We start from the raw sequence: 110268 nt of genomic DNA, 5'->3' as shown, positions 1-110268 counted from the left end.
CTGCGCCGCCGGACGACGCTGACCATCCGCGGCCTGGCCTCGGACGAGATCCGGGCCAGGGTCCAGGGACTGCTCGACCGGAAGTAGGCCCCGGCGCACCGGGAGGCGACCGCGCGGCGACCGCGCCGCCGCCTCCCGGTGCGCGCATCGCCGCACGGTGACGCCGGTAGTCTCCGTGAGACATCGGATGTCTGGGCGGCATCCTCGAGAGACCGGGAGGCCGGCCGTGGCAGTCACCGACGAGGCGATCGAGAAGATCAAGGGCATGATCGTCTCCGGCGCGCTGCGGCCCGGCGACCGGCTGCCCAGGGAGAGCGAGCTCGCGGCCGGCCTCGGCCTGTCCCGCAACTCCCTGAGGGAGGCGGTACGCGCCCTGTCGCTGATCCGCATCCTGGACGTACGGCAGGGCGACGGCACGTACGTCACCAGCCTCGACCCGCAACTCCTGCTGGAGGCGCTCGGTTTCGTCGTCGACTTCCACCGCGACGACACGGTGCTGGAGTTCCTCGCCGTGCGCCGCATCCTGGAGCCGGCCGCGACCGCGATGGCGGCCTCGCGGATCGACGAGCGCGAACTGGACGCGCTCGCCGACCGGTTGGAGGGCCTCGGTGACGCGCCGTCGGTGGAGGAGCTGGTCGCCGCCGATCTGGAGTTCCACCGGGCCGTCGTGCGGGCGTCGGGCAACTCGGTGCTCAGCTCCCTGCTCGAGGGCCTGTCGGGGCCGACCGCCCGGGCCCGTGTCCTGCGCGGCCGGACCGAGGACGGCGCGATCGCCCGCACCCTGGACGAGCACCGCGCGATCCTGGCCGCGCTGCGCGAGCGCGACGCGGAGGCGGCGCGGTCGTGGGCGACGGTGCACATCGCGTCCGTGGAGCGGTGGCTGCGTTCCACCCTCTGATCCGGCCCCGGCGGCAGGGTGTCCGGCAGCCGGGATCGGGGCAGTGATCCGTTCACTCCCCCGTGCAAGGGGGCTGCGGGCGGTCCCTCGGCACGCCGTAAGGTTGGGGGGTACGCGAGGGCACGTCGGAAGGAGGCGCTGGGTGATCGAGCTCGAGGGGGTTCCCGAGCTGATCGACCCGGTCATGGTGGCCGCGTTCGAGGGCTGGAACGATGCCGGTGACGCCGCCTCCGCCGCGGTCGCGCACCTGGACAAGGAGTGGAAGGGCGAGGTGTTCGCGGCGCTGGACGCCGAGGACTACTACGACTTCCAGGTGAACCGCCCCACGGTCTTCATGGACGGCGGTGTCCGCAAGATCACATGGCCGACGACCCGGCTCTCGGTGGTCCGCGTCGGCGGCGACAAGCCGCGCGATCTCGTCCTCGTCCGCGGCATCGAGCCGTCCATGCGCTGGCGTTCGTTCTGCAACGAACTGCTCGGCTTCGCCCACGAGCTGGGCGTGGAGCTGGTCGTCGTCCTGGGCGCCCTGCTGGGCGACACCCCGCACACCCGTCCGGTGCCGATCAGCGGGACCACGTCGGACACCGACCTGGCCCGCCGCATGGACCTGGAGGAGACCAAGTACGAGGGCCCCACGGGCATCGTCGGCATCCTCCAGGAGGCGTGCACGCACGCGGGCGTGCCGGCGGTGTCGCTGTGGGCGGCGGTGCCGCACTACGTGTCGCAGCCGCCGAACCCGAAGGCCACGCTGGCGCTGCTGAACCGGCTGGAGGACCTGATCGACGTGCGCATCCCGCTGGGCGAGCTGCCCGAGGACGCGCGCGCCTGGCAGGTGGGCGTGGACCAGCTGGCCGCGGAGGACAGCGAGGTCGCCGAGTACGTCCAGTCGCTGGAGGAGGCCCGGGACACCGCGGAGCTGCCGGAGGCCTCGGGCGAGGCGATCGCCCGCGAGTTCGAGCGGTACCTGCGGCGCCGGGACGGCGGCTCGGGGCCCGGCGGGCACGCCACCGCGGACGGTGGCGACGGCACGCCCGGGACGCCGTATCTGCGGGACAATCCGAGCGGCCGCACGCGCCCGCCGAAGCCGCCGAAGGCGGGCGGGGACGACGACGAGTCGTCGGAGGACTGAGCGAAGCGGCGAAGGAAGCGGCGAAGAAGGAACGGACAGGGGGCGCTTCCCGCGGGAAGCGCCCCCTGTCCTTCGCGCGGGTGGTTACAGCGCCACGCCGAGCAGGGCGTCGACGGCGCGGGAGACGACGCCGGGCGCGCCGGTGTCCGTGCCGCCGGTCTCCTCCTGGAGCGCGGCCCAGCGGTCGACGGCGTCGAGCGCGGCCGGGGAGTCCAGGTCGTTCGCGAGGGCCTCGCGGATCTCCTCGACGAGCGCCTCGGCGGGCGGGCCGTCGGGCCGGGACACGGCGGCGCGCCACCGCTCCAGGCGGGCGACGGCGTCGCGCAGCACCTGGTCGGTCCACTCCCAGTCGGAGCGGTAGTGGTGGGCGAGCAGGGTGAGCCGGATGGCGGCCGGGTCGACGCCGTCGCGGCGCAGCCGGGAGACGAAGACCAGGTTGCCCTTGGACTTCGACATCTTCTCGCCGTCGAGGGCGACCATGCCGGCGTGCACGTACGCCTTGGCCATGGGGAACTCGCCGGTGAGCACCTGGGCGTGGGAGGCGCCCATCTCGTGGTGCGGGAAGGCCAGGTCGGAGCCGCCGCCCTGGACGTCGAAGCCCATGCCGAGGTGGTCGAGGGCGATGGCCACGCACTCGATGTGCCAGCCGGGGCGCCCGCGGCCGAGGGAGGCCCCGTCCCAGCTGGGCTCGCCCTCGCGGGCCGCCATCCACAGCATCGGGTCGAGCGGGTTCTTCTTGCCCGGCCGGTCCGGGTCGCCGCCGCGCTCGGCGGACAGCAGCCGCATGGCGGCCGCGTCGAGGTGGGAGACGCCGCCGAAGTGGGGGTCGGACTCGACGGAGAAGTAGATGTCCCCCTCGAGCTCGTAGGCGGCGCCGGCGTCGCGCAGCCGCTCGACGAGCGGGACGATTCCGGGTATGGCTTCCACCGCGCCTATGTAGTGCTGCGGCGGGAGCATGCGCAGCGCGGTCATGTCCTCGCGGAAGAGGGCGGTCTCCTTCTCGGCGAGGGCGGTCCAGTCGACACCGTCCCGCTCGGCCCGCTCCAGGAGGGGGTCGTCGACGTCGGTGACGTTCTGGACGTAGTGAACCTGCCGCTTGGTGTCGAGCCACACGCGCTGCACGAGGTCGAACGCGTTGTAGGTCGCCGCGTGTCCCATGTGGGTGGCGTCGTACGGGGTGATGCCGCAGACGTAGATACGGGCGACGGGACCGGGGTCGAGGGTGACGAGGCCGCCGGTCGCGGTGTCGTGGATCCTCAGGTCGCGGCCCTGACCAGGCAGGGCGGGGACCTCGGAAGCGGGCCAGGCATGCATGCCATGAGCCTAACCGGACGGGTCTTCCGTCCACGAACCGGACCGGGCCGGATGGCCGGGAAGGCGCTCTTGCGGGATACCGGCCGTTGTGCGGGTCGGTGTCTACACCGGCGGCCAGGGGATGGCCGGCCACTCCCCGCTCGGTTCCGGGTGCTTGCCGGACTCCAGAAGGGCCCCGACACGTGCGCGCGTGGCGTCCAGTTCGGCGGGGGTGATCAGCTCGCCGAGCCGGGCCGCCAGCGGTGCGCCGTCCTTCAGGGCGTTCTGGAGGGCGTCGAGCGCCGCCAGGGCCTCCGTGGTCAGCGGGTCGCCCGCCCAGCCCCACAGGAGCGTGCGCAGCTTGTTCTCGGCGTGGAAGGTCACCCCGTGGTCGATGCCGTAGAGCCGCTCCCCGGCCGCGGGCAGCAGGTGGCCGCCCTTGCGGTCGGCGTTGTTGACGACGGCGTCCAGGACGGCGAGCCGGCGCAGCCGCTCGTCGTCGGCGTGCACGAGCAGGGCGGTACGCCCCTCGTCGACCTCGGCGAACGCCACGGCCTTCCAGCCGGGGCCGGGCTCCTCGGCGTCCACCAGGGCCAGCAGTTCCGACTCGGGCACGGCGTCGATCCAGAGCTGGACCATGCCCTCGCCGTACGGGCCGTCGCGCAGCACGGTGGGCGGTACCAGGCCCCAGCCGGTCGCCTCGGAGACCTCGTACGCGGCGACCTCGCGCTGGGCGAGCGTGCCGTCCGGGAAGTCCCACAGGGGGCGCTCCCCCGCCACGGGCTTGTAGATGCAGGCCGCCTCGCGCCCCTCGTGGGACACCGTGCAGTACAGCGCCGCGTTGGACGCCTCACGGATGCGTCCGCGCACGGTGAGCTCGCCCCGGGCGAGCAGCTCGGCGGCCGCCGCGTCGGTGCTCACGCTCCGCGGCGGTATCCGTTCTGGCGCGGACATACGTGTCCTTCCGGGTCGAGCGGGAGGCTGCACAGCGGGCACGGCGGCCGCCCGGCGTTGACGACGTCGAGGGCGCGCTTGGCGAAGGCCCTGGCCTGCGCGCCGGTGAGGCGGACGCGGAGCATCGGGGGGCCGTTCTCCTCGTCCTGGAGGAGTCGCTCCTCGGCCTCCGCCAGGTCCTCCTCGGACTCGGCCTCGAGTTCGACGAGGGCCTGCGCCTCGACGATCATGCACTGGTCCTCGCCGTCCCAGGCGAGGGCCATGGTGCCGACCCGGAACTCCTCCTCGATGGGGGTGTCCAGCGGCGCCGTGTCGGCGTTCTCGGTGGGGGCCACGGCGGGGACGACGGTGCTGCCGCCGCTGCGCCGCACGACCTCGTCGAGGAGCTCGTCCATGCGTTCGGCGAGCGCGGCGACCTGCGTCTTCTCCAGGGCCACGCTGGTCACCCGGGCGCCGGCGATGGCCTGGAGGAAGAACGTACGGCGTCCGGGCAGCCCGACCGTGCCGGCCACGAAACGATCCGGTTGGTCGTAGAGGAACACCTGACGGGACACGTCCTGTCTCCATGGGAAGTCGGGGGAAGCGGGAACTGGGGGGCGGTCACTGCTGCGACCGCTTCACCCTACTGCGGCCGACGATCACGGTGCGCCCGCACCACCACCGACCGGGGCGTCGCCCTCGGCGGACTCCTCGCGCGGCGCGAGGGAGGCGAAGTCGCCGGTGTCGCCGAGGCGGACGAGGAACGGCCGCAGCCGGGTGTAGCGGATCGCGGTGACGGAGCAGGGCTCGACGGAGATGCGCTGGAAGAGGTCGAGGTGGAGGCCGAGCGCCTCCGCCACGAGGGACTTGATGATGTCGCCGTGGGAACACATGAGATAGACGGCGTCGGCGCCGTGGTCGCGCTCCACGCGCGCGTTCCACTCGCGCACCGCCTCGGCGGCGCGGGTCTGCATGGCGCGCATCGACTCGCCGCCGGGGAAGGCCGCCGCGGAGGGGTGCGCCTGCACGACCTCCATCAGTGGCTCGTCCTTGAGTTCGGCGAGCTTGCGGCCGGACCAGTCGCCGTAGTGGCACTCCCCGATGCGTTCGTCGGTGTGGGCCCGCAGTCCGGGGCGGGCGTCGAGCAGGGGCCGGACCGTCTCCTGACAGCGCTGCAGCGGGCTGGCGACGACCTCGGCGAGCGGCAGGCCGGCGAGCCGCCCGGGCAGCGCGGCGGCCTGCGCGGCCCCGCGTTCGTCGAGGGCGACGCCGGGCGTCCAGCCGGCGAGCAGCCCCTCGGTGTTGGCGGTGGAACGTCCGTGCCTGACCAGGATCAGCGTGGGCATGCGGACAGGGTAGGCATACGATCCGGCGCGCGGGCGCCGGGGCGGAGGGAGAAGACGTTCCGTTGATCGTCGACTGCGCCATCTACCGGGACGGGCACCGCACGGACGGGCCCCAGGATTTCTCCGACGCGCTCGGCGAGGCGCGGTCCGCGGGCGGCTTCGTCTGGATCGGGCTGCACGAGCCGACGGAGGAGGAGTTCGACCTGGTCGCGCAGGAGTTCGGGCTCCACCCCCTGGCCGTGGAGGACGCCCTGAAGGCGCACCAGCGGCCCAAGCTGGAGGTGTACGAGGACTCGCTCTTCGCCGTCCTGAAGCCGGTGGTGTACGAGCCGGAGAGCGACACCGTGTCCACCGGGGAGCTGATGCTCTTCCTGGGAGACGCCTTCGCGGTCGTCGTCCGGCACGGCGAGGGGTCCCCGCTGAAGGCCGTGCGGCAGCGCCTGGAACACGAGCCGGAGATGCTCGGCAAGGGCCCCACCTCGGTGCTGTACGCGATAGCCGACGCCACGGTCGACCACTACCTGGACGTGGCCACCGAACTGCAGACCGACCTGGAGGAGCTGGAGGCGGAGGTCTTCTCACCGGAGGGCGGCGGATCGCGGCACACGGCGTCGCGCATCTACAACTTCAAGCGTCAGATCCTGGAGTTCCGCCGCGCGACCGGGCCGCTGGCGCCGCCGCTGTCCCGGCTGGCCGGGGCGGCGTTCGGCACCGGGGTCCCGTTCGTCGACGACAAGGCACGGCCGTTCTTCCGGGACGTCAACGACCACCTCACGCGGGTGAACGAGTCGGTGGAGGGCCTGGACCGGCTGGTCTCGGACATCCTGTCCGCGCACCTGGCGCAGATGAGCGTCCGCCAGAACGACGACATGCGGAAGATCTCCGCCTGGGCGGCCATGGCCGCGGTCCCCACGATGCTCGCGGGGATCTACGGCATGAACTTCGACCACATGCCGGAGCTGCACTGGGTGTGGGCCTATCCGGCGGTGATCGCGCTGATGGCCGCCCTGGAGGTGCTGCTGTTCCGGCTGTTCAAGCGCCGGGGCTGGCTGTAGCGGCGGCTGCGTCAGGCGAGCTCGGGGGCGGCCGTCGCGGGTCCGCCGAGGGCGTCGCGCCGCTCGGGTGCCCGCAGGGTCACCATCCGGCGCCAGCCGGCCAGCCGCTCGTAGGCGTACACCGCGCGGATTCCCGCCGCGAGCAGCGCCGACCTCGCCCTGGACCAGCCGAGCAGACGGCCCATGCGGGCCATCACCGCGAGGCTGACGTCCCGGTGGACGCGGATCTCGGCGTGCGCGCACTCGCGCAGTGTCCGCTGGATGTAGCGGCCGTGTCCGGCGGCGGCGTAGCGCAGCAGTTCCTCGTGGGAGTAGGCGAGGTGGTTGTCCTCGTCGGCCGAGATCATGCGCACGGCGCGCCCCAGGTCGGGGTGGTCGGCGAAGTGCTTGAGGAGCAGCGCCATCTGCTCGGCCGCGCGCTGCTCGGTGACCCTGCTGTGCGCGAGGTAGGTGATGACGTCCCGTACGGTCAGGGCCTGGTCGGCCTTGAGCTTCTCGTGGGCGAGGCCGATGCCGTGCCGCTCCAGGAGCATGGTGTAGTCGGTGTCGGGGGGCACGTCGACGGGCTCCAGGCCGCGCTTCTTCAGCAGGGCGTTGAAGATCCGCCCGTGCTTGTCCTCGTCCGCGCCGTGCCGGGTGATCTTCGGGGCGAGGGCGCGCTCGCTCTCCGGGACCAGCGCCGCGATGCGCGCGTTCTCCCAGCCGCCCTGCGACTCGCCGCTGGCGGCGATGGAGCAGAAAAGACGGAAGGACTCGTCGTTGTCGAGGATCTCCTGGAACAGACTCTTCGCCGAAAGCATCGCTGGCACCTCTCTGCCTCCGCAGGGCTCCGCAGGGCTCCGCAGGTTCCGCGCGGTCTCCGCGGTCCCCGCGGGTCCCCACGAAGAACGAGTCAAGTGCGGGACGCGGGACACGGCAACAGGTGCGAGGGGGAAGTCCGCCGAACGGAGGAGGTTGCGCGCGCGAGGGGGCGTAACCACACGCGTGCGGAGGCGTTGTTCCGCATGACGGCCGTGGCGGGGAAGACCCCCGAGCCCCCACCACGGCCGCAGAACTTCGCCGACGGGCCCGTGTCAGGCGAGCCCGGCGCGCTCCAGGGCCTCGGTGCCGGCGCGGAGCGAGGCGATCCGCTCGTCCAGGGTGAAGCCTGCGGGAGCGAGGGTGAGCGTGGTGACACCGGCGGCGGCGTAGGCCTTCATCCGGTCCGCGATCCGCTCGACACTGCCGAGCAGCGTCGTCCGGTCGATCAGGTCGTGCGGCACCGCCGCCGCGGCGCCCTGCTTGTCGCCGGACAGGTACTTGTCCTGGATCTCGGCGGCCTCCCGCTCGTAGCCCATGCGCTGGGCGAGCTGGTTGTAGAAGTTCTGCTTGCGGCTGCCCATGCCGCCCACGTAGAGGGCGGTGTAGGGGCGGAAGGTGTCGGCGAGCGTGGTGACGTCCTTGTCGTCGCCGAGGGCGAGCGGCAGCGTGGGGACGATGTCGAACCCCTCCAGACTCTTCCCGGCCTTCTCGCGTCCGGCGCGCAGGTGCCGGACCGCGGTCTCCTCCAGGTGATCGGCGGACGGGAAGATCAGCAGGGCGCCGTCGGCGATCTCGCCGGTCTGCTCCAGGTTCTTCGGGCCGATCGCGGCGATGTACAGCGGAATGTGCTCGCGCTGCGGGTGCACCGTCAGCTTGATCGGCTTGCCGGGGCCGCCGGGCAGCGGCAGCGTCCAGTGCTGCCCCTCGTACGACAGCCGCTCCCGGGTCATCGCCCTGCGCACGATCTCGACGTACTCGCGGGTGCGGGCGAGGGGCTTGTCGAACTTCACGCCGTACCAGCCCTCGGAGACCTGCGGGCCGGAGACGCCGAGGCCGAGGCGGAACCGGCCGCCGGAGAGGGAGTCGAGGGTGGCGGCCGTCATGGCGGTCATGGCCGGCTGACGGGCGGGGATCTGGAAGATGGCCGAGCCGACGTCGATGCGCTCGGTCTGGGCGGCGACCCAGGTGAGCACCGTCGCGGCGTCCGAGCCGTAGGCCTCGGCGGCCCAGCACACGGCGTAGCCGAGCCGGTCGGCCTCCTTGGCGACGGCCAGGTTGTCCGCGTCCATTCCGGCACCCCAGTAGCCGAGGTTGATCCCGAGCTGCATGGCCGATTCCCCTTACCGATCAGTAACGTCTGTGGTGCCCCGACCCTAGCGTGCGGATTCCGGTTGTCCACAGGCCCCCACAGCGCAAGCCGTGGCCAGTAATGTCGGCGTTCATGGAGCAGAGGCATCTCGGCCGCACCGGCCTGCGCGTGTCCCGCATCGGGCTGGGCACCCTCACCTGGGGCAGGGACACCGACGAGCACGACGCGGCGGATCTCCTGAAGACCTTCTGGGAAGCGGGCGGGACCCTCGTCGACACCGCGGACGTGTACGGCGACGGAGAGGCCGAGTACCTGCTCGGCCGGCTCATGGAGGGTCTGGTGCCGCGCCGGGATCTGGTGATCTCGACCAAGGCGGGCAGCGTGCCGGACCCCGACCGCCGCTTCGACGGCTCGCGCGGCCACCTGCTCTCCGCGCTGGACGCCTCCCTGGCCCGGCTGGGCACGGACCACGTCGACGTGTGGCACCTGCACTCCTTCGACCCGCACACACCGCTGGAGGAGACGCTGCACGCCCTCGACGTGGCCGTCAGCAGCGGCCGCGCCCGCTACGCCGGGGTCGCCGACTTCTGCGGCTGGCAGCTGGCCAAGGCGGCGACCTGGCAGCTGGCGGCGCCGGGCGCGCGCAACCGGCTGGCCAGCACGCAGATGGAGTACTCGCTGCTGCAGCGCGGCGTCGAGCGGGAGGTGCTCCCGGCCGCGCTGGACCTGGGCATCGGTCTGCTGCCCTCCTCGCCGCTGGGCCGGGGCGTCCTCACGGGCAAGTACCGCAAGGACGCGACGCCGCCGGACTCGCGGCGCGCGTCGGAGCACCTGGCCCCCTTCGTCGAGCCCTACCTCGACGACACGGCCGGTCACATCGTGGACGCGGTGGCGACGGCGGCGGACGGCCTGGCGGTGACCCCGCTGCAGGTCGCCCTGGCGTGGGTCCGGGACCGGCCCGGGGTGGTCGCCCCGGTCATCGGCCCGCGCAACGCGCAGCAGCTCACGGCGGCGCTGTCAGTGGAGAGCCTTAGTCTTCCTGACGAGATCTGCCGGGCCCTCGACGACGTGTCGGCGCCCGTGCACCGCTATCCCGATCACGACTGGAGCACGCTGTGAGCACGCAGCCCGAACCCGCCGAGGACACCGCGGACGCCGTGGACACCGAGCCGGGAGCGCCGGGCACCGCGCGGGAGTCCGGGCGGAGCGACGCCGACGCGGACACCGCCGGGGAACCGCAGGCCTCGGCGCCCGCCGACGCCGACGCCGACGCGGAGGAGACTGCCGGGGAGGCCGGCGGAGACGCCGGTGCGGCGGGTGAGGGCACGGCGGCTCAGCCGTCGGAGGCCGAGGCCGAGCTGGCCGCCCAGCGGCTGGAGCGGGAGCGGATCGAGCGGCGCAAGGCCGAGAGGCAGCAGCCGATCGACAGCGGGGCCAAGCTCAGCGGCACGGCGGCCGAGCTGCTCGCCGCCGTGCGCGCCGTGGAGAGCGGTGAGAAGCCGCCCGCCACGGTCTTCGGCGAGACCCGGCCCGCGCCCCGCCGCCCCGCCCCCGAGCCGGTACGGCGTCCGCAGCCGGCGCCCGCCGAGCCCGCCGCCGTGCCCGCGGGACCCGCGCCCGGGACCGTCCAGGCCGTGCGGCGCGTCCTGGCCGAGGGCGGCGCCCCCGAGACACTCGCGCCGCAGGCCGCCGCGCTGCTCGGGGAGACGGCGGAGGAGTCGCTGCGCGCCGACCCCTGGCAGCTGCTGCGGGTCGCCGGGGTCCGGCCCGAGCAGGCCGACGGATTCGCCCGGGCGCTGCTCGGCGCGGAGTGCGGCCCGGACGACGAGCGGCGGGGACGTGCGATCACCGTCTGGCTGCTGGAGCAGGCGGCCCTGACCGGGCACACGGCCCTGGAGCTGCCCCTTCTCACGGCCGCGCTGGCCCAGCGGGGCGTGCCGGACCCCGACGCCGCCGCGCAGAGCGCGCTCGCCGAGGGTGAGGCGCTGGCCTTCCAGGACGCCCTGGAGGAGACCGGCGCCCGCCCGGGCGGGCCGGACGCGGGGCCGGGGGACACGGACGAGGCCGAGGAACGCCCGGTCCGGGTGCTGGTCGGCCTGGAGCGGTACGCGCTCGCGGAGGAGAGCCTCGCCGACGGCCTGGCCCGGCTGGTCGACTCGGTGCCGAAGCAGGACGGTGCGGCGGAGGACTGGGAGCGGGCCGCCGCGTCCGCGCAGGGTTCCGCCGCCGACCTGATCCGCGCGGTCGCGGGACACGGGCTGGTGCTGCACACCGGCGGGGAGGCGTCCCTGGCCGAACCGGCGGCCCTGCTGCGTGCCGCACAGGGTCTCGGGCTGCGCGTCTGGGCCGCCGCGCACGGCCCGCTCGGCCGCGACCGCTTCGCCGCCGTGCTGGGCGAGGGACCGGCGGTGCCGCACGCGGACTCCCCCGCGGCGGACGGCCCGGCCGCGGCCGGCGCTCCCGTCGTCACCCTGGCCGGGCTGCTGGCGGGGGCCGAGGGGCCCGGGCGCGATGCGGACGGTGCGCTGGACCTCGATCTGCTCGTCGTGCTCGACGCGCCGCAGGTGGACGTCGAGACGGGCGCCCTGCTGGCGGAGTCGCTGCCCGACGGGGCACGGCTGGTGCTGGCCGGCGACCCCGGTGTGCTGTGGTCCGTGGGTCCGGGGCGGGTGTTCGCGGATCTGCTGGCGGCGCGGATCTGCCCCCAGATCGCCTCGCGGTGTCCGGATCCGGGCCCGCTGGGCGAGCTGGTCTCCGGCATCGGCATCGGTGAACTGAGCCAGGTGGAGGCGCCCGGCAAGGAGGTCGTGATCGTGCCCGTGCGGGACGCCGGCGAGGCCGTGCACCGCACCGTGCAGCTCGTCGCGGACTCGGTGCCGCGTGCCATCGGTGTCCCCGCCGAGGAGACCCAGGTGATCACGCCGGGCCACGGCGGCGCGGCGGGCACCCGGGCGCTCAACGCGGCGCTCAAGGAGCGGCTGAATCCGGGTCCCGGCCGCTTCGGCGGCTTCGACCCCGGCGACCGTGTCGCCTACTCCCCCGTGCCGGGCCGTACGGTGCCGGGCCGCGTGGTGGGGGCCGACGCCGACGGACTGCGCCTGTCCTGCGCGGGCGAGGACGTGGTGGTCCCGAAGGAGCGGCTGGAGCGGACCGTGCGGCACGGCTGGGCGCTGACCGCGCACCAGGCGGTCGGCGGCCGGTGGCCCGCGGTGGTCGTGGTGCTGCCCGGCGACGCCGTGCCGGCGCTGAGCCGCCCGTGGGTCTACACGGCCTTCGGCCGGGCCGTGCGGCATCTGTCCGTGGTGCACGGGGTGGACCAGGCGCTGCCGCGTGCCGTGGCCGAGGTGCAGGCCAAGCCGCGCACGACCCGGCTGCCGGCGCTGCTCGCTCCGCAGGTCCCGGCGAGCGGCTGAGCCCCGCCGGGCGCGGTGGGCCCCGCCCGGATGCGACGGCGGCGGTCACGGGGACGTGCCCCGTGACCGCCGCCGTACGTGCTCGTGCCGCTCAGCGATCCGCGCGCAGCGGCTCCGGTTCGCCGTCCTCCTCCTCGAGGTCCTCGAGGTCCTCGCCGTCCTCCTCCAGCTCCGGCACGTCGTCGTCATCGTCGTCGTCATCGTCGTCGTCGAACTCGTCGTCGAAGACCGCGCTGACGTCGAAGCGGCAGACCACTCGTTGCGGATCGACCTGGTCGAACGGTGCGTCCAGCCACTCGCCCGGTTCGGCGGTGTCGTCCGCGGCCGTCACCCAGAGCGTGGAGTCGCCCTCCTCCAGGCCGAACTCCTTGTGCCGGGAGGCGATCTCGTCCGCCTCGAACTCGCCGAACAGGATGCCGAGCGCACCGTGGACCGTGCCGGCCACGTCCGCGCCCACGGCCGCCTCGTCGTCGGCCGCCTCGATCCGCCGCGCCTGTGCCATGAGCCGCTGCGGCTCCGCCACGGCGTAGTCGCGGCGGATGAGCACGCTCAGCGCGTTCGGTTCCTCGGGGCCCGTGTACGGCGGCGTCTCCTCCGCGCCGGGGATCTCGAAGGGGGTCACCTCGTCGTAGCGGTCGTAGAGCAGTTCGTCGTACGCCTCCGCGGCCGCGGCCAGCTCGTTGAACGCCTGGTAGACGGCCGGGTCGTCCTCCCCCGACCGGCGTTCGACCGCGGCCAGGTGGCGGTCGAGCGCGGTCTTGACCGCCTCGGCGGCGGCGCGTACCTCGGCAGCGGTGGGCTGCGCAGCATCAGACATAGTGCAGACGCTATCCGTACCGGGCCCCAGCCCGCACAATAGATGCGATGCCGGAATACGAATTTGTCGACGTGTACGTGCCACGCGGGGTGTCCCGCAAGGAGACGACGCGTCTGCTGACCGACCACGCCGAGTACGGACACTGGGAGCTCTACCGCCTGAGCCTGTTGCGCGACGGCAGTCGCCGGGTGCGGCTGCGACGGCGGATCATCCGCCAGGTGCGCGCCACCTGGTGATCGCCGGGGCCCGGGGAGACCCGGCGGCGGAAGCGGAGCGGGCCCCGCCGGTGCGGGGCCCGCTCCGTGTGCCGGTCCGCCGCGTCAGGCCGAGGCGCGCGCCTTGCGGTAGAGCACCGTCCCCGCGAGCAGCGCGCCCGCGCCCACCGGGAGGGCGAGCCCCAGCGGCAGCTCGCTGCCGGTCTCGGCGAGCTGCGCGTCGTCCCGCGGCTGGGTGACGGTGTGGGTACCCGGCTGGTTGACGTGCGAGGAGCCGCCCGGCGTCTCGTCGCCGGGGTTACCGGGGGTGCTGGGGTTGCCGGGGGTACCGGGGTTACCCGGCCGGCCCGGCTCACCGGGGTTACCCGGCTGACCCGGGTTGCCGGGCTCACCAGGATTGCCGGGGTTGCCGGGGTTACCAGGGTTGCCGGGCTCACCAGGCTCACCCGGGTTGCCCGGCTCACCCGGGTTGCCCGGCTCACCCGGGTTGCCGGGCTCACCGGGCGGGGTCGAGTGGTGTCCGCCGCCCCCGTTGACGCAGTCGTTGCCCGCGGCCGGGTTCAGGGCGCCCACCACGTTGACGCTGTTGCCGCAGACGTTGACCGGTACGTGCACCGGCACCTGCACCGTGTTGCCGGAGCCGACCCCGGGCGAGCCGGTGGCGCGGCCGTCGGCGTGCGCACCGCCGTGGCCGCCGGACGAGGCGCCGCCCCGGTTGGCGCACGCGTTGCCCACCGCCGGGTTGAGGACGCCGATGACGTCGACCGTGTTGCCGCAGACGTTGACCGGCACGTGCACCGGCACCTGCACCGTGTTGCCGGACAGCACGCCGGGCGAATTCGACGCGGATCCGTGTGCCCCGGAGTCGGCGTGAGCGGCACCGCCCACCGCGGCGAACACACCGGTGGCGGCCGCCACCGTCATCAGGCCCTTGCGGGTGACCTGTCGCATTTCCGAAATCCCTGCCTTGCCCTAGTCCCGAAGCGCCGGGAATCCGTCGTGTCCGGCGCTGATGAAATGCTGATGTTCTTTGCCTGGAAGACCGTCGGCCCCGGAGCGCGTGGCGCGCGCTCCGGGGCCGACGGACTCGGACCCTCAGGGGGCGAGACGCAACGTCACTTGTTGATGCAGACGTTGCCGAAGGCGGGGTTCAGCAGGCCGATCACGGAGATCGTGTTGCCGCAGACGTTCACCGGGACGTGCACGGGAACCTGGATGACATTGCCGGAAACGACGCCCGGGGAGTGGGCGGCGACGCCCTGGGCGCCGGAGTCGGCGGCGGCCACACCCGCACCCGCGAGAACGAGACCACCGGTGGCAACCGCAGCGGCGACGACCTTCTTGAGCATTATTCCTCCTAGTTGACAAAGGCGATCCGAGATTGCCGATCGCATCACCTGTAACGAGGACGGAGTAATGAGGCTACGAGCCTATGAGCGCATTCACCCTTCCCGGTAACGTCCCGTACGTGCGGCCGAATACCGGTGAAGGGTGACGTCCCGTTTTCCGCGGGACGGATCAGGACGCGTCGATGAACCGGTCGAGCACCCGCACGCCGAACTGCAGGCCGTCCACCGGCACGCGCTCGTCGACGCCGTGGAACATGCCCGCGAAGTCCAGCTCCGGCGGCAGCTTGAGGGGCGCGAAGCCGAAGCCCCGGATGCCGAGGTCGTCGAAGGACTTGGCGTCCGTCCCGCCGGAGAGCATGTACGGGATCGCCTTCGCGGCCGGGTCCTCGGCCACCAGCGCGGACTGCATCGCGTCCACGAGGGCTCCGTCGAACGTGGTCTCGACGGCCTTGTCGGAGTGGACGTCCTCGCGCCGCACCTTCGGACCGAGGATCCGGTCGAGGTCGGCCAGGAACTCCTCCTCGTGTCCCGGCAGGAACCGCCCGTCGACGTGCGCGGTCGCCTCGCCGGGGATGACGTTGACCTTGTAGCCGGCGCCGAGCTGGGTGGGGTTGGCGGTGTTGCTCAGCGTCGCGCCGATGAGCTTGGCGATGCCGCCGAGCTTGGCGAGGGTCCCCTCCATGTTCTCCGGGTCGAGCTCGGTGCCGAGGGCGTCGCCCAGTTCGTCGAGGAAGGCCCGGGTCGTCTTCGTGACGCGGACGGGGAAGGTGTGCCGGCCGAGGCGCGCGACGGCCTCCGACAGCTCGGTGATGGCGTTGTCGCGGTGGATCATCGACCCGTGCCCGGCGGTGCCGGCCACGGTCAGCTTCATCCAGTGCATGCCCTTCTCGGCCGTCTGGATCAGGTACAGCCGGCGCTGCTCGCTCACGGTGAAGGAGAAGCCGCCCACCTCGCTGATCGCCTCGGTGACGCCCTCGAAGAGGTGCGGGTGGTTGTCGACCAGGTGGCGCGCGCCGTACGTGCCGCCGGCCTCCTCGTCGGCGAGGAACGCGAGGACGATGTCCCGGGGCGGCTTGCGCCCGCTGCGCATCCGGTCGCGAACGACCGCGAGGGTCATCGCGTCCATGTCCTTCATGTCGACCGCGCCGCGTCCCCACACGCACCCGTCGGCGACCTCGCCGGAGAACGGGTGGTGCGTCCAGTCGTCCGCGTTGGCCGGGACGACGTCGGTGTGGCCGTGGATGAGCAGCGCGGGCCGTGACGGGTCCTCGCCCTCGATCCTGGCCACCGTGGAGGCGCGCCCCGGGTGGGACTCGAAGATCTGCGGCTCCAGTCCCACCTCGGCGAGCTTCTCGGCGACGTACTCCGCCGCCTTGCGCTCGCCGGGGCCCGAGTGGTCGCCGTAGTTGCTGGTGTCGATCCGGATCAGCTCGCGGCAGAGGTCGACGACCTCGTCCTCGCCGGTGACGCTCCTGGCCGTGTCCGACTCGCTCACGTGCTTCCTCCCGCTGTCACTGCTGGTGGGTCCCCCTCATCCTCCCCCTCCGGCCGCCCGGGCCCAAGACCGGACCCGGCCCGTCGCACGCCGTTCACGCCGGGGCGTGGGGTGATCGGGCACCCCCGAAAGCCTGGTAATGTTTACGTCGTCGCCACGGGGAACACCCCGCGCGGCAGACACCTTGTCCGGGTGGCGGAATGGCAGACGCGCTAGCTTGAGGTGCTAGTGCCCTTTATCGGGCGTGGGGGTTCAAGTCCCCCCTCGGACACCAGATCAGACCCCTGCTGAGCAGGGGTCTTCTGCTTTTCCGGGACAGTTCCGGAGCAGGCACAATGGCCGTCATGACCACGCGTTCCTGCCCGTGCGGGCTGCCCGAGGCGTACGAGAAGTGCTGCGGCCGTTTCCACGCGGGGACGGCGTCCGCGCCGAGTGCCGAGGCGTTGATGCGTTCGCGGTACAGCGCCTTCGTGAAGGGCGACGCCGGGTACCTGCTGCGGACGTGGCATCCGCGGACGCGGCCGGCGCGCCTGGACCTGGACCCGGGGACGCGCTGGACCGGGCTGGAGATCCTGGACACGGCAGACGGGTCCGCGTTCCACTCCACCGGCACGGTCACCTTCCGCGCTTCCTACCGCGGCGGCTCGCTGCACGAGCGGAGCCGGTTCGAGCGGGTCGACGGGGCATGGGTGTACGTCGACGGGGAGTTCCTCGCCTGACCCGCCCGGTCCCGCTACGGCGCCAGGACGTCCAGTTCCTGCAGCGCGCCCACGGTGATCTCGCGGGTCAGCCGCTCGGCGCGCTCGGCGTCCCGCGCGCGGACGGCCTCGGCGACCTGGACGTGCAGGGTGACGGCGGCGGGGTCGGGGTCCTCGAACATCACGTCGTGGTGCGTGCGTCCGGTCAGGACCTCGGCGACGACTCCGCCGAGGCGGGCGAACATCTCGTTGCCGGACGCCGTCAGGATGACGCGGTGGAAGGCCACGTCGTGGAAGAGGTACCCCTCCAGCTTGTGGCCGCGGGAGTTGGCGACCATGCCCAGCGCGCACTCGGTGAGCTCCGCGCACTGCTCCGAGGTGGCGTGTCTGGCGGCCAGCCCCGCCGCGACCGGTTCGACCGCCGACCGCAGCACGGTCAGCGAGCGCAGCTGGCGCGGGCGGTCGGCGCCGGCCAGGCGCCAGCGGATGACCTGCGGGTCATAGACGTTCCACTCGCACTCGGGCAGGACGGTCACGCCCACGCGGCGGCGCGACTCGACCAGGTGCATGGACTCCAGCACGCGGACGGCCTCGCGCATCACGGACCGCGACACCTCGAAACGCTGCGCAAGCTCGTCCGTGCGCAGAACGCTGCCCGCGGGGTGGACGCCCGCCGTGATGTCGGGGCCGAGGGTGTCCAGTACGCGGCCGTGCAGCCCCCGGCCCGGTGTGCTCATGCACTCAGCGTACGGGGCGGATCACGGCAACAAAAAGTCAGACTTATATGTCACACGCTCTTGAATTTGTCGTACCTAATGGGTTTCAGTGGCGTCGACATCACGTGTCGACGAAGACAGCAGACAGCGAGAGTGCGATGCAGCAACTGCACACCCCCCATGTCGTCGTGGTCATGGGCGTAGCGGGCACCGGGAAGACCACCATCGGTCCCCTGCTCGCGGCCCGGCTCGGCGTTCCCTACGCCGAGGGCGACGACTTCCACCCGCCGGCCAACATCGCCAAGATGACGGCCGGAACCCCGCTCACCGACGAGGACCGCTGGCCCTGGCTGGACGCCATCGGCGGCTGGGCGCACGGGCGGGCCGGGCTCGGCGGGGTGGTGAGCAGTTCCGCGCTGAAGCGGTCGTACCGCGACCGGCTGCGGGCCGCCGCTCCCGGGGTCGTCTTCGTCCACCTCACGGGCAGCCGCGAGCTGATCGAGGACCGGATGTCGCACCGTGAGGGGCACTTCATGCCGACGGCCCTGCTCGACTCCCAGTTCGCCACGCTCCAGCCGCTGGAGCAGGACGAGGCCGGGGTCGCGGTGGACGTCGCGGGCAGCCCCGAGGAGATCACCGAGCGGGCGGCGAACGCCCTGAAGGCCCTCCCCGAGCCGGCCCTGTAGCCCCGCGGCCCGGCAGCGGGCCGCCCCGCACGACCTCCCCCGGGGCCGTGCCGCCCGGTGCGCACGGCTCCGCCCCTCCCCCCTCCGTATCCCCCGAATCCCCATCACCGCAAGGGAATCACCGTGACCAGACTCAGCGTCGAGATGCTGGCAGCGGACACCGCCGAGCCGATCACCTCCGCCGGCCATGCCCAGCTGGGCATCGCCGTGCTGTTGGGCATCGCCGTCATCGTCCTGCTCATCACCAAGTTCAAGCTGCACGCCTTCCTGTCCCTGACCATCGGGACGCTGGCGCTCGGCGCGTTCGCCGGGGCTCCGCTGGACAAGGTCATCGCCAGCTTCACCACCGGGCTCGGCTCGACGGTCGCGGGCGTGGGCGTCCTGATCGCCCTCGGCGCGATCCTCGGCAAGATGCTCGCCGACTCCGGCGGCGCCGACCAGATCGTGGACACCATCCTGGCCAAGGCGAGCAACCGGTCGATGCCGTGGGCGATGGTGCTGATCGCCTCCGTCGTCGGGCTGCCGCTGTTCTTCGAGGTCGGCATAGTCCTGCTGATCCCCGTCGTCCTGATGGTCGCCAAGCGCGGCAACTACTCCCTGATGCGCATCGGCATCCCGGCGCTGGCCGGTTTGTCCGTGATGCACGGCCTGGTCCCGCCGCACCCCGGCCCGCTGGTCGCGATCGACGCGATCGGCGCCAACCTCGGCGTGACCCTGGCGCTCGGCGTCCTGGTCGCGATCCCGACGGTGATCATCGCCGGTCCGGTGTTCTCGAAGTACGCGGCCCGCTGGGTGGACGTGCCCGCCCCCGACCGCATGATCCCGCAGCGCGCCTCGGAGACGCTGGAGAAGCGTCCCGGCTTCGGCGCCACCCTCGCCACGATCCTGCTGCCGGTCGTGCTGATGCTCGCCAAGGCGCTCGTCGACATCATCGTCGACGACCCCGACCACCTGGTGCAGCGCGTCTTCGACGTCGTCGGTTCGCCGCTGATCGCCCTGCTCGCCGCGGTGATCGTGGGCATCTTCACGCTGCTGCGGCCCGCCGGATTCGCCAAGGACCGGGTCTCGGGCCTGGTGGAGAAGGGCCTCGCGCCCATCGCGGGCATCCTCCTGATCGTCGGCGCGGGCGGCGGCTTCAAGCAGACGCTGATCGACTGCGGCGTGGGCCAGATGATCCTGGAGATCTCCGAGGACTGGTCGATCCCGGCGCTGCTGCTGGCCTGGCTGATCGCGGTGGCGATCCGGCTGGCGACCGGTTCGGCGACGGTGGCGACCGTGTCGGCGGCCGGCCTGGTGGCGCCGCTGGCGGCCGACATGTCGACGGCCCACGCGGCCCTGCTGGTCCTGGCCATCGGCGCCGGCTCGCTCTTCTTCAGCCACGTCAACGACGCCGGCTTCTGGCTGGTGAAGGAGTACTTCGGCCTGAACGTCGGCCAGACCATCAAGACCTGGTCCCTCATGGAGACCATCATCTCGGTGGTCGCGGGCGCTCTGGTGCTGCTGCTCTCCTTGGTGATCTAGCGGTACGACGACGGCGCCCGTTCCCGGTCCACGGGGCGGGCGCCGTCGTCGTGCCGTACCGCGCGCACGCGGCTCAGGGCGTCTTCCCGGCAGCCGCCTTGTCCAGCTGGAAGGCCTCGTTGCCCAGGCCGATGCGGGCGTGCCGCTCGGGGGCGCGGGCCCGCAGGACCAGGCCCTGCACCAGGCCGCCGGCCGCGGCGAGGCCGATGATGCCGGGCAGGGCCCAGCTCAGGGCCGAACCGGGGCCGGCGCCGACGAGGACGTCGAAGTCCTTCACCGTGTACCCGGCGATCACCAGCAGGGCGACCCCCGCGACGGCGGAGGTCACCAGGCGGACGCCCTGGGCGCCGGCGGCGCCGCGGCGGACGAAGAAGGCGACCACGGAGAACGATGCCGCGGCCATCAGCACGATCACCCCGAGGGCGCCGACGTTGCCGCCCCAGGTGAACAGGTGCAGCACCGGCCCGGTCGGGTCGCCGGCCGGCTTGTCGTCGGCGATCGCGAAGCCGGTGACCACGACGGCGGACACGGCGGTCTGGAGCAGCGAGCCGGTGCCGGGCGCGCCGCTGGTGCCGCTGGTGCGTCCGAAGGCGGCGGGCAGCAGGCCCTCCCGGCCCATGGCGAAGGCGTACCGGGCGACGACGTTGTGGAAGCTGAGCAGCGCGGCGAACATGCCGGTGACGAAGAGCACGTGCAGGACGTCGGTGAAGGTGCCGCCGAGCCGGGACTCGGTGAGGAAGAAGAGCAGTCCCGCGCTCTGCTCCTGCGCGGTGCCGACGATCCGGTCGGGGCCGGTGGCGACGGTCAGGGCCCAGCTGCTGAGCGCGAAGAAGACGGCGACACCCCCGACGGCGAGGAACATCACGCGCGGCACCAGGACGTGGGGCCGGCTGGTCTCCTCGGCGTAGACGGGGGCCTGCTCGAAGCCGAGGAAGGCGGCGATGCAGAAGCACAGCGCGGTCCCGACCCCCGCCCCGGTCAGTGTGCCGGGATCGAAGGCGTGCAGCGACAGGCCCTGGGCGCCCGGGTCGGCGACGGCGGCGATGTCGAACACCACGACGAGGACGACCTCGATGAGCAGGAGCACACCCAGCACGCGCGCGTTGACGTCGATCTTCAGCCACCCCAGGGTGCCGACCGCGAGCACGGCCAGCAGCGCGGGGATCCACCAGGCGATGTCGAGGTCGGCGTAGGTGGACAGCAGGCCGGAGACCTCGAAGCCGAAGATGCCGTAGATGCCGACCTGGAGCGCGTTGTAGGCGACCAGGGCGACGAGGGCGGCCCCCGCGCCGGCGGTGCCGCCGAGGCCGCGGGAGATGTACGCGTAGAAGGCGCCCGCGTTGTGGACGTGGCGGCTCATCTCGGCGTACCCGACGCTGAACAGGATCAGCACCACGCCCAGGATCACGAAGAGCAGCGGCTGGCCGACGATGCCCATGACCGCGAACGTCGTGGGCATGACACCTGCGACCACCATGAGGGGCGCGGTGGCGGCGAGGACGGACAGGAGCAGTCCCCCGGTGCCCAGCCGGTCCGCGCGCAGCGCCCGCTCCTCCCCCTTGAAGGTGCTGATGCCTGCGGCGCTCGTGGCTCCGCTCGTGCGTGAACTGCCCGTGGCCATGGGGGGACCGTCCTCACTGTGGGTGTCGGGGTGTCAGGTCGTGCCCAGCGCGCCGGCGCGGGCGGCGCGGAAGGCGGGGTACGGGTCGCGGTCCGGGTACGACCACGGAGCGGGCGTGGGGTGCTCGCCGATGCGGTGGAACAGGGCGGCGGCCTCGGCGCCGCGGCCCTCGCTGGACTTGGCGTGCGCGAGGAAGTTGAGGTCGACCAGGCGGCGCGGGTGGTCGTCCTGCTCCCACTCCAGCCACCAGTCGAAGGCCGCCTTCATCACGAGCCTGGCCCGGCGGCCGACCCAGTGGCCGGACGCCTTCGGGTCCGCGGACCGGTGCCCGGCGGCGGCGAGCACCCGGTAGCGCTCGGCGTGCGCGACCACCGGGAGGACGGCCAGCGGGGAGTCGGCGGGTGCCTGTTCGGCGGCCCAGTTGGCGAAGTCGTAGACCTCGTGGAGCGGGTCCGGACCGTCGTCGCCGCGGCGTTCGGCGAGCCGGGCCACCATCAGGTGGTGGGCGTGGTGGTGGTCGGCGTACCGGCCGCGCACCTGCTCGAAGGCGCGGACGACCTCCTCGTCCGGGCCGAGCGTGCGCTCCAGCAGGAGCAGCCCGAGCCAGGGCGTGGGATCGGCGGGCACCAGTGCGGCGGCGTCCCGGCAGGCCTCCCGTGCCCCGGCGGGCCTCTCCTTCCCGTGCAGGGCGCGGTGGACGAGGGCCAGGGCGAGCAGGACGCGGGCGTCGGCGGAGTCGGGCTCGGCGAGCAGCCACTCGCGGGCCCAGGCGGCGCAGTAGGGCTCCTTGGCGAGGACGGTGACCCGGTGGCCGCGGCGGTCCCAGTCGTCACCCGTGTGGACGAGCAGGGAACGGGCGGACTGCCAGCGCCCCTGGGCCAACGCGGTCCGTGCGGTGACGAGTTCGGCGTCGTCGAGGGCCTCGTCGAAGGCCTGGGCCGCGCGTCTGCGGCCGCGGCCGAGGGGAGGCGGGGGTGGGGGCACCGCGGGAACTTCCTCACGCGACCCGGGGGGTCGTCGTAGCCGGTTTGCCATGAGCTGATCACGCACAGCAAACCGGCAGCCAAGGCTTGGCGTCAAGGCCCGTCGGACCGTTACACGCGTCAACTGGCGTTTCTCGTGGGCCACTTGTGATGCGCACCGCCGTCTCCCGGCAGCGTCGGCCACCCGGATGCGGGCACTTGTCCGGCACGCCGGACCCGCCCGCACTAGAGTCGGTCTCTCACGCACCCCGTGGCCCGGCCTGACGATCGAGGTACGCAGCGTGTCGGTTCTGGTTCTGGTTCTCGCCGTGAGTGCCGCGTGCTGCCTGGGCTTCGGTTTCGTCCTCCAGCAGAACGCCGCCCAGCGCGCCCCGCTGGGTGACTTCCTCTCCCCGCGGCTGCTGCTCGACCTGGTGCGGGTGCCGCGCTGGCTGGGCGGCACGGGGCTCATGGTGGCCGGAATGGTGATGGGCGCGATCGCGCTGGCCGGCGGCGAGATCACCCTGGTCGAGCCGCTCCTCGCGACGAACCTGCTCTTCGCCCTGGCGCTCTCCCGCGCACAGACCCGGCAGCCGCTGGGCCGTCAGGGCTGGGCGGGGCTCGCGCTGCTGGCCGGCGGGGTCAGCGCGTTCATCGTGGCGGGCGAGCCGCGCGGCGGCAGCGCGGTGACCGATCCGGTGCGCCACTGGGTGATCTTCGGGGTGGTGCTGGGCCTCGCCCTGCTGCTGACGGCGTGTGCCGGGCGGGCGCGGCTGACCTGGGGTCCGGCGCTGCTGGCACTGGCCGCGGGGCTGGTGTACGGGGTGCAGGACGCGCTGACGCGGGTCAGCGGGGAGCGCTTCTCGACGGGTGGAGCGGCGGCACTGCTGACCGGCTGGCAGCCGTACGCGGTGGTGGTGCTCGGCGTCACCGGTCTGGTCCTGGTGCAGAGCGCGTTCGAGACGGCGCCGCTGCGGCGGTCGTTGCCCGCCCTGACGGCGGCTCAGCCGCTCGCGGGCATCGCCTGCGGGGTCGGCTTCCTCGGCGACCGGCTGCGGACCGACGCCGGGGCACTGGCGTGGGAGGCGGGCGGTCTCGCGGCGGTGGTGACGGGCATCGTGCTGCTCGGCATGCATCCGGCGATGCCGCAGGGCACGGGCGAGCGGGGGCCGGCGCGGGACCTCCAACGGCGCTGACGCCGGCCCGCCGGCCGCTGCTTGGATGGGGGCATGAGCGCTGCTGACGAGATCCTCGACATCGTCGACGAGAACGACCGGGTGACCGGGCAGGCCCGGCGGGCCGACGCGTACGCGCGGGGGCTGCGGCACCGCTGCGTGTTCGTGCGGGCCCGGGACGCGCGGGGCCGCGTCTTCGTCCACCGCCGCACGCCGACGAAGCTGGTCTTCCCTTCGCTGTACGACATGTTCGTGGGCGGGGTGGTGGGTGCGGGCGAGTCCTACGACGACGCGGCGGTGCGGGAGGCGGAGGAGGAGCTGGGGGTGCGGGGGCTGGCGCGACCGGAGTTCCTGTTCAAGTTCCTGTACGACGACGGGGACGGGCGGACGTGGTGGTCGGCGGTGTACGACGTGCGCTGCGAGGCGCCGGTGGCTCCGCAGGTGGAGGAAGTGGCGTGGTGGGGGTTCCTGGAGGAGGCGGAGGTGGAACGGCGGCTCGGGGAGTGGGAGTGGGTGCCGGACGGGCTGGCGGCGTATGCGCGGCTGCGGGCCTGGCGGGGCGAGGGGGCGTGACGTGACCGCTCCCTGTGGCGGGCGGGTGGACCACGTGGCCTCCACGGGGTGCCCGGCGCGGGTGCGGGCCGGGGGCGGGTGACGCGGCCCGGCGCTGCCGGGGTGCCAGGCGTTGAGGTAGGCCCGGGGGTGGGTGACGCGGTCCGGTGCTGCCGGGGTGCCCGGCACGGATGCGGGCCGGGGGCGGGCGACGTGGCCCGGCGCTGCCGGGGTGCCCGGCGCGGATGCGGGCCGGGGGCGGGCGACGCGGCCCGGCGCTGCCGGGGTGCCGCTGCGCCCACCCGTGCCGCCCCAGCGGCACGACTGCCCGCAGCTACGACCGGCGTCGTCCAGCGGTGGCTGCCCACAGCTACGACCGGCGTCGTCCAGCGGTGGCTGCCCACAGCTACGACCGGCGTCGTCCAGCGGTGGCTGCCCACAGCTACGCCCGGCGTCGTCCAGCGGTGGCTGCCCGCAGCTACGACCGGCGTCGTCCGGCGGTGGCTGTCCGCAGCTGGGGCGGCACGACGGCTCCGGCCCGTGCCGCGCGCTACGCGCACCACCGCCGGAGGCACCCGCAGGCACCCTCCCGATAGGGTCCCCGCGTGATCGAATTCGTGCGGAACTTGCGGCTCTGGTTCGTGCCCGAGGAGGTGCGGCAGGAGGGCGGCACGCCCGACTACCGGTTCTCGCTCGCCAACGAGCGCACCTTCCTGGCCTGGCTGCGCACCGCCCTCGCCCTCATCGGCGGCGGATTCGCGGTGGACCAGTTCCTGCCCGACCTGCGCTGGGGCTGGCGGGTCGGACTCGCCCTCGCGCTCCTCGCGGCCGGCGTGCTGTGCTCCCTGCGCGCCGTCAACCACTGGGTGCGCTGCGAGCGCGCGATGCGCCGCGGCGAGGACCTCCCCGTCTCCCGTTTCCCGGCCCTGCTCAGCCTCGTGGTCGCGGTCGTCGCCCTCGTCATGGTCGTCGTCGTCCTCGTCGGGTGGGAGGGATGAGCCGGGACCCCGGCCTCCAGCCCGAGCGCACCCGGCTCGCCTGGCGCCGCACGACCCTGTCCTGCACCGTCGCCGCCGTGCTCGCCGTGAAGGCCGCGCTGCACGCCGGCCCGACGCCCTCCGCGCTCGTCGCCACCGCACTGTGCTGCGCCCTCTGGCTGGGCTTCCTGTACCTCGCCCACCGCCGCATCCGCACCCTCGCCTCGACGAACCGGCCCCCGGTCGTCGCCCCCGGCAACGCCACGGCGGCCGCTCTGTGCACGGTGGGGCTGGCGGTGTGCGGCGCGGTCCTGGTCCTCTAGGAGCCGGGGGCGGAGCCCTCTAGGACCCGCCCGCCTCCCAGTCCACCGTCACCACGATCTTCCCCCGCGTCCGCCCCTCCTCGTTCCGCCGGTACGCGTCCGCCGCCCGCTCCAGCGGGAACGTCTCCGACACGTGCACGGCGACCGCCCCCTGCTCCGCCAGCTCGGTCAGCCTCAGCAGGTCCTCGGCGTCGGGGCGCACGAAGACGTACCGCCCGCCGTAGTCGATGACGTCCGGATCGGTGATCGACACCAGACGGCCCTCGGTGGCCAGCAGGTTCGCCGAGATCCTCAGCGTCTCCCCGCCGACCGTGTCGAACACCGCGTCCACCCCCTCGGGCGCCAGCCCCCGCACCCGTTCGGCCAGGCCCTCCCCGTACGTCACCGGTTCCCCGCCGAGCCTGCGCACGTAGTCGTGGTTGCGCTCACTGGCCGTACCGATGACCCGCGCGCCCAGGTGCCGGCCCAGCTGGACGGCGACCGAGCCGACCCCGCCCGCGGCGGCGTGCACGAGGAGGGTCTCGCCGCGCCTGACGCGCAGCGCCTTCACCAGGACCTGGTAGGCGGTCAGCCCGGTCAGCGGCAGCCCGGCCGCCTCCTCGTAGGTGAGGTTGCGCGGCTTGCGCGCGAGGGTGCGCACGGGTGCCGCCACGTACTCGGCGAAAGTCCCGCGGGAGAGGAAGTCCTCGCGGACGTAGCCGATGACCTCGTCCCCGACGGCGAACTCCGTGACGGACGCGCCGGGCTGGACGACGACCCCCGACACGTCCCATCCCGTGACCACCGGGAACACCGGCTCGAGGATCGCGTCGAGGTGCCCCTCGCGGCACTTCCAGTCCACGGGGTTGACGGCGGCGGCCCGTACCTTCACCAGCACGGAGTCGGGGCCCACCCTCGGATCGCGGACGTCGCCGTACTCCAGCACCTCGGGGCCGCCGTACCGTGCGTAGCTGATCGCCTTCATGGCTCCGACCCTCCGGGGCGCCCGCACGCCGCGCAAGCGGAACGGCCCGATATCCACCCTTCGTACGACGTCCGCACGGCAGCCTGCCCGGCGTCGCCGGCCGGCGGTCCCCCTTGCACGCCGCCCGCGACGGCCGCCGTTATCGTGGCCCCGATCACGTTCCGCTCACCCACTGGACGCCATACCGACCGGTCGGCATCATGAGTCGGGTACTGTTCACCAGCCCGAGGAGCGCCCATGAGCCCCGACCACCCGCCCGGACTCGATCTCGACCGGTTGCGCACCCTGCTCGACCGCGAGCGGCCCGGCCTGGTGGCCGGCCCGCTGTCCGGCCGGCTGATCGAGGGCGGACGGTCGAACCTCACCTACAAGGTCTCGGACGGCACCTCGACGTGGGTCGTGCGGCGCCCCCCGCTCGGCCACGTGCTGGCCACCGCGCACGACATGAAGCGCGAGCACCGGGTGATCAGCGCCCTGCACCCGACGGACGTGCCGGTGCCGCGCCCGGTGCTGCTGTGCGAGGACGAGGAGGTGCTCGGAGCTCCCTTCTACGTGATGGAATTCGTCGAGGGCACCCCGTACCGCACGGCCGCCCAGCTCGCGCCGCTCGGCCCCGAGCGCACCCGGGCCGCCGTGCTGAACCTGGTCGACACGCTCGTCGGACTGCACGCGGTCGACCCCGCCGAGGTGGGCCTCGGGGACTTCGGCCGGCCCGACGGCTTCCTGGACCGGCAGCTGCGCCGCTGGGCCAAGCAGCTCGACGCCTCCCGCAACCGGGACCTGGCCGGCATCGACGAACTGCACGCCACGCTCGGCCGGGAGCTGCCCCGCTCCCCCGCGCCGACCGTCGTGCACGGCGACTACCGGCTCGACAACGTCCTGATCGGCGGCGAGGACGACGCGATCCGGGCGATCCTCGACTGGGAGATGTCCACGCTCGGCGACCCGCTCACCGACCTCGGGCTCCTCGTCATGTACAGCCAGCCGCTCGGCATGCCCGACTCCCCCGTCTCCACCACGGCGCAGGCGCCCGGCCACCCCGCCCCTGCCGAACTGATCGAGCGGTACGCCGAGCGCTCGGGGCGCGACGTGTCCTCGGTCTCCTGGTACACGGCGTTCGCCTGGTTCAAGCTCGCCGTGATCCTGGAGGGCATCCACTACCGCTACACGCTGGGCCAGACGGTCGGCCGCGGTTTCGACCGCATCGGCGAACTCGTCCCCGTCTTCATCGAGCACGGCCTGACCACCCTTCAGGAAGGCTGAACCGTCATGGACTTCGCGTTCGACGCACGCACCGAGGAACTCCGCGCCAGGCTGCTCGCCTTCATGGACGAGTACGTCTACCCGGCCGAGCAGGCCGCCCACGAGCAGCGCGCCCTCCTCGCCTCCCCCTGGGACACCCCGCAGGTCGTGGAGGACCTCAAGGCCGAGGCCCGCCGCCAGGGGCTGTGGAACCTCTTCCTGCCCGACGCCGAGTACGGCGCCGGTCTCACCAACCTGCAGTACGCGCCGCTCGCCGAGATCACCGGCCGCAGCCCCCAGCTCGCGCCCACGGCGACGAACTGCGCGGCGCCCGACACCGGGAACATGGAGGTACTCGCCCAGTTCGGCGACGAGGCGCAGAAGAAGCAGTGGCTGCAGCCGCTGCTCGCCGGTGAGATCCGCTCGGCGTTCGCGATGACCGAGCCGGACGTGGCCTCCTCGGACGCCACGAACATCACCACGCACATCGAGCGCGACGGCGACGAGTACGTCATCACGGGCCGCAAGTGGTACATCTCCGGGGCGATGAACCCGGACTGCCGGATCTTCATCGTGATGGGCAAGACGGACCCGGACGGCGAGGACATCCGCCGTCAGCAGTCGATGGTCCTGGTGCCCCGCGACACACCCGGCGTGACCGTGAACCGGGCGATGCAGGTCTTCGGCTACGAGGACCACTACCACGGCGGCCACGCCGAGGTGACCTTCGACCACGCGCGCGTGCCGGTGTCGAACCTGGTCGGCGAGGAGGGCGGCGGCTTCGCCATCGCCCAGGCCCGGCTCGGTCCCGGCCGGATCCACCACTGCATGCGGCTGATCGGCATGGCCGAGCGGGCGATCGAGCTGATGTGCCGGCGGGCCACCTCCCGCACGGCCTTCGGCAAGGCGCTGGCCCAGCAGGGCGTCGTGCAGAACTGGATCGCGGACGCGCGGGTCACCGTCGAGCAGCTGAGGCTGCTGGTGCTGAAGACCGCCTGGCTGATGGACACCGTCGGCAACCGGGGCGCCCACACCGAGATCCAGGCCATCAAGATCGCCACTCCGCGTGCGGTGGTCGGCATCCTCGACCGGGCGATCCAGCTGCACGGCGCGGGCGGCGTGAGCCAGGACTTCCCGCTGGCCGAGCTGTACGCCGGTGCCCGCACGCTGATGCTGGCCGACGGCCCGGACGAGGTGCACCAGCGCTCGCTGGCCCGCCGGGAGATCAAGAAGTACCTCTAGTAGCCGCCGGAGTAGTGGTGGTCCGTGTGCAGCAGAGCACGGACGAACGCGGCGAAACGGGTCCACGGTGAAGGTCTGCGTGTCATGCCCTCAGGCTGGCTCGCGGACCGGCCGTCGGTCCAACAGATCGTTTCGCTGCGGCCCATCTCTAGAATAGATGGATGGAGATCCGCCAGCTCCGCCACTTCTTGGCGGTCGTCAGCGAGGGCAGCTTCACCGCCGCGGCGCGCCGCGAGCTGATCGTGCAGTCGGCGCTCAGCACCTCGGTCCGCAACCTCGAACGGGAGCTGGGCGCCGCCCTGTTCGACCGCACCGGCCGCCGGGCCGTGCTGACGGAGGCGGGCCGCGCCCTGCTGCCGCGGGCCCGCGCGCTGCTGGCCGGCGCCGAGGAGGCCCGGCAGTCGGTCGCGGCGGTGACGGGGCTGGCCGCCGGCCGGGTGGCCATCGGCACGATCCAGACGCTGACGTGCGTGGACCTGCCCGCCGAGCTGGCCACGTTCCACCGCCGGTTCCCCGGCGTCCAGGTGTCGGTGCGGGACGCGCCGGTCGGTGAGCTGACCGAGGCGCTGCGCGCGGGCGAACTGGACCTCGCCTACCTGGTGCCGGACGCGGGGACGCTGCCCGAGGGGCTCACGCCCTACGCGTCGTGGCAGGAGGAGCTGGTCCTGATCACCGCCCCGGGCCATCCCCTCGCCGAGGCCGGGCGGACGCTGATCAAGGACCTCGCCGAGGAGCCGTTCGTCGACTTCCGCGCGGGCACCGGACTGGAGACGGCGGTGCGGCGGCTGGCGGCGCACTGCGGTCTGGAGCGCCGGATCACCTGTGACGTCACCCAGATCGGGCTGCTGGTCGACCTGGTGCGGGCCGGCATCGGGGTGGCGTTCGTGCCGCGGCGGATCGGCGAGCGGGCCGGGCTGCCGTGCGTGCGGATCCGGCAGCCGGAGCCCGGACGCACGGTCGTGCTGGCCGGACGGGGGCCGCTGCCGCGCAATCCGGCGGCGGCGGCCCTGGCCGATCACCTCACGGGCCGGCTCACGGACGCAGCGCGCGCAGCAGCAGGTCGGCCAGGTGGTCGGCCACTTCCTGCGGGCTGAGCGGGCCGTCCGGGCGGTACCAGGTCGACAGGTGGTGCACGGAGCCGAAGTGGTAGTCCACGACGAGGTCGGCCGGGACCTCCTTGGTGAAGACGCCGGCCCGCTGGCCCTCCTCGATGAGCGCCCGGAAGCGCTCGTGGTAGCGCCGGCGCTCGGCGCGCACCTGCTTGTTCTTCTCGGGGCTCAACTGGTGCATCGAGCGGAAGAAGATCGACGCGTCGTCGAGGTTGTCGATGGTGGTGACGACCACGTCGGCCGCCGCGGCGCGCACCCGCTCCTCGACCGGCTCGTCGGAGTCCGCGTAGGCGTCCAGGCGTTCCTGCTGGAGGCGCAGCACGCGCGCGTACACCTCGTGCAGGAGGTCGTCCTTGGAGCCGAAGTAGTGGTACAGCGCGCCCTTGGTGACACCGGCCGCTTCCACGATCTCCTGCACCGAGGTGCGGTCGTAGCCCTGCTCCGCGAAGAGCCGGGTGGCGGCGGCCAGGAGCCGCTGCGGCACCGGAGTGCCGTCCCCTTCCGTGGTCCTGGGCACTGCCGTCACCTGCCTTTCCGTTGTCTCACTGTCCGTCGTCGTGGGTGCGGGAACGCAGTTCCCGACGGAGGATCTTCCCACTCGCCGTCTTCGGCAAGTCGGTGAGGATCTCCACCTGACGCGGGTATTTGTAGGCGGCCAGTCTCTCCTTGCAGTACGCGGCCAGCGCATCCGGGTCGGTGTCGGCGCCCGGGCGGAGGCTGATGTACGCCTTGACGGTCTCCCCGCGGTACCCGTCGGGCACGCCGACGACGGCCGCCTCGCGCACCGCCGGGTGGGTGTAGAGGACGTCCTCGACCTCGCGGGGCCAGACCTTGAAGCCGGAGGCGTTGATCATGTCCTTCTTGCGGTCGACGACGTAGAGCCAGCCCCGTTCGTCCATGAAGCCGATGTCGCCGGTGCGCAGCTCGCCGCCGGGGAAGGTCTCGGCGGTGGCGTCGGGGCGGTGCCAGTAGCCGGGGACGACCTGCGGGCCGCTGACGACGATCTCGCCCTGCTCGCCGAAGGGCGCCTCCTCGCCCCGGTCGTCGAGGATCCGGACGACCGTCTCGGGGCCGGGCACGCCCACGGCGAGGGTCCCGGAGACCGGGTCGACGGGCGCCTCCAGGTGGGGCGGTACGGAGGCGCAGGGCGCGGTGCACTCGGTGAGCCCGTAGCCGTTGCGGATGTACGGGCCGAAGCCCGCGCGGAACTTCTCCACCAGGGCGGGCGGCAGCGGGGCGCCGCCGGAGGAGATGTTGGCGAAGGACGCGAAGTGCTCGCGGGTGACGGACGGATGGGCGGCCAGCGCCATGAAGGCGGTGGAGGGGCCGACGGTGTAGTGCGGCCGGTGCTCGGCGAAGGCGTCCAGGACGACGCCCGCCTCGAAGCGGTACGCCAGGACGAGCGTGCCCACGCTGTTCAGGCAGGCGCCGAGCTGGCAGACCATGCCGGTGATGTGGAACAGCGGCGCCAGGGCGAAGTAGACCGGCGCCTCGGGCAGGCCGAGGCCGGTGCGCTGCCGCTCGGCGTTGTACATGATGTTGCGGTGCGTGTTGGTGGCGCCCTTGGGCGTGCCGCTGGTGCCCGAGGTGTAGCTGATGAGCGCGGTGCCGGCGGGCTCGGGGTCGCGGCCCTCGGGTGCCTTGTGGCCGGCGCGGGCCACCTCGGTGAGGTCGTCGGCGTCTTCGGTGCGCGGCAGCCGCTCGAAGGTCAGCACACGGGCGTCGCCCCGGGTCTGGAAGTCCAGTTCGCAGGCCGTGAGCACGGTCCGCACCGGCGAGTCGGCTGCCGTCTCGCGCAGGTACCCCTCCCAGGCCCGGTCGGAGCAGATCAGCGCGGCCACCTCGCCGTCGCGCAGGACGTGGCCGACCTCCCCCGACTTGTACATCGGGTTGACGGGCACGACGACCGCGCCCGCCTTCCAGGCGCCGAGGACGGCGAGCACGAAGTGCGGGGAGTTCTGCAGCAGGACCGCGACCCGGTCGCCGCGCCGCAGGCCGCGGGCGGCGAGGTGCCCGGCGACGGAGTCGCTCAGCTCGTCGGTCTCGCGGTAGGTGAGCCGGCCGTCGAAGTAGGCGAGGAAGTCGCGGTCGGGTGCCTCGGCGGCCGCCCGGCGCAGGGCGTGCACCAGGGAGGCGTCCGGGGCGAGCGGGGCCTTCTGGGCGTCGGTGAGGAGGCCCAGCCAGGGCTTGGCCGCGTAACGGGAGCCGGTCATCGGGCCGCCCCCTCCCACTGCCGCTGCAGGCGGTTCATCCCGCGCAGCCAGCGTTCGGGTTCGGCGGCACGGGCCTGGTAGTACCCGCCCACCTCGGGGTGCGGAAGGATCAGGAAGCGGTCCTTCTCGATGCCCTCGAAGAGGGCGTCGGCCACGTCCTGGGGCTCGATCGCGGTCGGCGCGAGCACCAGCTCGCCCGCGCTGCCACTGGCGGTCAGCATGTCGGTGCGCACGCCCTGGGGGCAGACGGCGTGCACCTTGATGCCGCGGTGGCGGTAGGTGAGGGAGAGCCACTCGGCGAAGGCGTAGGCGCCGTGCTTGGTGACGCTGTAGGGGGCGGCGCCGATCATGGTGAGCAGTCCGGCCGCCGAGACGGTCGAGACGAAGCGTCCGCTGCCGCGCTCCAACCAGTCGGGGATCAGTTCGTGGGCCGCGCGTACGTGGGCCATCACGTTGACGTCCCAGGCGAGCGCCCAGACCCCTTCGTCCGCCGCCTCGGAACCGCCGGAGGCGACACCGGCGTTGGCGCAGTAGACGTCCACCGTGCCGCCGAGCGCGTCACGGGCCTCGGTGACGATCGCGGAGGCGTCCCCGGGGACCGCGACGCCGCCGATCTCCTCGGCGACGGCCTTCGCCCGCCCGGCGTCCAGGTCGTTGACGACCACCCGGGCGCCCTCGGCCGCGAAGCGGCGGGCCAGCGCGGCGCCGATGCCGCCTCCTGCCCCGGTGACGACGACTCCGGCATCCTGCACGGCTTCCACCATCGGTCTCCTTCGACACGGCTCGGGCGCTGCCGGACGACAGACTAACCAGTCGGTATGCGCGACGGAAGAGGTGAACCGCGGTTCCGGTCGTTCCGTGGGACCGGGGGCGCGGGTTAGCGTGCGTGCGCATGACACCCGCCGCGATCACGGAGGTCACCGCATGACGCTGTCCAGACGGAATCTGCTCGCCACCACGGCCGCGGTGGCGGTCACCGCCTCGGCCGCCGCCGGCCCGGCCCAGGCGGCCCCCTCGGGCGGTGGCCGCCGGCTGCGCACCGGGTTCGAGCGGCTGGCCGACGACGGCTACGCCCTGCTCGAGGGCGAGCGGGTCGGGATCGTCACCAACCCGACCGGGATCACCCGGGACGTGCGGCACATCGTGGACGTGATGCACGCCGACGGCAGGGTGAACCTGACGGCCGTTTTCGGTCCCGAGCACGGCTTCCGCGGCACCGCGCAGGCCGGCGGCTCCGAGGGCCGTTACGACGACCCGGCGACCGGGCTGCCCGTCTACGACACGTACCTGAAGAGCGGGCAGCCGCTGGCGGACGTCTTCACGGCGTCCGGCGTGGACACCGTCGTCTTCGACATCCAGGACGTGGGCGCGCGCTTCTACACGTACATCTGGACGCTATACGACTGCATGGAGGCGGCCCGGCTCGCGGGCAAGCGGTTCGTGGTGCTGGACCGGCCGAACCCGGTGACCGGGCGGGCGGCGCTGGGGCCCGTGCTGCACAAAGAGTTCGCCACCTTCGTCGGGCGGCAGCCGATCGCCCAGGCGCACGGCATGACGGTCGCCGAGCTGGCACTGCTCTTCAACGGCGAGTTCCTGCCGTCGCCGGTGCCGCTGGAGACGGTGACGATGACGGGCTGGAAGCGGTCGGAGTTCTACGACGCCTCTGGGCTGCCCTGGGTGCCGCCGAGCCCGAACATGCCGACCCCGGAGTGCGCGCTGGTGTACTCGGGCACGTGTCTGTTCGAGGGCACGAACCTCTCCGAGGGCCGCGGCACCACCCGCCCGTTCGAGCTGCTGGGCGCGGAGGGGATCGACGGCGCCTGGGCCGCCGCCGCGAACGACGTCGGCCTGCCGGGCGTGCGGTTCCGGGAGGCGTACTTCGCGCCCACCTTCTCCAAGTTCCAGGGGAAGACGGTCGGGGGTGTGCAGCTCCATGTGCACGACCGGGCCGCGTTCGACCCGGTGCGCACCGGGATCGCGCTGCTGGTGACCGCCAAGCGGAGCTGGGACGGCTTCGCCTGGCGGCCGGACAACTGGATCGACAAGCTCACCGGCTCCACACAGGTGCGCACGATGATCGACGCGGGCGCGGACACCGACGAGGTGGTGCACGGTTGGGAGAGCGAACTGGCGGCGTTCCGCAGGACGCGCCGCCAGTACCTCCTCTACCGCTGAGCACTACCGCTGATCACGGTGCCGGCCGGTCACCGGTGGGACGTGAACTCCACGACCTGCTGGTAGGTCGGCCGGTTCTGCCAGCTGATGCCGCCGTGCTTGATGCCGCCGAGGGTGCGGTGGATCACCGAGTCGGCGCACCACTGGTCGCCCGCGGAGCAGTTGTCGTCGCCCGGGTAGACCTGGGCGGGGGTGCGGCCCGCGGCCTCCTTCAGGGTGGAGACCAGGGTGCCCCGGCAGGCGGCGAGGTCGCCTCCGCCGCAGTACTCCCGCGCGAGCGGGCCCTTGACGGACTCGCCGAGCACCGACCGGACGTCCTTGTCGACGAAGCTCCACCAGCCGTACTGGAAGGCGCTGCCGGCGTGGGCGCCGGTCGGGCCGTGGGCGGCGGACGGTGACTCGTCGACGGGCAGGTTGCGGGTGAAGGCGGTGTACAGGTCGCTGCCGAGGCCGGGTTCGAACTCGGCCTTCACCAGCAGCGGCCACCACGCGTCCAGGGTGCGGATCGCGTCGGCGTGGGCGTACTTCTTCGAGCCGGCCGAGGTCTCCGTGCGCAGGCCGCCCGCGGACAGCCAGGCCTTGAGCCGGTCCACGGCCGTCTTCGCCGCCGGGTCGGTCACCGGCGCGGACTCGATCACCTTCAGCAGGCCGGGCACGACGTCCTCGGCCCGCAGGTCGGCGAGGCCCGCCTCGGCCATGGCCTTCACCAGCGCGGCCCGGGTGACGCCCCCCTGCGCGACCAGTTTCCGCACCCGGTCGTCGAGCAGGTTGCCGCGGTGGACGGAGCCGTTGCCCCAGGAGGCGGCGGGGTAGTCCTCGGCCTGCTTGTTGTTCCAGGAGATGTAGTAGTCCTGGTCGACGGAGCGGGGGTGGGCCGACGCGGGCGTGTACCGGGCGGTGTTGGCGGCCGGGTCCCAGTCCCGCCACTCGTACGCGTCACGCGCCCAGACCGGGAACTCGGCGTCGACGCCGTTCGCGCGCACCGGGTTGTCGCCGCTGTTGTAGTACGCGGTGTGCTCGGAGTCGGCGTAGAACCAGTTGAAGGTGTAGTTGATGTGCTGGACGGCGCCCTGGAAGCGCTCGGGACTGTCGAGGTAGTCCGGGTCGTTCAGCATCTGGAAGCCGATGATCGAGTCGGCCTCGTGGAGGTAGGAGGAGCGCAGGGTCGTGTAGGCGACCTTCTTGCCGCCGACCGTGGCGCGGGACTCGACCGGGCCGTACTTGGTGCGCCAGACGCGCATCGTGTAGGAGCCGGCCGCGGTGGAGTCGGCGACGGTCGGCTTCCAGGCGTTGCGCCGCTCGACCTTCTCCATGGCGGTGCAGGTGCCGCGGTAGAGGTAGTGGTGGTCGTCCTGGCACAGCTCGACGGCGTAGGTGTCGATGATGTCCTGGCCCGATGTCGTCGCGCTCCAGGCGTAGTCCTGGCCGCGGCCGAGCTCGACGTACATGCTCAGGCCGGCGAAGGAGGCGCCGCGGGCGCTGATGCCGGGGCCCTGGATCTCCTGGAGCATCAGCAGCTGCGGGGCGAAGTAGCCGGTCTGCGGGCCGAAGACGGCGACCGGGTGGCCGCTGTCGGTGTGCTTCCCGCTGACGACGAGGGCGTTGGACATGCCGCGCCGCGCCGAGGTGACGGCGGTGTCCGCCGCCTTCGCGGAGGCACCGGTCGCGCCCGCCGCGCCGGCGCTGCCGGTGCGGTCGTACACCAGCGGCTCCGCCTGGACAGACCCGGCGTCGGGCAGGGCACGGCCCTGCGGGTCGTCCGGGGTGGGCAGGTACGGGAAGCTGCCGTCCCGCTGGGTGAGAACGGCCTCCGGGTCGTTGCGCTGGCGGAAGGACTCCCAGACCTTCGTGCCCTCGGCGACGCCGTACTTCTCCTGGGCGGCGAGCAGCGAGAGCGCGTTGTTCACCTCGCCGCCGCCTCCGGCGCCGAAGAGGGAGCCGATGACGGAGGCCAGCGCGATCAGGTCGCTGCGCTTGAAGTGCTCGATGGTGCCGGCGTTGGTGATGGCGTCCTTGTGGCCGGTCAGGACGTACTCGCCGGGGAAGTAGCGGCCCTTGTCGGAGGCGTCGATGTAGGCGTTGACGCCGGCGACGTAGGCGTCCACGTCGGCGAGGGCCAGCTCGCCGCGCTCGCCGGCCTTGGCGGCGGCGCTCTCGATCTGCGCCTCCAGGTCGGCCTCGGTGTAGGGGGCGCTGCGCCAGAACTGCTGTTCCAGGCCCTGGTTGGCGGGGGCGCCGCCGGCGAAGGGGGTCAACTGGCCCCGTCCGACGTGCCGGAAGAGGTCCATGAGCCACAGCCGGTCCTGGGCCGCGGCGTAGCCGGCGCCGAACTCGGTGCCGTAGCGGGTGGTGCCGGTGATGTGCGGCACGCCGGTCTTCTTGTCGCGGACGATGGTCACGTCGCCGCGCCCCGCGGGGCGGACGGTGGAGGCGGCCTGGCCGTCGGGGACGCCGAAGGAGGCGTCGGAGAAGAACGTGTTGATCTTGTCGTTGGTGAGGCCCTGGTAGCCGGTGGCGAGGTCGGCGTAGGGGCCGAGCTGGTCCTCGGCGTGCGCGGGCTGGGTGCCGAAGGCCTGGTTGAGGAGGATCTGGGCGAGGGTGGCGTTGCCGTTCTGGCCGGGCGGCAGGATGTCGGAACACCGGCCGCCGCAGTGGTCGCCGGCCGTCGCCCGCGGGGTCGTGGGGGCGGTGGTGCTGGTGCCGGCGGCCATCGCGGGGGAAAGCGGTGACAAAAGTCCGGCAATGAGGGCGCATACCGATGCGCTCTTCAGGAACCCGTGGAAGCGACGGGGAGTTCTCAGTCTGTCAAGGGCGTTGCGTGGGGTGCGCCGTTGCATGGCAGCTCCTCCCGACGAGGGTGGGCCCGGACGTTACCGCCGGTATCCCCGAGTTGGAAGGTGAACATGCGTCAGTTTTGGAAGCGGATGCGATCGGCTTATGGGAGGCATCGGAAATCGGATGGAGCCGAATCGCGTGTCGATACGTCTACTCGGCGACGTCGGGAGGACGACTCCCCACGACGACGCCGAAGTGACCGAAGTGCAGGTGCAGGTGTGACGGAGGTGCAGGGCGATGGCCGGTTTCCGGAGTCTGGCGAGACAGGTCCGCGATCCACGGTGCGACCTGGCGCTACGGCGCTATTCGCTGCGCAAGTGCCTTGAGCGGTTCGCTCCTTATGGGCACAGGGCGACCTGGGACCATCTGTGTTCGCGGGCCGGTTTCGGCCCCGAGGACCGCTCCCCCGACCCGGCGCGGCTCGTGGCCGCACTGGAGGAGCTGGAGGAGGCGCGTTCCGTGTGGCTGACCTACGAGGTGGAGTTCGCCGAGCGGCGCAGGAAGGAGAAGCACGACGGCCTGCGCAGGCCGGGCAGTGTGGACGACTGGCACCGGCTGACCTGGGGCGGTTTCGGGGTGGCCTGGTGCGACGACCCGGAGGTCCACCCCGACGGACCGCTGGCGGAGGTGCTGCGCCGGCTGATCTCGGCGCTGGAGCGCGACCCGGGCGCGGTGTGCCCGGTGTGCGACGGGGACCGACTGGTCTGGAAGTACGACCTGGACCACGAGCCGTCGACGGGGCCGGTCTGCACGGACTGCGGGATCCTGGTGCCGCGGCCGGTGCTGACCCCGGACGCCCTGGCGGACGCCCGGCGTGAACGGCTGCTGATGTCGGCGTAGTGGCCGCGGGGGTGCGCCGGGGATGCCGCACCCCCGACGGGTGTCGTCGGTGGCGCCGGACGACGGGGGAACGGTGCAGGTGTGTGTGAACGGTGCCCGCGGGGGCGCCGACGGCGCGGCGGTGCCGCTGACGCCGGAGGCGATGGCGGACGCCGTGTCCGAGGCGGTGGCCGCCGGGGCCACGGACGTCCATGTCCATCCCAAGACCCCGTGCGGGCAGGACACGTTGTCGCCGCGGGTGCTCGCGGTGACCCTCGCGGCGATACGGGCGCGCGTGCCGGTGCCGGTCGGGGTGACCACCGGGGCCTGGGCCGAACGCGGCCCGGACGCCAGGGTGGCGCGCGTCCGGAGCTGGGGGCCGCTGCCCGACCACGCCTCGGTCAACTGGCACGAGCCGGGCGCCGAGGCGGTCGCCGCCGCGCTGATCGAGCGGGGGGTGGGTGTCGAGGCGGGCATCTGGTCCGGCACGGACGGGGCGGAACGGTTCGCGCGCTCGCCGCTGGGCCCGAGGGTGCTGCGCGTGCTGGCGGAGGTCACGGACCCCGACGCGCAGACCGCGGAGGCGTCCGCGCGGGCCCTGCTGGCCGGCCTGGGCACGGCGCACGGCCGCCCGGTGCTGCTGCACGGCGAGGACGGCGGCACCTGGCCGGTGCTGCGCCTGGCCGGCCGGCTGGGCCTCGTGACCCGCGTCGGCCTGGAGGACACCCTGTTCCTTCCGGACGGCCGGCCCGCCCGGTCGAACACCGAGCTGGTGGCGGCGGGCCTGACCGAGTGGCGGGCGGCCCGGCGCCGCGGGGCGTGAACCGGGCCCGCCGGCCCGCGTCCCGCCCCGGACGCGTGTCCGACGTGCGCCGGTCAGTCGCAGCACGCCGGGTCGGCGGGAGCCGGTGCGCGCGTGCGGGACGGCTTCGGGCCGGTCTTGCGTTCCACCAGCAGGCGGGAGCCCGCGCGGCTCTCTCCGAAGGCGTCGTCGGGGTTGGACAGCACGCACGTTTCCAGGGACAGGCAGCCGCAGCCGATGCAGTCGGTGAGGTGGTCGCGCAGCCGGTTCAGCTGCTTGATCCGCTCGTCCAGTTCGGAGCGCCAGGCCGCGGAGAGCCTGGCCCAGTCGTCCTCGGTGGGCGTACGCCCCTCCGGCAGCTCGGCGAGCGCCTCCCGGATCGTGGCGAGCGGGATGCCGACGCGCTGGGCGGCCCGCACGAAGGCGACCCGGCGCAGCGCGTCACGGCTGAAGCGGCGTTGGTTGCCCGAGGTGCGGCGACTGCTGATCAGGCCCTTGGACTCGTAGAAGTGCAGGGCGGAGACGGCGGCGCCGCTGCGCGCGGCGAGCTGGCCGACCGTGAGCTCGTGGATCTTCTCGGGAATCTGAGGCACTCCCCGAACCCTACCCACCCGCTCACCCCTGCGGTCCGTTGACATGGGCCTCACGGGCGACCATGCTAAGCAGTTGCTTAGCATGGTCGGCAGGCGCCGGCCGGGCGGAGCCACGAAACCTTTGACGCGGGAGGCCGGGACATGGCAGAGCCGAGGATCTTCACATCCGCCGACGACGTGAAGGCGGCGGTGGGTGAGCAGCTGGGGTACACCGACTGGCTGGAGGTCGACCAGAAGCGCATCGACCTGTTCGCGGAGGCCACCGGCGACCACCAGTGGATCCACGTGGACCCGGAGAAGGCCGCCGCGGGCCCGTTCGGCACCACCATCGCGCACGGGTACCTGACCCTGTCGCTGCTCCCGCTCTTCGGACCGCAGCTGCTCCAGGTCGAGGGCGTGAAGATGGGCGTCAACTACGGCACCAACAAGGTCCGTTTCCCCGCCCCCGTACCGGTCGGCTCGCGGGTGCGCGCCACGGCGACGATCACCGGCGTCGAGGACGTCCCGGGAGGGATCCAGGTGGCCGTCGCCTTCACCGTGGAGCGCGAGGGCGGCGACAAGCCGGTGTGCGTCGCCGAGTCCGTCGCGCGCTACTACCTGTGAGCCGCTAGCGCCCCTGAGCGGCGCCGGGCTCCTTGGCCCGCACCATCCGCAGCACGAGGTCGGCGTAGAGCGCGCCGACCTCGTCGGGCGTCCGGGGTCCGTTCACGTTGAACCAGCGGGCGACGTCGATGCAGAGGGAGAGCACGGCGAGCGTCGTGCCCTGCACGTCCGCCACCTCGAACTCGCCCGAGGCGACGCCCTCCTCGATGATGCCGCGCACCTCGGCGTCGACCTGGCGGCGCAGCGCGACGATCTCGGCGCGGGCGTCCGGCCCGAGCGCGTCCAGCTCGTACTGCACCACCCGTGCGGTGGTGCGCCGCCCCGCGTGCCAGCGCACGAAGGAGCTCACGGCGTCGGCGAGCCGCTCCGTGGCACTGCCCTCGCCCTCGGCCGCCGTGCGCAGGATGCCGAGCGCCCGGTCGTGGCCGATCCGGCTGATGCGGTGGAGCAGCTCTTCCTTGGTCTTGTAGTGGATGTAGAGCGCGGCCGGACTCATGCCGGCCCGCCCGGCGATGTCGCGGGTCGTGGTCGCGTGGTACCCGCGCTCGGCGAAGGCCTCCACGGCGGCGACCAGCAGTCGCCGGGCCGCGTCGGGCGTGACCTCTTCCCACGGCTCGATGTCGCCGCCCGCCGTCTCGGCCGCCGTACTCATCGCTCGTTCGCCCCTCTCGGTGACAGGAGCTCCACCATACCGCCGAAGCTGAGCGGGCGCTTAGAGGAGCCCCGCGCACAGGTCACCCCAGTTTCTCGAAGGGGTCGTGCTCGGCGAGGAGTTTCTCCAGCCGGGCCTGGTCGACGCGGCTGACGATCTGCCCGGCCTCCTGCCGGTCTCGGATGATCTTGGCCAGGGTGAAGGCGGACGTGACGAGGTACAGGACGGCGATGGCGAGGAAGGCGCGCACCCAGGCGTCGGCCTGGAGCCGGTAGATGCCGATGGAGGTGGCGATCATGGCGACGGCGAACGATGCGACGGCCTGCCCGTAGAAGGCGGCGGTGCTCTGCTGCTTGACCGGTGTGTCACTCATGGGGACAAGCGTCGGCGGATGCGGCCGCCGCCACATCCGCCGTCGTACTCAGTCCGGCTACTCAGAAGGCCGAGACGCCCGTCAGCGCCCGCCCGATGACCAGCTTCTGGATCTGGCTGGTGCCCTCGTAGAGGGTCATCACGCGGGCGTCGCGCAGCAGCTTGCCGGCCGGGTACTCGTCGATGTAGCCGTAGCCGCCGAAGACCTGGAGGGCGTTGTTGGCGGCGCGGACGGCGGCCTCCGAGGCGAACAGCTTGGCCTTCGAGGACTCGACGGTGAAGGGCTGCCCGCGGTCGATCAGGTCGGCGACCCGCCAGGTCAGCAGGCGGGCCGCGTCCACGTCGAGGGCGATGTCGCTGATCAGCTCCTGCACCAGCTGGTGGTGGGCGATGGTCTTCCCGAACTGCTCTCGCTCCCCCGCGTACCGCACGGCCGCGTCCAGGGCGGCCTGGGCGATGCCGACGCAGCCGGCCGCGACCGACATGCGGCCCTTGGCGAGCGCCGACATCGCGACCGAGAAGCCCTTGCCCTCGGGGGCCAGCATCGCGGAGGCGGGGACGCGGACGTCCTCCAGGACCAGCTCGGCGGTGGCCTGGCCGCGCAGTCCGAGCTTGCCGTGGACCGTACGGCGGGACAGGCCGGGGGTGTCGGTGGGCACCAGGAAGGCGGAGACGCCCTTGTGGCCGGGGGCGTCGGTGGAGCGGGCGAAGAGCAGGACGACGTCGGCCCAGGTGCCGTTGGTGATGAACATCTTGGTGCCGTTGATGACGTAGTCGTCGCCGTCGCGGACCGCGCGCGTGGAGAGGTTCCCGGCGTCCGATCCCGTGCCGGGCTCGGTCAGGCCGAAGCAGCCGACGTACTCGCCGGAGGTCAGCCCCGGCAGCCAGCGCCGCTTCTGCTCCTCGTCCCCCCAGGCGGCGATGGTCTTGGCGACCAGGCCGAGGGAGACGGACACGATGCCGCGCACGGAGCTGTCGCCGCGCCCCAGTTCCTCCGTCACCAGGCAGTACGCGAGGTGGTCGCCGCCGGAGCCGCCGTACTCCTCGTCGACGGTGAGACCGAGGAAGCCGACCTCGCCGAGCTTCTTGACGATGGACCGGTCCACCTCCTCGGCACGGTCCCAGGCGACGACGTGGGGTGCGATCTCGCGCTCCACGAAGTCCCGGGCGAGCTGCCGTACGGCGGTCTGCTCCTCGCTGAGCTCCAGGTTCATGACGGGTCACCCCACAGTAGACGGATCGGACAAGCGTCCCTTGAAATCCGGACATTTAAATTAGCACTGCTAGTTTAACGCCGCAGCCCTACTATGTGCGCCATGGCCCGACCGCGCAAGCCCCTGCTCAGCACCGACCGGATCGTCGAGACGGCCCGCGCGCTGGTGGACGCGGAGGGCCTCGCGGCCGTCTCCACGCGCCGGCTCGCGGCGGAACTGGGGGTCAGCGGGCCCTCGCTCTACAACCACTTCCGCACCAAGGACGAGATCCTGGAGGCCGTGGCCGACTCGGTCAGCGCGCAGGTCGACCTGTCGATGTTCGAGGACGGCCGGGACTGGCGGACCGCGCTGCACGACTGGGCCGTCTCCTACCGGGCGGCTCTGCGCGACCACCCCAACATCGTCCCGGTCCTGGCCCACGGGCCCGGACGCCGCCCGGCCGCGCTGCACCTCGCCGACGCCGTCTACGGCGCGATGGTCGCGGCCGGCTGGCCGCCGGCGCAGGCGACGTCCATCGGCGCGCTGATGCGGTACTTCGTCATGGGCTCCGCGCTCGGCTCCTTCGCGCGGGGTTTCCCGGACGACGCCGACGCCTACGACCCCGCCGACTACCCCCACCTCGGCAAGGCGCACCTCCTGGCGGAGCAGCAGGAGAAGATCGACGAGCGGGCCTTCGAGACCGGGCTGACGGCGCTGCTGGACGGGCTCGCGCAGCAGTACGAGCAGGCGGGACGGAACGCCTGAGGACACTTCGGCGCCTGCCGAAGTGTCCGTGCCCCATGCTGGAGACATGACGGACAAGGACGCCGAGGCGCCCGGGCTGGCGCGGCTGGCCGGGCTCATCGCCGACGAGACCAGGGCCGCCTGCCTGCTGGCGCTGCTGGACGGGCGGGCGTGGACCGCCGGTGAGCTGGCCCGGCACGCGGGCGTCGCCGCGTCGACACTGAGCGAACACCTCGGCAAGCTCGTCGCCGGCGGCCTGCTCGCCGAGGAGCGCCAGGGGCGGCACCGGTACGTGCGGCTGGCCGACGAACGGATCGCGCACCTCGTGGAGGACCTGGCCGCCCAGGTCGCGCCCGGGGCGGCGGCACGGCGTCCGCGCACCCTGCGCGCGTCGAGCGCCGGGTCGGCGATGGCGCGCGGGCGCACCTGCTACGACCATCTCGCCGGGCGGCTCGGGATCACGGTCACCGATGCGCTGACCGGGCGCGGGCTGCTGCGCCAGGACACCGGCTTCGCGCTCACCGACGCGGGACTCGGCTGGTTCGACGCCGCCGGGATCCGCCTCGACCGGACGAACCGCCGTCCACTGGCCCGCGCCTGCCTGGACTGGACCGAACGCCGTCCCCACCTCGCGGGCGTCGCGGGCGCGGCCCTGTGCCGGCACGCGCTGGACTCGGGCTGGTGCGTGCGCATCGGCTCGGAGCGGGCGGTGAAGGTGACGCCGGCCGGCGAGGAGGCGCTGTCCGGGCTGCTGGGCATCGACCCGGCGGTGCTGCGCTGAGCGCGCGGGTGCCGCGTCCGGAAACGGCCGGCCCCGAGACCCCCCTTCCTGCCTAGCCTCTGGAGCATGATGAGCACCGCCCCGTCCCGCCGTGCCGAACTTCTCGCCGCCGGCGCCGCCACCGTCACCGTCGTCCTGTGGGCCTCCGCCTTCGTCTCCATCCGCAGCGCGGGCGAGGCGTACTCACCGGGCGCGCTGGCGCTCGGGCGGCTGCTGTCGGGCGCGCTGACACTGGGGGTGATCTGCCTGGTGCGCCGGGCAGGGCTGCCGCCCCGGGCGGCCTGGCGGGGGATCGCGATATCCGGGCTGCTGTGGTTCGGCTTCTACATGGTCGTCCTGAACTGGGGCGAGCAGCAGGTGGACGCCGGTACGGCCGCCCTGGTGGTGAACGTCGGGCCGATCCTCATCGCGCTGCTCGGCGCCCGGCTCCTCGGGGACGCGCTGCCGCCGCGGCTGGTGACGGGGATGGCGGTGTCGTTCGCGGGCGCGGTGACCGTGGGCCTGTCGATGTCCGGCGAGGGCGGCTCCTCGCTGTTCGGGGTGGTGCTGTGCCTGCTGGCCGCCGTGGCGTACGCGGGCGGGGTGGTCGCGCAGAAGCCCGCGCTGGCCCACGCGAGCGCGCTGCAGGTGACGACGTTCGGGTGCCTGGTCGGGGCGGTGGTGTGCCTGCCGTTCGCCGGGCAGCTCGTGCGGGAGGCGGCGACGGCACCCGCCTCCGCGACGCTCAACATGGTCTACCTGGGCGTGTTCCCGACCGCCCTGGCGTTCACGACGTGGGCGTACGCGCTGGCCCGGACGACCGCCGGCCGGATGGGCGCGACGACGTACGCGGTGCCCGCGCTCGTCGTCCTGATGTCGTGGCTGGCGCTGGGCGAGGTGCCCGGGCTGCTCACGCTGGCGGGCGGGGCGCTGTGCCTGGCGGGCGTGGCCGTGTCGCGGTCCAGGAGGCGCGCGGCGACGGCTCCGGAGCCGGAGGGGGCCCCGGAGCCGCGCCGCGAGGACGTGGGCCGGCGGTAGGGCCCGCCCGGCCGTGCGCGCCTGCCCCGCGGCGCCTGGCGCGCACGCTCGCCGCGGGGCAGCCCCTTCGGGCGGACGACGGTCACGGCCCGGCGGGGCCTAGAAGACCACCAGCGCCCGGCCGCCCTTGCCCGCCAGCATGTTGTCGAAGGCCGCCGGGATGCCGTCCAGGGCGATGTGTTCCGTCACCAGGGCGCCCAGGTCGAGGCGGCCGGTGCGGACGTGTTCGGCCAGGACCGGGAGGTCCCGGGCCGGGTCGGCGTTGCCGTAGACGCAGCCGGCCAGGGTGCGGCCCCAGTGGAAGATCTCCAGGGCGTTGAAGGTGACCTGCTGGTCCTTGCCGCCGATGCCGACGACCGTGGTGCGTCCGCCGCGCCGGGTGGAGTCCCAGGCGGTGCGGATGGTGACCGCGCGGCCGACGCACTCGACGGCCACGTCGACGCCCTGTTTTCCGGTGAGGGCGCGGATCTCGCGGGCGGTGGTGTCGGAGGCGACGAGGTAGTCGGTGGCTCCGGCCGCGCGGGCCAGCTCCTCCTTCTCCGGGGAGACGTCGACCGCGACGATCTTCGACGCGCCCGCGATACGCGCCGCCTGGAGGGTGGCGAGGCCCACTCCCCCGGCGCCGAACACGGCGACCGTCTCGCCCTCCCGGACCTTCGCCGAGTGGTGGACGGCGCCGTAGCCGGTGAGGACGGCGCAGCCGAGCAGGGCGGCGTCGGTGAGCGGGATGCCGTCCGGGCAGGGCAGGACGCAGGACGCGGACACGACCGTCTCCTCGGCGAACGCGGCGACGTTCAGACCGGGGTGCAGGACGGTGCCGTCGTCGGCGCGGCGGGCGTGCGTGTTCGCCGCGCCGGACAGGGCGTCGGCGCACAGCCAGACCTCGCCGAGCGAGCAGGGGTGGCAGGCGCCGCAGGACGGGGCCCAGTTGAGGACGACGCCGTCGCCGGGTGCGACGTGGGCGACGCCCTCACCGACCGCGACGACCGTGCCGGCGCCCTCGTGGCCGAGGACGGCGGGGAGGGGCACGCGCATGGTGCCGTTGGACAGGGACAGGTCGGAGTGGCAGACCCCGGCGGCGGCGAGCCTCACCCGGACCTGGCCGGGGCCGGGCTCGGGCAGCTCGATCCCGGTGACCTCCAGCGGGGAGCCGACTGCGGGTACGACAGCGGCGCGGACGACATCTCGGACGGCCATGACGTGGGCAACTCCCCTGGGATCAGAACTGGAGGGACTTGGTCTGGAGGTACTCGGCGAGGCCGTGCGAGCCGAGTTCGCGGCCGACGCCGGACTGCTTGTAGCCGCCGAAGGGGGCCAGTGGGTTGAAGCGTCCGCCGTTGATGTCGACCTGGCCGGTGTCCATGCGGCGGGCGAAGGCGACCGCCTCGGCCTCGTCCCCGGCCCAGACGGCACCCGCGAGGCCGTACACGGTGCCGTTGGCGATCCGCAGGGCGTCCTCCTCGTCCTCGTAGGCCAGGACGGACAGGACGGGCCCGAAGATCTCCTCCTGGGCGACGGTCATGTTCTCGGTCACGTCGGCGAGGACGGTGGGGCTGACGAAGTAGCCCTGTTCGCGCGGGGCTTCGAGGCCGCCCGCGACGAGCCGCGCGCCCTCGGCGACGCCCTTCTCGATGTAGCCGCGCACCCGCTCCTGCTGCTTGGCGTTGACGACCGGGCCGATTCGGTCGCCGTACTTCGCGGCGGCCTCGGCGGCCAGCTCCACGGCCTCGTCGTACCGGTCGCGGTGGACCAGCATGCGGGTCCACGCGCTGCACGTCTGGCCGGAGTTGGACATGACGTTGGCGACGCCGACGTTGACGGCCCTGGCCAGGTCGGCGCTCGGCAGGATCACGTTGGCGGACTTGCCGCCGAGTTCCAGGGCGACCTTCTTGACGGCCGCGCCGGCGATCGCGCCGATGCGGCGGCCGACGGCGGTGGAGCCGGTGAAGGAGACCAGGTCGACGTCCGCGTGCTCGGCGAGGGCCTGGCCGGCGACCGGGCCGAGGCCGGTGACCAGGTTGAAGACACCCGCCGGGACGCCGGCCTCGTGCACCGCCTCGGCGAAGAGCTGGGCGGTGAGCGGGGTGTCCTCGGCGGGCTTGAGGACGACCGTGCAGCCGGCCGCGAGCGCCGGGGCGACCTTGGCGACGATCTGGTGGAGCGGGTAGTTCCAGGGGGTGATGGCGCCGACCACGCCGATCGGCTCGTGGTGGACGACGGAGTTGCCGACCTTCTCCTCGAAGGCGTACGTCGCCGCCAGCTCGGCGTAGGAACCGGCCACCGCGATCGGGGCGCCCGCGTGCACGGCCTGCGAGAACTTCAGCGGTGAGCCGAGCTCGGCGGTGACGGTCTCGGCGATCTCGTCCTTGCGGGACACCAGCACGTCCCGCAGGGCGGCCAGGCGCGCGGCGCGTTCGGCGGGCGGGGTGGCGGCCCAGCCCGGCAGGGCGGCGCGGGCGGCCCGTACGGCGGTGTCCACGTCCAGGGCGGTGCCGGCGGGGACCTTGCCGATCACCTGCTCGTCGGCCGGGTTCACCACGTCGATCGTGTCCCGGCCGTCGGCGGGGCGCCAGGCCCCGTCGATGTACATGCCGTCGTGTGCCTTCATCGCGTTCCTTCCGGGCGGGCCTCGTCGTCCGCCCCCAAACTAGCGCCGATAGTTTTACGGCACCAGGGCCGGCCGGCATGGTGGCGCGGCTCACCCTCCCGGAGGACGGGACGCCCGTGGGATCACTCCTCCAGGTCCGGCAGCCGCGCCGGGGCGGGGCAGATCCGTTCGCCGTGCTGGTCGAAGACGAACATGTGGGCGAGGTCGACGAGGAGGGGCACCTGCATGCCGTGGCGGAGGTGCATGTCCGGGGTGGTGCGGACGATCAGGTCGCCGGGCAGCCGGCCGTCGGGGGCGGCGACGGCGGGGTCGGCGTCGACGGGGTCGTCCATGACCACCACCGGGCCGGCGCGCAGGGCGCCCGCCCGCTCCTTCAGCCGGTCGAGGACCGTGCCGTCGCGGCGGCGGCGCCCGGCGGGGCGGGCGGTCGGCCGCGGTGCCTCCAGGTCGGGCACGACGGCGGGGCGCGAACCGGTGTTGAAGTGGACGAGAACCTCGTGGCCCTGGAACTCGACGTGCTCCACCAGGCCGGTGAGCAGCACCTCGCCGGGGCGGGCGGAGGAGGGGTCCGCGATCCGGACGGCCTCGGACCGCAGGCCCACGATGACCTCGCGGCCCTGCTGGACGCGGAGCAACTGGTGGTCCAGGGAGAGCGGTTCGGGCAGCCGCAGGTACTGCTTGCCCAGGCTGACGGTCATCGCGCCGTCGAGCGGGGCGCGTACGAGGCCGCGCAGCAGGTTGATGCGCGGGGTGCCGATGAAGGCGGCGACGAAGACGTTGCGCGGCAGGGCGTAGACGGTGCGCGGGGTGTCCACCTGCTGGAGCACGCCGCCGCGCAGGACGGCGACCCGGTCGCCGAGGGACATGGCCTCCGACTGGTCGTGCGTGACGTAGACGGTGGTGACGCCCAGTTCGCGGGTCAGCCTGGTGATCTCGGCGCGCAGGTGGTTGCGGAGCTTGGCGTCGAGGTTGGACAGCGGCTCGTCCATCAGGAAGGCGGTGGGCCGGCGGGAGATGGCCCGGCCCATGGCGACACGCTGGCGTTCGCCGCCGGAGAGCTGGGCGGGGAAGCGGTCGAGCAGGTCCTCGATGCCCAGCATGCGGGCGGTGGCGTCCACGCGGGGGCCGTGGTCGGCCTGGGGCGCCTCGACGCGCAGCGGGAAGCCGATGTTCCCGCGGGTCGTCATGTTGGGGTACAGGGCGAAGTTCTGGAAGACCATGGACATGCGCCGCTCGGCGGGGAGCAGGTCGTTGGCGTACTCGCCGTCCAGCAGGAGTCTGCCCTCGGTGATCTCCTCCAGCCCCGCGATCATGCGCAGGAGGGTGGACTTGCCGCAGCCGGAGGGGCCGAGCAGGACGAGGAACTCGCCGGGCGCGATGTCCAGCGACAGCCGGTCCACCACGCGGACGCCTCGCGCGTAGGTCTTGCTCACGTCGTGCAGGGAGATGGCGCGTGTCATGCATGCCCCCGGGGGCTCACTGGCGCTGGGACTTCGCGGACGGACGCCTCGTACGGGACGCACGGGGCGCGTGAGTCACGGAAGTTAACGGACTGTGCGCGGCCGGGGAAGACGCCGGACCACAACTCGCGGGAGCGTCCGTATGGTGAGAAAGCGGACGGCCGGATTCAGTGCGGGGGCGTCTCACGAGCCGATCACGACACGCGCACCGGCCATCCGGCACCGCGGCGGCAGCCGTCCGGCGCGGACGGGGCCGACCCCGACGTCCGCGCGCCCTCCGGCGGTCGGCGGTCGGCGGTCGGCGGTCGGCGGTCGGCGGTCGGCGGTCGGCGGCACGATGCCGGGCCCCGCGTCGTGGCGGCAGCCGCCCGGAGCTGCGGGGCCGACCCCGACGGGTGCGCGCCCACCGACGGCCAGCGGGCGGCGGCGGGCGGCGGCACGGGTGCGCGCCCTCCGGCGGCCGGGGGCACGATGCCGGTGGTCACCCGGCGTCGCGGCGGCAGCCGACGGGGCCGATCCCGGTGACTCGCGCGCCTCCGGCGGCCGGCGGCGCGATGCCGGTCAGGACGGGTGCGGCCGATGCCGTTCACCCCGTGCCCTGCTGGTGTCCGCCCGTCAGCTCCCGTCCTCGCCGCGGCCACCGCCCTGACGCGCCGTGCGACGATCCGGCCGGGCCCGGCCGGGTCTGCCGGCGGACGGGCGGTCGGGCGCCGGCCCGGAGGACGGGGAGCGCAGGGCGACGCCGGAGGACAGCAGGAGCAGGGCGCCCAGCATCACGAAGGGCGCGGCCACGCCCGCGACCCCGGCGATCAGACCGGCCGCCGCGGGCGCGGCGACCTGGCCGAGGCGGTTGCCGGTCAGGCGCAGGGCGAGGGCGGTGGAGCGGGCATCGTCGGGGGCCGCCTGGACGACGGTCGTCATGGACAGCGGCTGGCCGACGCCCAGGCAGAAGCCGAGGACGACCAGCATCACGCCCAGCGCCCACACCGGCACCGGCAGCGCGACGCCGGCGCACAGCACGGCCGCCAGCAGACAGGTGACCGTGAGCAGGACGGTGCGCCCGAGCCACCGCAGCAGGGGCGTCAGCACCAGCCGGCAGGCGATCGTGGCCGCCGCGCGCAGGCTGAGCAGGGCGCCGATGACGGCCGGGGAGATGCCCCGGTGCTCGCCGACCACCGGTAGGTAGGCGGTGAGGATGTCGGTCGCGGACAGCACGGAGAGGCTGATCAGGATGCCCGCGGGCACGCCCCGGGCCCGCAGGATGCCTCCCACCGGCACGCGCGGCCCCGGTGCCGCGCGCCCCGCGGCCGGCGCCGGGTGCTCGATGCGCCACAGCGACGTGAAGGCGACCGCCGCGCCCGCGCCCGCGACGACCAGGGCGAGCGCGCTGCTGCCGGCCATGTCGGGGCCGCCGATCAGCCCGCCCGCGGCGATGGGGCCGATGAGCTGGCCGAGCGAGGCGCCGATGGTGAAGTGGCCGAAATTGCGGTCCTGTTCGTGCGGCGCGGACTGGCGGGCGACCAGTGACTGGGCGCCGATGACGAAGCAGAGGTGCCCGAGGCCCATGACGCCGCTCCACAGGGCCATCGCCCACAGGGACCCGGCGACGCCGCTCAGCGCGCAGCCGCCGGCGATGAGCACCACGCCGACGGGCAGCAGCGGCGCGCAGCGGCCGTGGTCGGTGCGGCGGCCCAGCGGCACGGCGGCGAACAGCGGCAGCAGCGCGTACACACCGGCGATGACACCGACCGCCCGCTCGTCCGCGCCCAGCGCGAGGGCCCGGTAGGAGACGGCGGGCCGGGCCATCGACACCGCCCCCTGGGCGAAGCCGAAGGCGATGACGAGGCGGAGCAGCCAGCCGCGGTTCCCACCGGGCGCCATGACGGTGTCCTTTCCGATGATCAGATGATGCCGAACAGGATGCCCGCCGCGAGGATCACCAGGCTCGTCAGGACGGCCCACTTCACGACGAACCTGGTGTGGTCGCCGAACTCGACCTTGGCCATGCCGACCAGGACGTACACGGCGGGGACGAGCGGGCTGGACATGTGCAGCGGCTGGCCGACGATCGAGGCGCGGGCGACCTCCAGCGTGGACACGCCGTGCGCGTGGCCGGCCTCGGCGAGCACCGGCAGGACGCCGAAGTAGAAGCCGTCGTTCGACATGAAGTAGGTCAGCGGCAGGCTCAGCAGGCCGGTGACGAGGCCCATGTGCGGGCCCATGCCGTCGGGGATGGTGTCCACCAGCCAGTTGGCCATGTGGTCGACCATGCCGGTGCCGGTGAGCACGCCGGTGAAGACGGCGGCGGCGAAGACCATGCCGGACACGTTGAGGACGTTGTCCGCGTGGGCCGCGATGCGGGCCTTCTGGTCGGGGATGTGCGGGAAGTTGACGGTGAGGGCGAGCGCGGCGCCGATCAGGAACAGCACCGGGATCGGCAGCAGTTCCATGATCATGGAGGTGAGCAGGGCGACCGTGAGCAGCGCGTTGAACCAGTACAGCCCGGGGCGCAGGGTGGCCCGGTGCGGGTCGAGCCCCTGGAACTCGTCGTCCGCGGCACCGTCCCGGCCGGCCGGGCCGTCGGGGCGCGCGGCGGGCGTGGTCGCCTCGCCGGGGCCGGAGCCCTTGCCGACGGAGGTGCCGGAGGCACCGCCCCGCCCCGTGCCGGCCGCCGCACCGGCGCCGACCAGCACCGTCTCGGTCTCGTCCTCCCGGACCAGCGCCTGGTCCAGCGTCAGGGTGCCGAGCCGCCGGCGCTCGCGCAGACCGAGGACGTAGGCCAGGACGAGGACCGCGACCAGGCCGGTGGCCAGGGCCGGGATCATGGGCACGAAGATGTCGGTGGCGTCGACCTTCAGCGCGGTGGCGGCGCGGGCGGTGGGGCCGCCCCAGGGCAGGGTGTTCATCACGCCGTTGGCCATGGCGGCGACACCCGTCATCACGACCAGGCTCATCTTGAGGCGCTTGTACAGCGGGTACATCGCCGAGACCGTGATCATGAAGGTGGTCGAGCCGTCGCCGTCCAGGGAGACGATCGCGGCCAGCAGCGCCGTACCGACGACGATCCGCATCGGATCGGCCTTGCAGAACTTCAGGATCGCGCGGACGATCGGGTCGAACAGTCCGACGTCGATCATCACACCGAAGTAGACGATCGCGAACATGAGCATCGCCGCGGTGGGGGCGAGGCTGGACACGCCGTCGATGACGTAGTCGCCGAGCTGGGCGCCCTTGCCGACGAACACGCAGAACAGCGCGGGAATCAGCACGAGCGCCGCGATCGGCGACATCTTCTTCATCATGATCAGGACCAGGAAGGTCGCGATCATGGCGAAGCCGAGGATGGTCAGCATGAGTGGATACCTAACGTTCGCCCTTGAACATCCCACCGGGGCAGGCGGTGCGAGCGACGTTAGGGGGCGCGAAGCCGCGTTAACAAGACGTTGACATATGAGCAATAAGCGCAAAACTGCAGGTCACAGCTTTGCTCAGGTCAGCGTGGGGGTCACTGCCGGGTCACGGGGGCGATCTCGACGGGGACGCCGTTGAGGACCGCGTTGCCCGAGAGGGGGTCCAGCAGGCTGCCGTCGAGCAGCTGGTTCACGTTGACGCCGGGGTCGCCGGCGGCGTGGGTGAGGCGGGTGCCGGGCCGGTCGTGGCCCCAGCCGTGCGGGAGGCTGACCACGCCCGGCCGGACGCTGTCGGTGACCTCCGCGGGGGCGGTCACCTCTCCCCCGCCGCCCTTGACGCGCACCGGCTCCCCGTCCCGCACGCCGAGCCGGCCGGCGTCCTCCGGGTTCAGGTGCAGCGTGCACCGGTTGGACCCGCCGGTCAGGGCGGGGACGTTGTGCATCCAGCTGTTGTTGGACCGCAGGTGGCGGCGGCCGACCAGGACGAGCCCGTCGGGGCGCTCGGCCAGGGAGCGCTTCAGGCGCGGCAGGTCGGCGGCGATGGGCGCGGGCAGCAGCTCCACCTTCCCGCTGCGGGTCTTCAGCGGCTGCGGCAGGCGCGGGCGCAGCGGTCCGAGGTCGATGCCGTGCGGGCGGGCGAGCAGCCGCTCCAGCGACAGCCCGCCGGGGCGGGCGCCGAAGCCGTCGCCGTAGGGGCCGAGGCGCAGCATCATGTCGAGCCGCCGCTCGGGGCCGTCGATGCCGGTGAGACGTGCGGCGATCTCGCGCGGATCGCGGCCGTGCACGGGTGAGTGCGGGTCCCGTACGGCCTTGCCGAGGGTCTGGTCGATCACCATGGCGTCCACGGCGGCCGGGTCGGTGCCGTGACTGTCGGTGGCGGCCAGGATCAGCCGGGACAGGATCTCGGTCTCGGCCATGCGGCCGGGTTCGAGCGGGACGGCGGGGCGCGTGTAGCGGACCTGGTTGCGCACGGCGAGGGTGTTGAAGGCGAAGTCGTGGTGCGGGCTCTGGGCCGGCGGGGGCGGCGGCAGGACGACGTGGGCGTGGCGCGAGGTCTCGTTCAGGTACGGGTCGACGCTCACCATGAAGTCGAGCGAGGCCAGCGCCTTGTCGAGCCGGGCGCCGTCGGGGGCGGAGAGGACGGGGTTGGCGGCGATCGTGATCAGTGCGCGGACCGGCTCGCCCTCGTCGGTGGCGGTGTCGATCTCCTCGGCGAGGGCGGACAGCGGCAGTTCGCCCTTGGCCTCGGGGTGTGCGCTCACCCGCGAGTGCCAGCGGCCCAGGGCGAAGCCGCGGCCGGGTCCGGCGGGGCGCGGGGTGCGGTCGGTGGCGGCCTGCGGGAAGAGGGCGCCACCGGGCCGGTCGAGGTTGCCGGTGAGGATGTTGAGGACGTCCACGAGCCAGCTGGCGAGGGTGCCGTGCGGGACGGTGCAGCTGCCGATGCGGCCGTAGACGGCGGCGGTGGGGGCGGCGGCGAGTTCGCGGGCGAGGGCACGCGTCGTCCCGGCGTCGACGTCGCAGGCGGCGGCGACGGCCTCCGGCGTGAAGTCCCTCAGGGCGTCGGCGAGTTCCCCGGCTCCCTGGACGTGCGGGGCGAGGGCGCCGAGCTCGGCCAGGCCCTCCTCGAACAGGACGTGGGCCATCGCGGCGAGGAGCAGCGCGTCCGTGCCGGGGCGGATCGCCACGTGCCGGTCGGCGAGCTTCGCGGTGCGGGTGCGGCGGGGGTCGACGACGGTGAGGGTGCCGCCGCGGGCCCTGAGCGCCTTCAGCCGGCCGGGGAAGTCCGGTGCGGTGCACAGACTGCCGTTGGACTCCAGCGGGTTGGCGCCGATGAGGAGCAGGTGGTCGGTGCGGTCGAGGTCGGGCACCGGGATGGCGTTCGCGTCGCCGAAGAGCAGGCCGCTGGAGACGTGCTTGGGCATCTGGTCCAGCGTGGACGCGGTGAACAGGCTCCGGGTGCCGAGCGCGCCGAGCAGGACGGGCGGGTAGAGGGCCCCGGCCACGGTGTGCACGTTGGGGTTGCCGAGGACCAGGCCGGCGGCGTGCGGTCCGTGCCGTTCGACGACGGGGCGGATGCCCGCGGCGACCGCGTCGAACGCCTCCTCCCAGGTGGCCTCGCTCAGCTCGCCGTCCCGGCGCACGAGGGGCGCGCGCAGCCGGTCGGGGTCGGAGTCGAGGGCACCGAAGGAGGCGCCCTTGGGGCAGACGAACCCGCGGCTGAAGACGTCGTCGCGGTCGCCGCGGGCGGCGGTGACCCTGGTGCCGTCGATGCTCAGGGTCAGGCCGCAGGTGGCCTCGCACAGGGGACAGATACGCAGGGCGGTGCGGGACACGGGTCCTCCCGGGGGCGGCGGCGACGTGACGGTGGCGCGCGGACGTGAAGCCTCGCGGCGAGCATACCGACCGGTAGGCATGTTGGGGAGGCCTTCGGAGAACCGGGGACGACGGCCTTCCCCCGCGTCAGTCGAGCACCCGCCCCAGGTACGCCGCCAGCAGCTCCCGGGCCTCGTCGATGATCGCCTCGTCGCCGTCCGGCGCCACCCGGAAGGCGAGCTGGACGAGGGTGTCGGCGGTCTCCACGGCGACCAGGAAGGCCCGGCGCACGGCGTCGTCGGGGCGGCGGCCGAGGTAGCCGGAGAGCAGTTCGGTGACCCGGTCGGCGACGCGGTGGTTGGGCTCGGCGTGGCGGCCGCCCACGGGTATCTGGTTGCCGAAGTCGACGAGGGAGAAGCCGGGCGCGGTCCGCTTCATCGCCAGGTACTCGTCGAGCACGGCGTCGAGGGCGTCCCGCCAGCCTCCGTCGCCGGTCTCCGTCAGCCGTTCGGTCACCCGCTCGGCGTAGCGCTCGAGGTTGCGCTGGGCCAGCGCGTCGGCCATCTGCCGCTTGTTGCCGAAGAAGCGGTACACCGAACCGATGGGGACGCCGGCACGCTGGGCCACGGCGCGGGTGCTCAGCGCGTCGTAGCCGACCTCGTCGAGGAGGGCGGCGCAGGCGTCGAGGATCCTGGTCAGCCGTTCGGCGCTGCGCCGCTGCACGGGGGCACGACGGAGCGGGGTCGCGTGGGGCACGCGCATCATGATGCCTTTCCGCCGGGGCCCGGGGAACTGTGACCTCCGGTACGCGGCCGGGCGGCGGCGCCGGACGCGTCCTCGCGGAGCGTCGGCTGCGTGGCCCCGGTCGGCTCCGCGTCCGAGGCCGTGATGTCCGCCGTGCTCTCCACGGGCCGGCCGTCGACCGCCCAGACGGTGCCGTCGTCGGCGTACAGGCGCGCGGTGACCTGGTGGGTGCCGCGCGGGAGCCCGGCGGCGAGGCGGTACCGCGGGCCGCGCAGGGGGGTGACGAGGTCCCCGTCGACGTAGAGGTGGGCCACCCCGCGGCCGGCCACCGCCGTCGCCTCCGTACCGGCCGGCGAGAACCGGAAGTTGCGGACGGTCAGGCGCACGTCCCAGGCGTCGTCGGCGTTGGGCTGCACCTCGATGCCGATCTCGGGCGCGTGCCCGGAGTCCGCCTCCCGGAAGCGCCGGCCGTCCTCGTCGGTGTCGCCGAGGAGTCTGCCCGCCGACGTCGGCGACGCCCCGGTCCCCGGCTCTTCCCCGTCACTGGAGCCGCAGCCCGCGGATCCGGTCAGCAACAGGACACAGACCGCGAGCGCGGCGGCTGCTCCCCGCGTCCACGACATGCCGGGAGAGTAGAACACCGGTCCGACAGTCCGGATCCCCCTGGGGTCCGGTTCCGGTCATCGTCCCCCGGGAGGAGGCGGAGGCCCGCACTCCCTCTTGCGCCCGGGAAACCGCAATCCTACGGTGAGGCATAGGAATCAGAGGGCGAGGGAGCGATCAATGAGCGGGGACGCGCGGAAGACCGCGGAGGGCCTGACCTACCTGTCCGGTTTCGGCAACGAGCACAGTTCGCAGGCCGTCCCGGGCGCCCTGCCCGAGGGCCGGAACTCGCCGCAGCGAGCACCCCTCGGGCTGTACGCCGAGCAGCTCAGCGGTTCGGCCTTCACCGAGCCGCGGGGGCACAACCGCCGCTCGTGGCTGTACCGCATCCGCCCCTCGGCCGCGCACCCCGCGTTCACCCGGACCGGCAACGGCGCGATCCGCACCGCGCCGTTCACCCAGTGCGTGCCGGACCCCAACCGGCTGCGGTGGAACCCGCTGCCGGAGCCCGGGGCCGGGACGGACTTCCTCGCGGGCCTGTGGACCCTCGGCGGCAACGGCGACGCGACCCAGCGCACCGGCATGGCCGTGCACCTGTACCGCGCCAACACCTCCATGGACCGGGTCTTCAGCGACGCCGACGGCGAGCTGCTGATCGTCCCGGAGCACGGCGGCCTGCTGCTGCGCACCGAGTTCGGCCTGCTGCACGCCGAACCGGGCCACGTGGCCCTGATCCCGCGCGGGGTGCGCTTCCGCGTGGAGCTGCTCGACGACGAGGCCCGGGGCTACGTCTGCGAGAACTACGGCGCACCGTTCCGCCTGCCCGATCTCGGCCCGATCGGCGCCAACGGCCTCGCGAACGCCCGGGACTTCCGGGCACCGGTCGCCGCGTACGAGGACGACGAGAGCGCGGCGGGCCCGGTGCAGGTGGTCAACAAGTTCTGCGGCAACCTCTGGACGGCCGACTACGACCACTCCCCGCTCGACGTGGTCGCCTGGCACGGCAACCACGTGCCGTACGTCTACGACCTGCGCCGCTTCAACGTGATCGGCACCATCTCGTACGACCACCCCGACCCGTCGATCTTCACGGTGCTCACCTCCCCGTCGGACACCCCGGGTCTCGCGGGCGTCGACTTCGTGGTGTTCGCGCCGCGCTGGCTGGTGGGCGAGGACACCTTCCGGCCGCCGTACTTCCACCGGAACGTGATGAGCGAGTACATGGGCCTGATCGAGGGCGCCTACGACGCGAAGGCCGAGGGCTTCGTGCCGGGCGGCGGTTCGCTGCACAACATGATGTCGGCGCACGGCCCGGACCGGGACACCTTCGACCGGGCGAGCGCCGCCGAGCTGCGGCCGCAGAAGGTCGACGACGGGCTGGCGTTCATGTTCGAGACCCGGTGGCCGGTGAGCCTCACGCCGCAGGCGGCCCGCGCCGAGCACCTGCAACAGCGCTACGACGACGTCTGGCAGGGCCTGGAGCGCCACTTCCGCCCCTTGCACTGAGGATTCCCCTACCGGTACGGATGGCCCGTGACCTCCTTCGCCCCGGACTCCATCGTCCTGAACCGCAAGCTGCCGCTCTGGTACCAGGTGTCGCAGTCGCTGCGCGCCTCGATACTCGGCCGCTCGCCCCGGGACCCGCTGCGCCTGCCCACGGAGGAGCAGCTGGCCGGCCACTACGGGGTGAGCGTGCTGACCATGCGGCAGGCGCTGAAGGAGCTGGAGGACGAGGGCCTGATCACCCGCCACCGCCGGCGCGGCACGTTCATCGAGCCGCACGCCCGGCGGGGCGCGCCCGTGCGGCTGCTGGGCTCGGTGGACGCCATCGTGGCCCAGCAGTCCGGCATGAAGGCCGAGCTGCTGAGCCACGGCACCGCTCCGGTGCCGCCCGGACTCGCCGAGCACTTCCCGGACCTGGCCGAGGCCGCGACGTACCACCGGCTGCGCTGCGACGATAAGACCGGCGAGCCCACCAACCACGCCCGCAACTGGGTCCGTACCGAGGTCGCCGCCCGCATCGACCCCGACGACCTGGCCCGCTGGCCGATGACCAAGGTGCTGCGGGACGTGGTGGGCATGGACATCAGCCGGATCACGGACACCGTCGAGGCCCGGCTCGCGGACCCGGAGACGGCGCGGCTGCTCGAGGTGCCGCTGCTCAGCCCGATCCTGCACTACACGGGCATCACCTACGACACGGCGGGACGGGTGCTGGACGTGGCCGTCATCCACTACCGGGGGGACCGTTTCTCCTTCACGGTCACCCTGGACGCCACCTGAGGCCGTGGCGCCCCGTCGTACGATGCCGGGCGTGACGCACGACGACGCTCCGCGGCCGGCGGACCTCATGCCGTGGTCCGTCGCACCGCCGCGGCTCGGCCGGGGCTGGCCGGCGGCCCCCGACCCGGCGTCCCTGAAGGCCCGCTGGGACGCCCTGGTGAAGGCGGAGGGGCCCGACCGCCAGGCCCTGTTCGAGCCGACGCGCTCGCGCACCCTGCACACGGCGGTCGGCCAGCTGCCGGGCACGTCCGGCGGCACGGACCGGCTGCTGCGCGCCGCCGGGCCCTGTCCGGAGCCGGTCCGCGTGCTGCGCGCGCCCTTCGACGAGCAGTGGCTGATTCCCGACCACCGGCTGATCGACGCGGCCCGTCCCGAGCTGTGGCGGGTGGCCGACGAGCGGCAGGTCTTCGTCGTGGAGGCGTCCGACGCCGCCGGTCCCCTCCTGCTCGCGACCTCGCGCCTGCCCCTGTTCGGTCCGGCCCGCGTGCGCCCGCTGCACCGGCGTCCCGGTGGAAAGGAGCCGAACCTGGCCCCCGGGCTGCTGGACCACCTGGCCGGCCGGCTCGGCCTGCGCCCCGGCCCGCTGGACGTGCTGGCGTGGATGGTGGCGGCCGTCCGTCCCGGCCCCGTGGTCCCGCTGACCGCCGACCCCGCGCTGTGGGAGCACGGCGTCTCGCTGGGCCGCCGCGCGCTGTGGCTGATGCGCCGCGACGGGGAGCGCCCCAAGCTGCCCGGCGGGCGCCGCCCCTACGTCCGCGCCCCGCTGCCCGCGCGCCCGCTGACCCTGCGCTACGACCGGGACGAGGAGACCCTGCACCTCGACGAGGGCCGCGTCTCGCCGGTGCCGCCCGGCGCCTGGGACTTCGAGGCGGGCGGGGTACGGGTCCTGGAGCAGTGGTTCGCGGCCCGCACGGCCGAGGGCGAGCCGGGCACGCTGGCGGCGATCCGCCCGGCCGGCTGGCCGCAGGCCTGGACGTCGGAGCTGCTGGAGCTGATCACGGTCCTCGCCCTGCTGGCCGAACTGCGCCCGCGCCTGGCGGAGTTGACGGTGACGGACCCGGTCACGGCCACGGAGCTGCGCACGGCGGGCGTCCTGCCGGCCCCCGAGACCTCCCGCCGGCCGGCCTCGGTCCTGGACGGCCGTGAGGAGGGCCCGGAGGGTCAACTGGCGTTGCTGTAGGCAGGCCGCGGAGAGCTTCTCCGCCGGGTCCCGGCCGGCCCGGAGGGACACTACGCGAAGCCGTCCAGCACCCGCTCCAGTGCCCGCTCGAACACCGCTTCCATGTCGATCGGTCCGGCGTCCTGCGTGAAGGACGCGGCCAGTCGTGGGTAGGCGCCGCTCGCGAGCTGCCGGCCGAGGTAGGCGATCCGCGCGGCGCTCTCCTGCTCCTCGGACCAGGGCAGCGAGCGGGTGCGCTCGACGGTGGCGAGTTCGTTGCCGACGTAGGTCGTCACCACGCCGTTGACCATCGCCACCAGCTCCATCTTCGTGCCGTAGGGCGCGTCGAAGGGGTCTAGGCAGGCCAGGCAGTGCTCCAGGTAGCGCAGGGCGTTGGGGCTGAAGCCGTGGACCGGGGACATCAGGCGCGGGACCCAGGTGTGGCGGTGCATCAGCGCGCGGGTCTGGTGGGCGACCCGGATCATGTCGGCGCGCCAGTCGCCGCTCGGTTCCCACAGCTCGTGCTCGGCGCTGACCGCGTCCATCATCAGCTCGTGCAGGTCCTCCTTGCGGGGGACGTAGTTGTACAGCGACATGGTGCCGCAGCCCAGTTCGGCGGCGACGCGGCGCATCGAGACCGCGTCCAGGCCCTCGGCGTCGGCGATCCGCACCGAGGCGGCGGCGATGTCGGCGCGGGTGTACGCCGGTCTCGGCCCCCGGCCGGTGCGCTCGGGGCGCGCCCAGATCACTTCGGGTACGGCCGCTCGGCCCGCCATGGTTCATCACCTCGGCCACCATCCTAGTTACGTACACCGTACGTAGTGCGCTATGGTCGCCCCATGACTACTACGTACGCTGTACTTAGTGAGGGTCTCCAGAAGCGCTTCGGTGACGTGCGCGCCCTGCGCGGGCTGGATCTCGCGGTGGCCGAGGGCACGGTGTGCGGGCTGCTCGGGCCGAACGGCGCCGGCAAGACCACGGCGGTGCGGCTGCTGACCACGCTGCTGCGGCCGGACGCGGGCTCGGCGCGGATCGCGGGGCACGACCTCGTGCGGGAGGCCGCCGCCGTCCGGCGCCGGATCGGCGTGACCGGGCAGTACGCCTCGGTCGACGGGGACCTCACCGGACGCCAGAACCTGCGGCTGTTCGCCCGGCTGCACCGGCTGCGGGACGCCTCCGCGCGGGCCGCCGAGCTGCTGGACCGGTTCGGCCTGGCGGAGGCCGCCGACCGGCCCGCCTCGACCCTGTCGGGCGGCATGCGGCGCCGCCTCGACCTGGCGGCGAGCCTGATCCGCCGGCCCGAGGTGCTCTTCCTGGACGAACCGACGACCGGGCTGGACCCGGCCAGCCGGAACCAGATCTGGGACGCCGTCCGCGCCCTGAAGGACGACGGCACGACCGTGGTGCTGACCACGCAGTACCTGGAGGAGGCCGACCGTCTCGCCGACGACATCGCCCTGGTGGACCGGGGCCGGGTGGCGCACACCGGGTCGCCTTCCGAACTCAAGGCGCTGGTCGGGGCGCACGCCGAGGCCGTGGTCGCGGACGCGGACGCCATGGGGCGGGCGGCGGCCGTCCTCGACCGGCTCACCGGTGCCGAGCCGGTGCTCGACCACGAGCGCCGGGCGGTCGTCGCGGTGAGCACCGATGCGACCCTCACACTCCCCCGCCTGGTGCGCGAGCTCGACGCGGCGGGCGTGCCCCTGGTGGACGCGAGCCTGCGCCCGCCGACCCTCGACGACGTCTTCCTCCGCCTGACCGGCAGCAAGGAGCTCGCGGCATGAGCACGACGACGGGACCGACGACCGGGACGGCCACGCCGTACGACCTGGCGTACGACGGCGCCGCGATGCTGGGCCGACAGCTGCGGCGGGTCCGGAACAATCCGGGGCTGCTGATCCTCACCCAGACGATGCCGGTGACGATGCTGCTGTTCTTCGGCTACGTCTTCGGCAGCGCGCTGGCGATGCCGGGCGCGGAGTACCGGTCCTACCTGGTGCCGGGCCTGCTGGTGGCGACGGCGGCGAACGGGATCATGACGGGCATGTTCCAGGCCGCCCAGGACACCCACCGGGGCGTGACGGACCGGCTGCGCACCCTCCCGGTGAGCAGGGCGGCGGTGCCGCTCGGGCAGTCGGTCGCGGACGTGCTCGTCACGGCCGCCGGGACGGTGCCCTTCCTGCTGGTCGGACTCGCCGTGGGGTGGCGGGTGGAGGGCAGCGCGCCCGGTGCGGCGGCGGCCGTGGGGCTGCTGCTGCTGTTCCGGTTCGCGACGACGTGGATCGGCATCTTCCTGGGGCTGCTCACCCGGAACGAGGAGGCCGCGGGCCAGCTGGGCGGGGCCACCTTCGTCCTGCCCCTGCTGTCCAACGCCTACATCCCGGCCGAGGGGCTGCCGGGGTGGCTGCGCACGGTCGCCGAGTGGAATCCGATCAGCGCGGTGACCACGGCGCTGCGCGATCTCTTCGGCAACGCGCCCGTGCCGGAGGGGGCCGCCTGGCCGGTGGCGCACCCCGTCGCCGGGTCGCTGGCCTGGTGTGCGGTACTGCTGGCGGTGTTCGTACCGCTCGCCGTGCGCCGGTACGCGCACGGCGAGCGCTGAGCGGGCCGGACCGTCGTCACCGCCGGGCGGGGACGCGGCGGGACGGGGACGTGCCCGCGCCGGGGATCACACCGGGGGCGCCACCGCGTGCCGTGGGGGTGACGGACGGGTGCGTGGCGCCGCGCCGGGACGGTGTGACCGCCGTGGCGCGGGCCTCAGTTGCCGCCGAACAGCGAGCGGCGCAGCCGGCGCAGTGGCGCGAAGAGCGAGACCCGGCGGACCCGGGCGCCCCTGCTGCTGTGCCGGTGCGCGGGCTCACGCGCGGTCAGCTCGCGCATCAGCGACGTCGCCTCCACCGTCTCCCGCTGCGGAAGGGCGGGGCCTCCGAGCACCGCGAGATGACGGTCGAGACGCGAACTGGTCGCGCTGCTCCCGCAGGTGATCGCGGGCACCCTTGCCCTGCTGCGCACTGTTATCTGTTCCATGTCACTCCCCACCCGTACGAGTCCACCCGGCCCGGGCAGGGTAACCCTATCGCCCCGGTGAGGCAGCCGTGTATCGCGGTCACAGGATTCACCTTCCCCGTAAGGGTGTTGACGATTACTCTCCGAATCCAACAGATTCCAGGGCGAGTTGGACAACGGGCCTGCTCGTCGGCCGGTCCGAGCCCCCGCCGGGCTCGACGGTCACGGCCAGTGACGTCGCGGACCGGTCCAGGTCCGACGCGAGCAGGGGCGTGTCGCCGTCGAAGAGCCCCAGGGAGCGCGGGGCGGCGCCGGGGCGCATGAGCCACAGCTGGTGCACGCGGCCGCCGGGCGGCTCGCCGTATCCGCGCAGGGTGACGACCGCGCGCCCCTCGGAGGCGGAGGCGACCACCGCGACACCGCGGCCCCGGCCGTCCACGCCGCTCGTGGTGCGGGCGTCCGGAGCGGACAGGACGTGGGCGATCTCACGCGCCCGGTCGCGCGCGGCGTCCAGCTCGTCCTGGGTCCGGCCGGCCTGCACGGCGAAGAGCGCGGCGACCACGAGGGCCGCGGCGGCGGTCACCGTGGCGAACGGAACCAGGAGGGGGCGCGGACGGGCGGCGCGGGTGCGTCCCGGGGACGGATGGGCGCCCCGGACGCGCGGCGGCGACCGGCGCGCGGGCCCGCGCCGGGGCGGGGGGTCCTGCGGGGTGGCGCGCACGGCGGCCAGGACGCGGTCGCGCAGGGCGGCGGGCGCGGGGGCGGCCGCGGACCAGGCCAGACGCACGGCGTCCTCCGCCAGGTCCCGTACCTCGCCCGCGCAGCGGTCGCAGGTCCCGAGGTGCTTCTCGAAGCGGATCCGCTCGGCGCCCTCCAGGGCGTCGAGCGCGTACGGCGCGGCGAGCGAGTGGAGGTCGCCGCGCCGCGCGAAGCCCGGCCCGAAGAGGCTCATGCGGCACCTCCCAGGCAGTCGCGCAGGCGGGTGAGTCCGTCTCTCATCCGTGTCTTCACCGTGCCCAGGGGGACGGAGAGCCGCTCGGCCACTTCCCGGTAGGTGTAGCCGTCGTAGTAGGCGAGGGTGACCGACTGGCGCTGGAGGGCGGTCAGCCGGTCCAGGCAGCGGCGCACCCACTCGCGTTCCAGACCGGCCTCGACCTCCTCCAGGACCTGGTCGAAGGCCGGGAGGTGGGCCCGCCGGGCCTCGCGCTGCTCGCGTTCGCCGGCCGCGCGGGCGCTGCGCACCCGGTCGACGGCGCGGCGGTGGGCGAGGGTGAGGACCCAGGACAGGGCACTGCCCCGGCGCGGGTCGTACCGCGCGGCGGACCGCCAGAGTTCGAGCAGCACCTCCTGGGCCACCTCCTCCGACTGGGCGGGATCACGCACCACGCGCCGGACGAGTCCGAACACGGGGCCGGACACCAGTCCGTAGAGCTCTTCGAAAGCCTTCTGGTCGCCGTCCGCCACGAGCGTCAGCAGCGCGTCCGCCTCCACGCGCTCCCCCTCTCCGCGAGCCGCGCCCGGCCCGTCCATGTCACCTGGGAAGCACGCGACGGCCGCGCCCTTCCGGAGGAGTTACGGATCGCCGGGCGGAAAACGCGGGTCCGCGGGCGCTCGATCGATTCCGGCACGGAATCCGGGGGCGGGACCAATCCGGGTGCGGGACCGCTCCGAATGCCGGTGCGTCAGGGAAGTCGGCACCGAGGACGGACGGCATGACACCTATCTCCAGAAGCGGTGGTACGGGGCGCGGACGCACCGGGCGCGGGGGCGTCGCCGCGCTGATCTGCGGCGCGCTGGCCGCCGGAGGGCTCGCGGCCGCCGGGGCGACCGCGCTGGGACCGGGGGCGGCGTCCGCCTCCAGCCACCGGGAGGCGCCGCTGGTGTCGGGGACCCCGCAGTACGACAACACGGACCTCTACGCCTTCGTGAGCCCGGACCGGCCGGACACCACGACGCTCGTCGCGAACTGGATCCCGTTCGAGGAGCCGGCGGGCGGGCCGAACTTCTTCACGTTCGCCGAGGACGCCCAGTACGACCTGCACATCGACAACGACGGTGACGCGCAGGGCGATCTGGTGTTCCGGTACACGTTCACCACGCACACAAAAAACGACCGGTCGTTCCTCTACAACACGGGCCCCGTCACCAGCCTCGACGACCCGGACCTCAACATCACGCAGACCTACGACGTCGACCTGATCAGGCTGCACGGCGGCAAGGAGATGTCCCGCACCACCGTGGCCGACGACGTTCCGGCGGCCCCGTCCGACGTCGGCCGGGCGTCGATGCCGGACTACGGCGCGCTGCGCGACCAGGCGGTCCACCCGCTGGCCGGCGGCGGGCAGACGTTCGCCGGGCAGGCCGACGACCCGTTCTTCCTGGACCTGCGCGTCTTCGACCTGCTGTACGGCGGGGACCTGTCCGAGGTCGGGAACGACACCCTCAAGGGGTACAACGTCAACTCGATCGCCCTCCAGGTCCCCACCGACATGATCGTGGAGTCGGCGGGGCAGCCGGTCGTCGGTATCTGGTCGACGACCCGACGCAAGAACGCGCACGGGCACTTCACGCAGGTGTCGCGCCTGGGCAACCCGTTGGTGAACGAGGTGGTCAACCCGCTGGCGGACAAGGACCCGTTCAACGCGTCCGCGCCGGCCGACGACGCGCGGTTCCTGCCGAACGTCACCGGACCCGAGCTGCCGAAGCTCGTCGAGGCGATCTACCGGATCAAGGCGCCCGCCGAGCCGCGCGACGACCTCGTCGACGTGTTCCTCAAGGGCGTGCCGGACCTCAACCAGCCGCCCCACGTGACGCCGTCGGAACAGCTGCGCCTGAACACCTCGGTCGCCCCGGCCGCCGAACCGAAGCGGCTCGGCGTCCTGGACGGCGACACCGCGGGCTTCCCCAACGGGCGCCGGCTCACCGACGACGTGGTCGACGCCGCGCTCCAGGTCGTCGAGGGCGAGCTGGTCGGTGCGAAGAACGACCTGGGCGACGCGGTGGACGCCAACGACAAGGAGTTCGGGCACGCCTTCCCGTACCTCGCGCACCCGACGGAGGGCTCGCGCGGCCCGCTGGCGGGCGGGTCGGGAGAGGGCAACGACGTGCGCAGCCGGCCGGGCGACGCGCTGCGGCCCGCCGGTTCCGACACGACGCTGATCACCGCCTCGGCGGGCGCGGGCGCGGTGGGCGTCCTGCTGGCCGGCGGCGCCCTGGTGTGGTGGCGCCGCTCCCGGGGCCGCGCCTGGTGACCGGCCCCCTCGGACCGGCGCGGCCCGCTCCCCGCCCTCCCCGCGGCGGGCCGCGCCGCCTCCCGTCCCGTCGCACCTGTTCGCCTGTTCGCCTGTTCGCCCTAGGAGAGGCATGTCCCCGCACAGCAAGAACAGCTCTCTGGAGACGGATCCGGCCGGCACCGGAGCCCGGGATCCCGGAACTGCCGCCCGCGACACGGCCGTACCCGACCGTCGGCGTGCCGCGGTGCGGTCGCTGCGGCTCGCCGGGTGTGCCGCGCTGCTGGCCGTGGCGCTGACCGCGGGGGCCGCCGCGGTCGGGGGCGCGCGGGAGGGGCGGGGCGCACCGCCGGCCGGTGCCCGCGGGAGGGCGGCGCTCGCGGTGCCGGCCGGCGCGGAACCCGCGGCGGACATCGGCGCGCTGCAGCGCCGCCTGCGGGACCGGCCCCGGGACGCCGTCGCCTGGGCGGCTCTCGGGCTGGCCCACGTCGAACAGGCCCGCACCGACGGCGACCCCTCACGCTACCCACGGGCCGAGCGGGCCCTGGAACGCTCGCTGGAGCTGCGTCCCGGCAACGACCGGGCCCTCGCCGGCCGTGCCGCCCTCGCCGCCGCCCGGCACCGGTTCGCCGACGCGCTGACGTACGCCGACCGTGCGCTGAAGGCGAACCCCTACAGCGAACGCGCCCTGTGCTCCCGCGTCGACGCCCTCGTCGAGCTCGGCCGCTACGACGACGCGGCCCGGGCCGCCGACACCGCCGACGCACGGCGGCCGGGCGTCCCCGTCTTCACCCGGTACGCGTACGTGCGGGAGCTGCGCGGCGACGTGCGCACCGCACGCCGGGTGCTGGGTCAGGCCCTCGCCGTGGCCTCCTCGCCCGGGGACGTCGCCTACGTCGCCACCCAGCTGGGCCGGCTCGCCTGGAGCCAGGGCGAGTATCCGGCGGCCCTGCGCCACTTCGCCCGGGCCCTCGCCGCCGACGACACCTACCTGCCCGCCCTGGAGGGCCGCGCCCGCGCCCGGGCCGCGAGCGGTGACGCGGACGGTGCCGTCGAGGATTTGGAGGCCGTCGTGGCCCGCGCCCCGCTGCCCGGTCCGCTCGTCGCGCTCGGCGAGCTGTACGAGGCCCGGGGGGACACGGCCCGGGCCCGCGCGCAGTACTCCCTCGTCGGTGCCTGGACGGCACTCGCCCGCGCGCGCGGTGTCGACGCGGACCTGGACACCGCCCTCGCCGCGGCCGACCACGGTGACCGGGCGGCGGCGCTGCGCGCGGCCCGCGCCGAGTGGGACCGCCGCCGCACCGTGCACACGGCGGACGCGCTGGCGTGGGCGCTGCACGTGAACGGCCGTGACGCCGAGGCCCTGCCGTACGCCCGCCGGGCCGCCGCCCCCGGCTACCGCGACGCCTCCTTCCTCCACCACCTCGGCGTGATCGAGTCCGCCGTGGGGCACGACCGGGAAGCGCGCCGGTATCTGCGGGCGGCCCTGGACCTCAACCCCGGCTTCTCGCCGCTCGGTGCCCGCGAGGCGCGTGCACTCCTCGACGGCCGGGAGGCGGACCGGTGAGCCGCGTGCCTCCACCGCGCCGGCTCCCGGCACGCGGCGCGGCCGTCCTGCTGGCCGCAGCCGCGCTGACCCTGGTGCCCGTCCACCCCGCGGCCGCGCATCCGCTCGGCAACTTCACGGTCAACCGCTACGACGGCCTGGTCGCCGCCCCGGGCGAGCTGCGCGTCGACCACGTCGAGGACCTCGCCGAGATTCCGGCGACCCAGGCCGCGCCGGACCGCGAGCGGCTCGGTACGGCCGAGTGGGCCCGCCGGCGCTGCGAGGCGGCGGCACGGGACAGCCGACTCACCGTCGCCGGCCGCGCCGTCGCCCTCACCGCGCGGCACAGCCACGCGCGCGTGCGGCCGGGCCAGGCCGGGCTCGACACCCTGCGCGTCGAGTGCCGGCTCACGGCGCCGCTTCCCGCGTCGGCCTCGGTCGGCGTGACCTTCCGCGCCGCCGGTTCCTCCTCCGGACCCGGCTGGCGGGAGATCACCGCGCGCGGCGACGGAACGACGCTCACCGCGACGGACGTGCCCGGGGCGTCGGTCTCGCAGGAACTGACGCGCTACCCCGACGAGCTGCTCTCCTCCCCGGCGGACACCGCGACCGCCTCTCTGCGGGTCCGGCCCGGCGGACCCGCCCTGGACCGGGCACGGCAGGACGCTCCGGCCGCCTCCGTCCTGCCACGGGGCGCCGACCGCTGGACGCGCGCCCTCGGCTCGCTCGCCGCCCGCCGCGACCTCACCCTCGGCTTCGCCGGTCTGGCCCTCGCCCTCGCGCTGGCCCTCGGCGCCCTGCACGCGCTCGCGCCGGGCCACGGCAAGACCCTGATGGCCGCGGCGGCGGCCGCCCGGGGCGGCGGGGCCCGGCTGGCGGACGTCCTGCCGCTGGCCGCCTCGGTGACGGTCACGCACACCCTCGGCGTGGTCGCCCTCGGCCTCCTCGTCACCGCGGGGTCGGCGGCCGGGCCCTCGGTCGTCGCCTGGCTGGGCGTGGCGGGCGGCGTCCTGGTGACCCTGGCGGGCGCGAACCTCCTGCGCCGGGCCCTGCGCGACCGGACCCGCCCCCACTCCCCCTCCGGCACCCACCACTCCCACTCCCACCCGCATCCCCACTCCCACAGCCACAACCACAGCCACAGGGAGCACCATCACCCCACCCTGCGCGGCACCGTCCTCCTCGGCTTCGCCGGCGGGCTCGTGCCCAGTCCGTCCGCCGTGGTGGTGCTCGTCGGTGCGGCGGCGCTCGGGCACGCCTGGTTCGGGCTGCTGCTGGTCGTCGCGTACGGCGCCGGGCTCGCCCTGACCCTCACCGCGGCCGGAGTCGCGGTGGTCCGGCTCGGCGACGGTGTGCGCCACGTGCTGACCCGGCGCCCCCGCTGGACGGCGGGCCGGCGGGCCGCGCTGGTGCGCCGGGCCGTGCCCCTCGCGTCGGCCTGCGCCGTCGTGGCCGTCGGTGCCGGATTGGTGTTCAGGGGGGCGGCATCCGCACTGGGCTGAGCTACTTTGGGAAGAATCTCCGGGATCAGTGCGGGCGATCCGCGCGCGACGTCATAGGGGGCGCCGGTGTTCGAAGACCCCGGCAGTGAGCGTGTGGTCGCCGGCCGCTACCGTCTCCTGTCCCCTCTCGGCGAGGGCGGCATGGGCACGGTGTGGCGGGCCCGCGACGAGGTGCTGCACCGCGAGGTCGCCGTCAAGGAGGTCCGCGCGCCCGCCGGGCTCCCGGACGCCGAGGTGCGGCGGATGTACGCCCGGCTGGAGCGGGAGGCCCGGTCCGCCGCCCGCGTCGCCCACCGCAACGTCGTCACGGTGTACGACGTGGCCTCCGACGACGGCCGGCCCTGGATCGTGATGGAGCTGGTGCGCGGCCTGTCCCTGGCCGACCTGCTGGACGGGGAGGGCCGGCTGGAGCCGCGGCGGGCCGCCCGCATCGGCGCCGAGGTGCTGGCCGCACTGCGGGCCGCGCACGCGGCGGGCGTGCTGCACCGGGACGTGAAACCGGCCAACGTGCTGCTGGCCAACGACGGCCGGGTGGTGCTCACCGACTTCGGGATCGCCAGGCTCGAGGGCAGCTCCGCGCTGACCATGACCGGCGAGGTCGTCGGCTCCCCCGAGTACCTCGCGCCGGAACGGGCACTGGGCCGCACGCCCGGCCCGGAGTCCGACCTGTGGTCGCTGGGTGTCCTGCTGTACGCGGCCGTCGAGGGCTCCTCGCCGTTCCGTCAGGACACTCCGCTGAGCACCCTGCGGGCGGTCGTCGACGAGGAGCTGCCGCCGCCGCACCGGGCCGGTGCGCTCGCGCCCGTCGTCGAGGGCCTGCTGCGCAAGGACCCGGCGGAGCGGCTGCCGGCCGGGCGGGCCGAGCGGGACCTGCGGATCGTCGCGGCCGGCGGCACGCCCGCCGGGGAAGGCCCGCCGCTCGCGGACACGGCGCCGGCCGCCGCGTACGCCCCGGCGGACGCCGCCCGCCCCGGACCGCTGTCGCCGACGCCGCCGCTGCCCGTGCCCGCGACGCCGGCGGGGCCCGGGCCCGCCGCCCCCGGGGATCGGGAGGGCCGCGCGCGGACCGTGCTGGTCGTGGGGCTGGCCGTGCTCGCGCTGGCGCTGGCCGGGCTGACGTACGCGCTGCTGGACCGCTCGGACGGCGGTGGCGGCACGGCGGGCTCGGGCGGGAGCCGTCCGCCGGAGGCGAGTTCGGCGGCACCGAGCCGTACCGAGGAGAGCGAGGAGCCGAGTCCGTCGGCCGGTTCCGAGAGCCGCGGCCCCGGGAGCAGCCCCCCGCCGCAGTCGGTGAAGGTGTCCCTGACGGGCTCGCGCACCCACTACTCGGGGAGCTGTCCCCCGCCGCACGACCGGGCGCCCGTCTTCACGGCGACGTTCACGGTGGGGCGGCTGCCGGCGCGGGTCGGCTACCGGTGGGTGACGGAGGACGGGAAGGTCTCCGACCCGGGCTGGAGGACGCTGTCGTTCCCGGCGGGCGGTGGCCGTTCGCGGCAGGACACCGTCGTCGTGACGACGAACGACGACGGCGGCGCGTCGGAGAGCGCCGTCCGCGTGGAGGTACGGGAGCCGGTGGAGGCGACGTCGGACGCGGTGACGTTCTCGGTGACCTGCGCGACGGAGGGGGAGACCCCGACGGGCGGGGCCTCCCCCTCCTCCAGCTCTTCCGCTTCTCCTTCCGCTTCGGGTCAGGCGGCGCTGTTGAGGACCGGCAGGTAGCCGCCCGACTGGCCGGCCGCGGTCGGGTGGTACGACTCACCGATGTTGAGCCAGTTCACGCTGTGCAGCCAGGCACTGCCGGAGCAGATCTCGTGCCCGGTGAAGGGGGAACGCACGTCGCCGAAGGTGAAGCCGTGGTCGGCGGCGCGCTTGGCGATGGTGGTGTTGAGCAGATCGGACGCGTCGTTGATCGCCTTCCGCTTGGTCTCGGACAGGCCGATGCAGGAGGTGCCGAGCTTGTAGAAGCGCGGGTAGCCGATGACGACGACACGGGCGTTCGGGGCCTTGGTGCGGATCGCCGAGTAGACGCTGTCGAGGTTGCCGGGCAGGGTCTGGCCGACGTACGCCCGCGCGGTGTTGATCCGCGCCAGGCAGGAGCTCTCGGACTGGAGCACACAGGTCGTCATGACGTCGGCGAAACCGGCGTCGTTGCCGCCGATGCTGATCGACACGAGGCCCGTGGAGGAGCCGAGCGGGCCGAGCTGTCCGGCGAGAACATCACCCGTACGGGCGCCGGAGCAGGCGGTGAAGTCGAACGACGAGGGTGAGTGGGCGGCCGCCCAGAGGTACGGGTAGGCCTTGGTGCTGCGCTTGCAGTCGCCGCTGGAGCCGATGTAGCTGCCCGAGCCGACGCCGGAGGAGTAGGAGTCGCCGAGGGCCACGTAGCCGCCGGTGACCGCGGCCGGGGACGCCTGGGCCGTCGCGGCCCCGGTGAGGGCGGCGCCGGCGGCCAGGAGGACTGAAGTCAGGAAGCCGACAAGTCGGGAACGTCTCATGGAACCTCCCTTTAGCAGGATCTCTGCTTCAACCGTGGTAGCAGCTACGCGTGTTGACAGGAAGTGTCCATGCCAAGAAATGGCTGACGATGATTCAAAATCGGACGAAAGCCGGTGGGAACACCAGTGCCGTCTTGCGCTCTCCGGCGGACTGGGCCACATTGAGGCCCGGCATCTTGGGCTTCAGGGGGCAAAGCGGAACGGTCCGGGGACCCACACCCGCGGGAGAAGGCCTCTCAAGAAGAACGGATGACGGCAAAACAACAAAAACGTGAGACCTCGTTTCAGGTCTTGCCATAGAGGTTCAATCGTCAATACCGTCATACATCTCCCGCATCGGTACGTCGGCAAGCGGCTCAGGGGAGGGCTCGAGGCCGCGGCGGACCGGGGCGGGGCGCGGTAGGGGGGTGCCGTGCTCGGTGACCACATCGGTGGCCGGGCCGTGCCGCGCGGTCGGCTGCCGTTTTTCTTGTCGGCGTCGACAGGCTTTGCCAGCTCACCTGGCACGCACGGGGGTCCATGCCGTCGCGCCGTGGGTGAGAACCCCCCTTTCGAACCGGATTCAGAGCCGGACCGCCCCTGGGGCGGGCGGTCCGCCGGACGAGAGGGACCAGACTCATGAGCTCAGTTCTGCAGCCGGCGGTCACGGACAACGGTCCGTCACCCGACGGCAAGTACCGGCCCGTCTCCTCGCACCTGGCCATCGCTCCGCCGGTGAGCGTGGTCATCCCCGCGATGAACGAGGCGGAGAACCTTCCCTACGTCTTCAAGACGCTGCCCGACTGGATCCACGAGGTCGTCCTCGTGGACGGCAACTCCACGGACGACACCGTCGAGGTCGCCCGGGCGCTGTGGCCGGACGTCAAGGTCGTCGAGCAGCGCGGCAAGGGCAAGGGCGACGCGCTGATCACCGGCTTCGAGGCGTGCACCGGGGACATCATCGTGATGGTCGACGCCGACGGCTCGGCCGACGGCCAGGAGATCGTGTCGTACGTCTCCGCCCTCGTCTCGGGCGCCGACTTCGCCAAGGGGTCCCGCTTCGCCAACGGCGGCGGCACCGACGACATGACCTTCATCCGCAAGCTCGGCAACCGCGCCCTGTGCGCGGTCGTCAACCGGAAGTTCGGCGCCCGCTACACCGACCTCTGCTACGGCTACAACGCGTTCTGGCGGCACTGCCTGGACAAGATCGACCTCGATTGCACCGGTTTCGAGGTCGAGACCCTGATGAACATCCGGGTCGTCAAGGCCGGTCTGAAGGTGCAGGAGATACCCAGCCACGAGTACCTGCGCATCCACGGCGTGAGCAACCTGCGCGCCGTGCGGGACGGGCTGCGGGTGCTCAGAGTGATCCTCGACGAGCGCTCCAACCGGCGTGCCCTGCGCAGTCGTACGCACTCGCCGACGCTCGTGTCGGTCGGCTCGGCGCGGGGGAAGGTGTCTTGAGCGCTGCCGGCACTCCCCCCACGATCTCGGTGGTGGTCTGCGTCTACACCGAGGAGCGCTGGGAGGACATCCTCGCGGCGGTCTCCTCGGTGCGGGCGCAGTCCCGCCCGGCCCTGGAGACCCTGCTGGTCGTCGACCACAACGAGGGGCTCCGGGACCGGCTGCTGAAGGAGTACAAGGAGGCCGGTGACGTGCGGGTGCTCGCGAACGCGGGCCCCCGCGGGCTGTCGGCCGGCCGCAACACCGGCATCGCGGCCTCGCGCGGCGAGGTCGTCGCCTTCCTCGACGACGACGCCGTGGCCGAGCGCGACTGGCTGCGGCACTTCGCCGCCGGGTACGCCGATCCGGCGGTCATGGCCGTGGGCGGGCGCACGGAGCCCGTCTGGGCGTCGGGGCGCCGGCCGGACTGGTTCCCGGAGGAGTTCGACTGGGTGGTGGGCTGCACGTACCGCGGCCTGCCGCCCGGCCGGGTCCGGGTGCGCAACGTGCTCGGCGGCAACGCCTCCTTCCGGCGCGAGGCGTTCGACGCGGCGGGCGGCTTCGCCACCGGCATCGGACGCGACGGCGACAAGCGCCCGCTGGGCTGCGAGGAGACGGAGCTGTGCATCCGGCTCTCCCGCGCCCGGCCCGACGCGGTGCTGCTGATCGACGACCGGGCGGTGATCCACCACCGGGTGCCCGGGGCGCGCGAGCACTTCGGCTACTTCCGCACCCGTACCTACGCCGAGGGCCTGTCCAAGGCGCTGGTGGCCCGGAGCGTCGGGGCGGGCAAGGGCCTGGAGTCGGAACGCCGGTACGCCACCCGGGTCCTGCCGGCCGGGGTGGTGCGCGGCCTGCGCGACGCCGCGCTGGCCCGGCCGGGCGGCGCGCGCCGGGCGGGGGCGATCGTGGCCGGGGTCCTCACGGCGGCGGGCGGCTACGTGGTGGGCAGCGTACGGGCGCGGCGCGGCGGGACCACCTTCTCGGTGGCTCCCGTCGGACCGGCCGAGGGGGGCGCGCATGGCTGAGGTGGCCGGGGCCGACGCGCGGGTGCCGATCCTCATGTACCACGCGGTCGCGACCGACCCGGACAGGGCGACGCGCGCCCTGTCCGTGACCCCGGAGGCCTTCGCCGGGCAGATGGCGGCCATCGCCGAGCGCGGGCTCACCCCGGTCGGCACCGCGGAGCTGGCCGCCGCCTGGCGCTCCGGCCGCCCGTTGCCGAAGCGGCCGGTCCTCGTCACCTTCGACGACGGCTACGAGGGGGTGCACCGGCACGCGCTGCCCGTGCTCGCCGAGCACGGGTTCCCGGCGACGCTGTTCGTCTCGACCGGCTGGCTGCGCGGCCCGTACGACACCGGCGGCGCCTTGGACACCATGCTCGACTGGGACCAGGTGCGCGAACTGGCCGCCGCGGGCGTGGAGATCGGCGGGCACAGTCACAGCCATCCGCAGCTCGACCAGCTCGGCGAGGACCGGCTGCGGTACGAGCTGATCCACTGCCGGGAGATCCTCACCGACCAACTGGGCACCGCTCCGGCCTCGTTCGCCTACCCGTACGGCTACTCGGACCGCCGGGTGCGGCGGGCGGTGCGCGAGACGGGGTACGCCCAGGCGCTCGCCGTGGGCAACGGCCTGGCCCGCCGGCGGCAGGGGCCGTACGCCCTGCGGCGGGTCACCGTGCGCCGCGGCACGGGGCCCGAGGAGTTCGCCCGGCTGGTCGAGGGGCGCGCGATCGCCCGCACGTTCGCCCGCGACCGCGCGCTCACCAAGGGGTACGCCGTGCTCCGCCGGACGCGCCGGGCCCGGGCGCGCCTGCCGGGGGCCGGTGCCTGAACCACCGGCCGCCGGATGCCGCGTATGCCGCGTGTGCCCGGGAAAACGGGTGCACGCGGCGTCCGCGTGCCCGATCATGGCGGCATGTCCGTGAACCCGCACGACGCGCTGCCGATCCGGCTCAACGTCGACGACAGCGACTCCCCCTCCGACGTGGTCGACGCGCTGTTCCTCGGCCGCTTCGCCACCGGCGAGCAGCCGTTCGCGCACGCCGCGAACATCGACCGCGTGCGGTCCGGGGCAACACTGCTGCCGCCCGGCGCGCGCGTGCTGCGCGTCGCCCGCGACGACGACCGCAGCGCGACCCTGGCGGAGGGCGACGGCTGGACGCTGCTCGTCTCGCGCTGGAGCCGGGGAGCCGACGTCACGGTGACGGCGACCAGCGCCGACCTGGCAGAGAAGGTCCTCGGCGACGCGACGGACGGCGCCACGGACGAGCCGGAGCCGCAGCCGGAGAACGTCACCATGGGCTTCTGGTACGTCTCCCCGCGGCGCGGCCCGCACCGCACCACCCGGCAGATCTCGGCCGGCACCTGGGACGAGGTCCGGGCCAACTACACCGCTCCGGTCGCACAGGCGATGGACGGCCTGATGAAGACGACCCCGGAGGACATCGCGGGCCGGCTGCTGCTCCTGCACGGGCCGCCGGGCACCGGCAAGACGTCGGCGCTGCGGACGCTCGCCCGGTCCTGGCGGGACTGGTGCCAGGTGGACTGCGTGCTGGACCCCGAGCGCCTCTTCTCCGACGTCGGCTATCTGATGGACATCGCCATCGGCGAGGAGGACGCGGCGGGCAGGGACCGCTGGCGGCTGCTGCTGCTGGAGGACTGCGACGAGCTGATCCGCGGCGAGGCCAAGCACACCGCGGGCCAGGCCCTCTCGCGGCTGCTGAACCTCACGGACGGGCTGCTGGGCCAGGGCCGCAACGTCCTGGTCGGGGTGACGACCAACGAGGACCTGGAGCGGCTGCACCCCGCCGTCGTCCGCCCCGGCCGCTGCCTGGCCCGCATCGAGGTGGGCCCGCTCACCCGCCGGGAGGCGGTGGACTGGCTCGGCACCGAGGAGGGCGTCGGCCGGGAGGGCGCGACGCTGGCGGAGCTGTTCGCGCTGCGCCGGGGCACCTCGCCGACCACGCTGCCGGAGCCGCGGGACGGCGCGGAGGCGGGGCTGTACCTGTAGCGCTTTGATGGGGGTATGACCCTGTTCGTCGGCACGTCGGGCTGGCAGTACCGGGACTGGCGGGACGTCCTGTACCCGCCCGGCCTGCCCGTGCGGCTGTGGCTGGAGCGGTACACGGCCGCGTTCGCGACCGTGGAGATCAACAACGCGTTCTACCGGCTGCCCGCGCGGGAGACCTTCGAGGGCTGGCGCGAGCGGGTGCCGGCGGACTTCGTGGTCGCGGTCAAGGCGAGCCGTTATCTCACCCACGTCAAGCGCCTGCGGGACCCCGAGGAGCCGGTCGGGCGCCTGATGACCCACGCGGCCGGGCTGGGCGACCGCTTGGGCCCGGTGCTGCTGCAACTGCCGCCGACGCTGCGCGGCGACGCCGGGCTGCTGGACGCCTGCCTGGCCTGCTTCCCGCCCGGCACCCGGGTCGCGGTGGAACCCCGGCACGCCTCCTGGTGGACGCCCGAGGTGCGCGGGGTGCTGGAGTCGCGGGGTGCGGCGCTGTGCTGGGCGGACGTCCTGGCCCGCCCGGTCACCCCGCTGTGGCGCACGACCGACTGGGGTTACGTCCGCTTCCACCAGGGCCGGGCCGCCGCCTGGCCGCACTACGGCCGCCGGTCGCTGGCGACGTGGCTCGACCGCATCGCGACGACCTGGCCGGACACGGCGGAGGTGTACACCTTCTTCAACAACGACCAGAAAGGAGCGGCGGTCCGGGACGCGGCCCTGTTCGCCCGACTGGCCCGCACCACGAACCTGACGGTCACCCGCACGCCGTCAGGGGCGCGGGAAACTGCGCGACCAGCCACACCGGACCCGCAGTCGGCATCGGACGTCCGGCACAACGGCGCTCAGTCCCCATAAGCCGCCCGCAAGGCATCCCGCACGGCCGCCAGCGCATCCGGCTCCGCGAGCCCGAGCCGCCGAGCCCGCTCGGCATAGACCCGCGCCGCCGACGCCAGTTCCCGCTCCGCCGCGGAGCCCGCCGCGGCGACGAACGTTCCGTTGCGCCCCCGCGTCTCGATCACCCCGTCCGCCTCCAGGGCCCGGTACGCCTTGGCGACCGTGTTGGCGGCGAGCCCCAGGGACTCGGCGAGTCCCCGCACCGTCGGCAGCCGGTACCCGACCGGCAGCGCGCCCGACCGCGCCTGTTCGGAGATCTGCGCGCGCACCTGCTCGTAGGGCGGGGCGCCGTCGCCGATGTGGATGTTCAAGGTCATCCGGCGATTGTCCCGCACGCGCCGGAAATTCGGAGGCATCGCGCCCACGGCCCCGCGTAGCGTGCGGCCCCATGACCGTCATCGTGCGCGATCTGCGCCCCGGGGTGCGGGCCGACCTGGAGGGCTTCGCCCGGGTCCGGCACGCGGCCCTGCCGTACATCCTGTTCACCCCGGACTCGATCGTCCACGCCCTCACCCGGTCCCACCCCGGGGCGCGGTTCCGCTCCCTGGTCGCGGAGGAGGGCGGCGAGATCATCGGCACGGCCCAGGTCGGGCTGGTCCACGACAGCCCGGAACCCGGGCAGGCTTTCCTCAACATCTACGTCCACCCGGACAGGGCCCGGCACGGCGCCGGGGGGCTGCTGACGCGCACCGCCGAGGAGTACCTGGCCGGCGAGGGGGCGACGAAGCTGTTCGCCTGGGTGCTGGACGAGCCCGCCAACCTGGCCTTCGCCGAGCGGTACGGCTACGAACGGCGGCGCTCGGCCCACTTCCTGCGGCTGGACCTGGCCGGTGGCGCGCTTCCGCCGCCGTCGTCCCCTCCTCCCGGTGTCGAACTGCGCACCGCGGCCGACTTCGCGGACGACCCGCGCCCGCTGTTCGAGCTGGACGCGGAGACGGCCGCGGACGAACCGAGCGACGTGGACCACGCGTTCACGGACTACCGCGCCTGGCTCGCCGACACCTGGCAGCACCCTCTGCTGGACCGGGAGCTGACCACGGTGGCGCTCGTCGACGGCCGCCCCGCCGCCTTCAGCCTCGCCCACACCTGCGGCACCCGCTATCACTCCGCCATGACCGGCACGGCCGCCGCCCACCGCGGCAGGGGCCTGGCCACGCTCGTCAAGACCGACTCCCTGCGCCGCGCCCGCGCGGCGGGGTGCACGGAGGCCTTCACGGGCAACGACACCGGCAACGGCCCGATGCTCGCCCTCAACAAGGGGCTCGGGTACGAGGTCTGCGCGACGGAGGTGCGGTATGTCCGCGAACTCGGCTGACTCACCGGCCCAGGTGGAGGTCGTCCTGGTCAAGGCGGGCCGGACGAAGATCCGTTACCCGAGCGAGCTGCTGCACGACGACGGCACGCGGGTCGTGGTCCGCGCCCCCTGGGCCGGCGACGGTGTCCGCGACTTCGGCTTCGTGCGCTTCGAGGCGGGTGACGTCTTCACCGAGTACTACTGGCGCGACCGCTGGTACTCCGTGAAGGAGGTCCGTGCCGCCACGGGCGCGGTGAAGGGCTGGTACTGCGACATCACCCGCCCCGCCGTGCTGACGGGGTCGGAACTGGTCGTCGAGGACCTCGACCTGGACCTGTGGCGCTCCGCGGACGGCACGGACGTACGGCGGCTGGACGAGGACGAGTTCGCCGCGAGCGGCCTGGCGGAGCGGGATCCGGAGGCCGCCGCTGCCGCCGTGGCCGCGCTGGACGCGCTGGAGCGGCTGGCCCGCGGGGAGGGCTTCAGGGGCCTGCTGGCGTAGGCACCGGGGAGGGTCCGGGCAGCGCGACCACCGCGTACCGCTCGTCGTCGACCTCCTTGCCCCACAACGACGGGTCGTCCGACAGCCGTTCCACCCGGACCTGCCCGCCGAGCGGGGCGAGGAGCCCGGTGAGCCGGCCGGCGGGTATGCCGACCGGGCTGACGCTCCCCCACACGCCCTCGACGAGGACCAGCCGCCCTCCCGGCCGCAGCAGCTCACGCCAGTGCGCCAGGACGCGGCCGGGGTCGGGCAGCGTCCACAGCACGTGCCGGACGAGGACGGCGTCGAAGCTCCGCTCCCCCACCGGCGGTGCCCCGGCGTCACCGACCAGGAACGCCGCGTCACGACCGGCGAGTTTGGTCCGGGCCAGCTCCACCATGGCCGGGGAGCGGTCGACGCCGGTCACCCGGTGTCCCTGCTCGGCCGCCAGGAGCGACAGGCTGCCGGTGCCGCAGCCCAGGTCGAGGACGTCCGCGGGCCGGCCGGGCAGCCAGGAACGCAGCCGGGCGGCCCAGGTCCGGCGCACGCCTGGGTCGCGCAGCCCGTGGTCGGGCTCCTCGTCGAAGGCGGCGGCCCTCGAGTCCCAGTCGATACCCGCTGGAGTCGTCGTGTCACTGTCGCTCGTCATGTGCTCAAGAGTGACATCCGCCACTGACAGCGATGCATCGATGAGGAACTCTCGGGGAAAGGGTCTACCTCCGTGACAACGCGGAACCCGGTGGATCCGTGAGGAGGCAGCCATGCGCCGTCTGACCGTGCAGAAGCCCCTGAAGAAGACCGACGCCCGCCGAGTCCGCGAGGAGGCCGACGAACGCCCCGCGGGGCGTCCGGAGGTCCGCAAGGACATCGCACGCACGTGGTGGCCGGACAACTGACCGGGCGCCCGGCCATGAGACGCCTCGGACGCGTCAGGGCAGCCGCTTGCGGTAGTGGACGCGGTCGTAGGGCCCGTCCACCCGGCGCTCCACGACCTCGTACCCGTACTTCGGGTAGATCTGCTGGTTCTCCCACATCAACGCGTTCGTGTAGAGCCTGATCTCGGGCAGGCCCAGCGCACGCGCGCGGGCGTCCACGAACCGCAGCAGCCGCCGCCCCACGCCCGTGCCGTGCGCGTCGGGGTGGACGGCGATGCTGTCGAGGAACAGATGGTCCTCGAACGCCTCCAGCACCACGAGGCCCACGACGGGACCGCCCGGGGCCTCTTCCGTGACGAACACCTTCCCCGCGGCCACGTCCGCCGCGTGGTCCGCCTCCATCGGCTTCGGCACCACCCCGATGCGCTCGATGTACGGGCGGTACGCCGCGTCAGTGACGGCCGCCACCGCGGGCACGTCCGCCTCGGTCGCTGGCCTGATCTCCGCCGGCCCGGTCTCGGCCGACCCGGTCTCCTTGTCGCTCATACGGCGAACGGTACGTACCTGAGCGCAGTCTGAGCACTCCCTTAACGCGACCATAAGGATCTCCGGGACGCGCTCCCAGCAGGGGATTTCACGGTTTCCAGGGGCTAGCTTGCTGATCACCCCACGGGTTCCGGCCCAAGTCCCAGTGACCGTCGAGGAGTTCCCCATGCCCGCATCCCGCAGGGCCGCCGCCGTCGCCGCCGGCCTCGCCCCGCTCGCCCTGACCGCGCTGGCCGCCGCGCCCGCGTCGGCCCACGGCTCGATGGGCGACCCGGTCAGCCGGGTGTCGCAGTGCTACGCCGAGGGCCCCGAGAGCCCGAAGTCGGCCGCGTGCGAGGCCGCGGTCGCGGCGGGCGGCACCCAGGCGCTCTACGACTGGAACGGCATCCGCATCGGCGACGCCGGCGGGCGGCACCAGGAGCTGATCCCGGACGGCAGGCTGTGCAGCGCGAACAGCGAGGAGTTCAAGGGCCTCGACCTGGCCCGCGCCGACTGGCCCGCGACCGGCGTGAACAGCGGCTCGTACACCTTCAAGTACCGTGTGACCGCCCCGCACAAGGGCACGTTCAAGGTCTACATCACCAAGCCCGGGTACGACCCCGCGAAGCCGCTCGGCTGGGGTGATCTGGATCTGTCCGCCCCGGTGGCGACGGTCACCGACCCGGTGGCCTCGGGCGGCTACTACACCTTCTCCGGCACGCTCCCCGAGCGCACCGGGAAGCACCTGCTGTACGCGGTCTGGCAGCGCTCGGACAGCCCCGAGGCGTTCTACTCCTGCTCGGACGTGTCCTTCGGCGGAGGCGGTGGAGGCGGTGCCGGCGGTGCGGACGGTGACGCGGGGGGCGGCGCCGCCCCGGCGCCGTCGGCCTCCGCACCCTCCGAGGAGCAGCTCGCGGCGGCGGCCGGCAAGTCGACGGTCGAGCACCACGGGCACGGCGACCAGGACGCCGCGACGACGACGGACCCGACCGCCCCGGCCGCGGCCCCGACCGCGCCGACGGCTCCGGCGGCTCCGCGGGAGACCCCCGGGAGCGCCGCGGCCGGTGAGCCCAACGAGGTCAGGGCCGCCGGCGCCGGTACCGGGAACCTCGCCGAGACCGGCGGCGACGGCAGCACCTCCTACCTCGCCGTCGGGGGTGCCGCCGCCCTGGCGCTCGGCGCGGCGGTGCTGTTCGCGTCGGTGCGCCGGCGGGCGCTGGGCGGCGGCCGGCACGGCCGCTGACCCGGACCACAGGGGGACGCGGGGCTCGTCCGGCGGCTCAGGCCGGGCGAGCCCCGCGTGGTGTGCCGGTGCCGGGGTCAGCCGAAGACCGAGGCGCAGGTGGTGGGGGCGGCGTGCGCCGGGTCGAGCGCGTTGGCCACCTCGTGGAAGGCGATCCGGTCGAACAGCCCGATCGCCAGGTGCTCGGACAGGTCGAGCGGACACAGGTCCTGGAGCAGGACGTTGCGCACGCCGGGCCCGCTCAGGTACTGGCCGCGGTACGGCGTGACCACCTCGTCGTACCGCGTGGCGAGGACGGTGTAGCGGACGCCGGGGACGGTGTCGCCGCCCTCGTTGAGCTCGGTGAGGACGTCGGAGCCGGCGATCTGGTCGGCGAGGGCGGGGGTGTGCTCGTTCAGCAGGTCCTCGGCCCCCGGGAAGTACGGCAGCAGGTGTGTGAGGCCGGACAGGGTGGTGCCGTGGTTGCTGGGCGCGATGCCGACGAGGGCGTTCACCTTGCCGGCTCCGCCGAGGAACTTGAGGTAGTAGCGGGGCATCATGCCGCCCTGCGAGTGGCCGACGATGTCGGCCTTCGCCGCGCCGGTCGCGGCGAGCACCTTGTCGACGTGGGCGGAGAGCTGCTCGGCCGACTTCTCGACCGGCCCCAGGCCGTGGAAGAGCGGGACGCCGGGCAGTTGCCCGTAGTCGAGGGAGAAGACGCAGTAGCCGCGGTTCGTCAGGTAGGGCGCGAGGCCCAGCCAGTTGTCGACGGAGTTCCCGAAGGTGCCGTGGACCAGGACGACGGGGCGGGGGTGGGCGGCGGACGGCTTGCAGGTGTAGTCGTTCCAGCCGGTGCTGGGGCGCGCGTCGGCGGCGTGGGCGGTGGTGGCGGGGACCAGGGCGGCCGCGGCGGTCAGCAGCAGCGCGGCCAGGGGTCTGAGCACTCGCTTCCAGGGCAGCATCGGGTGATCTCCTTGCGGACCGAGGGAGGTGCGACGGAATGACGCCCTGTGATCCGGATCACGGGATGCTGTTCACCCGTCAAGTTACGGGTGAGTAGCGCACGTGTGAAGTTACGCGTCAGTAAAAAATCCCCGGGACAACCGGCGGCGGCCGGGCCACGGGTGATAAAGGGTCACCAGCTGGGCCGCACGGGCCCGTCGGGGGCGACGCGGGCCAGCAGGCCGTGCAGCGTGAGGACCCCGCCCTCCCCGATCACGTCGGTCCACGCGTGCACGGCCTCGGCCGCCGCCTCCTCGGCCGCCCGCGTGCACGCCCACCCCCGCTCGGTCAGCACGACCAGCCGGGCCCGCGCGTCGGCGGGGTGCGGCCGGCGCTCGGCGTACCCCTTGCGGACCAGCTCGTCGACGAGCTGGCTCGCGGCCTGCTTGGTCACCCCGAGGTGCGCGGCGAGGTCGGTGGCCGTCGCGCCGTCCGGGGCGAGCCGGGCGAAGGCGAAGCCGTGGGCGGGCCGCAGCCCTTCGAAGCCGCGGGCGACGACACCCTCGTGGATGCGCTGCGTGAGTCCGCCGGCGGCGGCGAGCAGGGCGACGGACAGGGCCATGGCTTCGGAGTTCTGCACGGGGGCATTGAAACACCCTTGACGAAATGGTCAAGCAGCTTGACCATGAGGACGAGAGATAGTCAAGCTTCTTGACCACTACCCCGGGGAGTCCGTCATGCCCGTCGTCCGCGCCTCCGAAGGTGTCACCCACGAGATCCACGGCGCCCGCTTCGTCTCGTACGCCACCCCCCGCAGCGGCAGCGAGGAGCTGTGCGCCTGGCGGGGCGAGATCCCCGCGGGGATGAAGGCTCCCGCGCACACCGTCAACCGGGAGGAGATCTTCCACCTGCTCACCGGCGAGCTGCTGGTCACCCTCGACGGCCGCACCGAGCGCGTCACCGCGGGCGACACGGTGATCATCAACGCGGGGGCGACCCTCGCCGTGGAGAATCCCACCGACCGGACCGCGACGTCCTGGGTCACCACCTCCGCCGGCCTGGAGGCCGAGCTCGCGGACGGCACCCGCCTCACGCCCCCGTGGGCCAACTAGGGGGCGTCGTTTGGATCTTGCCGGGGTCGCGGCACGGCACCGTGGTCCGGAGCCGGCCTGATTCGAACGACACCCTAGGCCCGTACGGGGAAATCACGCCGCCAGGGACCCCGGCATCACCGCCCGGGGGCCGAACTTCGCCCGTGCGCGGTCCGCGACCTCCTCGATCCGGCGGACCTTCTCGTCCACGGGGTCGAAGGTGAGCTGGTGGGAGGCCTGCTCGGCGGGGGTGAGGCCCTCGGCGCGCAGGGCGACCGAGCGGACCCGGGCGCGCTGGAGGCCGAGCGCCTCGTACATGCCGTACGCGGCCCGGGTCAGGGCCGCCGAGTGCGCGGTCGGCTCCTTCAGGGTGCGGCTGCGGGTGGTGGCCGAGCGGTCGGCGTAGCGCACGGTCAGGGTGAGGGTGCGGCACACCTTGTCCACGGCGCGCAGCCGGGCGCCCAGTTCCTCGGCGGCCGAGAGCAGGGCGCGGCGGTGCCGGCCGGGGTCCAGTTCGTCGCGGGTGAAGGGGCGTTCGGCGGCCAGGGAGCGCGAGATCCCGTTGGGGACGACCCGGCCGCGGTCGACGCCCTGCGCCTTCTCGTGCAGCTCGCGGCCGGCCCTCGCGCCGACCAGGCGCTGGAGCGTGGACAGGGGCGCGGCGGCGACCCGGCCGAGGGTGTCGAGGCCGTACTCGCACAGGGTGCGGGCGGTCGCGGTGCCGACGCCGGGCAGCGCGGCGACGGGCTTGCCGGCGAGGAAGTCCCGCTCCTCGCCGCCGGGCACCGCGCGGGTCAGCCCCGGCCGGGCGTCGCGCAGGGCCATGCGGGCCGTCATGGGGCCGGGTCCGGCGCCGATCGCGCAGTCGACGCCGTACAGGGCGAGGGCGCGGACCCTGATCACCGAGGCGAGTTCCACGGCGGAGCGCCCGAAGTACCGCTCGGCGCCGCGCAGGTCGGCCAGCGCGCCGTCCGGCGGCAGCGCCTCGACGACCGGCGTGAACTCCTCCAACAGCCCCAGCAGCTGAGGCAGAGCCGCCTCGTACATCGGCGGCAGCTGGAAACGTACGCAGAGAATCGTCATCCCGCACTCCCCGGACTCTGGTGCCACAACTTCCTTCCCACCGCGGGCCCTTCGCCCGCGGGGCGCAGATCGGCCCAGGGGTGCATCTCGTACCCCGTGGACATGCGGATCTTCCGCTGCTCCATCGGGTCCTGGGCCGCGGAGCCGGCCGGCGCGGGCCGCCCGTCCGAACCGGCGAGGCGGCGGCGCGCGGGGGCGCCCTCGGGGTCGTCGTCCCGGCTTCCGCCCGCTCCGGCCAGCCGGGCCGCCACGCCCTCCAGCCCTTCCTCCCGGCGCACTTCCAGCAGGTCGGCGAGGTTCCAGGCGGCTGAGCCCACCACGCTGAGGCTGCGCGGACCGCGCCGCTGCACCACCCCGCGCACCAGCAGCAGCCAGGAGTGGAAGACGGTGTGCGCGCAGGTGTCGTGGGAGTCGTCGAAGAAGGCGAGGTCGACCAGGCCGGTACCGTCGTCCAGGGTGGAGAAGATGACCCGGCGTCCGGAGCGGATCGGCGGGGTCTGGGTGGCCGCCTTGGCGCCCGCGACCAGCACCGTCTCCCCGTGCCGGGCCTCACGCAGCCGCTTGGCCGACCTGACGCCCAGCTCGCGCAGGAAGGTGCGGTGGTCGTCCATCAGGTTGCGCGAGGCGTCCATGGAGAGCACGCCGAGTTCGGCGCTGAGCTTCTCCGCCGAGGTGAGGTCGGGCAGCCCGGCCGACGCGGTCTTCCGTCCGCCGGACAGCGGGAGCTGGTCGCCGCGTCCGCCGCGGGCGCCGCGGTGCAGTTCGGTCAGGTGCAGTTGCAGGTCGCGGCGGTTGGCGCCGAACGCGTCCAGCGCGCCGACCTGGGCGAGCCGCCCGGCAAGCGGCCTGCTGGGGCGGGCCCGTTCCCAGAAGTCGAGCAGGGAGGCGTAGGGCTGCCCCTCGGCGATCCGCTCCGCCTCGGCCTCGCTGATGCCGTGCACGTCGGAGAGGGCGAGGCGGAGCCCCCACTTCCCCGGCCTCCTTGATTCAGACACCAGTTCGATCCTGTGTGCGGCCCCGGACTTGTTCACGTCCAGCGGCAGGATCGGCACCCCGCGCCGCCGCGCGTCCGCCAGCAGCAGCCGCTTGGGGTACATGCCGGGGTCGTGGGTGAGCAGGCCGGCGTAGAAGGCGGCCGGGTGGTGGGCCTTCAGCCACGCCGACTGGTACGTCGGCACGGCGAAGGCGACCGCGTGCGCCTTGCAGAAGCCGTAGCTGCCGAAGGCCTCGACGATCTCCCAGGTCCGCTGGATCGTTTCCGCGTCGTAGCCGTTCGCCGTCGCGTGCTGGGCGAACCACACCTTGATCCGTCCCTGCGACTCCGGGTCGGACAGACCGCGCCGCACCCGGTCCGCCTCGCCGCGTCCGCAGCCGGTCATGATCGCCACGATGTCGATGATCTGCTCGTGGAAGACGACGACCCCGTAGGTGCCCTCCAGCGGCTCCGCCAGGTCCTCGTGCGGATAGCGCACCGGTGCCCGCCCGTGCCGGGCCTCGATGAACGGCCGCACCATGTCGGCGGCGACCGGACCGGGCCGGAAGAGCGAGATGTCGACGACGAGGTCGTGGAAGGTGGACGGCTGGAGCCTGCCGACCAGGTCCCGCTGCCCCGGCGACTCGATCTGGAAGCAGCCGAGCGTCTCGGCGGAGCGGATCAGCCGGTACGTCGCCGGGTCGCCCTCCGGTACGGCGTCCAGGTCGACCTCGGTGCCCGTGGCCCGCTTCACCTCGGCGACCGCGTGCGCCATCGCCGACTGCATCCTGACGCCGAGCACGTCCAGCTTGAGCAGCCCGAGGTCCTCCACGTCGTCCTTGTCGAACTGGGCCATGGGGAAGCCCTCGCCGCTGGTCGGCATGACCGGCGTGCGGGAGAGCAGGGAGGCGTCCGACAGCAGCACTCCGCAGGGGTGCATGGCGATGCCGCGCGGGAGGGCGTCGAGGCCCTCGACCAGTTCCCAGAGCCTGCCGTAGCGCCCTCCTCCGTCCCGCCGGGACTCCCCCGCCAGCTCCCTCAGCTCGGGCAGCTCCTCCAGCGCCGCGCGGGCGTCGCGGGCGCGGATGTGCGGGAAGGACTTGGCGACGCGGTCGATCTCGGCCGGGTCCATGGACAGGGCGGCGCCGACGTCGCGGATGGCGTGGCGCACCCGGTACGTCTCCGGCATGGCGACCGTGGCGACCCGCTCGGTGCCGAACCGGCCGATGATCGCGCGGTAGACCTCCAGGCGGCGCGCGGACTCCACGTCGATGTCGATGTCGGGCAGCACGACCCGCTCCTTGGACAGGAACCGCTCCATCAGCAGCCCGTGCTCGACCGGGTCGGCGTGGGCGATGCCGAGGAGGTGGTTGACGAGCGAGCCCGCGCCGGAGCCGCGCGCGGCGACCCGGATGCCCATGTCCCGTACGTCGTCGACGACCTGGGCGACGGTGAGGAAGTAGGAGGCGAAGCCGTGGTGGGCGATGATGTCCAGCTCGCGGTGCATCCGCTCCCAGTACTCCCGGCGGCCGGCGTGTCCGCGCAGCACCATGCCGGCCGCCGCCCGGGAGGCGAGCGCGCGCTGGGCGGTGCGGCGGCCGGCGCCGACGAGGTGCGGTTCGGGGAAGTGGACGGCGCCCATGCCGAGGTCCTCCTCGGGGTCGACCAGGCACTCGGCGGCCGTGGCCCGGGTCTGCTCCAGCAGGCGGTGGGCGGCCTCGCGCCGGAAGCCCGCGGCCTCGACGATCCGCTCGGCGGCCTGCCGCATGGCACCGGCGTCCTTGAGCCAGGCCTCGCCGGAGTCCAGTTCCCTGGTGGCGTCGATGGGGACCAGGCGGCGGGCGGCGTCCAGGACGTCGGCGACGGGGCCCTGGCCGGGGTCGGCGTAGCGGACGGCGTTGGTGAGCACCGGCCGGATGCCCTGCTCGGCGGCGAAGCCGACGGTGCGGGCGGCCAGGCGCAGCGAGCCGGGGCCGGTCCCCGTGCGGCCGTGCCAGACGGCCTCCAGGCGCAGGGCGTCGCCGTGGACCTCCCGCCAGGGGGCGAGGAGCTTCGCGGCGCGGTCGGGACGCCCGGCGGCGAGGGCGCGGCCGACGTCGGAGCCGGGGCCGAGCAGGACGGTCAGGCCGTCGGCGTGGTTGTCGGGCCAGGACAGCAGCGGGGTGCCCTCGGCCGTGTGGGCGGCGGAGACCAGGCGGCACAGGTCGGCCCAGCCGCGGGCGCCGTCCCGGGCGAGGAAGGTGACCCGGGGGGCCGACTCGTCGACGAAGGCGCCCCCGCGCACGGGGGTGCGGCGCCGGTCCCGGCGTACGGAGGTGTCCGTGCGGTCGGCTTCGGGCTCGGGAGCCGCGACCGCCAGCTCCGCGCCGAACAGGGGGCGGACGCCCGCCTTCGCGCAGGCCTTGGCGAAGCGGACGGTGCCCGCGAGGGTGTCGCGGTCGGTGAGGGCGAGGGCGTCCATGCCCCGCTCGACGGCACGCTCGGCCAGCCGCTCCGGGTGGGAGGCGCCGTAGCGCAGGGAGAACCCGGAGACGGTGTGCAGATGCGTGAAACCCGGCACACGCACCTCCGATCTCATGGACCCGACGCCTTATCGAACGTCTGTTCCCAACTACCTCACCCCCACCATAGACCAATTTTCGAATGTGTGTGCGACATCCGTTCGGCCCCTTCCCACCTGCGCAAACACCCGCCGCCCCGGACCGTGGGGACATGTCCCACACCCCAGGCACCGGCACGCGGAGCGGCTCCTTCCTCGGGGAGGTGAAGGACGCCGTCACCCCGCGGGCCACCCTGCTCGTGCTCGGGGTGATCGCGCTCCAGTTGCTGTTCATCGCCTCCTACGTGGGAGCGCTGCACGACCCGAGGCCCAGGGACGTGCCCTTCGGCGTCGCCGCCCCCCAGGGCGCGGCCGAGCGGGCGGTGGCCCGGCTGGAGCGGCTGCCCGGGTCGCCGCTGGACCCGCGCACGGTGGCCGACGCGGCGAGCGCACGGCAGCAGATCCTGGACCGGGAGATCGACGGCGCCCTGATCCTGGACCCGGAGGGCGGCACGGACACCCTGCTGGTCGCCTCCGGCGGCGGCACCGTCCTCGCCACCACCCTGGAGGGCATCGTCGGCGAGCTGGAGGCAGCCGAGGGGCGCCCGGTGCGCACCGTCGACGTGGCCCCGGCCTCGGCCCAGGACTTCGACGGGCTGTCGTCCTTCTACCTGGTCGTCGGCTGGTGCGTGGGCGGCTACCTGTGCGCGTCGATCCTGGCGATCAGCACCGGCGCCCGGCCGGCCGACCCGCGCCGCGCGGCGATCCGGCTGATCGTGATGGCGCTGGTCGCGATCGTCGGCGGGCTGGGCGGCGCGGTGATCGTCGGGCCGATCCTGGGCGCGCTGCCCGGCAGCGTGGTGGACCTGTGGGGGCTGGGCGCCCTGATCACCTTCGCGGTGGGCGCCGCCACGCTCGCCCTCCAGGGCGTCTTCGGGATCGTCGGCATCGGGCTGGCGATCCTGCTGGTGGTGATCGCGGGCAATCCGAGCGCGGGCGGCGCCTTCCCGCTGCCGATGCTGCCGCCGTTCTGGCAGGCGATCGGCCCGTGGCTGCCGCCGGGCGCGGGCACCTGGGCGGCCCGCTCGATCGCCTACTTCAAGGGCAACGCCGAGACCGTGTCCCTGCTGGTGCTGTGGGCCTGGGCGGTCGCGGGGACGGTGATCACGCTGCTGGCGGCCGTGCTGCGGCGCCGGCGGCAGGAGACGGAACTGCCCACGCAGGCCGGCTGACCGCCGTACGCCGCGCGAGCGCGCGGAAGTCCCGCCCCTCGCGCGCGGGACGGGACTTCACGTGCGGTGCCGCTGCTCAGCCGATCTGCGTACCGGTGGCCGACAGGGCCTCCGTCACCGGCTGGAAGAAGGTCTCCCCGCCCGAGGTGCAGTCGCCGCTGCCGCCGGAGGTCAGGCCGATGGCCTTGTCGCCCGAGAAGAGCGAGCCGCCGCTGTCGCCGGGCTCGGCGCAGACGTCGGTCTGGATCAGGCCGTTGACGATGTCGCCGTTGCCGTAGTTCACGGTGGCGTCCAGGCCGGTGACCGTGCCGTCGTGCACCTGGGTGGTGGAACCGCTGCGGGTCACCCGCATGCCGACGGTGGCCTCGGCGGCGCCCGAGATGGCCTGGGAGGAGCCGTTGTAGAGGTTCACCTCGCTCGGGTGGTCCACGCCGGCGCTGTACTTGACCAGGCCGTAGTCGTTGTCCGGGAAGCTGGAGGCCTCGTTCTGGCCGATCACGGCGCCGGAGGAGTCCGACCAGCTGGAGATGGCCTCGGTGCAGTGCCCGGCGGTGAGGAAGTACGGCGCGCCGCCCTTGGTCACGTTGAAGCCGAGCGAGCAGCGCCCGCCGCCTCCGGTGATGGCGTCACCGCCCGCGACGAAGGGCTTGTACTCGCCCTCGGTCCGCTTGAGTTCGGCCTTGGCGCCGAGCCCGTCGACCACCTCGGTCAGCTTGGCCCACTCGGCCCCGGAGACCGTGCGGTCGGCGGTGACGACGACCTTGTTGGTGGTCGGGTCGGTGGCCCAGGAGGTGCCCGGGATGGTCGCGTCCTCGGCGAGGGTGGTGCGCGCGCTCTTCAGCTCGGCGAGCGAGTTCTCGACGACTCTCGCCTCGGCGCCGGCCTCCTCGACGGTCCGGGCGGCGGCCTCGTCGAGCACGTTGACGACGAGGCTCTTCGCCTGTGCGTCGTAGTACGTACCCGCCGCGTCGGCGCCGAGGTCGCCGAGCAGCGTGGAGGCGAGCTTCCCGGCCGCCGTGACCGACAGGGTCTCGGGCGCGGAGGCCTCCGGGGACTCGCTGGCGTTCGCACTCTGGAGGGTGACTCCCGCGGCGACCAGTGCGGCGATGCCCGCACCTGCCACGGCCGCCCGCCGCCTGGGTATGCGTCGGTGCTTCAACTCATGTCCTCCTGTGGGGGGTCGGTCCGGGAGGTCGTGGGGATCTCACGGACCGGAAGGCTGGTTGACGAGCGCCAACTCTTCCCACTCCACAGGTGGCACACAAGGTCGACTCCAGGACGTGCGCACGACAACTCCAGCGCGGTCACACGGCCTTCACCAATCATGTCCCTTCCAGGAGGATTCGCGGAGCGCACCGCACCGCGAGCCCCGCGAGCGCGTGACCGGGCGCGGGGGAGCCCCCGCACGCAGGCTGCGTGCGGGGGCTCGTCGTGCTGCCGGCCGCGCTGCGGGACGGCCTCAGTAGACGCTGACGCCGTACGCGCTCAGGGCCTCCGTGACCGGCTGGAAGAACGTCGTGCCGCCGGAGGAGCAGTTGCCGCTGCCGCCGGAGGTCAGGCCGTACGCGACGCCGTTGCTGCCGTAGAGCGGGCCGCCGGAGTCGCCGGGCTCGGCGCAGACCGTGGTCTGGATCAGCCCGGAGACGATGTCGCCGCCGCCGTAGTTGACGGTGGCGTTCAGGGCGGTGACGCGCCCGCTGTGGGTGCCGCTCGTGGAGCCGTCACGGATGACGGTGGTGCCCACGCTCGGGGTGGCCGCGCGGGTGATGTCCACGCCGTTCGCGGTACCGGGCTTGCTGACGGACGTGTTGGTGTACCGGACGATGCCGTAGTCGTTGCCCGGGAAGCTGGAGCCGGCCGTGGTGCCGAGGACCGTGCTGTGCCCGGAGTTGGACCACCAGGTGCCCGCGCCGTCGGTGCAGTGACCGGCGGTCAGGAAGTACTCGGTGCCGTTGCTCGCACGGACGTTGAAGCCGAGGGAGCAGCGCCAGCTGCTCGCGTAGATGGCGTCACCGCCCTGGATGAGCTTGTTGAACGTGCCGGGGGTGCGCTTGATGGTGAGCGCGCCGGCCTTGTCGCCGGCCCGTTCCTTGATCTTCGCGATCTCGGCCTGGGTGACCGTGCTGTCGGCGGTGACGACCAGCCGGCCGGTCGCGCTGTCGACGGCCCAGGCGGTGCCCGGGACGTCGGCCTGGAGCACGGCGCTGCCGGCGCTGTTCAGCTCGGCGGCGCTGAAGGTGGCCGGGGTGGGGGCGGGCGCCGCGGTCGCGCTGGGGATCGCGATCGCGGCCGCGGCCACGAGACCGGTGGATACGGCGATCAGCCGGGTCCGTCTCGAGATGCCGCTGCGGGGGTTGGTGCGCTTGATCCTCACTTGTCGTTCCTCCACAGGGGAAGTCGGGGGCCCTCTCGTGGGGTTGGGGCCCGTGAGGCGCAGCCAGAGGACGGACGTCCGGGTTCCGGACACGCCGTGCCCCTGACAAGCGCTGAGGTTGGAGTATTCGGCCGAACGGCCGGTCGGCGCAAGAGTGCCTTTCGGACTTCAACCATCGACCGGCCGTCGCCGCCGACCCCCGCGAGAGATCAGCGCAGTTCGCGCTCCCCCGCCTCGATCCCGGCCTCCAGCGTGTTCCCCGGCGGCGGGAAGGGGCAGATGAAGTGGTCGGCGAACGCGCACGGCGGCAGCAGCGCCCGGTTGAAGTCGACCGTCGTGCGCCCCTCGGCGTCCGGGGCGGCCGGGCGCAGGAACCGGAAGCGGTAACTGGTGCTCCCGCTGGTGGCGTCGGCGAACACGGCCCACAGCGAGCCGTCCTCCTCGACGGTCACCTGGAGCGTGTGCCGCCGGTCGCCCAGGGCGAAGGCCAGCTCCCCGCCGAGGCCGAGCCCGCGCTCCCGCCCGTCCGCGTTCGGCACCCGCACACTGCGCCGCCCCGTCTCGTACGGCGTGAAGCGCCCCGGCACCGACCAGCGCGGATCGTAGGGGGTGGCCGCGATGCCGCGGAACGCGCGCCGTGCCTCGGCGGCCGGGTCGAAGTCGCGCACGCCCCAGGCGCCCTCGCGGAGCAGGACGACCAGGCGCCGTTCGCCGTGGGCCACCCGGGCCGCGCTCGCCGGCCCCGGGTCGGCCGTGAGCCGCACCGCGCCGTCGAGGGGCCGCCCGTCCACGGTCAGTCCGTCCGCCCCGGCGGCGCTCAGCAGCACGGCGTCGCCGTCCGCCGCCCAGGTGCCCGGGATGCCCGGAAGCCGCCCGTCCGGAAAGTCCTCCAGCCAGTGCGTGCCGGTCAGCGCGAGCGGCCCGTAGGGCGCCGACACCGTCGCCGCGCGCTGCTCGTGCCAGCGCTTCCACTCGTCGGATGCGTCCGTCGTCATGGGATCAACCCTTCCACACCGGCTCGGCGAGACCGAGGTGCGAGCGCAGGGTGCCGCCCTCGTACTCCGTACGGAACACGCCGCGCTCCTGGAGCAGCGGCACCACCCGGTCCACGAACTCGTCGAGTCCGCCGGGGGTCGGCTGCGGTACGAGGACGAAGCCGTCGGCGGCGTCCCGCGCCACGAACGCCTCCAGTTCGGCGGCGACCGCCCCGGGGGTGCCGACGAAGGACTGCCGCGCGCCCGCCTCGATCACGGTCTGCCGGATGGACAGCCCCTTCTCCTGCGCCAGGGCCCGCCACTTCTCGGCGATCGCCGTGCTGTCGCCGTGCCGGGTGCGTCTCTGGCTGAGCTGCGGGTCCGGCACCGGTTCGATGTCGGGCAGCGGCCCGTCGGGGTCGTACGCGGACAGGTCGACGCCCCAGACCCGCTCCAGCGTCAGGACGGCGGTCTGCGGGGAGACCTGCTGCCGGCGTATCTCCGCGGCCCGCTCCCGTGCCTCGGCGGCGGTGTCCCCGAGGACGACGGTGACACCGGGCATGATCCTGAGGTCGTCCGGGCTCCGGCCGTACCGCGCCAGGCGCCGTTTGACGTCGGCGTAGAAGGCGCGGCCCGCCTCCAGGGTGCCGTGCCGGCTGAAGATCACGTCGGCCGAGGACGCGGCGAACTCCCGGCCCTCGTCGGAGTCGCCCGCCTGGATCACCACGGGGTGGCCCTGCGGGGAGCGGGGCACGGTGAACTCGCCCGCGATGTCGAAGTGCCGCCCGTGGTGGGCGAAGGGGCGGGGTGTGCCGTCCGGGGTCCAGGAGTCCCACAGTTCCCGGGCGGTCGCCACGAACTCGGCGGCGCGGGTGTATCTCTCGGAGCGGTCCAGGAAGCCGCCGCGCCGGAAGTTCTCGCCGGTGAAGGCGCCGGAGGAGGTGACCACGTTCCAGGCCGCCCGGCCGCCGCTGAGGTGGTCCAGGGTGGCGAGCCGGCGGGCGAGTTCGTAGGGCTCGTTGAAGGTGGTGTCGACCGTGGCGGCCAGCCCGAGGTGCTCGGTGACGGCGGCGAGCGCGTTCAGCACGGTCAGCGACTCGGGGCGGCCGACCACGTCCAGGTCGTGGATGCGGCCCTTGTCCTCGCGCAGCCGCAGCCCCTCGGCGAGGAAGAAGAAGTCGAACAGGCCGCGTTCGGCCGTGCGGGCGAGGTGCTCGAAGGAGGCGAACTCGATCTGCGAGGCCGAGCGGGGATCGGCCCGGACGGTGGTGTTGTCGACGCCGGGGAAGTGGGCGGCGAGGTGCATCGTCCTCCGTGCGCTCATGACGCTCCTCCCGCGGCCGCGACGGCGTACCGGTTGGCGGGCCGCTTCAGGCCCAGGTGCTCCCGGAGCGTGCTGCCCGGGTAGAAGGTGCGGAACAGGCCCCGGTGCTGGAGCAGCGGCACGGTGCCGTTGACGAGCCGTTCCAGGTCGCGGCGCGGCTCGGCCGGGGTGAGGTGGAAGCCGTCGACGGTGCCGTCCCGGTGCCAGGCGGCGATGAGTTCCGCGAGGTCGACGGGGCCGCCGCGGTAGAGCGGGCCGCGCGGGGTGGGCCGGGGGCCGCCCTCGCCGTGGCCGGGCTCGGCCGCGTACTCGCCGTCCCCGAGGTCGACGTCCAGGGCGGCGAGGACGCGCAGGGCGTCCGGATCGCGGCCGTGGGTGGCCGCCGAGGCCCGCAGTCCGGCCCGCGCGGCGGCGGCCTCGGCGGGATGCGCGGTGCGGACGAGGGCCACGTCGGCGTACCGGGCGGCGACCGCGCGGGCGGGCGCCTCGGTGGCGTCGACGACCCGGACGGGGTGGCCCTGCGGGGGCCGCGGCACGATGGAGGGGCCCTTGACCGAGAAGTGGGCACCGGTGAAGTCGACGTGGTGCAGCTTGTCCCGGTCCACGAAGCGGCCGGTGGCCGCGTCCCGGATCTCGGCGTCGTCCTCCCAGCTGTCCCACAGCCGCGCCGCCGCGTCGGCGGCCTCGCCGGCCTCCTGCCACAGGGCCTCGGCGGGTGCGGCGTGGCGGCGGCCGAAGAGGCGGGCCTCGCCCTCGGTGGCCGACACCCCGATCCGCCAGCCGGCCCGGCCGCGGCTGACCCAGTCGAGGGTGGCCACGGCGGCCTGGACCTGGAAGGGCTCGGTGTGCGTGGTGGTGACGGTGGGGACCAGGCCGACCCGCCGCGTGGCGGGTGCGACCCGGGACAGGACGGCGAGCGCGTCGGGACCCGGGCGGCCGAAGCCGTCGTGCAGGGTCACGAAGTCGAGCGCGCCGCGTTCGGCGAGCCGCGCCGCGTCCGCGTAGGAGCCGGCGTCGTACACCGACCGCTGGTCCAGGGCGGCGGCCAGGTGCAGCCGGCGCCGGCCGTGGGATGAGGTCATGCGGAAGAGCCCTTTCCGGCAAGCGGATGTCAGTGGGGGGTCCGGGACCGAGCGGAGAGCGCCGGTCAGAGCACCTTGGAGAGGAACGCCCGGGTGCGTGCGTGGCGCGGGCGGTCCAGTACGTCACCGGGCGTGCCCTGCTCGACGATGCGGCCGTGGTCCATGAACACCACGGTGTCGGCGACCTCGCGGGCGAAGCCGATCTCGTGCGTGACGACGATCATGGTGGTGCCCTGGCGGGCCAGGTCCTTGATGACGTCGAGGACCTCACCGACCAGTTCGGGGTCGAGCGCCGACGTCGGTTCGTCGAACAGGAGCAGCTTCGGCTCCAGGGCCAGCGCCCGCGCGATGGCCACCCGCTGCTGCTGGCCGCCCGACAGGTGCCGCGGGTAGGCGTCCGCCTTGTCGGCGAGGCCCACCCGGTCCAGCAGCAGGCGCGCGCCCTCGACGGCCTCGCGGCGGGGCCGTTTCAGCGCGGAGACCGGCGCCTCGGTGATGTTCTCCAGGACGGTCAGGTGCGGGAAGAGGTGGAAGTTCTGGAAGACGAAGCCGATCCGGGTGCGCTGCCTGAGCACCTCCCGCTCGGGCAGCTCGCGCAGCCGGTCGCCGGTGCGCCGGTAGCCGATCAGCGTGCCGTCCACGGTGACCGCGCCCCGGTCGACCTTCTCCAGGTGGTTGACGGTGCGCAGCAGGGTGGACTTGCCGGATCCGGAGGGGCCGAGGACGACGGTGACCTCGCCGGTGCGGACGGTGAGGTCGATGCCCTTGAGGACCTCCAGGGTGCCGAAGCTCTTGTGGACGGACCTGATGTCGACCATGACGCTCATCGTGCGGACTCCTCGAGCAGGGGGTGGGGGCCGGCCGCGGGACCGGCGGAGGTGTGCAGGAAGGCCAGCGCGGCCCGTGCGGTGGCGTCGTTCTGCCGGAACGCCACTCCGCCGGTGCGGGGCCGGGTGAAGGCGCCGGAACCGCGCGCGTCGGTGTGCGGGCCGAGCGCGAACCGCCGCGGGTGGGGCCGGCCCGACCGGTCCAGGACCCGCCCGTCGGTGCGGTCCACGGCCAGCAGTCCGTCGGGGGTGGCGGCGGCGCCGTCGGCGTGCAGCGCGCGCAGCAGCGGGTCGCGGGCCCGCTCGACGGTGGGGTGCGGCAGCCGTGCCTCGACCAGGGCCCGGGCCTCGACGACGGAGCCGGGCACGCTCGCACCGGAGGCCCGGAAGACGCCGTCCTCGGCGGTGACGGTCATGCCGGCGCCAAGGAAGCGGACCACGCCCGCCCGGGACAGCGCGAGCAGGTGGCGCAGCCGGGGGGCGGGCGGGCCGGAGGCGAGGTAGCTGAAGAAGCCGTGCCACCAGCCGCCGATGTCGCCGAGCCGGACCAGTTGCCCGTAGACGGAGAGCAGAGCGAGGAAGACGGCCAGGTCGGGGCTGTGCTCCGGGTCGTGACGGCGTCGCAGGTCGTCCTCGACGTACCGCCGCAGCCCCTCCTGGAGCTCGTCGTGCGAGCCGTAGGTCACCTTGTCGAGGGGCCGGTCGAGGGCGGAGAGGTCGAGCCGGTCGGCGGGGTCGGGCACGGCGGCGGCGACGAGAGCGGCGCGCTCGGCGGTGTCGGCGGCGGCGTACCGGGTCTCGAAGGCGGCCCGGGCGAGGGTCACCCGCTCGGGGTGGGCGGTGAACAGCCGGTGGTAGTGGGCGAAGCCTAGTTCCTTCTCGACCAGCGGCCACACGTCCCGCCGGAAGTCGAAGCCCTCCGGCCGGGCCAGCAGCGCGTCGACCTCGGCGGGTCCGAGGAACCGCGGCAGCGGGGGCCGGTCGCCGGTCCAGTCGTAGCCGATCTTGGCGTGGTAGGGCACCCCGCGCCGGGAGCCGACGTGCAGCACCGGCTCCCGCCCGGACGGCACGTACGTGTCGCCGTCGTACCGTCCGCCCCTGCCCTCGGTCAGCAGCACCATCAGGTCGACGAAGGCCAGCCCGAAGCCGCGGACGAGGACGGGTTCGCCGGGGCGCAGCGCGGACAGGTCGCTGTCGGCGGTGAAGTCCGGCGGGAGGTGGACCAGGCCGTGGGTGCGGGCGTACGCGGCCAGGTCCCGCTGCTCGTCGTCGGGTTCGGCGTCGAGGTGGCCGAGGGTGAGGACGACGAGGTCGGCGAGGAGCGGGAGGGTGCGGCCCTGGAGCCACACGCGCTGGCGTCCCTCGCGCGGGCCGTCGACCCGCAGCGCGCGCCGGGCGTGGTGGTACACCACGAAGCCCGGGGGCAGGGCGGCCACGGCACGCTCGTACGCCCAGCGCAGGTAGGCGCCCTGCACCCGGCGGCCGGCGAAGGTGCGGCCGTCGAGGCCCGCCCATTCGTGCAGGGTGGGGCCCGGCCGTACGGGGCCGGCCATCTCCACCGTCTCGTCGGTGAACATGGTGACGTCCTCGGCGTGCGAGTTCATCCACAGCAGCGGGGACTGCCGCTCGCGCCAGATACGGCCGGCGCCGGGCGGGTGCGGGTCCACGAGGTGGATGTCGAGGCCGGAATCGCCGTACAGCTCGGGCGCGTTGGCGGCGATGCGCTCCAGCAGGCCGGTGCCGCGCGGTCCGGCACCGACGACGACCAGCGCGGGCCGGGTCATCGGGTGTGCTCCGTGCCGCGCGCGTAGTGCTTCTCGACGTAGTACTGGCCGACGCCGAGCACCGAGGTGACGACGGTGTACCAGACGGTGGCCACCATCAGCAGCGGGATGACCTGGTAGGTGCGGTGGTAGACGAGCTGGACCGAGTAGAGCAGGTCCTGTACCGCGATGACGCTGACGATGGAGGTGCCCTTGAGGGTGCCGATCAGCATGTTGCCGGCCGGCGGCACGATGGAACGCATGGCCTGCGGGAGCACGATCCGCCGCCATCGGCGCCACCGGCCGAGGCCGAGGGCCTGGGCGGCCTCGATCTGGCCGCGGTCCACGGAGAGGATGCCGCCGCGCACCACCTCGGCGGCGTACGCGGCCTCGTGCAGGGTCAGGCCGATGATCGCGACGGTGACCGGGCCGAGCAGGTCGACGGTCTTCACGCCGAGGACCTGCGGGTACAGGGCGCCGATGTTGAACCACAGCAGGAGCTGCACCAGGATCGGTATCGACCGGAACAGCCACACGTAGCCCCAGCTCACGGCCCGCAGCACGGGGTTGGCGGAGAGCCGGAACGCGGCGAGCAGGGTGCCGAGCGCGAAGCCGAGGACCATGACGACGGCGGTCAGCCAGAGGGTGAGCCACAGGCCGCGCAGGACGGAGTCGGAGGTGAACCAGTCGGCGACGACGTCCCACTGGAAGGCGTCGTTGCGCAGGACGGAGTTGACGGCCAGTCCGAGAAGCACGAGGACGGCGACGGCGGCCGTCCACTGGCCGAGGCGGCGTTGCGGGACGATCCGCGGGAGGTCCGCCTTGTCCGGGGCGTCCGGTACGGCGGCGGGTCGGTCGAGGGTGTCGGAGGACATGCGAAGGCTCCGTGACATCGAGTCAGTCGGACACGGTGGGTGGTGCCTTCACACGGCCGAGCCCCTCAGCAGAGCCGTGCGCCGAGAGTACGGGGCGGTTTCGGTGCGCTGTCAAGGCTGTCCACACTGTGAGCCGCACATCTCAAGTCGTTGACGCGGAACCGGATGCCTGTTCCACTTGGCCCATGCATCCGCAGCAGTGGCTGGTCACGCGCTCCCACATCGACTTCGGTCGAGTGTGGTCCTCTTCCTGTTGAGCCGCCCCCCTGCCTGCCCTGATCACCTGACCCCGTAGGGGCTCCGCGGGTATTCCCGCCTCTTCTGCACGCCTGCACGCCTGCACGCCTTCACGCCTTCACGCCTTCACGCGCACCCCTCCCCTCGTGCCGCCCCCTGCCTTCTTCCGTTCCCAGGAGACCACTGACATGCGTACGCCCACGCGTGCCCGAAAAAGGCTCTTCACGCCTTTCGCCCTGATCGCCTCGGCGGCCCTTCTCCTCACCGCCTGCGGTTCCGGCGACCCCGCCGCGGACGTCGCGGGCGCGGCGGGCGGCTCCGACGCGATCCCCACCACGGACGTCGTCTCCGGCGTCGAGGAGAACCCGGCAGCCGTGAAGCTGCTGCCCCCCGGCACCGACGGCCTCACCCTCGCCGTCAGCGTCGGCGGCACGCCGCCCGGCACCACCTACCTGTCCGACGGCAGGACGCTGACCGGCCAGGACGTCGACTTCGCGAACGCCGTCGCCAAGGCGCTCGGCATCGGACTCACGACCGAACAGGCGTCCTTCGAGGCGATCCTGCCCGCCCTGGACAGCGGCAAGTACGACGTCGGCGCCGCCAACTTCGGCGTGACCGAGGAGCGGCGCAAGACGATCGACTTCGTGACGTACATCAACGACGGACAGGGCTTCGCCGCCCGCGAGGACAGCGGCTTGTCGAAGGTCACCGACCTCGCGCAGCTGTGCGGGCTCAAGGTCGCCACCGGCGCCGGCACCACCTTCGAGGCCACGCTGGAGGAGAACGGGCACCTGTGCACGGACGCCGGGAAGAAGGCCTACGAGGTGCAGACCTACAGCGAGCAGGGCGCGCTGTGGTCCTCGCTCCAGCAGGGCCGCAGCGACGTCGTGATGTCCACGATCGACGGCCTGCGCTACGCCGTCGCCCAGCAGGAGGGTCTGACGTTCCTGAACGAGTTCCACCGCCTGGACGTCGGTTTCGCCCTGAAGAAGGGATCGAAGCTGGCGCCCGCCCTCCAGGCCGCGGTGAACGGGCTCATCGCGGACGGCACGTACGCCAGCATCCTGAAGAAGTGGGGGACGACGGAGTCGGCGATCGCCCGGTCCGAGATCTCGCCCCCAGAGCTGAAGGACTGACGGCCGCTCAGCAGTCGCACCCGCAGTCGCAGCCGTCGCAGCAGCACCCGTCACTGCAACTGCTGCAGTTGCTGCAGCAGTCACAACAGTCGCAGCAGTCACCGCAGTCGCACTGGGAGCACAGCCCGTCCCGGCGCTGCCGGCTCCAGGGGTCCTCGAACGTGCCGCAGCACATCTGGCACGTGCAGGCCAGCCCCAGCCACACGGCGCACCCCGCGAGCAGGCCCCGCCGGTCGCGGTGCGGAGGCTCCGGGGGCATCGGCGCACCGGGGCCGCCCGGGGCGCCGGGCGGCGCGTACGGGTGGCTGCCGTGCGCACAGGAGGGGGTGCCGAAGGCGCGGTCGACGGAGGTGCCCAACTCGTGCACCAGCAGCCGGTGCACCAGCCGGCGGTCGGTGAACTCGGCCTCGCGCAGCGCCAGCCGTATCCCGTGCACGGCGTCGTCGGCCAGCCGGCGGGCCTCCGTGCGCGGGGTGCCGGTGGCGGTGAGCGGGTTCCAGGCGCCGGCCGCGGCGTCGGCCTCCTGGTCCTCCACGGCGTCCAGGAGGTGGGCGAGCCGGCCGAACAGGCGCCCCGCCTCGGCGAGCGGCCCGGCGTTGTCCGGCCGTCCGGCGAGGTGGGCGGTGTGGGCGAACGCGGCGGCGGTCGCGGTCTCGGTCGGCTCGGTGACGCGGAGGAGCGGTGTCCCGGGCCCGGCGAGCACCTCGATGCCGGCCTGCCGGTCCACGGCGTCGACGAGGACCGCCGTGTCGAAGCCGACGGCACCGCCGCCGCGTCGGCCGGCCGCGTCCCAGCCGGCGGCGACCCGGCGGGCGGCGCGGGCCACCGGCCGCCGGGCCAGCAGTCCGTCCCCGTCCGCGACATGGTCGCGCACCTTCGCCGAGGCCAGCACCAGGGAGACGGCCGCCGCGAGCCGGGCACCCTCACCGTGCGCGACGGAAGCGGTGCGCATCCCGCGCAACGGGCAGGGCCCCGCCGTGCGCCGGCCGGCACCCGCGCCGCCCCGTTCGGCCTGAGCCTCCGTCAACACCGATATGAGCAGCCCGTCATAGTTCGTCACGATGCGCGCGAACTGGCCGTGATCCTTGCGCAGCGCGAGGCACAACCCACACAGATGCGCCATCCACTGGCTGGTGAGGCTCTCTCCGAGCCGGTGCCTGCATGGCCTGACGATTCCGAACACGACACTCCCCCGTGGGTTCGTACGACGCTGAGCTGCGGCATCGTACCGACAGCCGCTTTCACCCGTACGCACCGTCCCTCACCCGTCCGCCGGGAAGAATCATATTTCACTCACGGTCAGCATCCGTTTGGGAATCGGCCCTTGGGACACAAGGACTCTCGACGGATTCGCTGTGCACCAGTACCGTCACAAACCCCCCGCGCGGCGTCTATCCACTTGGCGCGACGTCCGCATCATGGATGACCATAGGGATGCGGAAGGCACGAAAGACCGCTGTGAGAGGAGGCGTCCATGGGATCGGTACGCAAGGCGAGTGCGTGGCTCGGCCTCGTCGACGACAACGATGACGAGCGCTACTACGACGACGACTACTCCGAGGGCACCGAGTCCCCGGACGCCTGGGTCACGGACCCCCGGGTGAAGGTGGCCTCGGACGTCGCCGAGGAGAGGGGCCGGCGGATCGGCACGGTCACCCCGGACAGCTTCCGGGACGCACGGGCCATCGGCGAGCTGTTCCGGGAGGGGGTCCCGGTCATCATGAACCTGACGGCGATGGAGGCCGGCGACGCCAAGCGCGTGGTGGACTTCGCGGCCGGTCTGATCTTCGGCCTGCGCGGTTCGATCGAGCGCGTGTCCACCCGGGTGTTCCTGCTGAGCCCGGCCGACACGCAGGTGATCAGCGGCGATCCGGCCGCGCACCGGTCGGACGGATTCTTCAACCAGAGCTGAGGCGGGGCCGCGCACCACGGCCCCGCCCCCGCCCGTGCCTCACCGGAAGGCGTCGAGTCCGGTGAGCGCCTTGCCCAGCACCAGCTGGTGCATCTCGACGGTGCCCTCGTAGGTGAGCACCGATTCCAGGTTCGTCGCATGCCGCATCACGGGGTATTCGAGGGAGATCCCGTTGGCGCCGAGGATCGTGCGGGCCGTGCGGCAGATGTCGATGGCCTCGCGTACGTTGTTGAGCTTGCCGAAGCTGACCTGCTCGGGACGCAGGCGGCCGGCGTCCATGCGCCGCCCGAGGTGGTGGGCGAGCAGGATCCCCTTGTGCAGTTCGACCGCCATGTCGGCGAGCTTGGCCTGGGTCAGCTGGAAGCCGCCGATGGGCCGCCCGAACTGCTCCCGCGACTTCGCGTACTCCAGGGCCGCCTCGAAGGAACTGCGGGCCGCGCCCATCGCACCCCAGACGATGCCGTAGCGGGCGTGGGACAGGCAGCTGAGCGGTCCGCGCAGGCCGGTGACCTCCGGCAGCACCGCGTCGGCGGGCAGCCGTACGCCGTCGAGGACGAGCTCGCTGGTGACGCTGGCCCGCAGGGACCACTTGTGCTTGATCTCGGGCGCGGAGAAACCGGGGCTGTCGGTGGGCACCACGAACCCGCGGATGCCGTCCTCCGTCTGCGCCCACACCACGGCGACGCCGGCCACGGACCCGTTGGTGATCCACATCTTGCGGCCGTCGAGCACCCAGTCGCCGCCCGCGTCGCGCTTGGCCCGGGTCCGCATGCCGGCCGGGTCGGACCCGTGGTCGGGCTCGGTCAGCCCGAAGCAGCCGATGACCTCACCGGCGGCCATGCGCGGCAGCCACGTCTCCTTCTGCTCCTCGCTGCCGAAGCGGTGGATGGCGTACATGGCGAGGGAGCCCTGCACGGAGACCAGCGAGCGGATGCCGGAGTCGGCCGCCTCCAGCTCCAGACAGGCCAGCCCGTACTGGACGGCGGTCGCGCCGGCGCAGCCGTAGCCCTCCAGCGACATGCCGAGCGCGCCGAGGGAGCCGAGCTCGCGGGCGAGGTCCCGGACGCCGGGCAGCTCGCCCTTCTCGTACCACTCCGCGATGTGCGGCAGCACGCGGTCGGCGGCCCAGCCCCGCACGGTGTCCCGGATCGCCAGGTCCTCCGGCTCCAGCAGGTCGTCGATGCCGAGGGGATCGACGGGGTCGAACGCGGGCAACTTGGGGGACGAGGCCATGGGACACCCTCCGGGACGAATGAAAACTAGCGGTGCTAGTTATGAATTCTCATGCCGACGTTACGATGCGAGGCCGCCCACGTCCACCATGCCCGTCCCCCACCCACGCGCCACCCGTCCACCGCCGAACGAAACGCAGCGCGGCCCTGGGCCACCGCCCGCACCCGACCACCACGCCGGGCGACCGGAAGCGGCGCGCCACCGGGTCCACCGCCCGCAGCCACCGACACGCCGGGCAAGGAGGGTGCGCCGTCACCGCCGACCCAGAGGAGCGCGGCCCCGGGGGCACCCGCCCGCAGCCACCGACGGCGCCGGGCGACGGGAAGCGGCGCGGCCGGGGGGGCACCAACCGCGGCCGCCGGCGGCGCTCGGGCCCCACGGGCGACGTCAGCCTCTCGGCCGGCGGTGAACGGGGATGTGCGGGTGGGAGACGAGCACGGTCACACCGAGACGCGTGACTCCACGGCGTCCCGAGGCGCAGGCACCGCCACCGCTTCCGACTCCTCCTCGCACTGCATGACCCGCGGCAACCGCAACGCCATCACCGCCCCCAGCAACAACAGCCCCGCACTCACCAGCAACGTCACATGCAGTCCGTGCACGAACGCATCGCCCGCGGCCCGCCGCAACGCACCCCCCGCAGGCCCCCCGAGCTGCGCGGCGACCTCGTACGCCTCCCCCAGCGAATGCCCCGCCGCCACCGACGCCGAGGCCGGCACCCCGGGCACGCCCCCCGTCAGCCCGGGCGCGTACGCCGCGTTCATCACGCTGCCCAGCAGCGCGATCCCGATCCCGGCGCCCAGCTGGTACGACGTCTCGCCGATCGCCGCCGCCCCGCCGGACTGCTCCTGCGGCGCCTCGCTCAGCATCGACTCGTACGCCCCGAACAGCGTCGTCTCCAGGCCGAAGCCGAGCAGCACGAACCCGGACAGCAGCAGCGCGCAGTTGTCCGCCCGGCCCATCGCCGTCAGCAGCACGACCGCCGCCGCCGTCAGACAGAACCCGGCGCACACCGTCCGGCGCGGCCCGAACCGCCGCAGCAGGCGCGCGCCCGCCAGGCCCGCCGCCATCGCCGCGAAGGTCAGCGGCAGCAGCCGCAGCCCGGTCTCCAGCGGGGACAGCCCGAGCACCAGCTGCAGGTACTGCGCCGCGATCAGCTCCAGCCCCACCAGCGCCAGCATGGCCAGCACGATGCAGCCCACCGACGTACTGAACGCCGGCCGCCGGAACATCCGCAGGTCCACCAGCGGATGCGTCCGGCGCCGCTGCCGCCGTACGAAGCCGGCCAGCAGGACCGCGCCCGCCACCAGCGGCAGCACGGTGAGCGCGCTCACCACCGGCTCCCCGCCGCCGAGCCGCTTCACGCCGAGGACGACCCCGAACAGCCCGGCCGCCGCCATCAGCGCGCCGACGACGTCCCAGGGCCCGGTGCCGTCGCCCTTCGACTCGGGCAGCAGCAGCCGCCCCACCGGCAGGCTGACCAGCATCAGCGGGATGTTGACGAGGAACACCGAGCCCCACCAGAAGTGCTCCAGCAGGAAGCCGCCGAGCAGCGGCCCGACCGCCGCGCCCACCGCGGCCACGGCGCTCCAGATGCCGATGGCCAGCGCCCGCTCCCGCCGGTCGGGGAAGACCTCGCGCAGGATCGACAGCGTCGCCGGCATGATCATCGCCCCGCCGACCCCGAGCAGCGCGCGGGCCGCGATCAGGACCTGGGCGCCGTCGGCGAGGGCCGCCAGCGCGGAGGCGACGCCGAAGAGCGCGTAGCCGAGGAGCAGGATCCGTCTGCGTCCGACCCGGTCACCCAGCGTGCCGAAGAGAATCAGCAGCGAGGCGCAGACCAGGGGGTAGACGTCGACGATCCAGAGCAGTTCGATCGCGCCGGGCCTCAGGTCCTCCGTGACGGCGGGGACCGCCACGTGCAGGACGGTGGCGTCGACGGCGACGAGCAGCAGGCTGACGCAGAGGACGACGAGGACCACCCAGCGGTTGGCGCCGGCCCCGGCAGCCCGGCGGCGCGGCGTGGCGGCAGCCGTGGTCGTCCCGGACATGCACGTACCTCCAAGATGTTCCCTCGCGTCCGGCGGGCCGTGCGGGGTGGGGACTCCCCGGCGGCGGCCGGAGGGAGCGGGGTCCCCTGGCCGTGCAACGGATCGCGAGTGACTCGCCAGCGTACGCGAGTCCGTCGCACACTCGCGTGTTCGAGCTCACACATCCCGCATGACCTGTGTGGTGTCCGCCACCGCACCGGCCCGGCCGCCGACCCCGGCCGGCCGCGGCGCCGGGTGCCCGGCGGATAATCGGGCCCGTGACCGATCTTGAAACGCGCGTGGTGGCGGGCCGCCGCCCCGGAGCCCTGCGCCGGGCCGCCCCGGCGCTCCTCGGCTACGCGGCCGTCCGCGCCCTGGGCCTGCTCGCGCTGGCCCTGTGGAGCGCCGCGCGCGACAAGAGCGCGTACACCCTGCTGACCGCCCGCTGGGACTCCCTCTGGTACACCAGGGTCGCCGAGCTGGGTTACGGCTACGAGGTGCGGCTGCCGAACGGCGACGTCCATTCCGACCTGGCCTTCTTCCCCCTGCTGCCCTGGCTGGAGCGGCTGGGCGCGGCCGTGAGCCCGCTGTCGTACGCCGACACGGGCTTCGTGGTGAGCCTGCTCGCCTCGCTCGCGGCCGCCTGGGGGATCTTCGCGGTGGCGGAGCACGTGTACGACCGCCGGCTCGGGGTGTGCGCGGTGCTGCTGTGGGCCGTGCTGCCGGTGGGGATCGTGCAGTCGATGGCGTACAGCGAGTCACTGTTCACCGCGCTCGCCGCCTGGTCGCTGTACGCGGTGCTGACCGGGCGCTGGGTGACGGCGGGAGCGCTGGCCGCGCTGGCCGGGCTGACCCGGCCGGTGGGGCTCGCGGTGACGGCGGCGGTGTGGGTGGCCGCGATCGCGGCATTCGGGCGAACCCGGAGCGGCACCGCCGCGCGCGGCGCCCTTTCGCCGGAGCGCGCCCCCGCCGAGGGCGTGCGGCGTGCACTCGGCATGCTGCTCGCGCCCCTGGGCGCCGCCGGATACGTGCTGTGGGTCGGCCACCGGACCGGCCGGGGCCCGTTCGGCTATCTCGACGTCCAGGCGGGCTGGCGCAACGGCTTCGACGGCGGTGTGTCCTTCGCCCGGTTCGTCGGCGGGAAGCTCACGTCGTTCCCGTCGGCCCTGGCGGGCGTCGGCCTCGTCGCCGGTGTCGCCCTGCTGCTGTGGCTGTACGTGGTCTGCGTACGGCAGCGCCAGCCGCTCGCGCTGCTGGTGTACTCGGGGATCGTCACGGCTCTCGCCCTGTGCGCGTCGAGCTACTTCGGCTCGAAGCCCCGGCTGCTGCTGCCCGCCTTCCCGCTGCTGCTGCCGCTCGCCCTGGCCCTGTCCAGGCTGCGCACGTCCAGGTCGGTGCTGGTGGTGACGGGTGTCGCCGTCGTCTCCGCCGGTTACGGCGCGTTCTGGCTGAACGGCTCGGGTCCGCCCTGACCGGTCCCGTTCGCCCGGTGAGCGCCGGGAGAATGGCGCACCAGCATTCGGTTAACGAATTCATAAGCACGATAAAACCGCCGACCGGGCCGATCAAAGGAATTGAAGCCCACAGCAGGGCCTGATTGCGGATTCTCCGGGAAAAGACCACTCCTGAGAGGAATCCCACATCACATCGTCATCACAAAGCCGTTGTTTCGGCAAGGATCACTCCTCACTCGCTGTAACGTCGATTGGGTGCGTACCGAACGGAACCTCACCCGTCTGGACCGGGTGTTCGCGAGACTCGACCGGGAGCCGGAACGGCCGGCCCACCTAGATGTGCCGGTGATGAGCCGGCACCGCATTGCGCTGTTCTCCGGGACCCTCGCGTTCTATATCGCGATCGTGTGGGCCGTGCTGATCACCTCGTGGCTGGTCCGGCTCGACTGGCAGGTCATGTTCTTCCGGCCCTACCAGCAGTGGCCGGAGATCCACGCGTTCGTCGACTACTACGTGGTCCTCGGCCAGCGCGGCCCCACGGCGGTGATGGTCGCGGCCTGGCTCGGCTGGCGGTCCTGGCGCCAGCACACCCTGCGGCCCCTGCTCGCGCTCGGCACCTCCCTGCTGCTGCTGAACGTCACCGTCGGCGCCGCCAAGATCGGCATGGGGCGGCTGGGGCCGCACTACGCGACCACGGTCGGGGCGAACGAGATGTGGCTCGGCGGAGATATATTTCCGAGCGGTCACACCGCGAACGCCGTGGTCACCTGGGGAATCCTGGCCTACCTGGCATCGACGCCCCGGGCGCGCCGCTGGCTGTCGGCGCTGTCGGCGGTCACGTCCCTCGGGGTCGGGATGTCCACCGTCTACCTCGGTACGCACTGGCTCAGCGATGTCGTCCTCGGCTGGACGGCGGGACTGCTGATCCTGCTGGCGCTGCCGTGGTTCGAGCCGCTGATCGCCCGCACCGAGGTCTGGATCCTCGGCCTGCGGGACCGGTGGTCCGCCCGGCGCGGCCGTACGCGGCCGGCGAAGGAGCCGGTCGCCGCTCCCGTGGTGCTCGCGCACCCCGTTCCCGGCCGGGAGGAGACCCCGGCGCGCGAGCCGGTGGCCGCACCCCGCGCCACCCGGGCGCCGGTGTACCTGGCCCCGGGCCCGCACACGGCCCGCTCGGACCGCACGCCGGTCACCCCGGCGGGCAGCCGCCGCCCGCCGCACTCCGACCGTCATCCGCGCAGCACGGCCCCGGCGGCACGGCCCCTGTCCGGCGGCTGACCGCCCCCACGGGCGCGCGGGGGCCGGTACGCACAGCCTCTCCCCCGCAGCACGACGGCCCCGGCCCTCCGCACAGGAGGGCCGGGGCCGTCGGCGCGTGTCAGCCCTTCCAGGCGCGCGCCACGCGGCCGTCCTTCACCTCGAAGTTGAGCCGGCCCACGCGGTACTCCATGGTGATGACCGTCCCCGGCGCCAGCGACCGCACCGTCGACCAGCCCCGCTCGCGCGCGAGCCGTTCGGCCGCACCGGAATCGAGGCCCACGTAGGTGTCCGGGCTGTCCTGGGGTTCGGCGGGGGGTGTGGGAATCGGTGGCATGTCACCACGCTATGCCCTGCCCCACGGGCGGGGAAGCCCGGGCCCGTATCGGGCGGCGCGGACGCCCGACGGTCACATTTCTGTCACAGGATCACGGCATGCGTTTTGACCGAACTCCGTCACCCGGATGGACGCTTCCGGACTTCTTCCGCGAAGACGTCGGGGCAATTCCGGGATGTCGCGCCGACCCCTCGAATAAGCGAGCGGAAAAAGGCGCCGAAGTTGCCCGACGACTCCGTTCGCTTTCCCTCGGACGAACCCGGGCGATCGCGCGGCGATCGGATACCGCCACAGGAGACACACTTTTCGCTCACAAGTTCTCCGTGCCCGGTGCGGACGTCCCGGTCCGTCAGCCGGCCGGCACGGTGACGTGCACCGACAGGTCGTTGTCCCGCGTGTAGCAGGGGCCGGCCTCCACGGGGCCGTGCCGCGTGTCCACGCGCACGCGCGGGAAGACGAGGACGGGCTCCTTGTCGGCGATGTCGTCGAGCAGCCGGGCGACGCGCACGGCGGGCCCCCGCTCCCCCGCGGTCCGCAGCCACAGGTCCCACCGGCCCGGCGCGAGGGCGCCATAGGCGATGCGGAGCCGGAACTCCGCCCGGTCGGCCGTCAGGCCGAGCCGGTGCACGCCTTCCGCGCCCGTACCGGGGCGGGCGCGCAGCTCGGCGTGGGCCCCGGCGGCGAGCAGGGTGCCGTAGACCCGCCCCCGTACGGTCAGCCCGTCGTCCTGGAGGCGCAGCTCGGTCGCCTCGGCGTGGGGCGCGCGCAGCCAGCTGCGGACGGTGAGGTTGCCCTGCCGGGTGGCGTACGGGATGCGGACGGCGACGTGGCCGAGCAGACCGCTCGGGGTCCGGTCGGCGAGGGAACGCAGGTCGGTGACGCCGGGGACCAGTCGCCGGGGAACGCCGCCGGACATGTGCGCGTAGGCGTCCCAGCGCCCCTCGGGCAGGGCGACGCTGCTGGGCAGCGCGGCGCGCAGCCGTCCCTCGGCGGCCGGGGCGAGCGGCAGGCCGACGGTGTCCTCGGAGGCGTCGGCGGTGCGGCGGCGCAGCAGCAGGTGGGCCGCCCCGGTGCGGCCGTACGCGGCGACGTCGAAGGTGAGGCCGCCCGCGGAGTCGGCGATGCAGTCGGCGCACAGCGGGGCGGCCGACGGGGGCTGCGACGTCATGCGGTGCGGTCCCTCCCTGGGTCTCTCCTCGTGCCTCTCCTCGTCCGGTCAGACCCGCGACCCACTCTTCCGGTTGTCCGTGTCCGATTGCGATGCGGTCACGGCCGGCGGTGGCGGGCCGGTCGCGGGCCCGGCACACGCGCCGTACAGACAGTTTTCCGCCACCCGGTTCATTCGCTGATTTCCTGATTTGTCGACCTACCGATCCAGCGACGTTCGACTGCCCCTTCCTCGCCAACTCCGTTTCATGACACGGCACTTGACGACCGCTGTTCGGCGCCTCGGCCGTCCCGGCCCGGTGCCGGGCGGTTCGATTCCGTTCGCCCCGGGGGCGTGACTCCCGCCGCGGATCGCCCGTTGTCTTCAGCATGAGCCGGGGACCCACCCGGACCGCGGGCCGGGAGCCACCCGGCCCGGCCACGCACCGCATCCCGAGGGAGCCACCCGTGCCGCGCATGCTCGACGTCAGCGACGACGTACGCGCCGAGATCGGCGACGAAGAAGCCGACCGCCTGCTCGCCGGGGAATCCGCCCCGGGCAGCTACGACTGCACGTCCTGCCGCACTCCGGGCGACTGCGAGCAGGAGCGCACCAGCACCGTTCTCTTCGTCGGGGACGAGACCGCCGTTCTCGCCTTCGCCCACGCCGGCTGCCTTCCCTCACAGGTCGTCAAGGTCACCGAGGAGCAGCTCCAGGGGGCCGTGAGGTCCATCAACGGCGGCTCAGCCCGCCCGCAGCCGGAGACGGCCGCGCCCGAGCAGGCTGTGCTGGGCGTCACCAGCGGACTCGTGCTGATCGCCGACGAGCTGCACCCGGCCCTCGTGGTCGAGCCGACCGCCCCCATCGTGCGGCCCGGCACCACCGGCGCCGGCGACGACTTCCTGCCGCTGCTCATCGAACAGGGCTTCACGCCGGTCGTCGAGCTGTCCACCGCCCCCACCGTGCTGCACGGCTGGTCGGTGCTGATCGCCATGGGCCAGCTGCACGCGGTGCTCCAGCCGGGGACGAACGGCGGCCGGCCGGTGGCCTGGTGGCAGGCGCACCAGCCCCTCCAGGTCACCGAGGGCTGGCGCGCGGCGGCCAACAAGCAGCAGCAGGTGCTGATGTTCGCGGCGCCGGTCGGGACGATCGGCCGGCAGCCCCGGGAGGACCTGCTCCGCGACGCCCTGGACAAGGCGGCGGCCGGCGGACAGCTGGTCGCCGCCGCGTTGCCCCTGGCCGGGACCTGATCACCGGGCGCGGGTGACCGCCGTCCCGCCCGCATCCCTTCCGGCCCGGGGTCGTTTGGACATACGTGCACGCATACGACTCCTCCCACCGCCACGGTGGCCCCTCGGCCACGCCGATCTACGACGCGCTCTACGCCGAGTACGTCAGGTCCTTCCGCTCGCTGCCGGGGGATCGCAGCGGCGAGGAGGAGCTGGAGTTCACCGGGTTCGGGGACATGTCCCGCGGCCGGGGCTACGGCGCCTACAGCCTGGGCGCACACAGCACCCGGCTCGGTCAGCAGTCGCCGTGGCAGCGCGTCGGCCAGCTCGGCCCGCACGGCACCGGGACGATGCGCCACGTCCCGGCCGCACTGCCGCCGGCCCCGCGTCGGGGCGCCTGAGCGCGGGTGGAGCGGCGGGGGGGGGGGGGGGCCGCCCCGCCCCCCCCCCCCCCCCCCCCCCCCCCCCCCAAAATTGGGCGCCCCCCCGGAGC

Annotated in this window: 105 protein-coding genes and 1 tRNA gene (1 of these 106 only partly in view); 51 read left to right on the top strand and 55 right to left on the bottom strand. The window is 73.6% G+C overall.

Features of this window, described 5'->3' with window-relative positions; genetic code table 11:
• The 3 genes from ACGF3H_RS33890 to ACGF3H_RS33880 form a co-directional block, all read left to right on the top strand.
• Positions 1-87: the 3' portion of a glycerol-3-phosphate dehydrogenase/oxidase gene (locus ACGF3H_RS33890; protein WP_362494298.1), read on the top strand. The gene continues 1530 nt to the left of window position 1, outside the view; only the last 87 of its 1617 coding nucleotides appear in the window; its start codon lies off the left edge, out of view; the stop codon is at positions 85-87.
• A gap of 139 nt (positions 88-226) precedes the next feature.
• Positions 227-898: a FadR/GntR family transcriptional regulator gene (locus ACGF3H_RS33885; protein ID WP_362494295.1), complete on the top strand. Its 672-nt coding sequence runs from the start codon at positions 227-229 to the stop codon at positions 896-898.
• Between the two features lie 142 nt (positions 899-1040).
• Entirely contained in the window at positions 1041-2027 is a 987-nt protein-coding gene (locus ACGF3H_RS33880; protein WP_362494292.1) for a PAC2 family protein, read from the top strand.
• 84 nt (positions 2028-2111) lie between these two features.
• Here ACGF3H_RS33880 and mshC read toward each other — a convergent pair whose 3' ends face one another.
• The 4 genes from mshC to ACGF3H_RS33860 form a co-directional block, all read right to left on the bottom strand.
• Positions 2112-3341: a cysteine--1-D-myo-inosityl 2-amino-2-deoxy-alpha-D-glucopyranoside ligase gene (gene mshC, locus ACGF3H_RS33875; protein ID WP_362494290.1), complete on the bottom strand. Its 1230-nt coding sequence runs from the start codon at positions 3339-3341 to the stop codon at positions 2112-2114.
• A gap of 102 nt (positions 3342-3443) precedes the next feature.
• Positions 3444-4274, bottom strand: coding sequence for an SCO1664 family protein (locus ACGF3H_RS33870; protein WP_362494287.1), 831 nt, complete (start codon positions 4272-4274; stop codon positions 3444-3446).
• Positions 4238-4828 (bottom strand): DUF3090 domain-containing protein, encoded by a 591-nt coding sequence (locus ACGF3H_RS33865; RefSeq protein ID WP_362494284.1) that lies wholly within the window; start codon positions 4826-4828, stop codon positions 4238-4240. The genes ACGF3H_RS33870 and ACGF3H_RS33865 overlap by 37 nt, the downstream gene beginning before the upstream one ends.
• Positions 4829-4912: 84 nt before the next feature.
• Complete coding sequence (locus ACGF3H_RS33860; protein ID WP_362494282.1) at positions 4913-5599, bottom strand: histidine phosphatase family protein; 687 nt, start codon at positions 5597-5599, stop codon at positions 4913-4915.
• Positions 5600-5661: 62 nt separating this feature from the next.
• Here ACGF3H_RS33860 and corA point away from each other — a divergent pair, with 62 nt between their 5' ends.
• Positions 5662-6654: a magnesium/cobalt transporter CorA gene (gene corA / locus ACGF3H_RS33855; protein WP_362494280.1), complete on the top strand. Its 993-nt coding sequence runs from the start codon at positions 5662-5664 to the stop codon at positions 6652-6654.
• Positions 6655-6665: 11 nt separating this feature from the next.
• Here the strand turns inward: corA and ACGF3H_RS33850 are convergent, their stop codons facing one another.
• A complete protein-coding gene (locus tag ACGF3H_RS33850; protein WP_362494277.1) occupies positions 6666-7454 on the bottom strand; it encodes a ferritin-like domain-containing protein in 789 nt (262 codons plus the stop codon).
• A 273-nt stretch (positions 7455-7727) separates the two neighbouring features.
• Entirely contained in the window at positions 7728-8783 is a 1056-nt protein-coding gene (locus ACGF3H_RS33845) for an LLM class F420-dependent oxidoreductase (RefSeq protein ID WP_362494274.1), read from the bottom strand.
• A 113-nt stretch (positions 8784-8896) separates the two neighbouring features.
• Between ACGF3H_RS33845 and ACGF3H_RS33840 the strand changes: the two genes are divergently transcribed.
• On the top strand, positions 8897-9883 hold the full coding sequence (locus tag ACGF3H_RS33840) for an aldo/keto reductase (protein WP_362494271.1): 987 nt from the start codon (positions 8897-8899) through the stop codon (positions 9881-9883).
• Complete coding sequence (locus tag ACGF3H_RS33835; RefSeq protein ID WP_362494268.1) at positions 9880-12177, top strand: helix-hairpin-helix domain-containing protein; 2298 nt, start codon at positions 9880-9882, stop codon at positions 12175-12177. Before ACGF3H_RS33840 ends, ACGF3H_RS33835 begins: the two co-directional genes overlap by 4 nt.
• Before the next feature lie 91 nt (positions 12178-12268).
• Here ACGF3H_RS33835 and ACGF3H_RS33830 read toward each other — a convergent pair whose 3' ends face one another.
• Positions 12269-12994: a hypothetical protein gene (locus ACGF3H_RS33830; protein ID WP_362494265.1), complete on the bottom strand. Its 726-nt coding sequence runs from the start codon at positions 12992-12994 to the stop codon at positions 12269-12271.
• 47 nt (positions 12995-13041) lie between these two features.
• Between ACGF3H_RS33830 and ACGF3H_RS33825 the strand changes: the two genes are divergently transcribed.
• Positions 13042-13230, top strand: a complete 189-nt coding sequence (locus ACGF3H_RS33825) for a DUF5703 family protein (protein ID WP_027758838.1) — start codon at positions 13042-13044, stop codon at positions 13228-13230.
• An 84-nt stretch (positions 13231-13314) separates the two neighbouring features.
• Here ACGF3H_RS33825 and ACGF3H_RS33820 read toward each other — a convergent pair whose 3' ends face one another.
• From ACGF3H_RS33820 to ACGF3H_RS33810, 3 genes are all read right to left on the bottom strand, one after another.
• A complete protein-coding gene (locus ACGF3H_RS33820; RefSeq protein ID WP_362494261.1) occupies positions 13315-14160 on the bottom strand; it encodes a chaplin in 846 nt (281 codons plus the stop codon).
• Positions 14161-14324: 164 nt separating this feature from the next.
• Positions 14325-14558 carry a chaplin ChpH gene (chpH, locus tag ACGF3H_RS33815; protein ID WP_362494258.1) on the bottom strand — a complete coding sequence of 78 codons (234 nt, stop codon included), beginning with the start codon at positions 14556-14558 and terminating at the stop codon, positions 14325-14327.
• A 169-nt stretch (positions 14559-14727) separates the two neighbouring features.
• Positions 14728-16053: a M20/M25/M40 family metallo-hydrolase gene (locus ACGF3H_RS33810; protein ID WP_362494256.1), complete on the bottom strand. Its 1326-nt coding sequence runs from the start codon at positions 16051-16053 to the stop codon at positions 14728-14730.
• 186 nt (positions 16054-16239) lie between these two features.
• Between ACGF3H_RS33810 and ACGF3H_RS33805 the strand changes: the two genes are divergently transcribed.
• Both ACGF3H_RS33805 and ACGF3H_RS33800 read left to right on the top strand, forming a co-directional pair.
• Positions 16240-16327: transfer RNA gene (locus tag ACGF3H_RS33805), tRNA-Leu, on the top strand.
• A gap of 70 nt (positions 16328-16397) precedes the next feature.
• Positions 16398-16772 (top strand): YchJ family metal-binding protein, encoded by a 375-nt coding sequence (locus tag ACGF3H_RS33800; RefSeq protein WP_362494254.1) that lies wholly within the window; start codon positions 16398-16400, stop codon positions 16770-16772.
• Positions 16773-16786: 14 nt separating this feature from the next.
• Here ACGF3H_RS33800 and ACGF3H_RS33795 read toward each other — a convergent pair whose 3' ends face one another.
• Positions 16787-17488 carry a FadR/GntR family transcriptional regulator gene (locus ACGF3H_RS33795; protein ID WP_362494251.1) on the bottom strand — a complete coding sequence of 234 codons (702 nt, stop codon included), beginning with the start codon at positions 17486-17488 and terminating at the stop codon, positions 16787-16789.
• Between the two features lie 137 nt (positions 17489-17625).
• On the opposite strand from ACGF3H_RS33795, the gene ACGF3H_RS33790 reads away from it, so the two are divergent.
• Positions 17626-18153: a gluconokinase gene (locus ACGF3H_RS33790; RefSeq protein ID WP_362494248.1), complete on the top strand. Its 528-nt coding sequence runs from the start codon at positions 17626-17628 to the stop codon at positions 18151-18153.
• A gap of 123 nt (positions 18154-18276) precedes the next feature.
• Positions 18277-19674: a gluconate:H+ symporter gene (locus ACGF3H_RS33785; RefSeq protein WP_362494245.1), complete on the top strand. Its 1398-nt coding sequence runs from the start codon at positions 18277-18279 to the stop codon at positions 19672-19674.
• Between the two features lie 73 nt (positions 19675-19747).
• Here ACGF3H_RS33785 and ACGF3H_RS33780 read toward each other — a convergent pair whose 3' ends face one another.
• Entirely contained in the window at positions 19748-21295 is a 1548-nt protein-coding gene (locus ACGF3H_RS33780) for an APC family permease (protein WP_362494242.1), read from the bottom strand.
• Positions 21296-21328: 33 nt separating this feature from the next.
• The gene (locus tag ACGF3H_RS33775; protein ID WP_362494239.1) at positions 21329-22279 is read right to left on the bottom strand and encodes a hypothetical protein; all 951 of its coding nucleotides are present in this window, start codon (positions 22277-22279) and stop codon (positions 21329-21331) included.
• Positions 22280-22559: 280 nt separating this feature from the next.
• On the opposite strand from ACGF3H_RS33775, the gene ACGF3H_RS33770 reads away from it, so the two are divergent.
• From ACGF3H_RS33770 to ACGF3H_RS33755, 4 genes are all read left to right on the top strand, one after another.
• Complete coding sequence (locus ACGF3H_RS33770) at positions 22560-23453, top strand: DMT family transporter (protein WP_362494236.1); 894 nt, start codon at positions 22560-22562, stop codon at positions 23451-23453.
• A 33-nt stretch (positions 23454-23486) separates the two neighbouring features.
• The gene (locus ACGF3H_RS33765; protein ID WP_362494234.1) at positions 23487-24005 is read left to right on the top strand and encodes an NUDIX domain-containing protein; all 519 of its coding nucleotides are present in this window, start codon (positions 23487-23489) and stop codon (positions 24003-24005) included.
• 584 nt (positions 24006-24589) lie between these two features.
• Complete coding sequence (locus ACGF3H_RS33760) at positions 24590-24982, top strand: DUF202 domain-containing protein (RefSeq protein WP_362494231.1); 393 nt, start codon at positions 24590-24592, stop codon at positions 24980-24982.
• On the top strand, positions 24979-25284 hold the full coding sequence (locus ACGF3H_RS33755) for a DUF202 domain-containing protein (RefSeq protein WP_362494228.1): 306 nt from the start codon (positions 24979-24981) through the stop codon (positions 25282-25284). Before ACGF3H_RS33760 ends, ACGF3H_RS33755 begins: the two co-directional genes overlap by 4 nt.
• Before the next feature lie 19 nt (positions 25285-25303).
• Here the strand turns inward: ACGF3H_RS33755 and ACGF3H_RS33750 are convergent, their stop codons facing one another.
• Positions 25304-26248: an NADP-dependent oxidoreductase gene (locus ACGF3H_RS33750; RefSeq protein ID WP_362494225.1), complete on the bottom strand. Its 945-nt coding sequence runs from the start codon at positions 26246-26248 to the stop codon at positions 25304-25306.
• A gap of 237 nt (positions 26249-26485) precedes the next feature.
• Here ACGF3H_RS33750 and ACGF3H_RS33745 point away from each other — a divergent pair, with 237 nt between their 5' ends.
• The 3 genes from ACGF3H_RS33745 to ACGF3H_RS33735 all read left to right on the top strand — a co-directional run bounded on the left by ACGF3H_RS33745 (position 26486) and on the right by ACGF3H_RS33735 (position 29826).
• The gene (locus tag ACGF3H_RS33745; RefSeq protein ID WP_362494222.1) at positions 26486-27511 is read left to right on the top strand and encodes a phosphotransferase family protein; all 1026 of its coding nucleotides are present in this window, start codon (positions 26486-26488) and stop codon (positions 27509-27511) included.
• Positions 27512-27517: 6 nt separating this feature from the next.
• Positions 27518-28732, top strand: coding sequence for an acyl-CoA dehydrogenase (locus ACGF3H_RS33740; RefSeq protein WP_362494220.1), 1215 nt, complete (start codon positions 27518-27520; stop codon positions 28730-28732).
• 161 nt (positions 28733-28893) lie between these two features.
• Positions 28894-29826, top strand: a complete 933-nt coding sequence (locus tag ACGF3H_RS33735) for a LysR family transcriptional regulator (protein WP_362494217.1) — start codon at positions 28894-28896, stop codon at positions 29824-29826.
• On the opposite strand, the gene ACGF3H_RS33730 is transcribed toward ACGF3H_RS33735, so the two are convergent.
• From ACGF3H_RS33730 to ACGF3H_RS33720, 3 genes are read right to left on the bottom strand one after another with little or no spacing between them, the layout of a single operon-like run.
• Complete coding sequence (locus ACGF3H_RS33730) at positions 29765-30358, bottom strand: TetR/AcrR family transcriptional regulator (protein ID WP_362494214.1); 594 nt, start codon at positions 30356-30358, stop codon at positions 29765-29767. The genes ACGF3H_RS33735 and ACGF3H_RS33730 overlap by 62 nt on opposite strands.
• A gap of 25 nt (positions 30359-30383) precedes the next feature.
• Positions 30384-32054 carry an AMP-binding protein gene (locus ACGF3H_RS33725; RefSeq protein WP_362494211.1) on the bottom strand — a complete coding sequence of 557 codons (1671 nt, stop codon included), beginning with the start codon at positions 32052-32054 and terminating at the stop codon, positions 30384-30386.
• Entirely contained in the window at positions 32051-32818 is a 768-nt protein-coding gene (locus tag ACGF3H_RS33720) for an SDR family oxidoreductase (protein ID WP_362494209.1), read from the bottom strand. Before ACGF3H_RS33720 ends, ACGF3H_RS33725 begins: the two co-directional genes overlap by 4 nt.
• Before the next feature lie 160 nt (positions 32819-32978).
• On the opposite strand from ACGF3H_RS33720, the gene ACGF3H_RS33715 reads away from it, so the two are divergent.
• Complete coding sequence (locus ACGF3H_RS33715; protein WP_362494206.1) at positions 32979-34229, top strand: DUF1343 domain-containing protein; 1251 nt, start codon at positions 32979-32981, stop codon at positions 34227-34229.
• Between the two features lie 29 nt (positions 34230-34258).
• Here the strand turns inward: ACGF3H_RS33715 and ACGF3H_RS33710 are convergent, their stop codons facing one another.
• Positions 34259-37066, bottom strand: a complete 2808-nt coding sequence (locus ACGF3H_RS33710) for a penicillin acylase family protein (RefSeq protein WP_362494203.1) — start codon at positions 37064-37066, stop codon at positions 34259-34261.
• 235 nt (positions 37067-37301) lie between these two features.
• Here ACGF3H_RS33710 and ACGF3H_RS33705 point away from each other — a divergent pair, with 235 nt between their 5' ends.
• A complete protein-coding gene (locus ACGF3H_RS33705) occupies positions 37302-37904 on the top strand; it encodes a hypothetical protein (RefSeq protein WP_362494200.1) in 603 nt (200 codons plus the stop codon).
• A gap of 22 nt (positions 37905-37926) precedes the next feature.
• Positions 37927-38706, top strand: coding sequence for a 3-keto-5-aminohexanoate cleavage protein (locus ACGF3H_RS33700; RefSeq protein ID WP_362494197.1), 780 nt, complete (start codon positions 37927-37929; stop codon positions 38704-38706).
• Positions 38707-38759: 53 nt separating this feature from the next.
• On the opposite strand, the gene soxR is transcribed toward ACGF3H_RS33700, so the two are convergent.
• The gene (soxR, locus tag ACGF3H_RS33695) at positions 38760-39278 is read right to left on the bottom strand and encodes a redox-sensitive transcriptional activator SoxR (protein ID WP_362494194.1); all 519 of its coding nucleotides are present in this window, start codon (positions 39276-39278) and stop codon (positions 38760-38762) included.
• A 141-nt stretch (positions 39279-39419) separates the two neighbouring features.
• Here soxR and ACGF3H_RS33690 point away from each other — a divergent pair, with 141 nt between their 5' ends.
• Positions 39420-39881: a MaoC family dehydratase gene (locus tag ACGF3H_RS33690; protein WP_362494191.1), complete on the top strand. Its 462-nt coding sequence runs from the start codon at positions 39420-39422 to the stop codon at positions 39879-39881.
• Between the two features lie 4 nt (positions 39882-39885).
• On the opposite strand, the gene ACGF3H_RS33685 is transcribed toward ACGF3H_RS33690, so the two are convergent.
• The 3 genes from ACGF3H_RS33685 to ACGF3H_RS33675 all read right to left on the bottom strand — a co-directional run bounded on the left by ACGF3H_RS33685 (position 39886) and on the right by ACGF3H_RS33675 (position 42119).
• Positions 39886-40533, bottom strand: coding sequence for a TetR/AcrR family transcriptional regulator (locus ACGF3H_RS33685; protein WP_362494188.1), 648 nt, complete (start codon positions 40531-40533; stop codon positions 39886-39888).
• Positions 40534-40615: 82 nt separating this feature from the next.
• Entirely contained in the window at positions 40616-40906 is a 291-nt protein-coding gene (locus tag ACGF3H_RS33680; RefSeq protein ID WP_239769840.1) for a YiaA/YiaB family inner membrane protein, read from the bottom strand.
• Between the two features lie 61 nt (positions 40907-40967).
• A complete protein-coding gene (locus ACGF3H_RS33675) occupies positions 40968-42119 on the bottom strand; it encodes an acyl-CoA dehydrogenase family protein (protein ID WP_362494184.1) in 1152 nt (383 codons plus the stop codon).
• Between the two features lie 102 nt (positions 42120-42221).
• On the opposite strand from ACGF3H_RS33675, the gene ACGF3H_RS33670 reads away from it, so the two are divergent.
• From ACGF3H_RS33670 to ACGF3H_RS33660, 3 genes are all read left to right on the top strand, one after another.
• Positions 42222-42863 (top strand): TetR/AcrR family transcriptional regulator, encoded by a 642-nt coding sequence (locus ACGF3H_RS33670; RefSeq protein ID WP_362494181.1) that lies wholly within the window; start codon positions 42222-42224, stop codon positions 42861-42863.
• Between the two features lie 46 nt (positions 42864-42909).
• The gene (locus ACGF3H_RS33665) at positions 42910-43623 is read left to right on the top strand and encodes a winged helix-turn-helix domain-containing protein (protein ID WP_362494179.1); all 714 of its coding nucleotides are present in this window, start codon (positions 42910-42912) and stop codon (positions 43621-43623) included.
• Between the two features lie 69 nt (positions 43624-43692).
• Positions 43693-44640 carry a DMT family transporter gene (locus tag ACGF3H_RS33660; RefSeq protein WP_393589212.1) on the top strand — a complete coding sequence of 316 codons (948 nt, stop codon included), beginning with the start codon at positions 43693-43695 and terminating at the stop codon, positions 44638-44640.
• 99 nt (positions 44641-44739) lie between these two features.
• Here ACGF3H_RS33660 and ACGF3H_RS33655 read toward each other — a convergent pair whose 3' ends face one another.
• From ACGF3H_RS33655 to ACGF3H_RS33620, 8 genes are all read right to left on the bottom strand, one after another.
• Complete coding sequence (locus tag ACGF3H_RS33655) at positions 44740-45837, bottom strand: Zn-dependent alcohol dehydrogenase (protein ID WP_362494175.1); 1098 nt, start codon at positions 45835-45837, stop codon at positions 44740-44742.
• A gap of 22 nt (positions 45838-45859) precedes the next feature.
• On the bottom strand, positions 45860-47248 hold the full coding sequence (locus ACGF3H_RS33650; RefSeq protein ID WP_362494173.1) for an aldehyde dehydrogenase family protein: 1389 nt from the start codon (positions 47246-47248) through the stop codon (positions 45860-45862).
• 122 nt (positions 47249-47370) lie between these two features.
• A complete protein-coding gene (locus ACGF3H_RS33645; RefSeq protein ID WP_362494170.1) occupies positions 47371-48708 on the bottom strand; it encodes an ABC transporter ATP-binding protein in 1338 nt (445 codons plus the stop codon).
• A 615-nt stretch (positions 48709-49323) separates the two neighbouring features.
• The gene (locus ACGF3H_RS33640) at positions 49324-50589 is read right to left on the bottom strand and encodes an MFS transporter (protein ID WP_362494168.1); all 1266 of its coding nucleotides are present in this window, start codon (positions 50587-50589) and stop codon (positions 49324-49326) included.
• 20 nt (positions 50590-50609) lie between these two features.
• Positions 50610-52061, bottom strand: a complete 1452-nt coding sequence (locus ACGF3H_RS33635; RefSeq protein ID WP_362494166.1) for a CitMHS family transporter — start codon at positions 52059-52061, stop codon at positions 50610-50612.
• A gap of 152 nt (positions 52062-52213) precedes the next feature.
• Positions 52214-54451 (bottom strand): molybdopterin oxidoreductase family protein, encoded by a 2238-nt coding sequence (locus tag ACGF3H_RS33630; RefSeq protein ID WP_362494163.1) that lies wholly within the window; start codon positions 54449-54451, stop codon positions 52214-52216.
• A gap of 127 nt (positions 54452-54578) precedes the next feature.
• Positions 54579-55196, bottom strand: a complete 618-nt coding sequence (locus tag ACGF3H_RS33625) for a TetR/AcrR family transcriptional regulator (protein WP_362494160.1) — start codon at positions 55194-55196, stop codon at positions 54579-54581.
• Complete coding sequence (locus ACGF3H_RS33620) at positions 55193-55798, bottom strand: hypothetical protein (RefSeq protein WP_362494157.1); 606 nt, start codon at positions 55796-55798, stop codon at positions 55193-55195. The genes ACGF3H_RS33625 and ACGF3H_RS33620 overlap by 4 nt, the downstream gene beginning before the upstream one ends.
• Before the next feature lie 160 nt (positions 55799-55958).
• Here ACGF3H_RS33620 and hmgA point away from each other — a divergent pair, with 160 nt between their 5' ends.
• Genes hmgA through ACGF3H_RS33605 form a run of 3 tightly spaced genes read left to right on the top strand, consistent with a single transcriptional unit; the run spans position 55959 to position 59241 of the window.
• Positions 55959-57284, top strand: a complete 1326-nt coding sequence (gene hmgA, locus ACGF3H_RS33615) for a homogentisate 1,2-dioxygenase (protein ID WP_362494154.1) — start codon at positions 55959-55961, stop codon at positions 57282-57284.
• A 27-nt stretch (positions 57285-57311) separates the two neighbouring features.
• Positions 57312-58061, top strand: coding sequence for a GntR family transcriptional regulator (locus ACGF3H_RS33610; RefSeq protein WP_362494152.1), 750 nt, complete (start codon positions 57312-57314; stop codon positions 58059-58061).
• 22 nt (positions 58062-58083) lie between these two features.
• Positions 58084-59241 carry a type ISP restriction/modification enzyme gene (locus ACGF3H_RS33605; protein WP_362494150.1) on the top strand — a complete coding sequence of 386 codons (1158 nt, stop codon included), beginning with the start codon at positions 58084-58086 and terminating at the stop codon, positions 59239-59241.
• Positions 59242-59291: 50 nt separating this feature from the next.
• Here the strand turns inward: ACGF3H_RS33605 and ACGF3H_RS33600 are convergent, their stop codons facing one another.
• Positions 59292-59996, bottom strand: coding sequence for a TetR/AcrR family transcriptional regulator (locus ACGF3H_RS33600; RefSeq protein ID WP_362494148.1), 705 nt, complete (start codon positions 59994-59996; stop codon positions 59292-59294).
• Positions 59997-60059: 63 nt separating this feature from the next.
• On the opposite strand from ACGF3H_RS33600, the gene ACGF3H_RS33595 reads away from it, so the two are divergent.
• Both ACGF3H_RS33595 and ACGF3H_RS33590 read left to right on the top strand, forming a co-directional pair.
• Positions 60060-61004: an ATP-binding cassette domain-containing protein gene (locus ACGF3H_RS33595; RefSeq protein ID WP_362494145.1), complete on the top strand. Its 945-nt coding sequence runs from the start codon at positions 60060-60062 to the stop codon at positions 61002-61004.
• Positions 61001-61822 carry an ABC transporter permease gene (locus ACGF3H_RS33590; RefSeq protein ID WP_362494142.1) on the top strand — a complete coding sequence of 274 codons (822 nt, stop codon included), beginning with the start codon at positions 61001-61003 and terminating at the stop codon, positions 61820-61822. Before ACGF3H_RS33595 ends, ACGF3H_RS33590 begins: the two co-directional genes overlap by 4 nt.
• A 155-nt stretch (positions 61823-61977) precedes the next feature.
• Here the strand turns inward: ACGF3H_RS33590 and ACGF3H_RS33585 are convergent, their stop codons facing one another.
• From ACGF3H_RS33585 to ACGF3H_RS33575, 3 genes are all read right to left on the bottom strand, one after another.
• On the bottom strand, positions 61978-62247 hold the full coding sequence (locus tag ACGF3H_RS33585) for a hypothetical protein (RefSeq protein WP_362494139.1): 270 nt from the start codon (positions 62245-62247) through the stop codon (positions 61978-61980).
• Positions 62248-62362: 115 nt separating this feature from the next.
• The gene (locus tag ACGF3H_RS33580; protein WP_362494137.1) at positions 62363-63178 is read right to left on the bottom strand and encodes an anti-sigma factor; all 816 of its coding nucleotides are present in this window, start codon (positions 63176-63178) and stop codon (positions 62363-62365) included.
• Positions 63175-63717, bottom strand: a complete 543-nt coding sequence (locus tag ACGF3H_RS33575; protein WP_362494345.1) for a sigma-70 family RNA polymerase sigma factor — start codon at positions 63715-63717, stop codon at positions 63175-63177. Before ACGF3H_RS33575 ends, ACGF3H_RS33580 begins: the two co-directional genes overlap by 4 nt.
• Positions 63718-63938: 221 nt before the next feature.
• Between ACGF3H_RS33575 and ACGF3H_RS33570 the strand changes: the two genes are divergently transcribed.
• From ACGF3H_RS33570 to ACGF3H_RS33555, 4 genes are all read left to right on the top strand, one after another.
• The gene (locus tag ACGF3H_RS33570; protein ID WP_362494135.1) at positions 63939-65477 is read left to right on the top strand and encodes a DUF4331 domain-containing protein; all 1539 of its coding nucleotides are present in this window, start codon (positions 63939-63941) and stop codon (positions 65475-65477) included.
• Between the two features lie 112 nt (positions 65478-65589).
• Positions 65590-67023, top strand: a complete 1434-nt coding sequence (locus ACGF3H_RS33565; protein ID WP_362494132.1) for a tetratricopeptide repeat protein — start codon at positions 65590-65592, stop codon at positions 67021-67023.
• A 5-nt stretch (positions 67024-67028) separates the two neighbouring features.
• A complete protein-coding gene (locus tag ACGF3H_RS33560) occupies positions 67029-68504 on the top strand; it encodes a sulfite exporter TauE/SafE family protein (protein WP_362494343.1) in 1476 nt (491 codons plus the stop codon).
• Positions 68505-68570: 66 nt separating this feature from the next.
• On the top strand, positions 68571-70223 hold the full coding sequence (locus ACGF3H_RS33555; RefSeq protein ID WP_362494129.1) for a serine/threonine-protein kinase: 1653 nt from the start codon (positions 68571-68573) through the stop codon (positions 70221-70223).
• On the opposite strand, the gene ACGF3H_RS33550 is transcribed toward ACGF3H_RS33555, so the two are convergent.
• Complete coding sequence (locus ACGF3H_RS33550) at positions 70193-70999, bottom strand: SGNH/GDSL hydrolase family protein (protein WP_362494125.1); 807 nt, start codon at positions 70997-70999, stop codon at positions 70193-70195. The genes ACGF3H_RS33555 and ACGF3H_RS33550 overlap by 31 nt on opposite strands.
• A 618-nt stretch (positions 71000-71617) precedes the next feature.
• On the opposite strand from ACGF3H_RS33550, the gene ACGF3H_RS33545 reads away from it, so the two are divergent.
• From ACGF3H_RS33545 to ACGF3H_RS33525, 5 genes are all read left to right on the top strand, one after another.
• Complete coding sequence (locus tag ACGF3H_RS33545; protein WP_362494122.1) at positions 71618-72445, top strand: glycosyltransferase family 2 protein; 828 nt, start codon at positions 71618-71620, stop codon at positions 72443-72445.
• On the top strand, positions 72442-73452 hold the full coding sequence (locus ACGF3H_RS33540; RefSeq protein WP_362494119.1) for a glycosyltransferase family 2 protein: 1011 nt from the start codon (positions 72442-72444) through the stop codon (positions 73450-73452). Before ACGF3H_RS33545 ends, ACGF3H_RS33540 begins: the two co-directional genes overlap by 4 nt.
• On the top strand, positions 73445-74260 hold the full coding sequence (locus ACGF3H_RS33535) for a polysaccharide deacetylase family protein (RefSeq protein ID WP_362494115.1): 816 nt from the start codon (positions 73445-73447) through the stop codon (positions 74258-74260). The genes ACGF3H_RS33540 and ACGF3H_RS33535 overlap by 8 nt, the downstream gene beginning before the upstream one ends.
• An 84-nt stretch (positions 74261-74344) precedes the next feature.
• Complete coding sequence (locus tag ACGF3H_RS33530) at positions 74345-75439, top strand: DUF5925 domain-containing protein (RefSeq protein WP_362494111.1); 1095 nt, start codon at positions 74345-74347, stop codon at positions 75437-75439.
• A gap of 15 nt (positions 75440-75454) precedes the next feature.
• On the top strand, positions 75455-76291 hold the full coding sequence (locus ACGF3H_RS33525) for a DUF72 domain-containing protein (protein ID WP_362494108.1): 837 nt from the start codon (positions 75455-75457) through the stop codon (positions 76289-76291).
• Here ACGF3H_RS33525 and ACGF3H_RS33520 read toward each other — a convergent pair.
• Positions 76279-76647, bottom strand: coding sequence for a GntR family transcriptional regulator (locus ACGF3H_RS33520; protein WP_362494105.1), 369 nt, complete (start codon positions 76645-76647; stop codon positions 76279-76281). The genes ACGF3H_RS33525 and ACGF3H_RS33520 overlap by 13 nt on opposite strands.
• Before the next feature lie 71 nt (positions 76648-76718).
• Here ACGF3H_RS33520 and ACGF3H_RS33515 point away from each other — a divergent pair, with 71 nt between their 5' ends.
• On the top strand, positions 76719-77645 hold the full coding sequence (locus tag ACGF3H_RS33515; RefSeq protein ID WP_362494102.1) for a GNAT family N-acetyltransferase: 927 nt from the start codon (positions 76719-76721) through the stop codon (positions 77643-77645).
• Entirely contained in the window at positions 77626-78126 is a 501-nt protein-coding gene (locus ACGF3H_RS33510) for a DUF402 domain-containing protein (protein WP_362494099.1), read from the top strand. The genes ACGF3H_RS33515 and ACGF3H_RS33510 overlap by 20 nt, the downstream gene beginning before the upstream one ends.
• On the opposite strand, the gene ACGF3H_RS33505 is transcribed toward ACGF3H_RS33510, so the two are convergent.
• Positions 78107-78754 carry a class I SAM-dependent methyltransferase gene (locus tag ACGF3H_RS33505; RefSeq protein WP_362494096.1) on the bottom strand — a complete coding sequence of 216 codons (648 nt, stop codon included), beginning with the start codon at positions 78752-78754 and terminating at the stop codon, positions 78107-78109. The genes ACGF3H_RS33510 and ACGF3H_RS33505 overlap by 20 nt on opposite strands.
• Before the next feature lie 112 nt (positions 78755-78866).
• Between ACGF3H_RS33505 and ACGF3H_RS33500 the strand changes: the two genes are divergently transcribed.
• Positions 78867-79001: a hypothetical protein gene (locus tag ACGF3H_RS33500; RefSeq protein ID WP_077799539.1), complete on the top strand. Its 135-nt coding sequence runs from the start codon at positions 78867-78869 to the stop codon at positions 78999-79001.
• Positions 79002-79034: 33 nt separating this feature from the next.
• Here ACGF3H_RS33500 and ACGF3H_RS33495 read toward each other — a convergent pair whose 3' ends face one another.
• Positions 79035-79526 (bottom strand): GNAT family N-acetyltransferase, encoded by a 492-nt coding sequence (locus tag ACGF3H_RS33495; RefSeq protein WP_362494092.1) that lies wholly within the window; start codon positions 79524-79526, stop codon positions 79035-79037.
• Positions 79527-79692: 166 nt separating this feature from the next.
• Between ACGF3H_RS33495 and ACGF3H_RS33490 the strand changes: the two genes are divergently transcribed.
• Positions 79693-80748, top strand: coding sequence for a lytic polysaccharide monooxygenase (locus tag ACGF3H_RS33490; RefSeq protein WP_362494090.1), 1056 nt, complete (start codon positions 79693-79695; stop codon positions 80746-80748).
• A gap of 77 nt (positions 80749-80825) precedes the next feature.
• Here the strand turns inward: ACGF3H_RS33490 and ACGF3H_RS33485 are convergent, their stop codons facing one another.
• The gene (locus ACGF3H_RS33485) at positions 80826-81689 is read right to left on the bottom strand and encodes an alpha/beta fold hydrolase (protein WP_362494087.1); all 864 of its coding nucleotides are present in this window, start codon (positions 81687-81689) and stop codon (positions 80826-80828) included.
• 173 nt (positions 81690-81862) lie between these two features.
• Entirely contained in the window at positions 81863-82309 is a 447-nt protein-coding gene (locus ACGF3H_RS33480; protein ID WP_362494084.1) for a MarR family winged helix-turn-helix transcriptional regulator, read from the bottom strand.
• A 97-nt stretch (positions 82310-82406) separates the two neighbouring features.
• Between ACGF3H_RS33480 and ACGF3H_RS33475 the strand changes: the two genes are divergently transcribed.
• On the top strand, positions 82407-82781 hold the full coding sequence (locus tag ACGF3H_RS33475; protein ID WP_362494081.1) for a cupin domain-containing protein: 375 nt from the start codon (positions 82407-82409) through the stop codon (positions 82779-82781).
• 93 nt (positions 82782-82874) lie between these two features.
• Here ACGF3H_RS33475 and ACGF3H_RS33470 read toward each other — a convergent pair whose 3' ends face one another.
• Positions 82875-83843, bottom strand: coding sequence for a hypothetical protein (locus tag ACGF3H_RS33470; RefSeq protein WP_362494079.1), 969 nt, complete (start codon positions 83841-83843; stop codon positions 82875-82877).
• Entirely contained in the window at positions 83840-87376 is a 3537-nt protein-coding gene (locus ACGF3H_RS33465; RefSeq protein ID WP_362494340.1) for a DNA polymerase III subunit alpha, read from the bottom strand. The genes ACGF3H_RS33470 and ACGF3H_RS33465 overlap by 4 nt, the downstream gene beginning before the upstream one ends.
• A gap of 152 nt (positions 87377-87528) precedes the next feature.
• Here ACGF3H_RS33465 and ACGF3H_RS33460 point away from each other — a divergent pair, with 152 nt between their 5' ends.
• The gene (locus tag ACGF3H_RS33460; RefSeq protein WP_362494076.1) at positions 87529-88587 is read left to right on the top strand and encodes a DUF3533 domain-containing protein; all 1059 of its coding nucleotides are present in this window, start codon (positions 87529-87531) and stop codon (positions 88585-88587) included.
• Between the two features lie 76 nt (positions 88588-88663).
• On the opposite strand, the gene ACGF3H_RS33455 is transcribed toward ACGF3H_RS33460, so the two are convergent.
• The 8 genes from ACGF3H_RS33455 to ACGF3H_RS33420 all read right to left on the bottom strand — a co-directional run bounded on the left by ACGF3H_RS33455 (position 88664) and on the right by ACGF3H_RS33420 (position 97806).
• Positions 88664-89746, bottom strand: a complete 1083-nt coding sequence (locus ACGF3H_RS33455; RefSeq protein WP_362494073.1) for a S1 family peptidase — start codon at positions 89744-89746, stop codon at positions 88664-88666.
• A gap of 300 nt (positions 89747-90046) precedes the next feature.
• Complete coding sequence (locus tag ACGF3H_RS33450) at positions 90047-90961, bottom strand: S1 family peptidase (RefSeq protein WP_362494070.1); 915 nt, start codon at positions 90959-90961, stop codon at positions 90047-90049.
• A 209-nt stretch (positions 90962-91170) separates the two neighbouring features.
• A complete protein-coding gene (locus ACGF3H_RS33445) occupies positions 91171-91956 on the bottom strand; it encodes a DUF1684 domain-containing protein (protein ID WP_362494068.1) in 786 nt (261 codons plus the stop codon).
• Positions 91957-91960: 4 nt separating this feature from the next.
• Positions 91961-93259, bottom strand: a complete 1299-nt coding sequence (locus ACGF3H_RS33440; protein ID WP_362494066.1) for an NtaA/DmoA family FMN-dependent monooxygenase — start codon at positions 93257-93259, stop codon at positions 91961-91963.
• Entirely contained in the window at positions 93256-94341 is a 1086-nt protein-coding gene (locus ACGF3H_RS33435; RefSeq protein ID WP_362494063.1) for an LLM class flavin-dependent oxidoreductase, read from the bottom strand. Before ACGF3H_RS33435 ends, ACGF3H_RS33440 begins: the two co-directional genes overlap by 4 nt.
• A 65-nt stretch (positions 94342-94406) precedes the next feature.
• Positions 94407-95168 carry an amino acid ABC transporter ATP-binding protein gene (locus ACGF3H_RS33430; RefSeq protein ID WP_362494061.1) on the bottom strand — a complete coding sequence of 254 codons (762 nt, stop codon included), beginning with the start codon at positions 95166-95168 and terminating at the stop codon, positions 94407-94409.
• Complete coding sequence (locus ACGF3H_RS33425) at positions 95165-96952, bottom strand: FAD/NAD(P)-binding protein (RefSeq protein ID WP_362494058.1); 1788 nt, start codon at positions 96950-96952, stop codon at positions 95165-95167. Before ACGF3H_RS33425 ends, ACGF3H_RS33430 begins: the two co-directional genes overlap by 4 nt.
• Positions 96949-97806: an amino acid ABC transporter permease gene (locus tag ACGF3H_RS33420; protein ID WP_362494055.1), complete on the bottom strand. Its 858-nt coding sequence runs from the start codon at positions 97804-97806 to the stop codon at positions 96949-96951. The genes ACGF3H_RS33425 and ACGF3H_RS33420 overlap by 4 nt, the downstream gene beginning before the upstream one ends.
• A gap of 425 nt (positions 97807-98231) precedes the next feature.
• Here ACGF3H_RS33420 and ACGF3H_RS33415 point away from each other — a divergent pair, with 425 nt between their 5' ends.
• Positions 98232-99179 carry an ABC transporter substrate-binding protein gene (locus tag ACGF3H_RS33415; protein WP_362494052.1) on the top strand — a complete coding sequence of 316 codons (948 nt, stop codon included), beginning with the start codon at positions 98232-98234 and terminating at the stop codon, positions 99177-99179.
• A 7-nt stretch (positions 99180-99186) separates the two neighbouring features.
• Here ACGF3H_RS33415 and ACGF3H_RS33410 read toward each other — a convergent pair whose 3' ends face one another.
• Positions 99187-100362 carry a DUF5685 family protein gene (locus tag ACGF3H_RS33410; RefSeq protein WP_362494049.1) on the bottom strand — a complete coding sequence of 392 codons (1176 nt, stop codon included), beginning with the start codon at positions 100360-100362 and terminating at the stop codon, positions 99187-99189.
• A gap of 291 nt (positions 100363-100653) precedes the next feature.
• On the opposite strand from ACGF3H_RS33410, the gene ACGF3H_RS33405 reads away from it, so the two are divergent.
• On the top strand, positions 100654-101091 hold the full coding sequence (locus ACGF3H_RS33405) for a cell division protein SepF (protein WP_189230407.1): 438 nt from the start codon (positions 100654-100656) through the stop codon (positions 101089-101091).
• Positions 101092-101130: 39 nt separating this feature from the next.
• On the opposite strand, the gene ACGF3H_RS33400 is transcribed toward ACGF3H_RS33405, so the two are convergent.
• Positions 101131-102324 (bottom strand): acyl-CoA dehydrogenase family protein, encoded by a 1194-nt coding sequence (locus tag ACGF3H_RS33400; protein WP_362494046.1) that lies wholly within the window; start codon positions 102322-102324, stop codon positions 101131-101133.
• 440 nt (positions 102325-102764) lie between these two features.
• On the bottom strand, positions 102765-104375 hold the full coding sequence (locus ACGF3H_RS33395; protein ID WP_362494044.1) for an MFS transporter: 1611 nt from the start codon (positions 104373-104375) through the stop codon (positions 102765-102767).
• A gap of 257 nt (positions 104376-104632) precedes the next feature.
• Between ACGF3H_RS33395 and ACGF3H_RS33390 the strand changes: the two genes are divergently transcribed.
• A complete protein-coding gene (locus tag ACGF3H_RS33390) occupies positions 104633-105826 on the top strand; it encodes a mannosyltransferase family protein (protein ID WP_362494041.1) in 1194 nt (397 codons plus the stop codon).
• A gap of 237 nt (positions 105827-106063) precedes the next feature.
• Positions 106064-107083 carry a phosphatase PAP2 family protein gene (locus tag ACGF3H_RS33385; protein WP_362494038.1) on the top strand — a complete coding sequence of 340 codons (1020 nt, stop codon included), beginning with the start codon at positions 106064-106066 and terminating at the stop codon, positions 107081-107083.
• 100 nt (positions 107084-107183) lie between these two features.
• Here ACGF3H_RS33385 and ACGF3H_RS33380 read toward each other — a convergent pair whose 3' ends face one another.
• Together ACGF3H_RS33380 and ACGF3H_RS33375 are read right to left on the bottom strand one after the other, a co-directional pair.
• Entirely contained in the window at positions 107184-107399 is a 216-nt protein-coding gene (locus ACGF3H_RS33380; RefSeq protein WP_362494034.1) for an I78 family peptidase inhibitor, read from the bottom strand.
• A gap of 349 nt (positions 107400-107748) precedes the next feature.
• On the bottom strand, positions 107749-108567 hold the full coding sequence (locus ACGF3H_RS33375) for a hypothetical protein (RefSeq protein ID WP_362494031.1): 819 nt from the start codon (positions 108565-108567) through the stop codon (positions 107749-107751).
• 446 nt (positions 108568-109013) lie between these two features.
• Here ACGF3H_RS33375 and ACGF3H_RS33370 point away from each other — a divergent pair, with 446 nt between their 5' ends.
• Together ACGF3H_RS33370 and ACGF3H_RS33365 are read left to right on the top strand one after the other, a co-directional pair.
• Positions 109014-109796 carry a hypothetical protein gene (locus ACGF3H_RS33370; RefSeq protein WP_362494029.1) on the top strand — a complete coding sequence of 261 codons (783 nt, stop codon included), beginning with the start codon at positions 109014-109016 and terminating at the stop codon, positions 109794-109796.
• 65 nt (positions 109797-109861) lie between these two features.
• The gene (locus ACGF3H_RS33365; protein ID WP_393589183.1) at positions 109862-110176 is read left to right on the top strand and encodes a hypothetical protein; all 315 of its coding nucleotides are present in this window, start codon (positions 109862-109864) and stop codon (positions 110174-110176) included.
• The last annotated feature ends 92 nt before the right edge of the window (positions 110177-110268 follow it).

The organism is Streptomyces sp. NPDC048185 (assembly GCF_043202495.1).
Taxonomy (GTDB): Bacteria; Actinomycetota; Actinomycetes; order Streptomycetales; family Streptomycetaceae; genus Streptomyces.
The sequence above is the reverse complement of the archived record's forward strand: the minus strand, read 5'-3'. Positions and strand labels throughout refer to the sequence as shown.

What these genes read in the sequence shown, in the direction of transcription:
- ACGF3H_RS33740 (WP_362494220.1), top strand. Translation starts at nt 27,518, where the DNA reads ATGGACTTCGCGTTCGACGCACGCACCGAGGAACTCCGCGCCAGGCTG.
- ACGF3H_RS33550 (WP_362494125.1), bottom strand. Translation starts at nt 70,999, where the DNA reads ATGAGACGTTCCCGACTTGTCGGCTTCCTGACTTCAGTCCTCCTGGCC.
- ACGF3H_RS33715 (WP_362494206.1), top strand. Translation starts at nt 32,979, where the DNA reads ATGACGCTGTCCAGACGGAATCTGCTCGCCACCACGGCCGCGGTGGCG.
- ACGF3H_RS33445 (WP_362494068.1), bottom strand. Translation starts at nt 91,956, where the DNA reads ATGACGACGGACGCATCCGACGAGTGGAAGCGCTGGCACGAGCAGCGC.
- ACGF3H_RS33580 (WP_362494137.1), bottom strand. Translation starts at nt 63,178, where the DNA reads ATGAGCCTCTTCGGGCCGGGCTTCGCGCGGCGCGGCGACCTCCACTCG.
- ACGF3H_RS33845 (WP_362494274.1), bottom strand. Translation starts at nt 8,783, where the DNA reads ATGCAGCTCGGGATCAACCTCGGCTACTGGGGTGCCGGAATGGACGCG.
- ACGF3H_RS33500 (WP_077799539.1), top strand. Translation starts at nt 78,867, where the DNA reads ATGCGCCGTCTGACCGTGCAGAAGCCCCTGAAGAAGACCGACGCCCGC.
- ACGF3H_RS33690 (WP_362494191.1), top strand. Translation starts at nt 39,420, where the DNA reads ATGGCAGAGCCGAGGATCTTCACATCCGCCGACGACGTGAAGGCGGCG.
- ACGF3H_RS33825 (WP_027758838.1), top strand. Translation starts at nt 13,042, where the DNA reads ATGCCGGAATACGAATTTGTCGACGTGTACGTGCCACGCGGGGTGTCC.
- ACGF3H_RS33400 (WP_362494046.1), bottom strand. Translation starts at nt 102,324, where the DNA reads ATGGCCTCGTCCCCCAAGTTGCCCGCGTTCGACCCCGTCGATCCCCTC.
- ACGF3H_RS33790 (WP_362494248.1), top strand. Translation starts at nt 17,626, where the DNA reads ATGCAGCAACTGCACACCCCCCATGTCGTCGTGGTCATGGGCGTAGCG.
- ACGF3H_RS33525 (WP_362494108.1), top strand. Translation starts at nt 75,455, where the DNA reads ATGACCCTGTTCGTCGGCACGTCGGGCTGGCAGTACCGGGACTGGCGG.
- ACGF3H_RS33605 (WP_362494150.1), top strand. Translation starts at nt 58,084, where the DNA reads ATGCCGGGCGTGACGCACGACGACGCTCCGCGGCCGGCGGACCTCATG.
- ACGF3H_RS33565 (WP_362494132.1), top strand. Translation starts at nt 65,590, where the DNA reads ATGTCCCCGCACAGCAAGAACAGCTCTCTGGAGACGGATCCGGCCGGC.
- ACGF3H_RS33405 (WP_189230407.1), top strand. Translation starts at nt 100,654, where the DNA reads ATGGGATCGGTACGCAAGGCGAGTGCGTGGCTCGGCCTCGTCGACGAC.
- ACGF3H_RS33415 (WP_362494052.1), top strand. Translation starts at nt 98,232, where the DNA reads ATGCGTACGCCCACGCGTGCCCGAAAAAGGCTCTTCACGCCTTTCGCC.
- ACGF3H_RS33870 (WP_362494287.1), bottom strand. Translation starts at nt 4,274, where the DNA reads ATGTCCGCGCCAGAACGGATACCGCCGCGGAGCGTGAGCACCGACGCG.
- ACGF3H_RS33745 (WP_362494222.1), top strand. Translation starts at nt 26,486, where the DNA reads ATGAGCCCCGACCACCCGCCCGGACTCGATCTCGACCGGTTGCGCACC.
- ACGF3H_RS33490 (WP_362494090.1), top strand. Translation starts at nt 79,693, where the DNA reads ATGCCCGCATCCCGCAGGGCCGCCGCCGTCGCCGCCGGCCTCGCCCCG.
- ACGF3H_RS33435 (WP_362494063.1), bottom strand. Translation starts at nt 94,341, where the DNA reads ATGACCTCATCCCACGGCCGGCGCCGGCTGCACCTGGCCGCCGCCCTG.
- ACGF3H_RS33780 (WP_362494242.1), bottom strand. Translation starts at nt 21,295, where the DNA reads ATGGCCACGGGCAGTTCACGCACGAGCGGAGCCACGAGCGCCGCAGGC.
- ACGF3H_RS33720 (WP_362494209.1), bottom strand. Translation starts at nt 32,818, where the DNA reads ATGGTGGAAGCCGTGCAGGATGCCGGAGTCGTCGTCACCGGGGCAGGA.
- ACGF3H_RS33725 (WP_362494211.1), bottom strand. Translation starts at nt 32,054, where the DNA reads ATGACCGGCTCCCGTTACGCGGCCAAGCCCTGGCTGGGCCTCCTCACC.
- ACGF3H_RS33600 (WP_362494148.1), bottom strand. Translation starts at nt 59,996, where the DNA reads ATGGCGGGCCGAGCGGCCGTACCCGAAGTGATCTGGGCGCGCCCCGAG.
- ACGF3H_RS33650 (WP_362494173.1), bottom strand. Translation starts at nt 47,248, where the DNA reads ATGAAGGCACACGACGGCATGTACATCGACGGGGCCTGGCGCCCCGCC.
- ACGF3H_RS33850 (WP_362494277.1), bottom strand. Translation starts at nt 7,454, where the DNA reads ATGCTTTCGGCGAAGAGTCTGTTCCAGGAGATCCTCGACAACGACGAG.
- ACGF3H_RS33840 (WP_362494271.1), top strand. Translation starts at nt 8,897, where the DNA reads ATGGAGCAGAGGCATCTCGGCCGCACCGGCCTGCGCGTGTCCCGCATC.
- ACGF3H_RS33830 (WP_362494265.1), bottom strand. Translation starts at nt 12,994, where the DNA reads ATGTCTGATGCTGCGCAGCCCACCGCTGCCGAGGTACGCGCCGCCGCC.
- ACGF3H_RS33515 (WP_362494102.1), top strand. Translation starts at nt 76,719, where the DNA reads ATGACCGTCATCGTGCGCGATCTGCGCCCCGGGGTGCGGGCCGACCTG.
- ACGF3H_RS33680 (WP_239769840.1), bottom strand. Translation starts at nt 40,906, where the DNA reads ATGAGTGACACACCGGTCAAGCAGCAGAGCACCGCCGCCTTCTACGGG.
- ACGF3H_RS33755 (WP_362494228.1), top strand. Translation starts at nt 24,979, where the DNA reads ATGAGCCGGGACCCCGGCCTCCAGCCCGAGCGCACCCGGCTCGCCTGG.
- ACGF3H_RS33625 (WP_362494160.1), bottom strand. Translation starts at nt 55,196, where the DNA reads ATGATGCGCGTGCCCCACGCGACCCCGCTCCGTCGTGCCCCCGTGCAG.
- ACGF3H_RS33635 (WP_362494166.1), bottom strand. Translation starts at nt 52,061, where the DNA reads ATGCTGACCATCCTCGGCTTCGCCATGATCGCGACCTTCCTGGTCCTG.
- hmgA (WP_362494154.1), top strand. Translation starts at nt 55,959, where the DNA reads ATGAGCGGGGACGCGCGGAAGACCGCGGAGGGCCTGACCTACCTGTCC.
- mshC (WP_362494290.1), bottom strand. Translation starts at nt 3,341, where the DNA reads ATGCATGCCTGGCCCGCTTCCGAGGTCCCCGCCCTGCCTGGTCAGGGC.
- ACGF3H_RS33670 (WP_362494181.1), top strand. Translation starts at nt 42,222, where the DNA reads ATGGCCCGACCGCGCAAGCCCCTGCTCAGCACCGACCGGATCGTCGAG.
- ACGF3H_RS33710 (WP_362494203.1), bottom strand. Translation starts at nt 37,066, where the DNA reads ATGCAACGGCGCACCCCACGCAACGCCCTTGACAGACTGAGAACTCCC.
- ACGF3H_RS33660 (WP_393589212.1), top strand. Translation starts at nt 43,693, where the DNA reads ATGAGCACCGCCCCGTCCCGCCGTGCCGAACTTCTCGCCGCCGGCGCC.
- ACGF3H_RS33460 (WP_362494076.1), top strand. Translation starts at nt 87,529, where the DNA reads ATGTCCCACACCCCAGGCACCGGCACGCGGAGCGGCTCCTTCCTCGGG.
- ACGF3H_RS33685 (WP_362494188.1), bottom strand. Translation starts at nt 40,533, where the DNA reads ATGAGTACGGCGGCCGAGACGGCGGGCGGCGACATCGAGCCGTGGGAA.
- ACGF3H_RS33665 (WP_362494179.1), top strand. Translation starts at nt 42,910, where the DNA reads ATGACGGACAAGGACGCCGAGGCGCCCGGGCTGGCGCGGCTGGCCGGG.
- ACGF3H_RS33425 (WP_362494058.1), bottom strand. Translation starts at nt 96,952, where the DNA reads ATGACCCGGCCCGCGCTGGTCGTCGTCGGTGCCGGACCGCGCGGCACC.
- ACGF3H_RS33800 (WP_362494254.1), top strand. Translation starts at nt 16,398, where the DNA reads ATGACCACGCGTTCCTGCCCGTGCGGGCTGCCCGAGGCGTACGAGAAG.
- ACGF3H_RS33440 (WP_362494066.1), bottom strand. Translation starts at nt 93,259, where the DNA reads ATGAGCGCACGGAGGACGATGCACCTCGCCGCCCACTTCCCCGGCGTC.
- ACGF3H_RS33795 (WP_362494251.1), bottom strand. Translation starts at nt 17,488, where the DNA reads ATGAGCACACCGGGCCGGGGGCTGCACGGCCGCGTACTGGACACCCTC.
- ACGF3H_RS33640 (WP_362494168.1), bottom strand. Translation starts at nt 50,589, where the DNA reads ATGGCGCCCGGTGGGAACCGCGGCTGGCTGCTCCGCCTCGTCATCGCC.
- ACGF3H_RS33475 (WP_362494081.1), top strand. Translation starts at nt 82,407, where the DNA reads ATGCCCGTCGTCCGCGCCTCCGAAGGTGTCACCCACGAGATCCACGGC.
- ACGF3H_RS33645 (WP_362494170.1), bottom strand. Translation starts at nt 48,708, where the DNA reads ATGACACGCGCCATCTCCCTGCACGACGTGAGCAAGACCTACGCGCGA.
- ACGF3H_RS33675 (WP_362494184.1), bottom strand. Translation starts at nt 42,119, where the DNA reads ATGAACCTGGAGCTCAGCGAGGAGCAGACCGCCGTACGGCAGCTCGCC.
- ACGF3H_RS33535 (WP_362494115.1), top strand. Translation starts at nt 73,445, where the DNA reads ATGGCTGAGGTGGCCGGGGCCGACGCGCGGGTGCCGATCCTCATGTAC.
- ACGF3H_RS33860 (WP_362494282.1), bottom strand. Translation starts at nt 5,599, where the DNA reads ATGCCCACGCTGATCCTGGTCAGGCACGGACGTTCCACCGCCAACACC.
- ACGF3H_RS33375 (WP_362494031.1), bottom strand. Translation starts at nt 108,567, where the DNA reads ATGACGTCGCAGCCCCCGTCGGCCGCCCCGCTGTGCGCCGACTGCATC.
- ACGF3H_RS33420 (WP_362494055.1), bottom strand. Translation starts at nt 97,806, where the DNA reads ATGTCCTCCGACACCCTCGACCGACCCGCCGCCGTACCGGACGCCCCG.
- ACGF3H_RS33495 (WP_362494092.1), bottom strand. Translation starts at nt 79,526, where the DNA reads ATGAGCGACAAGGAGACCGGGTCGGCCGAGACCGGGCCGGCGGAGATC.
- ACGF3H_RS33430 (WP_362494061.1), bottom strand. Translation starts at nt 95,168, where the DNA reads ATGAGCGTCATGGTCGACATCAGGTCCGTCCACAAGAGCTTCGGCACC.
- ACGF3H_RS33520 (WP_362494105.1), bottom strand. Translation starts at nt 76,647, where the DNA reads ATGACCTTGAACATCCACATCGGCGACGGCGCCCCGCCCTACGAGCAG.
- ACGF3H_RS33380 (WP_362494034.1), bottom strand. Translation starts at nt 107,399, where the DNA reads ATGCCACCGATTCCCACACCCCCCGCCGAACCCCAGGACAGCCCGGAC.
- ACGF3H_RS33750 (WP_362494225.1), bottom strand. Translation starts at nt 26,248, where the DNA reads ATGAAGGCGATCAGCTACGCACGGTACGGCGGCCCCGAGGTGCTGGAG.
- ACGF3H_RS33545 (WP_362494122.1), top strand. Translation starts at nt 71,618, where the DNA reads ATGAGCTCAGTTCTGCAGCCGGCGGTCACGGACAACGGTCCGTCACCC.
- ACGF3H_RS33485 (WP_362494087.1), bottom strand. Translation starts at nt 81,689, where the DNA reads ATGCTGCCCTGGAAGCGAGTGCTCAGACCCCTGGCCGCGCTGCTGCTG.
- ACGF3H_RS33585 (WP_362494139.1), bottom strand. Translation starts at nt 62,247, where the DNA reads ATGGAACAGATAACAGTGCGCAGCAGGGCAAGGGTGCCCGCGATCACC.
- ACGF3H_RS33620 (WP_362494157.1), bottom strand. Translation starts at nt 55,798, where the DNA reads ATGTCGTGGACGCGGGGAGCAGCCGCCGCGCTCGCGGTCTGTGTCCTG.
- ACGF3H_RS33570 (WP_362494135.1), top strand. Translation starts at nt 63,939, where the DNA reads ATGACACCTATCTCCAGAAGCGGTGGTACGGGGCGCGGACGCACCGGG.
- ACGF3H_RS33510 (WP_362494099.1), top strand. Translation starts at nt 77,626, where the DNA reads ATGTCCGCGAACTCGGCTGACTCACCGGCCCAGGTGGAGGTCGTCCTG.
- ACGF3H_RS33395 (WP_362494044.1), bottom strand. Translation starts at nt 104,375, where the DNA reads ATGTCCGGGACGACCACGGCTGCCGCCACGCCGCGCCGCCGGGCTGCC.
- ACGF3H_RS33655 (WP_362494175.1), bottom strand. Translation starts at nt 45,837, where the DNA reads ATGGCCGTCCGAGATGTCGTCCGCGCCGCTGTCGTACCCGCAGTCGGC.
- ACGF3H_RS33705 (WP_362494200.1), top strand. Translation starts at nt 37,302, where the DNA reads ATGGCCGGTTTCCGGAGTCTGGCGAGACAGGTCCGCGATCCACGGTGC.
- ACGF3H_RS33700 (WP_362494197.1), top strand. Translation starts at nt 37,927, where the DNA reads ATGCCGCACCCCCGACGGGTGTCGTCGGTGGCGCCGGACGACGGGGGA.
- ACGF3H_RS33765 (WP_362494234.1), top strand. Translation starts at nt 23,487, where the DNA reads ATGAGCGCTGCTGACGAGATCCTCGACATCGTCGACGAGAACGACCGG.
- ACGF3H_RS33505 (WP_362494096.1), bottom strand. Translation starts at nt 78,754, where the DNA reads ATGACGAGCGACAGTGACACGACGACTCCAGCGGGTATCGACTGGGAC.
- ACGF3H_RS33820 (WP_362494261.1), bottom strand. Translation starts at nt 14,160, where the DNA reads ATGCGACAGGTCACCCGCAAGGGCCTGATGACGGTGGCGGCCGCCACC.
- ACGF3H_RS33530 (WP_362494111.1), top strand. Translation starts at nt 74,345, where the DNA reads ATGTCCGTGAACCCGCACGACGCGCTGCCGATCCGGCTCAACGTCGAC.
- ACGF3H_RS33470 (WP_362494079.1), bottom strand. Translation starts at nt 83,843, where the DNA reads ATGACGATTCTCTGCGTACGTTTCCAGCTGCCGCCGATGTACGAGGCG.
- ACGF3H_RS33595 (WP_362494145.1), top strand. Translation starts at nt 60,060, where the DNA reads ATGACTACTACGTACGCTGTACTTAGTGAGGGTCTCCAGAAGCGCTTC.
- ACGF3H_RS33590 (WP_362494142.1), top strand. Translation starts at nt 61,001, where the DNA reads ATGAGCACGACGACGGGACCGACGACCGGGACGGCCACGCCGTACGAC.
- chpH (WP_362494258.1), bottom strand. Translation starts at nt 14,558, where the DNA reads ATGCTCAAGAAGGTCGTCGCCGCTGCGGTTGCCACCGGTGGTCTCGTT.
- ACGF3H_RS33735 (WP_362494217.1), top strand. Translation starts at nt 28,894, where the DNA reads ATGGAGATCCGCCAGCTCCGCCACTTCTTGGCGGTCGTCAGCGAGGGC.